General features: G+C 71.3%; 81 protein-coding genes, 1 tRNA gene, 2 pseudogenes and 1 riboswitch. Of the genes and pseudogenes, 52 read left to right on the top strand and 32 right to left on the bottom strand.

Annotated features, from left to right (window positions below; translation table 11 throughout):
• The first annotated feature begins 260 nt into the window (after positions 1-260).
• The 6 genes from HLK59_RS08005 to HLK59_RS07980 all read left to right on the top strand — a co-directional run bounded on the left by HLK59_RS08005 (position 261) and on the right by HLK59_RS07980 (position 6,033).
• A complete protein-coding gene (locus HLK59_RS08005; protein WP_171140562.1) occupies positions 261-911 on the top strand; it encodes a GntR family transcriptional regulator in 651 nt (216 codons plus the stop codon).
• A 174-nt stretch (positions 912-1,085) separates the two neighbouring features.
• A complete protein-coding gene (locus HLK59_RS08000) occupies positions 1,086-1,835 on the top strand; it encodes a PIG-L deacetylase family protein (protein WP_171140561.1) in 750 nt (249 codons plus the stop codon).
• Positions 1,832-2,536 carry a 4-carboxy-4-hydroxy-2-oxoadipate aldolase/oxaloacetate decarboxylase gene (locus tag HLK59_RS07995; protein WP_171140560.1) on the top strand — a complete coding sequence of 235 codons (705 nt, stop codon included), beginning with the start codon at positions 1,832-1,834 and terminating at the stop codon, positions 2,534-2,536. Before HLK59_RS08000 ends, HLK59_RS07995 begins: the two co-directional genes overlap by 4 nt.
• Before the next feature lie 32 nt (positions 2,537-2,568).
• A complete protein-coding gene (locus HLK59_RS07990) occupies positions 2,569-3,627 on the top strand; it encodes a 4-oxalomesaconate tautomerase (RefSeq protein ID WP_171140571.1) in 1,059 nt (352 codons plus the stop codon).
• Entirely contained in the window at positions 3,624-4,574 is a 951-nt protein-coding gene (locus HLK59_RS07985; RefSeq protein WP_171140559.1) for a VOC family protein, read from the top strand. The genes HLK59_RS07990 and HLK59_RS07985 overlap by 4 nt, the downstream gene beginning before the upstream one ends.
• Positions 4,575-4,698: 124 nt before the next feature.
• A complete protein-coding gene (locus HLK59_RS07980; protein WP_171140558.1) occupies positions 4,699-6,033 on the top strand; it encodes an aromatic acid/H+ symport family MFS transporter in 1,335 nt (444 codons plus the stop codon).
• 63 nt (positions 6,034-6,096) lie between these two features.
• Here the strand turns inward: HLK59_RS07980 and HLK59_RS07975 are convergent, their stop codons facing one another.
• Together HLK59_RS07975 and HLK59_RS07970 are read right to left on the bottom strand one after the other, a co-directional pair.
• Positions 6,097-6,831: an MBL fold metallo-hydrolase gene (locus HLK59_RS07975; protein WP_171140557.1), complete on the bottom strand. Its 735-nt coding sequence runs from the start codon at positions 6,829-6,831 to the stop codon at positions 6,097-6,099.
• Between the two features lie 21 nt (positions 6,832-6,852).
• Positions 6,853-7,263, bottom strand: coding sequence for a cupin domain-containing protein (locus HLK59_RS07970; RefSeq protein ID WP_171140556.1), 411 nt, complete (start codon positions 7,261-7,263; stop codon positions 6,853-6,855).
• A gap of 234 nt (positions 7,264-7,497) precedes the next feature.
• Here HLK59_RS07970 and HLK59_RS07965 point away from each other — a divergent pair, with 234 nt between their 5' ends.
• The 12 genes from HLK59_RS07965 (at position 7,498) to HLK59_RS07910 (ending at position 18,424) form a co-directional block, all read left to right on the top strand.
• Positions 7,498-8,061 (top strand): carboxymuconolactone decarboxylase family protein, encoded by a 564-nt coding sequence (locus HLK59_RS07965; RefSeq protein ID WP_171140570.1) that lies wholly within the window; start codon positions 7,498-7,500, stop codon positions 8,059-8,061.
• Between the two features lie 20 nt (positions 8,062-8,081).
• Positions 8,082-9,590, top strand: a complete 1,509-nt coding sequence (locus HLK59_RS07960; protein WP_346779670.1) for a sugar ABC transporter ATP-binding protein — start codon at positions 8,082-8,084, stop codon at positions 9,588-9,590.
• Positions 9,587-10,579 (top strand): ABC transporter permease, encoded by a 993-nt coding sequence (locus HLK59_RS07955; RefSeq protein ID WP_346779669.1) that lies wholly within the window; start codon positions 9,587-9,589, stop codon positions 10,577-10,579. Before HLK59_RS07960 ends, HLK59_RS07955 begins: the two co-directional genes overlap by 4 nt.
• Before the next feature lie 28 nt (positions 10,580-10,607).
• Positions 10,608-11,561 carry a sugar ABC transporter substrate-binding protein gene (locus tag HLK59_RS07950; protein ID WP_171140554.1) on the top strand — a complete coding sequence of 318 codons (954 nt, stop codon included), beginning with the start codon at positions 10,608-10,610 and terminating at the stop codon, positions 11,559-11,561.
• 50 nt (positions 11,562-11,611) lie between these two features.
• Positions 11,612-12,523 (top strand): LysR family transcriptional regulator, encoded by a 912-nt coding sequence (locus HLK59_RS07945; protein WP_171140553.1) that lies wholly within the window; start codon positions 11,612-11,614, stop codon positions 12,521-12,523.
• A 142-nt stretch (positions 12,524-12,665) separates the two neighbouring features.
• Positions 12,666-13,577 carry a VOC family protein gene (locus HLK59_RS07940; RefSeq protein WP_171140552.1) on the top strand — a complete coding sequence of 304 codons (912 nt, stop codon included), beginning with the start codon at positions 12,666-12,668 and terminating at the stop codon, positions 13,575-13,577.
• 14 nt (positions 13,578-13,591) lie between these two features.
• Positions 13,592-15,040, top strand: coding sequence for an NAD-dependent succinate-semialdehyde dehydrogenase (locus HLK59_RS07935; protein ID WP_171140551.1), 1,449 nt, complete (start codon positions 13,592-13,594; stop codon positions 15,038-15,040).
• Entirely contained in the window at positions 15,037-15,807 is a 771-nt protein-coding gene (locus HLK59_RS07930; protein ID WP_171140550.1) for a fumarylacetoacetate hydrolase family protein, read from the top strand. The genes HLK59_RS07935 and HLK59_RS07930 overlap by 4 nt, the downstream gene beginning before the upstream one ends.
• On the top strand, positions 15,804-16,175 hold the full coding sequence (locus HLK59_RS07925; RefSeq protein WP_171140549.1) for a VOC family protein: 372 nt from the start codon (positions 15,804-15,806) through the stop codon (positions 16,173-16,175). Before HLK59_RS07930 ends, HLK59_RS07925 begins: the two co-directional genes overlap by 4 nt.
• A 26-nt stretch (positions 16,176-16,201) precedes the next feature.
• Positions 16,202-16,987: an alpha/beta hydrolase gene (locus HLK59_RS07920; protein ID WP_171140548.1), complete on the top strand. Its 786-nt coding sequence runs from the start codon at positions 16,202-16,204 to the stop codon at positions 16,985-16,987.
• A complete protein-coding gene (locus tag HLK59_RS07915) occupies positions 16,984-17,442 on the top strand; it encodes a heme-binding protein (RefSeq protein ID WP_171140547.1) in 459 nt (152 codons plus the stop codon). The genes HLK59_RS07920 and HLK59_RS07915 overlap by 4 nt, the downstream gene beginning before the upstream one ends.
• Before the next feature lie 4 nt (positions 17,443-17,446).
• A complete protein-coding gene (locus HLK59_RS07910) occupies positions 17,447-18,424 on the top strand; it encodes a methionine synthase II (cobalamin-independent)-like protein (RefSeq protein ID WP_171140546.1) in 978 nt (325 codons plus the stop codon).
• Positions 18,425-18,504: 80 nt separating this feature from the next.
• Here the strand turns inward: HLK59_RS07910 and HLK59_RS07905 are convergent, their stop codons facing one another.
• Positions 18,505-18,783: an antibiotic biosynthesis monooxygenase gene (locus HLK59_RS07905; protein ID WP_171140545.1), complete on the bottom strand. Its 279-nt coding sequence runs from the start codon at positions 18,781-18,783 to the stop codon at positions 18,505-18,507.
• A 136-nt stretch (positions 18,784-18,919) separates the two neighbouring features.
• On the opposite strand from HLK59_RS07905, the gene HLK59_RS07900 reads away from it, so the two are divergent.
• The 5 genes from HLK59_RS07900 to HLK59_RS07880 all read left to right on the top strand — a co-directional run bounded on the left by HLK59_RS07900 (position 18,920) and on the right by HLK59_RS07880 (position 25,379).
• Positions 18,920-20,386 (top strand): aldehyde dehydrogenase family protein, encoded by a 1,467-nt coding sequence (locus HLK59_RS07900; RefSeq protein ID WP_171140544.1) that lies wholly within the window; start codon positions 18,920-18,922, stop codon positions 20,384-20,386.
• Positions 20,379-21,587, top strand: coding sequence for an L-2-hydroxyglutarate oxidase (gene lhgO, locus HLK59_RS07895; protein ID WP_171140543.1), 1,209 nt, complete (start codon positions 20,379-20,381; stop codon positions 21,585-21,587). Before HLK59_RS07900 ends, lhgO begins: the two co-directional genes overlap by 8 nt.
• Before the next feature lie 135 nt (positions 21,588-21,722).
• Positions 21,723-22,583 (top strand): amidohydrolase family protein, encoded by an 861-nt coding sequence (locus HLK59_RS07890; protein ID WP_171140542.1) that lies wholly within the window; start codon positions 21,723-21,725, stop codon positions 22,581-22,583.
• A 13-nt stretch (positions 22,584-22,596) separates the two neighbouring features.
• Positions 22,597-24,306, top strand: coding sequence for a thiamine pyrophosphate-dependent enzyme (locus tag HLK59_RS07885; RefSeq protein ID WP_171140541.1), 1,710 nt, complete (start codon positions 22,597-22,599; stop codon positions 24,304-24,306).
• 14 nt (positions 24,307-24,320) lie between these two features.
• Positions 24,321-25,379 carry an Ldh family oxidoreductase gene (locus HLK59_RS07880; protein ID WP_171140540.1) on the top strand — a complete coding sequence of 353 codons (1,059 nt, stop codon included), beginning with the start codon at positions 24,321-24,323 and terminating at the stop codon, positions 25,377-25,379.
• 54 nt (positions 25,380-25,433) lie between these two features.
• On the opposite strand, the gene HLK59_RS07875 is transcribed toward HLK59_RS07880, so the two are convergent.
• Together HLK59_RS07875 and HLK59_RS07870 are read right to left on the bottom strand one after the other, a co-directional pair.
• The gene (locus tag HLK59_RS07875; protein ID WP_171140539.1) at positions 25,434-26,351 is read right to left on the bottom strand and encodes an alpha/beta hydrolase fold domain-containing protein; all 918 of its coding nucleotides are present in this window, start codon (positions 26,349-26,351) and stop codon (positions 25,434-25,436) included.
• Positions 26,352-26,385: 34 nt separating this feature from the next.
• The gene (locus HLK59_RS07870) at positions 26,386-26,964 is read right to left on the bottom strand and encodes a TetR/AcrR family transcriptional regulator (RefSeq protein WP_171140538.1); all 579 of its coding nucleotides are present in this window, start codon (positions 26,962-26,964) and stop codon (positions 26,386-26,388) included.
• A 187-nt stretch (positions 26,965-27,151) separates the two neighbouring features.
• On the opposite strand from HLK59_RS07870, the gene HLK59_RS07865 reads away from it, so the two are divergent.
• Positions 27,152-28,594, top strand: a complete 1,443-nt coding sequence (locus tag HLK59_RS07865; RefSeq protein ID WP_171140537.1) for an MFS transporter — start codon at positions 27,152-27,154, stop codon at positions 28,592-28,594.
• A gap of 73 nt (positions 28,595-28,667) precedes the next feature.
• Positions 28,668-28,741: transfer RNA gene (locus HLK59_RS07860), tRNA-Pro, on the top strand.
• A 53-nt stretch (positions 28,742-28,794) separates the two neighbouring features.
• Here the strand turns inward: HLK59_RS07860 and HLK59_RS07855 are convergent.
• The 6 genes from HLK59_RS07855 to HLK59_RS07830 form a co-directional block, all read right to left on the bottom strand.
• Positions 28,795-30,759 (bottom strand): right-handed parallel beta-helix repeat-containing protein, encoded by a 1,965-nt coding sequence (locus HLK59_RS07855; RefSeq protein WP_240982270.1) that lies wholly within the window; start codon positions 30,757-30,759, stop codon positions 28,795-28,797.
• A 134-nt stretch (positions 30,760-30,893) separates the two neighbouring features.
• Complete coding sequence (locus HLK59_RS07850; RefSeq protein ID WP_171140536.1) at positions 30,894-31,661, bottom strand: NPP1 family protein; 768 nt, start codon at positions 31,659-31,661, stop codon at positions 30,894-30,896.
• 12 nt (positions 31,662-31,673) lie between these two features.
• Complete coding sequence (locus tag HLK59_RS07845) at positions 31,674-32,810, bottom strand: chitinase (protein ID WP_171140535.1); 1,137 nt, start codon at positions 32,808-32,810, stop codon at positions 31,674-31,676.
• Positions 32,811-32,979: 169 nt separating this feature from the next.
• On the bottom strand, positions 32,980-34,863 hold the full coding sequence (locus tag HLK59_RS07840; RefSeq protein WP_171140567.1) for a cellulase family glycosylhydrolase: 1,884 nt from the start codon (positions 34,861-34,863) through the stop codon (positions 32,980-32,982).
• Positions 34,864-35,538: 675 nt separating this feature from the next.
• Positions 35,539-35,826, bottom strand: a complete 288-nt coding sequence (locus tag HLK59_RS07835) for a DUF1905 domain-containing protein (RefSeq protein ID WP_171140534.1) — start codon at positions 35,824-35,826, stop codon at positions 35,539-35,541.
• A 4-nt stretch (positions 35,827-35,830) separates the two neighbouring features.
• Positions 35,831-36,634: a tetratricopeptide repeat protein gene (locus HLK59_RS07830; RefSeq protein WP_171140533.1), complete on the bottom strand. Its 804-nt coding sequence runs from the start codon at positions 36,632-36,634 to the stop codon at positions 35,831-35,833.
• 175 nt (positions 36,635-36,809) lie between these two features.
• Between HLK59_RS07830 and HLK59_RS52325 the strand changes: the two genes are divergently transcribed.
• The 11 genes from HLK59_RS52325 to HLK59_RS07780 all read left to right on the top strand — a co-directional run bounded on the left by HLK59_RS52325 (position 36,810) and on the right by HLK59_RS07780 (position 47,056).
• On the top strand, positions 36,810-36,932 hold the full coding sequence (locus HLK59_RS52325; protein WP_346779668.1) for a putative leader peptide: 123 nt from the start codon (positions 36,810-36,812) through the stop codon (positions 36,930-36,932).
• 118 nt (positions 36,933-37,050) lie between these two features.
• Positions 37,051-37,929, top strand: a complete 879-nt coding sequence (locus tag HLK59_RS07825) for a glutathione S-transferase C-terminal domain-containing protein (RefSeq protein ID WP_171140532.1) — start codon at positions 37,051-37,053, stop codon at positions 37,927-37,929.
• Positions 37,930-37,968: 39 nt separating this feature from the next.
• A riboswitch (SAM riboswitch) is annotated at positions 37,969-38,076 on the top strand.
• Positions 38,077-38,106: 30 nt separating this feature from the next.
• Positions 38,107-38,256 (top strand): hypothetical protein, encoded by a 150-nt coding sequence (locus tag HLK59_RS07820; protein WP_171140531.1) that lies wholly within the window; start codon positions 38,107-38,109, stop codon positions 38,254-38,256.
• A 175-nt stretch (positions 38,257-38,431) separates the two neighbouring features.
• A complete protein-coding gene (locus HLK59_RS07815; protein ID WP_171140530.1) occupies positions 38,432-39,415 on the top strand; it encodes an amino acid ABC transporter permease in 984 nt (327 codons plus the stop codon).
• Entirely contained in the window at positions 39,412-40,197 is a 786-nt protein-coding gene (locus HLK59_RS07810) for an amino acid ABC transporter ATP-binding protein (RefSeq protein WP_171140529.1), read from the top strand. The genes HLK59_RS07815 and HLK59_RS07810 overlap by 4 nt, the downstream gene beginning before the upstream one ends.
• A 91-nt stretch (positions 40,198-40,288) precedes the next feature.
• Positions 40,289-41,311, top strand: a complete 1,023-nt coding sequence (locus HLK59_RS07805) for a transporter substrate-binding domain-containing protein (protein ID WP_171140528.1) — start codon at positions 40,289-40,291, stop codon at positions 41,309-41,311.
• 34 nt (positions 41,312-41,345) lie between these two features.
• Positions 41,346-42,065, top strand: a complete 720-nt coding sequence (locus HLK59_RS07800) for a GNAT family N-acetyltransferase (protein WP_171140527.1) — start codon at positions 41,346-41,348, stop codon at positions 42,063-42,065.
• 143 nt (positions 42,066-42,208) lie between these two features.
• Positions 42,209-43,459, top strand: coding sequence for an LLM class flavin-dependent oxidoreductase (locus HLK59_RS07795; protein WP_171140526.1), 1,251 nt, complete (start codon positions 42,209-42,211; stop codon positions 43,457-43,459).
• A 30-nt stretch (positions 43,460-43,489) separates the two neighbouring features.
• On the top strand, positions 43,490-44,866 hold the full coding sequence (locus HLK59_RS07790) for an NtaA/DmoA family FMN-dependent monooxygenase (RefSeq protein WP_171140525.1): 1,377 nt from the start codon (positions 43,490-43,492) through the stop codon (positions 44,864-44,866).
• Positions 44,863-45,936: an LLM class flavin-dependent oxidoreductase gene (locus tag HLK59_RS07785; RefSeq protein ID WP_171140524.1), complete on the top strand. Its 1,074-nt coding sequence runs from the start codon at positions 44,863-44,865 to the stop codon at positions 45,934-45,936. Before HLK59_RS07790 ends, HLK59_RS07785 begins: the two co-directional genes overlap by 4 nt.
• A complete protein-coding gene (locus HLK59_RS07780) occupies positions 45,929-47,056 on the top strand; it encodes an LLM class flavin-dependent oxidoreductase (RefSeq protein WP_171140523.1) in 1,128 nt (375 codons plus the stop codon). The genes HLK59_RS07785 and HLK59_RS07780 overlap by 8 nt, the downstream gene beginning before the upstream one ends.
• Here the strand turns inward: HLK59_RS07780 and HLK59_RS07775 are convergent.
• Complete coding sequence (locus HLK59_RS07775; RefSeq protein ID WP_171140522.1) at positions 47,035-47,406, bottom strand: hypothetical protein; 372 nt, start codon at positions 47,404-47,406, stop codon at positions 47,035-47,037. The genes HLK59_RS07780 and HLK59_RS07775 overlap by 22 nt on opposite strands.
• A gap of 98 nt (positions 47,407-47,504) precedes the next feature.
• Between HLK59_RS07775 and HLK59_RS07770 the strand changes: the two genes are divergently transcribed.
• Positions 47,505-48,458 (top strand): YafY family protein, encoded by a 954-nt coding sequence (locus tag HLK59_RS07770; RefSeq protein ID WP_171140521.1) that lies wholly within the window; start codon positions 47,505-47,507, stop codon positions 48,456-48,458.
• Here HLK59_RS07770 and HLK59_RS07765 read toward each other — a convergent pair.
• Positions 48,452-48,700, bottom strand: coding sequence for a hypothetical protein (locus tag HLK59_RS07765; RefSeq protein WP_171140520.1), 249 nt, complete (start codon positions 48,698-48,700; stop codon positions 48,452-48,454). The genes HLK59_RS07770 and HLK59_RS07765 overlap by 7 nt on opposite strands.
• Positions 48,701-48,709: 9 nt before the next feature.
• Complete coding sequence (locus HLK59_RS07760) at positions 48,710-49,225, bottom strand: AAA family ATPase (protein WP_171140519.1); 516 nt, start codon at positions 49,223-49,225, stop codon at positions 48,710-48,712.
• A gap of 260 nt (positions 49,226-49,485) precedes the next feature.
• Between HLK59_RS07760 and HLK59_RS07755 the strand changes: the two genes are divergently transcribed.
• The gene (locus tag HLK59_RS07755) at positions 49,486-50,301 is read left to right on the top strand and encodes a TauD/TfdA family dioxygenase (RefSeq protein ID WP_171140518.1); all 816 of its coding nucleotides are present in this window, start codon (positions 49,486-49,488) and stop codon (positions 50,299-50,301) included.
• Here the strand turns inward: HLK59_RS07755 and HLK59_RS07750 are convergent.
• The 5 genes from HLK59_RS07750 to HLK59_RS07730 all read right to left on the bottom strand — a co-directional run bounded on the left by HLK59_RS07750 (position 50,250) and on the right by HLK59_RS07730 (position 55,112).
• Positions 50,250-51,359: a phosphotransferase gene (locus HLK59_RS07750; RefSeq protein WP_171140517.1), complete on the bottom strand. Its 1,110-nt coding sequence runs from the start codon at positions 51,357-51,359 to the stop codon at positions 50,250-50,252. The two genes, HLK59_RS07755 and HLK59_RS07750, sit on opposite strands and share 52 nt — an antisense overlap.
• A complete protein-coding gene (locus tag HLK59_RS07745; protein ID WP_171140516.1) occupies positions 51,356-52,117 on the bottom strand; it encodes an ABC transporter ATP-binding protein in 762 nt (253 codons plus the stop codon). The genes HLK59_RS07750 and HLK59_RS07745 overlap by 4 nt, the downstream gene beginning before the upstream one ends.
• Positions 52,114-52,875, bottom strand: coding sequence for an ABC transporter permease (locus HLK59_RS07740; protein ID WP_171140515.1), 762 nt, complete (start codon positions 52,873-52,875; stop codon positions 52,114-52,116). The genes HLK59_RS07745 and HLK59_RS07740 overlap by 4 nt, the downstream gene beginning before the upstream one ends.
• Positions 52,872-53,900 (bottom strand): ABC transporter substrate-binding protein, encoded by a 1,029-nt coding sequence (locus HLK59_RS07735; RefSeq protein ID WP_171140514.1) that lies wholly within the window; start codon positions 53,898-53,900, stop codon positions 52,872-52,874. The genes HLK59_RS07740 and HLK59_RS07735 overlap by 4 nt, the downstream gene beginning before the upstream one ends.
• Positions 53,901-54,191: 291 nt before the next feature.
• Positions 54,192-55,112, bottom strand: a complete 921-nt coding sequence (locus HLK59_RS07730) for an ABC transporter substrate-binding protein (RefSeq protein ID WP_171140513.1) — start codon at positions 55,110-55,112, stop codon at positions 54,192-54,194.
• 368 nt (positions 55,113-55,480) lie between these two features.
• Between HLK59_RS07730 and HLK59_RS07725 the strand changes: the two genes are divergently transcribed.
• Positions 55,481-56,356, top strand: coding sequence for a rhodanese-like domain-containing protein (locus HLK59_RS07725; protein WP_171140512.1), 876 nt, complete (start codon positions 55,481-55,483; stop codon positions 56,354-56,356).
• A gap of 138 nt (positions 56,357-56,494) precedes the next feature.
• Here HLK59_RS07725 and HLK59_RS07720 read toward each other — a convergent pair whose 3' ends face one another.
• Positions 56,495-57,580: a M12 family metallopeptidase gene (locus tag HLK59_RS07720; protein WP_171140511.1), complete on the bottom strand. Its 1,086-nt coding sequence runs from the start codon at positions 57,578-57,580 to the stop codon at positions 56,495-56,497.
• Between the two features lie 94 nt (positions 57,581-57,674).
• Between HLK59_RS07720 and HLK59_RS07715 the strand changes: the two genes are divergently transcribed.
• Complete coding sequence (locus tag HLK59_RS07715; RefSeq protein ID WP_171140510.1) at positions 57,675-59,468, top strand: LuxR C-terminal-related transcriptional regulator; 1,794 nt, start codon at positions 57,675-57,677, stop codon at positions 59,466-59,468.
• A gap of 134 nt (positions 59,469-59,602) precedes the next feature.
• On the opposite strand, the gene HLK59_RS07710 is transcribed toward HLK59_RS07715, so the two are convergent.
• Entirely contained in the window at positions 59,603-62,167 is a 2,565-nt protein-coding gene (locus tag HLK59_RS07710; RefSeq protein WP_171140566.1) for a CHAT domain-containing tetratricopeptide repeat protein, read from the bottom strand.
• A 148-nt stretch (positions 62,168-62,315) separates the two neighbouring features.
• On the opposite strand from HLK59_RS07710, the gene HLK59_RS07705 reads away from it, so the two are divergent.
• Genes HLK59_RS07705 through HLK59_RS07695 form a run of 3 tightly spaced genes read left to right on the top strand, consistent with a single transcriptional unit; the run spans position 62,316 to position 64,848 of the window.
• Positions 62,316-63,734: a S8/S53 family peptidase gene (locus HLK59_RS07705; RefSeq protein ID WP_171140509.1), complete on the top strand. Its 1,419-nt coding sequence runs from the start codon at positions 62,316-62,318 to the stop codon at positions 63,732-63,734.
• A gap of 59 nt (positions 63,735-63,793) precedes the next feature.
• Complete coding sequence (locus tag HLK59_RS07700; protein WP_171140508.1) at positions 63,794-64,369, top strand: sigma-70 family RNA polymerase sigma factor; 576 nt, start codon at positions 63,794-63,796, stop codon at positions 64,367-64,369.
• A gap of 5 nt (positions 64,370-64,374) precedes the next feature.
• On the top strand, positions 64,375-64,848 hold the full coding sequence (locus tag HLK59_RS07695; RefSeq protein ID WP_171140565.1) for a hypothetical protein: 474 nt from the start codon (positions 64,375-64,377) through the stop codon (positions 64,846-64,848).
• Positions 64,849-64,885: 37 nt separating this feature from the next.
• Here HLK59_RS07695 and HLK59_RS07690 read toward each other — a convergent pair whose 3' ends face one another.
• The gene (locus HLK59_RS07690) at positions 64,886-66,109 is read right to left on the bottom strand and encodes a cytochrome P450 (RefSeq protein ID WP_171140507.1); all 1,224 of its coding nucleotides are present in this window, start codon (positions 66,107-66,109) and stop codon (positions 64,886-64,888) included.
• Between the two features lie 58 nt (positions 66,110-66,167).
• On the bottom strand, positions 66,168-66,965 hold the full coding sequence (locus HLK59_RS07685) for an N-formylglutamate amidohydrolase (protein ID WP_171140506.1): 798 nt from the start codon (positions 66,963-66,965) through the stop codon (positions 66,168-66,170).
• Positions 66,966-67,012: 47 nt separating this feature from the next.
• Here HLK59_RS07685 and HLK59_RS07680 point away from each other — a divergent pair, with 47 nt between their 5' ends.
• A complete protein-coding gene (locus HLK59_RS07680) occupies positions 67,013-67,342 on the top strand; it encodes a DUF5713 family protein (protein WP_171140505.1) in 330 nt (109 codons plus the stop codon).
• 14 nt (positions 67,343-67,356) lie between these two features.
• On the opposite strand, the gene HLK59_RS07675 is transcribed toward HLK59_RS07680, so the two are convergent.
• The 4 genes from HLK59_RS07675 to HLK59_RS07660 form a co-directional block, all read right to left on the bottom strand.
• Positions 67,357-67,947 (bottom strand): hypothetical protein, encoded by a 591-nt coding sequence (locus HLK59_RS07675; protein WP_171140504.1) that lies wholly within the window; start codon positions 67,945-67,947, stop codon positions 67,357-67,359.
• 26 nt (positions 67,948-67,973) lie between these two features.
• Positions 67,974-68,204 carry a DUF397 domain-containing protein gene (locus tag HLK59_RS07670; RefSeq protein WP_171140503.1) on the bottom strand — a complete coding sequence of 77 codons (231 nt, stop codon included), beginning with the start codon at positions 68,202-68,204 and terminating at the stop codon, positions 67,974-67,976.
• A complete protein-coding gene (locus HLK59_RS07665; RefSeq protein WP_171140502.1) occupies positions 68,201-69,064 on the bottom strand; it encodes a helix-turn-helix transcriptional regulator in 864 nt (287 codons plus the stop codon). Before HLK59_RS07665 ends, HLK59_RS07670 begins: the two co-directional genes overlap by 4 nt.
• Positions 69,065-69,272: 208 nt before the next feature.
• Complete coding sequence (locus tag HLK59_RS07660) at positions 69,273-71,492, bottom strand: NADP-dependent isocitrate dehydrogenase (RefSeq protein WP_171140501.1); 2,220 nt, start codon at positions 71,490-71,492, stop codon at positions 69,273-69,275.
• A gap of 207 nt (positions 71,493-71,699) precedes the next feature.
• Here HLK59_RS07660 and HLK59_RS07655 point away from each other — a divergent pair.
• Positions 71,700-72,933 (top strand): annotated as a pseudogene (locus HLK59_RS07655) (M1 family peptidase).
• A gap of 20 nt (positions 72,934-72,953) precedes the next feature.
• Here the strand turns inward: HLK59_RS07655 and HLK59_RS07650 are convergent.
• From HLK59_RS07650 to HLK59_RS07640, 3 genes are all read right to left on the bottom strand, one after another.
• Positions 72,954-74,030 carry a mechanosensitive ion channel family protein gene (locus HLK59_RS07650; RefSeq protein WP_171140564.1) on the bottom strand — a complete coding sequence of 359 codons (1,077 nt, stop codon included), beginning with the start codon at positions 74,028-74,030 and terminating at the stop codon, positions 72,954-72,956.
• A gap of 176 nt (positions 74,031-74,206) precedes the next feature.
• The gene (locus HLK59_RS07645) at positions 74,207-75,724 is read right to left on the bottom strand and encodes an amino acid permease (protein WP_171140500.1); all 1,518 of its coding nucleotides are present in this window, start codon (positions 75,722-75,724) and stop codon (positions 74,207-74,209) included.
• Positions 75,725-75,749: 25 nt separating this feature from the next.
• Complete coding sequence (locus tag HLK59_RS07640; RefSeq protein ID WP_171140499.1) at positions 75,750-76,727, bottom strand: hypothetical protein; 978 nt, start codon at positions 76,725-76,727, stop codon at positions 75,750-75,752.
• 280 nt (positions 76,728-77,007) lie between these two features.
• Here HLK59_RS07640 and HLK59_RS07635 point away from each other — a divergent pair, with 280 nt between their 5' ends.
• From HLK59_RS07635 to HLK59_RS07625, 3 genes and pseudogenes are all read left to right on the top strand, one after another.
• A complete protein-coding gene (locus tag HLK59_RS07635) occupies positions 77,008-78,447 on the top strand; it encodes an FGGY family carbohydrate kinase (RefSeq protein WP_171140498.1) in 1,440 nt (479 codons plus the stop codon).
• A complete protein-coding gene (locus HLK59_RS07630) occupies positions 78,444-79,826 on the top strand; it encodes an FAD-dependent oxidoreductase (protein ID WP_171140497.1) in 1,383 nt (460 codons plus the stop codon). The genes HLK59_RS07635 and HLK59_RS07630 overlap by 4 nt, the downstream gene beginning before the upstream one ends.
• A 22-nt stretch (positions 79,827-79,848) precedes the next feature.
• A pseudogene (locus HLK59_RS07625) lies at positions 79,849-80,751 on the top strand (FAD-dependent oxidoreductase); the annotation flags it as partial.
• Here the strand turns inward: HLK59_RS07625 and HLK59_RS07620 are convergent.
• Positions 80,739-81,503 (bottom strand): crotonase/enoyl-CoA hydratase family protein, encoded by a 765-nt coding sequence (locus HLK59_RS07620; RefSeq protein ID WP_171140495.1) that lies wholly within the window; start codon positions 81,501-81,503, stop codon positions 80,739-80,741. The pseudogene HLK59_RS07625 and the gene HLK59_RS07620 sit on opposite strands and share 13 nt — an antisense overlap.
• A gap of 75 nt (positions 81,504-81,578) precedes the next feature.
• On the bottom strand, positions 81,579-82,496 hold the full coding sequence (locus tag HLK59_RS07615) for a lysylphosphatidylglycerol synthase transmembrane domain-containing protein (RefSeq protein WP_346779671.1): 918 nt from the start codon (positions 82,494-82,496) through the stop codon (positions 81,579-81,581).
• A gap of 180 nt (positions 82,497-82,676) precedes the next feature.
• Between HLK59_RS07615 and HLK59_RS07610 the strand changes: the two genes are divergently transcribed.
• The 4 genes from HLK59_RS07610 to HLK59_RS07595 all read left to right on the top strand — a co-directional run bounded on the left by HLK59_RS07610 (position 82,677) and on the right by HLK59_RS07595 (position 89,533).
• Positions 82,677-84,566 (top strand): ABC transporter ATP-binding protein, encoded by a 1,890-nt coding sequence (locus HLK59_RS07610; RefSeq protein WP_171140563.1) that lies wholly within the window; start codon positions 82,677-82,679, stop codon positions 84,564-84,566.
• Between the two features lie 172 nt (positions 84,567-84,738).
• A complete protein-coding gene (locus HLK59_RS07605) occupies positions 84,739-88,599 on the top strand; it encodes a glycoside hydrolase family 2 TIM barrel-domain containing protein (protein ID WP_171140493.1) in 3,861 nt (1,286 codons plus the stop codon).
• A 137-nt stretch (positions 88,600-88,736) separates the two neighbouring features.
• Positions 88,737-89,156 (top strand): aspartate 1-decarboxylase, encoded by a 420-nt coding sequence (panD, locus tag HLK59_RS07600; protein ID WP_171140492.1) that lies wholly within the window; start codon positions 88,737-88,739, stop codon positions 89,154-89,156.
• Positions 89,157-89,188: 32 nt separating this feature from the next.
• Positions 89,189-89,533, top strand: coding sequence for a GNAT family N-acetyltransferase (locus HLK59_RS07595; protein WP_171140491.1), 345 nt, complete (start codon positions 89,189-89,191; stop codon positions 89,531-89,533).
• Positions 89,534-89,648 lie beyond the last annotated feature (115 nt).

Raw genomic sequence — 89,648 nt, 5'->3', positions numbered from 1 at the left:
GCCGTCCATGGTCGCAGCTCAGCCCGCGCGATACACCGACGTGAGCAGTTCCCGCACCCCCGCGCCCCCGGGCCTGTGGCCGTCGGAAACGACGCCCGACCGGTATCCGCGGCCGTGCGGGAACTGCTCACGTCGGTGTATCGCGCGGGCTGAGCTGCGACCATGGACGGCAAGCATGCCTGCAATACAGCAGACAAAATTGTTGACAATCTTGTTTGGCTAGATTTAGGTTCGACAGGCACTCACTCAGGGAGGGCACGATGCCGAAAGAAGCCCGTCCGAGCACCGGAGAGCAGGCCAAACAGCATGCGCTCGCGCAGCTGCGGCAGGCGATCCTGCACGGCGAGATGGCGCCGGCGCAGCGGCTGGTGGAGAACGAGCTCGCCGAGCAGTTCGGTGTGACGCGGGCCAGCATCCGCGCGGCACTCATCGATCTCGAGTCCCAGGGGCTCGTGGAGCGGATCCGCAACCGTGGTTCACGGGTGCGGGTGGTGACCGTGGACGAAGCGGTCGCCATCACCGAGTGCCGCATGGTCCTCGAAGGGCTGTGCGCGGCGAAGGCGTCGGTCGCGGCGAGCGACGAGCAGTTGGTCGAACTCACCGACCTCGGCACGGCCATGTCCAAGGCCGTCGCCGACGGTGAGCCGGTCACCTACTCCGAGCTCAACCATGAACTGCACGTCCGTATCCGGGAGTTCTCCGGCCAGGAGACCGCGCAGGAGCTGCTGGAGCGGCTCAACGCCCAACTGGTGCGTCACCGCTTCCAGTTGGCGCTGCGTCCGGGGCGTCCGCAGCAATCCCTGAACGAGCATCTGACCATGATCGAGGCGATCAGGGCCAGGGACCCGCAGGCGGCCGAGGCGGCCGTCCGCGCCCACCTCACCAGCGTGATCGAGGCGCTGCGCGACTGATCACACCGGCGCGGGGCGGGCGCACACCTGTTCATCACGGCGGGCGAGCCGAAGAGGCGCGTCGGTGCCGGGACCGTGAGCGCGCGGAGGCCCGCCGGGCTGAGCGCGGTCGCGGTCCCGACACCGGCCGGAGCGCCGCGGAGGCGAGCCGCCACGTAGTTGGGAGATTTCAGCATGTCCGAGGCCAACGCGCCCGCCAGCCCACGATCGACACTTGTCATCACCGCGCACGCCGGCGACTTCGTGTGGCGTGCGGGCGGCGCCATCGCCCTGGCGGCATCCCGCGGCGAGAAGGTCACCATCGCCTGTCTGACCTTCGGTGAGCGCGGTGAGTCCGCCAAGGCGTGGCGCGAGGGTAGGAAGCTGGACGAGATCAAGGCGATACGCCGGGAGGAGGCCGAGCGGGCCGCCGCCGCCCTCGGCGCCGAGGTCCGTTTCTTCGACGCCGGTGACTACCCGCTCCTCGTCACCCCCGAGCTGACCGACCGGCTCGTCGAGGTCTACCGCGACACCCAGCCCGACGTCGTGCTCACCCACCCCGTCGAGGACCCGTACAACGGCGACCACCCGGCCGCCAACCGCATGGCACTGGAGGCCCGTGTCCTCGCGCAGGCCATCGGCTACCCCGGCCCCGGGGAGATCATCGGCGCCCCGCCGGTCTTCTTCTTCGAGCCGCACCAGCCCGAGATGAGCGGCTTCAAGCCCGAGGTCCTCCTCGACATCACCGACGTCTGGGACACCAAGCGCAGGGCCATGGAGTGCCTCGGCGCCCAGCAGCACCTGTGGGACTACTACACCGACCTCGCCGTCCGCCGCGGCGTCCAGCTCAAGCGCAACGCCGGCCCGAACCTGGGCCTGGCCCACAAGACCATGGCCGAGGCGTACATGCGCCCCTACCCGCAGATCGCGAAGGAGCTGGCATGAGCGGCGTGATCGTCACCAACCCGCCGAAGGCGGAGCTCAAGGACGTCGACGCGCTGGCCGGCTACGGCGTGGCGACGGTGAGCGAGGCGCTGGGTCGAACAGGCCTGCTGGGCCCGGAGATCCGCCCTGTCCAGCAGGGGGTGCGGGTCGCCGGAACGGCCGTCACCGTGATCGGCTGGCCCGGCGACAACCTCATGATCCATGCCGCCGTCGAGCAGTGCGGCGAGGGCGACATCCTGGTCGTCACCACCACCTCCCCGTGCACGGACGGCCTGTTCGGCGAGCTGTTCGCGACCGCCCTCAAGCAGCGCGGGGTGCGCGGTGTCGTCACCGCCACCGGCATCCGCGACACCCAGGAACTGCGCGACATGGGCTTCGCCGCCTGGTCCCGCGCGGTCTCCTCGCAGGGCACGGTCAAGGCCACCGGCGGCTCGGTCAACGTGCCGATCGCCATCGACGGCCAGGTGATCCGCCCCGGCGACGTGATCCTCGCCGACGACGACGGTGTCGTGGTCGTCCCTCGCGAGCGCGCCCGGGAGGCCGTCGAGCGGTCAGAGGCCCGCGAGGCCAAGGAGGCGGCCACCCGCGCCGCCTTCATCGACGGCCAACTCGGCCTGGACCGCTATGGATTGAGGGAGACCCTCAAGCGCCTCGGCGTCGAGTACCAGTCGTACGAGCAGTACGCGGGGGAGTCGTCGTGACCTCCCTGCCCGAGGAGGTGCGCTGTCTGCTGATGCGGGGCGGCACCTCCAAGGGCGCCTACTTCCTCGCCGACGACCTCCCCGCCGAACCGGCCCTGCGCGACGACCTGTTGCTGCGGATCATGGGCAGCCCGGACGAGCGGCAGATCGACGGTCTGGGCGGCGCGCACCCGCTCACCAGCAAGGTGGCGGTGGTGTCCCCGTCCGCCGATCCGCGGGCCGACGTCGACTATCTCTTCCTCCAGGTCGTCGTCGACCGGCCCGAGGTGAGCGACCGTCAGAACTGCGGGAACATCCTCGCCGGCGTCGGCCCGTTCGCCGTCGAGCGTGGACTGGTCCCGGCGGGGCAGGAGCGCACCTCCGTGCGTATCCGCATGGTCAACTCCGGCGACCACGCCACGGCGACCTTTCCCACTCCGGGCGGCCGGGTCGACTACACCGGCGACGCACGGATCTCCGGAGTGCCGGGGACGGCCGCCCCCGTGGTGATCGAGTTCCCGGCCGCCGGGAGCGGGCTGCTGCCCACGGGAAACGTCCGCGACGAGATCGACGGCGTCCAGGCGACCTGTGTGGACAACGGCATGCCGACCGTGCTGATCGCCGCCACCTCGCTGAAGGTCACCGGGTACGAGTCGCCCAAGGACCTGGAGGAGGACCTGGCGCTCGCCGACCGGCTGCACCGGATCCGCCTCCGGGCGGGCCGGCTGATGGGGCTCGGCGACGTCTCGGACACCACCGTCCCCAAGCTCACCCTCCTCGCCCCGCCCCGCGAGGGCGGCGCGGTCACCACCCGCACCTTCATACCGGTGCGCTGCCACACCTCGATCGGGGTGCTCGGCGCGGCCAGTGTGGCCGCTGGGCTGCGGATCGACGGCAGTGTGGGCGCGGACCTCGCGGAGCTTGCTCCCGAAAGTGACCGAATTCGCATAGAACATCCCACCGGATTCCTCGACATCGAAAGTAGCCTCGGGACCACCCCCGAAGGCCTCCCCACCGCCCGCCGCACGGCCGTGGTCCGCACGGCCCGCAAGCTCTTCGACGGCACCGTCTTCCCCCGGGCTGCCGCACGACCCCAAGGAGGTCACCGATGACTCCGCCGCTAGGCGACATCGCGCACATCGGCCACGCCCAGCTGTTCACCCCGGACCTGGACGCCAGCGTCGGCTTCTTCACCGACTACCTGGGCCTCACGGTCAACGGACAGGACGGCGACACCGTCTATCTGCGGACCTTCGACGACTACGAGCACCACAGCCTGGTCCTCACCGCCCGCGAACAGCCCGGCCTCGGCCGGCTCGCCCTGCGCACCTCCAGCGAGGAGGCACTCCACCGCCGCGTCGAGGCGAACGAGGCGGCGGGCGGCACGGGCAGGTGGGCCGAGGACGAACCCGGTCTCGGCAAGCTCTACGTCACCACCGACCCCGACGGCCATGAACACGCCCTGTACTGGGAGAGCGAGCACTACCGCGCCCCCGAGGAGCTCAGGCCCGCGCTGAAGAACCAGCCGCAGGCCAAACCCAACCGGGGTGTGGGCGTGCGGCGCCTGGACCACATCAACTTCCTCGCCGCCGATGTGCTCGCCAACGCCGAGTTCCAGCAACAGGTTCTCGGTGCCCGGCCCACCGAGCAGATCCGGCTGGACAGCGGGAAGATCGCGGCGCGCTGGCTGACGTACACGAACAAGTCGTACGACGTCGTCTACACCTCGGACTGGACCGGCAGTGCCGGGCGGCTGCACCACATCGCCTTCGCGACCGACACCCGCGAGGACATCCTGCGCGCGGCCGATCTCGCCATCGACAGCGGTGTGTTCATCGAGACGGGCCCGCACAAGCACGCCATCCAGCAGACGTTCTTCCTCTACGTCTACGAGCCGGGCGGCAACCGCATCGAGCTGTGCAACCCGCTCACGCGGCTCGTCCTCGCGCCCGACTGGCCGCTGATCACCTGGACCGAGGAGGAACGCAAGAAGGGACAGGCCTGGGGTCTTCGGACCATTGAGTCGTTCCACACCCACGGGACGCCACCGGTGGCCTGAGCTGGGCAAAGGGCCGTCCATCACGGGTCACCGACGATTGTCGATGAGATTGTTGACAAAAACGTTGACTCTTGGCGGGCGGCTCCCTAGCGTCTAGCGCACCAAGCACGAGAGGTAACCAACGATGTCTTCCTCCCCCTCCCCGTCCCTTTCCGCCCGCGGCAGCAGACTGGCCCTCCTGGCCGTCGGTCTGTGCTGGCTGGCCGTGCTCTTCGACGGCCTCGACATGTTCATCTACGGCTCGGTGCTGCCGCACCTGCTGGAGACGAAGACCTTCGGCCTCACCGCCGACCAGGCCGGTGACCTCGGCTCCTACGCCACCTTCGGGATGCTGGTCGGCGCGCTCACCGCCGGCACCGTCGCCGACCGGATCGGCCGCAAGAAGCTGATGGTCGCCTGCGTGACCCTCTTCTCGCTGGCCTCCGGCGTCTGCGCCATGGCGGGCAGTGTCGAGGTCTTCGGCCTCGGCCGGACCCTGGCGGGCGTCGGACTCGGCGGCCTGCTGCCCACCGCGATCAGCATGGTCTCCGACTACGCCCCGCGCGGCCGCGGCGCCCTCGTCATCGGCCTGCTGATGACCGCCCACCACGCGGGCGGCATCCTCTCCGCCTACGTCGCCAAGTGGCTCATCGACCCCGTCGGCTGGCGTGCCGCGTTCTGGGTCTGTGTGCTCCCGCTGCTCTTCGCACCGGTGCTCGCCAGGTTCCTGCCGGAGTCGCTGAGCTTCCTGGTCGCCAAGGGCCGCGGCGAGGAGGCCCGGGCGCTCGCCGAGAAGTACGACGTCGAACTGCCCGCCGCCAAGTCCGGCAAGAAGACGGCCGCCGACCGCTGGGACGCCCTCGCGGGCCTCTTCCGCGGCGGCGAGTGGATCCAGACCCTGCTCTACTGGCTCGCCTCCTTCGGCGGACTGCTCCTGGTCTACGGCGTCGCCACCTGGCTGCCCACCCTGATGCGCGCCGAGGGCTACGCACTGGGTGACGCCCTGAGCTTCGTGGTCGTCTTCAACCTGGGCGGCATCGTGGGCATGCTGGTCGCCGGACGGGCCGCCGACCGGTTCGGCGCCCCGCGCATCTCGGCCCTGTGGTTCGCGCTGACCGCCGTGGGCGTCTTCCTGCTCAGCGTCCACATGGCCCAGACCGTCACGATGATCGTCGTCTTCTTCACCGGCGTCTTCCTCAACAGCGCCCAGACGATGATCTACGCGACCGTCTCGATCCGCTCCAGCCCGGACAACCGTGCCACCAGCGTCGGCTGGACCTCGGGCATGGGCCGCTTCGGCGCCGTCTTCGGCCCCTGGCTCGGCGGCCAGCTGCTCGCCTCCGGCAACGGCGAGTTCGGCTTCACCGCCTTCGCGATCGCCGGACTGTCGTCCATGGTCTTCATCGGCATCGCCGCACTGCGCAGCTCCAGGCAGGGCGCACCGAGCGGTGCGGACCAGGAGCTGGTCAGCGCTCACTGACCCGCAGGGGGCAAGGACGGAAGCCGGTCACCGCACACGCTGCGGGGACCGGCTTCCGGCGTGTCAGAGATCGACGACCAGGTCCGGGGCGGCCACGTCCGTGGGGCCCGCGAAGGCTGCCGCCCCCAGGGCCGCCTCGGGGTCGGTGCCGGGCCACAGGTGGGTGAGCAGCAGTCGTGCCACGCCCGCCTGTCGGGCGTACCGGCCGGCCAGGCGCGCGGTGAGCAGATACGGCTCGTCGGCGTCCGGCACCCGCTCGACGTACGTCGCCTCCGACAGGAACAGATCGGCGCCCGCCGCCAGCTGCTCGATGTCGGGGCTGGGGCCGGTGTCACCGGTGTAGGCGAGCACTGAGCGAGGGGTGGCCAGCCGGATGCCCGCGTTGGGCACGAAGTGCGGCAGGAGCCAGGTGTCGGTGCGGAACGGGCCGATGTCCATGCCGTCGCCGGGGCTGAACTCATGGAGTGCGTACGCGTCCGCGAGCATGTTCCGCCTGTCCAGCGCCAGAACCGCGTCCGCCGCCCCATGCGGTGCGAACACCGGCAGGGGCGGCGGCGGGGCGTCACTCAACCCCCGTGCGCGCAGCAGGGGGTTGAGGTCGGCGCAGTGGTCGGGGTGGCCGTGGCTGAGCAGCACGGCGTCGACCTCGTCGACGGTGCCGTGCCTCAACAGCCGGGGCAGCGAGGCGTATCCGGGATCGACCAGCAGCCGGAAACCGTCGTACTCGACGAGATAGCCGCTGCACGCCTGGTCCGCGGTGGGCCAGGCGCCGCAGCCGCCGAGGACTGTCAATCGCATGGCCCAGGAGCTTAGTTCGGCTCAGTCCTTGCCCATCTGGTCCTCGGCCGAGAGGTGCTCCACCGTGCGGCCCGTCTCGGTGAAGGTCCGGGTGACATGGCCGGACGAGTACACCCACAGGATCCGCAGCGGGGTGTCGCCGATGTTGCGGAAGAGGTGGGGGACGGGTGACGGGACATAGGTGGTGTCGAACCGCTCCAGCCGGGTCACCTCGCCGTCCACCCACACCTCCGCCTCGCCTTCGAGGACCGTCACGTGCTCGTCGCAGTTGTGCGAGTGCAACGGGGCCCCGGAGCCGACCGGATAGACGCTCATCCCGCTGGTGATCAGGTTCTCCCCGCCCGCCGACGGCGTGGTGATCAGCGGTGTCGTCACGACGGCTCCGCCCCGGTCGAGCAGCGGTACGGACGCGACCTTGATGATCGTGGTCATCCGGAAATTCCTCTCCGTTCACGGGTGATGCGCTGAACGACGGTAGGTCGCGCGCCCGCGAACGGGTGCCCTCCAACGTGCAGTTTTACCTTGCGTTTCGGGAGGGGTGAGCTTCTCGAACACGGCTGTACGGTCGGCTCGCATCGCACGGTTCATGGATCCGTGACGGAAACGCGCCGGAAAGAAAAGGCAGGTATCGGCCAGATGAGGCTCCCCGTTCTCAACGAAGAGGAAATGGACCAGCGGCAGCAGGAGCTGGCCGCCCGTATCGCCGGGCGCCGCGGCGCCGTCCGCGGTCCCTTCCGGGTCTGGCTGCACAGCCCGGAGATGTGCGAGCGGGCTGAGTCGCTCGGTGCCTTCGCCCGCTTCGACTGCTCCCTGCCGGGGCACCTGCGCGAGCTCACGCTGCTGATGGCCGCCCGGAACTGGGACGCGCAGTACTCCTGGAACGCCCATGTGCACCAGGCGATCGAGGCCGGCATCCCGGAGGCCGCCGTGAAGGCCGTCGCCGAGAAGCGCGAGGCGGTCTTCGACAACGAGGCCGACCAGGCGTTCTACCAGTTCTGCCGGGAGGTCCTGGAGGAGCACTTCGTCACCGACGAGACCTTCGCCCGGGCCCTTGAACACTTCGGCTCCAAGGGCCTGGTCGACACGATCGGCGCGCTCGGAAACTTCACGATGCTCGGCATGTGCCTGAACACCTTCCAGGTGGACCTCCAGGCCGACAAGGAGCCCCCCTTCCCGGACATCCGCGGCTACGGACGCGTGCCCGCCGACGGCGACGAGCCGCAGCCGTGACCTCCCCGGGAGAGACAGCCGTGAGCGCTACGACCGCTGCGGCCGACGCCGTCCTGCGGGTACGCGGCGTCACCAAGAGCTTCGGCGGGGCGGCCGCCCTCAAAGGCGTCGACCTCGATCTGTACCCGGGCGAGATCCACGCGCTGATGGGCATGAACGGCGCCGGCAAGTCGACCCTCGTGCAGGTCCTCTCGGGGGTGCACCAGCCCGACGGCGGCACCGTCGAGGTCGACGGCCACAGCCACCACGGGCTGACCGTCCGCAGGGCACGCGGGCTCGGCATCGCCTCGGTGCCGCAGCGCCGCGAACTGGCCATGGGGCTGACCGTCGCCGAGAACATCATGCTCGGCGACCTGCCCACCCGGGGCGGCGCCGTGCACTGGGGGTCGGTCAGGACCCGGGCGCACACGGCCCTGGAAGGGCTCGGCATCGACATCGACGTGACACGGACCGCCGGGTCGCTCACCGTCGCCGAGCAGACCATGGTCGAGGTGGCGCGCGAGGTGCGCCGCGGTGGCCGCATCCTGATCCTCGACGAGCCCACCGCCTGCCTCAGCGCCAAGGACGCGGGCCGGATCCGCGCCCTGGTGCGCACCCTGCGGGACGAGGGCGTCGCCGTCGTCTACATCTCGCACTACATCGACGAGGTCATGGCCGTCGCCGACCGCCTCACCGTCCTGCGCGACGGCACCGTCGTCACCAGCGCCCCGGCCACCGAGATGGACCCGGCCGGCCTGGTCCGCGCCATGGTCGGGCGGGACGTCGTCTCCCAGCGCCCCGAACGCCCCGCCGCGAAGGACGAGATCGGCCTCGCGGTGCGCGGACTGAGCCAGGGCCGGGCCATCGAGGACTTCACCGTCGAGGTGCGCAAGGGCGAGATCGTCGCCGTGCTCGGCCCCGCGGGGGACGCGCAGTCCCGGCTGTTCGACCTGCTCTCCGGGCGGCAGCGCCCCGACACCGGCGAACTGGCCGTCGACGGCAGGAACGTCGGCTTCGGCCGCGTCGCCGCCTCGCTCGCCGGCGGACTGCGCTGTGTCACCGGCGACCGCCGCAGCCTCGGCCTCGTCCCGGAGCTGAGCGTCGACGAGAACCTGATGCTGGCCGACGACCGCTTCGCCCGCCGGCGCCTGCATCTGCGCGCCGCCCTGGCCCGCCGCGCGGCACCGCTGCGCCGCGCCTACGGCGTACGCGCCCTGTCCGGGAACCCGCCGGTCAACGCGCTGTCGGGCGGCAACCAGCAGAAGGTCCTGCTCGGCAAGTGGCTGGACACCGATCCGGTCGCCTGCTTCCTGGAGGACCCCACCAACGGCGTGGACGTCGCCGCCATGGCCGACATCCACACCCTCGTCGACGACCTCGCCGCGCGCGGGGTGGCCGTACTCCTCGCCTCCTCCTCGGCCGAGGAGGTCATGCGGCTCGCCGACCGGGTCGTCGTCGTCAGCGCGGGCCGCACGGTCGCCGAACACGACATCACCGCCATCACCCGCGACGAACTCGTCGCCACCGCTCTCGGAGGACAACCGCAGTGAGCGTCAAGACACTTCCCGATGCCCCCGAGGCACAGCGGGCAAGGACCGGGTTCTCGCCGCGCGGCATCCCGCACTCCGGCCTGATGGCGGTCCTGGTGATCGTCGTGGTCGCCACCGCCCTGCAGACCGACTCGTTCACCACCGACACCAACATCATCAACATCCTGCGCCAGGTCAGCATCAACGCCGTGATCGCCGCCGGTCTCACCTTGCTGATGACCGCGGGCGGCATGGACTTCTCCATGGGCAGCATCGTCGTCGTCACCGCGGCGGTGGCGGCCCAGATGCTGGCGCACGGCTGGTCGACCTGGCTCACGGTGGTCGCCGCCATCGTCCTGGGCACCCTCATCGGCCTGGTCAACGGGGTGGTGGCGACGTTCACCACGGTGGCGCCCTTCGTGGTCACCCTGGCGACGGCCACCCTGCTGGACGGCGTCTGTCTGCTGGTCCTCGACGGGCAGACCGTCTCCATCGGCACCCGGATGTTCGCGCTCGGCAACGAGAAGGTCGCCGGCGTGCCCTACCTGCTGATCGTGGCCGTCCTCGTGATGGTCGCGACGGCCCTGGTCATGCGGTTCACCGTGTTCGGCCGGGACGCCTTCGCCATCGGCGGCAACGAGCACGTCGCCCGGCTCAGCGGCATCAACGTCCCCGCCCGCAAACTCACGCTGTACGCCACGACCGGCGCGCTCGCCGGACTGGCCGGCCTGATGACGCTGTCCCGGCTGGGCTCCAGCAGCCCCGGTGCCGGCGGCCTCGCCATCCAGCTCACCGCCGTCGCCGCGGTCGTCATCGGCGGCACCTCGCTGGCCGGCGGCCACGGCACGATCATCGGCACCGCCCTCGGGGTGATCCTCCTCGGCGTGGTGGCCAACGCCCTGAACCTCGTGCAGATCTCCGCCAACTGGCAGCCGGTCTCGGTCGGCGCGGTCCTGCTGATCGCCGCCGTCGCCAACGAGATGCAGAAGGCCCGCTCCGCACGGCACTGAACTCACCTGTAGAGAAAGGCGCTTCACCATGAGACTGTCCACCCGTTCCCGCCGGGCCCTGTTCGCCGCGGTTGCCACCAGCACGCTCGTGCTGAGCGGTTGCGGCACCGACGACGACAGCGCCCAGGGCTCCGAGGCGCTCTCCCTCGGCTTCGTCAACGGCGGTGACACGCACTTCCACTCCTGCCTTCAGAAGGCCGTACAGGCGACGGCGAAGACGGAAGGAGCGGAGGTCTTCACGGCCAACTCCCACCAGAACGCCGGGACCGAGCTGTCCAACATCGAGGACATGATCTCCCGCAACGTGAGCGCGCTGATCGTGCAGACGGTCAACGTCGACGCGCTCAAGGGCGACATAGCGAAGGCCAAGGCCGCGGGCATCCCGATCTATCTGACCTCCGTGGCCACCAGCGAGGTGGACGACATCCTCGGCGCGGCGGTCGTCGACCTCAAGAAGGCCGGCGCCCTGGACGCCGGGTGGATCGAGAAGGACGCGGCCGGCGAGGACGTGAACGTCGGCATCGTCGCGGGCGCCCCGGGTGCCGCCTCCGAGCTGCTGGTCGGCGGCTTCAAGGACGCCCTGCCGGCCACCGCGAAGGTCGTCGCGAACCAGCCCGGCATGTTCAACCCGGCCAAGGCGCAGGAGGTCGCCGAGAACATGATCCAGGCCCACCCCGACCTCGACTACGCCTTCGTCGCCAACGAGGAGATGGCCTTCGCCGTCCGCAAGGCCTTCGACGCGGCCGGCGCCGAGGACGTCAGGATCGTCACCGTCAACGGCACGGAGGACGGCATCGCGGCCGTGAAGGCGGGAACACTCTCCGCCACCGTGGCCAACTCGGCACTGTCGATCGGCGAGACCGCGGTGCGGAACACGGTCGGTCTTCTCGGCAAGAAGAAGGTTGACAAGATTGCCAACATTCCCCTTGTCTTGGTCACCAGGGACAACGTGAGCGAAGCGCCTCAGTACTGCCCCAAGTAACAACAACCCCCCGTTCCCGACGCCGCGAACGGAAGGGCCCCGGAGGAAAAATGGATCGCTTGCTCCTCATGCACAGCTTCGTCACCGTCGCACAGGTCGGCAGCTTCAGCGGAGCCGCCAAGAAGCTGGGCTCTTCCGGCTCGCTGGTGTCACGGCATGTCGCCGAACTGGAACGGCAGGTCGGAGTGCGTCTCGTCAACCGCACGGCCCGCTCGGTGAGCCTCACCGAGCCGGGGCAGCGGTACGCGGAGTTCTCCGCCCGCATACTGGAGGAGATCGAGGCCGAGGACGCCGGCATCGCCCATCTCCACGACCGGGCCGAAGGCACGCTCAGCGTCATCTGCCCCAAATGGATAGGCAGCCTGGATCTCGGTGACGCGATAGCCGCCTTTTCCGCGGCACATCCCAAAATCCAGGTCCGTTTCGAACTCGGCGGAATGTCCGACCGTACCTACGACTTCCTCGACAGCGGATTCGACGTCGCCTTCCACACCCGGGATCTGCGCGACTCCAGCGTCCGGCTCAAGAAGATCTCCTCGCTGCCGTTCGTCCTGTGCGCCTCCAAGGCCTACATCGAGCGGCACGGCGAGCTCGCCCACCCCAACGACCTCGCGGCCCACGACTGCCTGGTCCATGTGAACGACCCGGTCTGGCGCATCGGCCACGGTCACGCGAGCACCCTGCACAAGATCCGCAACATCGCGTTCTCCTCCAACTCGTACATCGCCCTCCAGAAGGCCGCCGTACACGGCCGGGGCGTCGCCCTGCTGCCGCAGCGCCCGGTCTACGACGACCTCGTCTCCGGCGCGCTCCAGGCACTGCTGCCCGAGCTGGCGGTCCCGGACCGCCCCCTGTACGCGATCTACGGCCCCGGACAGGACACCCCGCGCAAGGTCAGTGTCTTCCTGGACTTCCTCGCCGAGTGGTTCTCGCAGAACCCCATTCCCGCGCTCCGGCCGTAAGCGATCCGGCCGCAAGTGATCCGGCCGTACGAGATCCGGCCGACCTCGCAAGAAACGATTGCGCACCTCGTGCGGCTCGGGCCATTGAGGCCGCCCAGCGGTGAAATCTACGCTCACGAGGCGACCCGGAAACGAGGAATGCATGGGAATCCAGAGAATCGAATCGGCCACCTACAGCATCGACGACCTCGGCGAATGCATCCGCTTCTTCGACGACTTCGGGCTGTTCCTGGTGGAGCGGACCGACGAGCACGCCGTGTTCGAGACCCGCACCGGGCAGACCCTCCACCTGGACACCGACCCCGGCCCGCTGCTGCCGCCCGCGGTGGAGAACGGCCCCACCCTGCGCGAGGTCGTGTGGGGCGTCGACACCCCGCAGGAACTGGACCGGCTGGTGGCCGCGGCCGGCAAGGACCGTGAGGTCCGCGAGAGCGCCGACGGCGTCCACCACACCGTCGACGAGTCGGGCTTCGGCGTCGGCCTGACCCTGGCCCGGCCCCGGCCGGCGCCGGTCACCCCCCGCCCCGCCAACGCGCTGGGCAGCGTCGAGCGCTGGAACAGCGCCCTGGGGCCGATCGAGCGGGTCCGCCCGCTGCGCATGTGCCATGTCGCGCTGAACATCCGCAAGGAGGGCCGGCAGGAGGCCGTCGCCTTCTACACCGACCGCCTCGGCTTCCGGCCCACCGACGTCGTCGAACCCATGGGCGTCTTCATGCAGGCCCCCGGCGACGACGACCAGCACACCATGCTGCTGTGCCACCGCCCCGACCGGGCCGGCGTCAACCACATCGCCTACGAGGTGCCCGGCTTCGACGACGTCATCGAGGGCGGCAACCACATGATCGACAAGGGGTGGCGAGAAGCCCGCCGACTGGGCCGGCACACCGTCGGCTCCAACGTCTTCCGCTTCGTCCATGCCCCGTGCGGCGGCCGAGTCGAGTACGCCGCCGACATGGACCGGGTCGACGACGGCTACGAGACCCGCCACCACGAGACCACCCCGCCCCACCACATCTGGGCCCTGCGCACCAACCGCGACAACGAAGCCTCTTGAGAGGGCACCCACCCATGACCACCGACCACGGCTACCCCGCCGTCCGCATGTACACAGCGGGCGAGTGGTGCCAGGGCGGAACCGGCACCACCGCCCCGATCGTGAACCCGGCCACCGAGGACGTGATCGGAGAAGTACCGCTCGCGACCACCGCCGACCTGGACCGCGCGCTCGCCGCCGCCGAAGAGGGCTTCCGCGTCTGGCGCGCCACGCCCGTCGCGCGGCGCACCGCGATCCTGCACGCCGCCGCCGACCTGATCACCGAGCGCGCCGCCGAGATCGGCCGGATCAGCACCCAGGAGCAGGGCAAGCCGCTCGCGGAGTCGACCGGCGAGGCCCGCCGTACCGCCGAGACCCTGCGCTGGCACGCCGACGACGCCCGCCGCGCCTACGGCCGCATCATCCCCTCGGCGCCCGGCACCGTGCTGACCGTACGGCGCGAGCCCATCGGTCCGGTCGCCGCCTTCGTGCCGTGGAACTTCCCGGTGGGCGGCCCCAACCGGAAGATCTCCTCGGCGCTGTCGGCCGGCTGCTCGATCGTCATCAAGGGCTCGGAGGAGACCCCGGCGACGGCCATGGAACTGGTCCGCTGCTACGCCGACGCCGGCCTGCCCGCCGGTGTCCTCAACCTCGTGTTCGGCGAGCCCGCCGAGGTCTCCGCCCACCTCATCGCCTCCCCGGTCACCCGCCTGGTCGCCTTCACCGGCTCGGTCCCCGTCGGCAAGCTCCTCGCAGCCGAGTCCGGAAAGGTCATGAAGCCCTCCCTGATGGAGCTGGGCGGCCACGCCCCGGTGATCGTCTGCGCCGACGCCGACCCCGTCCGGGCCGCCCGCAGGGCCGCCCGGGCGAAGTTCGCCAACGCCGGTCAGGTCTGCACCTCGCCGAGCCGCTTCCTGGTCCACGAGAGCCTCGTCGAGGAGTTCACCGCCGAGTTCGTGAAGGCCGCCGAGGAGGTGGTCGTGGGCGACGGACTCGCCGAGGACACGACGATGGGACCCCTTGCCAACGAGCGCCGGCTGAAGTCGATGGAGCGCCTCACCGCCGACGCCGTCGCCCGCGGTGCCAAGCTGCTCACCGGTGGCACCCGGCTCGACCGCCCCGGCTACTTCTTCGCGCCGACCGTCCTGACCGACGTACCCGAGGACGCGGAACTCCTCCACGAGGAGCCGTTCGGGCCGCTCGCGCCCATCGTGCCCTTCACCGACCTCGACGAGGCGCTCGCACAGGCGAACGCGCTGCCCTACGGCCTCGCCGCCTACGGCTTCACCCGGTCCGCCGCCACCGCCGAGAAGCTCTCCGAGGAGCTGGAGGCCGGCATCCTCTCCCTCAACCACTGCGGCGGCTCCGTCCACGAGGCGCCGTCCGGCGGGGTGAAGGACAGCGGCTACGGCCGGGAGGGCGGGCCCGAGGCACTGGACGCCTACCTGGTCACCAAGCGCGTCTCCCACCTGCTGGCGCCATGAGGTACGCGCGAGTCTCGGTCGGTGGCCGCGCGGTGTGGGGCCGGGTGGGGGAGCAGGACGTCGAACTGCTCTCCGGCTCCCCGCTGGACGGCGACCCCGACACCCTCGGCACGGTACCCGTCGCCGAAGCGCACTGGCTGCCGCCCGTCGTCCCGTCCGTCTTCTACGCCGTCGGCTTCAACTACCCGCGGCACATCGCGCACGCGGGCGCCGCGACCCCCGACCGTCCCGAGATCGGCTACCGGGCCAACAACGCGCTGACCGGGCACCTTTCGCCCGTCGTCAAGCCGCGCGGGGTCGAGGGCCGCTTCGAGGCCGAGCCCGAACTCGTCGCCGTCATCGGCCGCACACTGCGGCACGCGACGTACGACGAGGCCCGCACGTCCGTCTTCGGCTGGACGATCGGCAACGACATCAGCGCCCGCGGCTGGCAGCACGCCGACCGCACGTTCTGGCGCAGCAAGAACAGCGACACGTTCAAACCGATGGGTCCCTGGATCGAGACCGGCGTCGACGCGCTCGCCCAGACCACGACGCTACGGGTCAACGGCGAGGTCCGGTCCCGGTTCCCCACCGGCGACATGGTGTTCGACCCCTTCGACTACCTGGTCGAGATGACCAAGCACGTCACCGTCCAGCCCGGCGACGTGCTCTGGATGGGCGCCGAGTCGACCTGCCAGCTGGAGCCGGGCGACACCGTGGACGTCGAGATCAGCGGCATCGGCGTGCTCTCCAACTCCGTACAACTCGAAGGGAACCAGCAATGAGTGCGGCACCCCGCTACATCCACCATGTCAACTTCCCCACCACCGACCCCGACCGGACCGCCGAGTGGTACACCAAGGTCTTCGGGATGAAGCGGATCATGCCCAAGTCCAACACCCGTGTGGTGCTGATGACCCGGGGCAACTTCGATCTGCACTTCACACCGGTCGAGGAGATGGAGCGCATGGCGCCCTATCACTTCGCCGTCGAGGTCGACGACTGGGACGACTTCCTGGCGCACCTGAAGGAGCTGGGCATCCGGCACACCCGCCCGATCCAGCGCCCCGAGAACCAGTCGAAGTTCTGCTACATCCACGACCCCGACCACACCATGATCGAGCTCGTGTACCACGCCAAGCGCCCCAACTGAGCCTGTCTGCACGGGAGTTCACTCACATGCCTATTGCCGACTCCGACGGCACCTCCATCTACTACGAGCGCCACGGCAGCGGTCCGGCGATCCTGTTCGTGCACGGCAGCGGCGGCCACCACGCCGCCTGGTGGCAGCAAGTGGCCGCGCTGCGCGACGAGTTCACCGTCATCACCATCGACCTGCGCGGCTTCGGCAAGTCCGACTCCGCCATGCTGGAGTTCGACGGCCAGGACTTCCCCGGCGACGTCGTGGCCGTCCTGGACCAGGAGGACCTCACCGACGTCATGCTCGTCGGCCAGTCCATCGGTTCCGTCGCCGCCCTGCGCGCAGCCCTGCTCCGCCCCGAGCGGGTCTCCTCCGTCGTCCTCGGCCACTCCCTCGGCGGCATCAGCCACCCCGAGCTCAAGGAGCTGGCCGCCGCCGACCGCGCCGAGGCCGTCAAACTGCCCGTCATCGACCGCCTGCTGACCAAGCCGTTCCAGCGGGAGCGCGCCGACCTCACCTTCCTGTTCCAGCAGATGGGCACGTTCAACGTCGCCAGGATGCAGGACCTGCGCAACCTCGACACCGACGGGCCCTCCCTGGACGACATCCAGGCCTCCGGCGTCACGGTCGCCTTCCTCGCCGGCGAGAAGGACGCGGTGCTCGGCGTGAAGACCGTGACCCGCGCCCACGAACTGCTGCCCGGCTCGCACCTGGAGATCGTCGAGGGCGCCCCGCACTCCATGTACTGGGAGACACCCGGCGCCTACAACGCGGCCGTCGCCCGTCTGCGCCGCACCCTGACCGCACAGAAGGACATCGCATGAGCACCCTCACCCTGGACGCGGCCGAGGAGATCATCGTCGCCGCCCACCAGCGCGCCCAGGAGATCGGCAAGGCGGTGAGCGTCGCCGTGGTGGACGCGGGCGGCTTCCCGATCGCCATCCGACGCCCCGACGGCGCCCGCCCGCTCACCCCGGACATCGCCCGCGCCAAGGCCTACACCGCGGCGATCATGCAGCGCCCCGGCACGATGCTGAAGAAGTGGCAGGAGAGCCAGCCCGTCTTCTTCTCCCAGCTCTCCCAGCTCCCCGGCGCCGCCATGCCGATCATGGCCACCGAGGGCAGCGTCACCATCAAGAAGGACGGCGAGATCATCGGCGGTCTCGGTATCGCCGGCGGCACCGCCGACGAGGACCAGCGGATCGCCGAGGACGTCCTGCGATCCCTGGGCTACGAGCTGGAGTTCGCGGCGTGGGGCGTCACGGGCGGAAGGGACTGACACCATGGCCGACACTTTCAACTACCGCATCGACCACCACGGCAGCCTGGTCCGCCCCACCGACCTCGACGCGATCGGCGCGGAGCAGGCGGTCCAGGACGCGGTGGTCCTCCAGCGCAGACTGCGCTCCACGGTCGTCACCGACGGCGACTTCCCCCGGGAGGACTTCCGCAGCGCTGTCCTTGACGGAGTGTCAGGAATCCGTCGTACGAACGAGACGGGCCCCGGCGGTCTGGTCCGCTGGGTCGCGGAGTCCCTGCCCAAGGCGGACGGCCCACTGGTCGCGGACTGGGCCGCCAGGCTCGCCGAACTGACGGTGATCGCCCCCAAGGTGTCGCTGCCGTCCCCGGCGTACCTCGCCGCCACGACGTACCGGCCGGACCTCGGCGTCGCCTCCGCACGCGCGCTGGGCGAGGCGTTCGCGGAGATCGTCCAGGCGGAGATCGCGCTGCTCGTGTCGAAGGGCGTGCGCCTGATCCAGCTCGACAACCCGCTTCTGCTGGACGCCGACCCGGGTTCGCTGTCCTTCGAGGACGCGGTGGCGATCGACGCACTCGCGGTCCGGCTCGACGAGCGGCCGGAAGGCGTCCGGATCGGTGTCTGCCCCGGCTGGACGGCCCCCGCCGAGGTGGACCGGGCCCGCGTCGAGCGGCTCTACGCCGGGATCCCGGCCGACCGCTGGATCCTCCCCTTCGACCAGGGCACCGAGGCCGAACTCGACCTGGTCAGGGCGCTCCCGGAGGACCGCGACGTCTGCCTGGGCGTGGTGGACGCGACGACGCCCGAACTGGAGGACCTCGACACGGTCCTGGCCCGCATCGACGCGGCGGGCGAACTGAAGGACCTGGAGGACGCGGCCCTGTCCCCGTCGAGGGGCTTCGCGGACGTGGCGAGCAGGCCGCTGCTGAATGCGGAGGAGCAGCGTAGGAAGCTGGTATTGGTTGAGACTCTCGCCCGGTACGTATGGGGCAACGAGTTCTAGAACGCGCTTAGGGGCGCGGGGAACTGCGCGACAAGCCACAGTCGACCCGCGCCCCGAAACGGACACAAGCCAGGCAGACGCTAAAGCACTTCGGCAAAGGTCACGGAACGATCCGTGAGCGCCGGCCACACCGTCTCCACGATCAACTCCCGGAAGTGCCCGGCAGCCTTGTGCGCCTCGAACCCGTCCTGGTCGGCGTACTGCTCGTACAGCAGGAACCCGCCCTCCACGGCATGCACCTCGTAGGCCAGATTCGCCGGCTCCGCACGCGTCCGCTCCCGCACCTCCAACAGCGCGGCCCGTACCGCGCCTTCGTCGGCGGGAGCGCAGTGATAGCGGGCGATGACTGCATAGGCCATCTTGTTCCTCCTGATCGCTGGTTCGGCCCGCCGATTCCAGCATGAATCCCCTGATGAGCGGCTCGCGCGGAGCGCAAGCAATGTCTGCCGCCCCGGGACTGGTCCCCTTCTCCCTCGGTGAGGTGTGGTGAGCCGTATGCGTACTCTCGAAACCCTCTCCGGCGGGGAGTGGGTGACGACCGGCGAGTGGATCGACGTCCACGACCCGGCCGACGTCCGTGCCCCGATCGCCCGTGTCCCCGCCCTCACCGCCAAGGACGTCACCCGCCTCTACGACCACGCCGAGCGCGCCTTCGCCGTCTGGAAGCGCACCAGCCCCTTCGAGCGGGCGCGGATCCTCACCGACGCGGCCCGGCTGATCCGCGAGCGGGCCGCCGAGATCGCCGCCGACGTCACCGCCGAGAACGGCAAGACCCTGGCCGAGGCGACCGGCGAGACCCTCAAGGCCGCCGACTTCCTCGACTACTACGCGGGCCTGGCCCGCCAGGGCTACGGCACCCTCCTGCACGACGTACGCCCGAACCACCGCACCCACACCCAGCGCGAACCCCTCGGCACGATCCTCGTGATCAGCCCCTGGAACGACCCGCTGATCACCCCGGCCCGCAAGCTCGCCCCGCTGCTCGCCGCCGGCAACACGGCCGTGTTCAAGCCGGCCACCGAGACCCCGCTCTCCGGCCTGCGCTTCGCCCGCGCCCTGCACGACGCCGGTCTGCCGCCCGGCGTCCTGAACGTCGTCACCGGGCGCACCGCGGAGATCGAGGAGACCCTCCTCGACGACCCTCGGATCACCGGCATCACCTTCACCGGCTCCAACGCCGTGGGCAACCGCATCCGCCGCCGCCTCGCCGACCGCAACGTCCGCTTCCAGGGCGAACTCGGCGGCAAGAACGCGTCCGTGGTCCTGCGGGACGCCGAACTCCCCGCCGCCGCCAAGGCCGTCGTGGCCGCCTCCTTCGGCCAGGCCGGACAGCGCTGCACCGCCACCAGCCGGGTCCTCGTCGAGCAGCCGGTGTACGAGGAGTTCGCCCGGCTGCTGGTCCTGGAGGTCGAGGCGCTCAAGGTCGGCCCCGGCACCGACCCGGCGACGACCCTGTGCCCGCTGTCGAGCCCCAAGCAGCGCGACAGCGTGCTCGCCGACGTGGCGCGGGCCGTCGAACAGGGCGCCGTCGTCCTCACCGGCGGCAGGGCCGACACCGAGGGCGACCACGAACACGGCTGCTACGTACAGCCGACCGTCCTCGCCGACGTCAGCCCCGAGACGGCGATCTGGCGCGAGGAGGTCTTCGGCCCGGTTCTCGTCGTCCGCGCGGTCGGCGGCTTCACCGAGGCCGTCGACGCGGTCAACGACTCCGACTTCGGCCTCGCGGCCGCGGTCTTCACTCAGGATCTGAGCAAGGCCCACCGCTTCGCCGACGAGGCGGAGTGCGGTCAGATCGCCGTGAACACGACCACCACCGGCTGGGACGTCCACCTGCCCTTCGGCGGCTTCCGCGACTCCGGTACGGCCTACAAGGAGCAGGGCGACGAGGTGCTCCGCTTCTCCACCCGCGTCAAGACGGTGGCCGTCAACATCGGCGCCCCGGAGCGGGCCCGTGGCTGACGAGACCGTCGGCATCGTCGGCGCCGGCATCGTGGGCCTGGCCACCGGTCGGGACATCGCCCTGCGCCGCCCCGGGACCCGTGTCGTGGTGCTGGAGAAGGAACAGGACGTCGCCGTCCACCAGACCGGCCACAACTCGGGCGTCGTGCACGCCGGTATCTACTACGCGCCGGGCAGTCTCAAGGCCGACCTGTGCGTACGGGGCGTGTCGATGCTCCGGGAGTACTGCCAGGAACGCTCCTTGCCGTACGAGGAGATCGGCAAGCTCGTCATGGCCGTGCGCGAGGACGAGCTCGGCCGTATGGACAGCCTCTACCAGCGGGCGAAGAACAATCACGTGCCCGATCTGCGCAGGGTCTCCCGGGAGGAGATCAGGGAGATCGAGCCGCACGCCGGCGGCATCGCGGCCCTGCACTCCCCGCGCACCGCGATCACCGACTACAAGGCGATCGCCCGGGAGTTCGCGGCGGACATCGAGGCCTCCGGCGGCGAGGTGCGACGCGGCTTCCCCGTCACCTCGATCACCGACGTGCCGGGCGGCATCGAGGTGGCCTCCGGTCAGGAAAGGATCCGGGTGGACCGGCTGATCCTGTGCGCGGGCCTCCAGTCGGACGCCGTGGCCAAGCTCGCCCGGGACAGACCGGAACCGAGGATCATCCCGTTCCGCGGCGAGTACATGCTCCTCAGGCGGGACCGTACGCATCTCGTCCGCGGCCTCGTCTACCCGGTCCCCGACCCGCGCTACCCCTTCCTCGGCGTGCACTTCACCCCGCGCGTCGACGGCTCGGTGGAGGTCGGCCCCAACGCCGTCCTGGCGCTGGCCAGGGAGGGCTACACCCTGGGCACGATCTCCCCGAAGGACCTCCTGGGCATCGCGGCCTACCCGGGCACCTGGCGGATGGCCGCCCAGCACTGGCGCACCGGCGTCAAGGAGTACCGCGGCGCCCTGTCCGCGGCCGCCTTCATGAAGGACGCGGGGCGGTACGTCCCCGGCGTCGGCGTCAAGGACGTCGTGCGCGGCGGAGCGGGCGTACGCGCCCAGGCACTGGACCGCGACGGCACCCTCGTCGACGACTTCCGTATCCACCGGGCCGGCCGGATCACCGCCGTACGCAACGCGCCCTCGCCCGCCGCCACGGCCTCCATGGCGATCGCGGAGCACATCGTCGACGCCGTCTTCGGTGACACCTCCGCAACCTGAAGATGCCCTGCTGACAGGGCACTTCGGCGCAACAAGTGCTTGCGCTCCCAGGGGCTCCGCAAGGCCTCCGAACCCGCCTAGCGTTCCCACCGCAGCACAGCGTCACCCCCTCCTTCCAAGAGAAAGAGCCGAACGATGTTCGTTGTCGACACGCAGATCCACATCTGGCTGGAAGAGTCCGCGGACCGTCCCTGGGTCCCCGGCGCCCGGGAGCGCATCCGCCTCAACGGCCACCGCGAGGACCCCTTCTCCTACGAGGAGGCCCTGGAGCTGATGGACGAGGCCGGCGTCAACCGTGCGCTGATCCTGCCGCCGTCCTGGGAGGGCGACCGCATCGACTACGCCCTCGAGGCCTGCGAGGCGCACCCCGACCGCTTCGGCATCATGGCCCGCATCCCCCAGAACAAGCCCGAAGAGGGCAAGGCGATGCTGAAGGACTTCGCGCAGAACCCGCATGTGAAGGGCACGCGCCTGACCTTCCACCGGCCGCAGGACCGCAACTGGATGATCGACGGCACCAACGACTGGTACTGGCCGATCGCCGAGGAGCTGCGCGTTCCGACCATGGTCCACGCCCCCATCTGGAAGCGGGAGCTGGGCGAGATAGCCGCCAGGCACCCCGAGTTGAAGATCATCATCGACCACATGGGCATCATGGCCCGCTGCGTGGACGACGCGATCGGCTACTGGGTCGCGGAGACCGCCGACCTGGCCGCCCACCCCAACATCTACGTCAAGGTCTCCGCCCTCCCCGGCTACTCGACGCAGCCCTTCCCGAACAACAACATCCAGAAGTACGTGCGCGAGATGGTCGACAGGATGGGACCGCAGCGCTGCTTCTACGGCACCGACATCACCCGGCTGCTCGGGCACGGCATCACCTACACCGACACGATCGAGCAGTTCACCAAGCACTGGGACTTCACGCCCGAGGAGCTTGAATGGATCATGGGCCGCGGTATCTCCGAGGTCCTGAACTGGCCGATCGAGGGCTGAGGAACCACGAGAGATGAACGACACCCCCAACGCACCGGGCGCCGACGGCGGAGACGCTCTCGTGACCGCCTTCAACGCCGTCGGCGCCGACTACCTGTTCTGCTCGTCGGGGTCCGAATGGGCCCCGGTGTGGGAGTCCCTCGCCCGACGCCACCGGGACGGGCAGCCCTGTCCCCAGTACCTGGACCTGACGCACGAGACGGTGGCCGTGGGCATGGCCACCGGATACGGCCTGGTCAAGCGCCGTCCGCAGGGTGTGCTCCTGCACGCGGCGCCCGGTCTGCTCCAGGGCTCGATGGCCGTCCACGGCGCGCTCCTCGCGGGCGTCCCGATGGTGGTCAGCTCCTCCGAGTCGACCACCTACGGCGACGGCCCGGGCCAGGACCCGGGCGGCCAGTGGTACCGCAACCTGTCGATCGTGGGCGGGCCGCACCAGATCGCACAGCCCTTCACCAAGTGGTCCAACGAGGCCGCCAGCGTCCACACCCTGCCCACCATGGTGGCTCGGGCGGCGGAGCTGGCATGGCGGGCCCCGGCGGGACCGGCGTACCTGAACATCCCGCTGGAGATCCTGCTGGAGGAGTGGGACGGCCGCGAGGCCAAGCCCCTCGTGGCGCCCGGCTCCACACACAGCTCGCCCGAAGAGGTCGACCCGGTCGCGCAGCTGATCCGGGAGGCCCGCAACCCCGTGATCGTGACGGAGACGGCGGGCCGTGAGGCCGGCGGCTTCGAGGCCCTCGTCGCCTTCGCCGAGGCGTGGCACATCCCCGTGGTCGAGCCCGACTCGGCGGTCTGCGGCAACTTCCCGCGCACCCACCCGCTGCACGCCGGCAGTGACATCGGCCCGTGGATGGACGAGGCGGACCTGATCCTGCTCGTCAACTGCCGGGCCCCCTTCTATCCGCCCTCCCGCCGCCCCGCCGAGGCGCAGGTCGTCGTCATCGACGAGGTGCCGCAGCGACCGCACGTCGCCTACCAGGTCCTCTTCGCGGACCGGTACCTGGAGGGCAACGTCGCCAACACCCTGCGCCAACTGGCCAAGCGGGCGAAGGACATCGACGGGACGGCCCTCGAAGAGCGCCGGACGGCACAGGAGTCGCGGCACGCCGCCGAGCAGGCTGCCATCGCCGCCGCCGAGGCGAAGGCAGCCGACACCGAGGGCATCGACCCGGTGCTGGTCGCCGCGACCCTGCGCGAGCTGCTCGACGGCACGGACGCGATCGTCGTCGACGAGACCATCACGCACAGCCGGACCGTGAAGCGGCACGTCCGGACCTCCGCACCCGACTCGTACTTCTACGTGCAGGGCGGACTCGGCCAGGGCATCGCCGTCGCGCTCGGCGTCAAACTCGCCGCGCGGGAACGGCCGGTGGTGCTCACCATCGGCGACGGAGCGTTCGCCTACAACCCGGTCATCCCGTCGTACGACGCCTCCAAGGCCTACGAACTCCCGCTGCTGATCGTGGTGTTCAACAACCGTGTCTACAAGTCGATGAATCTCAACCACCGTCGCTTCTACCCCGAGGGCGCGGCCGCCGAGACGGGGGAGTGGCTCGGCACCGACCTGCACCGGCTGCCGCGACTGGCCGCGTTCGCCGAGCCGTTCGGCATGCACACCGAGACCGTCGACACGGCCGGTGCCCTGCTGCCCGCGCTGGAGCGCGCCCTCAAGGCCGTGGCCGAGGGCACCACCGCAGTCGTCGACGTCCTCGTCACCCGCTGATCCTGGAGACCCCCATGACCCACGCACCTTCCAAGGTCCTCGTCCCCGCCGAGGACCTGCGTACCTTCTCCGCCGCGCTCCTGGAGAAGGGCGGTCTGAGCCCCGAGCACGCCCTCACCACCGCCGACGTGTTCGTGTGGGCCGCGCTGCGCGGCGTCGACTCGCACGGCACCGCCCGCGTCCCGGCCTACCTGGAGCTGCTCGCCAAGGGTGTCGCCAACGCCGACCCCGACATCAGGATCGAGTCGACCACACCGGCGGCGGCCGTGGTGGACGCCGACCGCGCGCCGGGCCCGGTGGCGCTGAGCGCCGCCGCCGACGAGGCCGTACGGCGGGCCCGCACGACCGGCATCGCCTCCGTGGGCGTACGCCGGACCGTGCACACCGGCGCCATCGGCTACTACGTCTCGAAGATCGCCGAACAGGGCATGGTCGGCCTCGGGTTCGTCGCCGGCATGCCCAACATGGGCTACACCGGCGTCAAGGGCGCCGCCGTCGCGACCAGCCCCCTCGCGATCGCCGTACCGGCCGCCGAGCGCGACCCGCTGCTCCTCGACATGGCCACCGCCACCATCGCCCTCGGCAAGATCCGCCAGGCGAGGGCGAGCGGCAGCCCGCTGCCCGAGGGCGCCGCGGCCACCGAGGACGGCACCCCCACCACCGACCCTGCGACGGCGGTCATGCCGCTGCCGCTGGGCGGCGCCAAGGGGTCCGGGATGTCCCTCGCGTTCGAGCTGCTGACCAGCGTGCTCGTCGGGGCGCCGATCTTCGCCGCGTTCCACTCGGACGACCCGCAGGGCCGCAAGCACCGCCAGAACGCCCTGCTCATCGCCATCGACCCGGCAGCCTTCGGGGACCCGGACGCCTTCACCGCGGCCGTCGACACCACCCTCGGCACCCTCAAGGGCCTCCCGGCCGCGGACGGCGCCGAGGGCGTGTTCTACCCGGGTGAGCGCAGTGCCTCCGTGGCTGTCCGGCGGGGCGAGCAGGGCGTGCCGGTCGCGCCGAAGGTGTGGCGTGAACTGACCGAGAACGCCGAGAAGCTGGGGGTCACCCCGCCGGCCGTCGCGTAGCGCGCGGCACGGGTCGCCAGCCGTTCGGGGGGACGGCCGGCGACCTTCGCGTTCTCATCCGACGGCGTCCCGCAGATGGCGGGCGATCAGCGCGTACGTCTCCCGCGCCTTCACGTCGTCCTTGCCGTCGTAGCCGTGGTCGGCTCCGGCCACGTCGTGGTGCCCGGCCAGCGCGCCCGCGGTCCGCAGCCGGTCGGCGTAGCTCTGGGCCTCGGCCTTGAGGATGTCGTACTCGGCCGTGACGATCAGCGCCGGGGCGATGCCTTTCAGATCGGCGGTGTCCGACGGGTGCGCGGGGGAGGCGAGCCGGTCGCGGCGCAGCCGTACGTCCGGGATGTACGAGGTGTCGAAGACGTCACCCATCCAGGGCCGCAGCATGGGCCTGGCGATGGCCGCCCGCTTGCCCCGGATGCCGGTCGCCAGGTCGAGCGGCGGGTAGTGCAGGACCTGCAGGGCGATCTCCGGCCCGGCCTCCTCCAGCGCCTGCCGGGCCACGGCCGCCGCGAGCCCGCCGCCGGCGCTCTGCCCGCCCACGGTGAGCCGGCCGCCGTCCCAGCCCTGCTCGGCACCGTGCTCGGCGACCCAGCGGACGACCTCGTAGGCCTGTCGGGGCGGCGCCGGGAACGGGTGCTGCGGGGCGACCGCGTAGTCCACGTTGATCACGACCACGCCCGCCTCCGCGGCGAGGAACCGGCACAGCGGGTCATCCAGCTCGGTCAGCGTCATGACGTATCCGCCGCCGTGGAAGTTGACGTGCACGGCGGGCGCCGTGTCCTCGCTCGCGGCGGGCAGATAGACCGTGGCCCGGGCCGGGGCGACCGACGTCGGGATCGTCAGTTCCCTGACCTTGCGCGGGTGTTCGGGGAAGCGCGCGTACGACGAGAGGGCCAGGCGCCGGCCGGCCAGGCGGGTCGCTCGCTGCATCGCCTTGGCCACGAGGGGGGCGATCGAGGGTCGAGCCAAGAGGGACATACGGCCGAACTTACTTGAGTCAGGCAAGGAGAAGCTAGACCTTCGTGCGAACGCCGTCCAGGGCGATCGACATGACCCGCCTGCGCTGGGTGTCGTCGTCGAAAGCCGTCGCGGTGATGCCCGCGACCATGCGCAGCAGATCGGTGAAGTCCATGTCGGTGCGCGCCTCGCCCGCCCGCTGGGCCCGTTCGAGCAGGGGGGTGCCGGCGCCGTACATCGACTCGCGGCAGGCGGCGAAGATCTCCGTCTCGTCGTTGAGGGCCTCGCGGACGGCCCGTTTGGTGACCATGTAGTCCGCGAACCGGTCGAGCCATGCGGTCAGGGCGTCCCAGGGCTCCCGGTCGGCGACCTCCTCGGCCACCCGCACCAGGGTGTTCACCTCGTCCGCGTACACGGTCTCGAAGAGATGGCGCCGGGTGGGGAAGTTCCGGTACAGCGTGCCGATGCCGACGCCCGCCCGCCGTGCGATGTCCTCCAGCGACGCCTCCGAGCCGTGCTCCGCGAAGGCCTCGCGGGCCGCGGCCAGCAGGGCGTCGTAGTTGCGGGCGGCGTCCTTCCGGGTCGGTCGGCGGGTCGCGACGATCTCGCTGATGGGGAACGGCTGGGCGGTCACGGATGCCTCCCGGGGGCTGGAAACGAGACTGAAACGGAGGTCTGCCTCCGTTCCGAGTTGAAGCGGAGGTGTGCCTCCGCTAGAGTGGAGGCGTGCCTCCACTTTATCAGTCGGGGCGCGTCCCTGCCCTTTCCGCGACCGCTTCCCACGAGGCCCCGGCCGCATCCTGTGTTCGGAGAGGCTCTCCATGCCCCGCAAGTCCACCCGCCTCACCTTCGCGGTCCTCGCGACCGGTGCCGGCGTCTTCGCCATGCTCCAGTCGCTGATCGCACCGGCCCTGCCGACCGTCCAGCACGCACTGCACACCTCGCAGTCCACCGCGACCTGGGTGATGACGGCGTATCTGCTGTCCGCCTCGGTCTTCACCCCGATCCTCGGCCGCGTCGGCGACCTGATCGGCAAGAAACGCACCCTCGTCGCCGTCCTGCTCGTCGTCCTGGCCGGCTGTCTGCTCGCCGCCCTCGCGCCGAACATCGGCATGCTGATCGTCGCCCGGGTCGTCCAGGGCGTCGGAGGCGCCCTGTTCCCGCTCTCCTTCGGCATCATCCGCGACGAGTTCGCCCCGTCCGAGGTCCCCGGCAGCATCAGCAACCTGTCCGCCGTGATCGCCGCGGGCGGCGGCGTCGGCATCGTCGCGGCCGGCCCCATCGTCTCCGCGCTCGACTATCGCTGGCTGTTCTGGATCCCCGTCGCCGTCGTCGCGATCACCACGCTGATCGCCCTGCGTTACGTCCCGGAGTCACCCAACCGGGCGGAGGGCAAGGTCAGTTGGCTCGGCGCCGTCCTGCTGTCCGCGTGGCTGGTGGCCCTGCTGCTGCCGCTGAGCCAGGCGGGCAAGTGGGGCTGGGGATCGGCCCGGGTGATCGGCCTGTTCGCCGTCGCCGTCGCCCTGTTCGTGCTGTGGCTGCTGGCCGAGGCACGCTCGCGCTCCCCGCTGATCGACCTGCGGGTCATGCGGCTGCCCGCGGTGTGGACCACCAACACCGTCGCACTGCTCTTCGGCGCGGGCATGTACGCGCTCTGGTCCTTCCTCCCGGCCTTCGTACAGACGCCGAGCTCCGCCGGGTACGGCTTCGGCGCGAGCGTCACGACCTCCGGACTGCTGATGCTGCCGATGCTCCTGGCGATGTTCTGCTCCGGCATCCTGAGCGGCCGGCTGGAACCCGTTCTCGGCGCGAAGTCACTCCTCGCGACCGGCGCCGCGCTCGGCGCGCTGGCCCTCGGCTTCCTCGCCCTCTGGCACGCCGCCCAGTGGCAGATCGCCGTCGTCGCGGGTGTGTTCGGCCTCGGCATCGGACTGGCCTTCGCCTCGATGGCCAACCTGATCGTCGCCAGCGTGCCGCCCGAGCAGACCGGCGCCGCCACCGGCATGAACGCCAACATCCGCACCATCGGCGGCTCCATCGGCGCCGCCATCACGAGCGTCCTGGTCACCGGCCGGCTCCAGCCCTCCGGCCTGCCGTACGGCTCCGGCTACACCCACGGCTTCACCCTGCTCGCGGTCCTGTGCCTCGCCGCAGCCCTGGCCGCCCTGCTGGTACCGGTCCGCCGGACGGCTAGGGCGACCGGGACGGCACGGGCCTCGGGCGAACCGTCGCAGGCCGGGCGACCGACCGCCCTGCGCGGCTGACGTCCGCCGCCGTCACGTCCATGCGGTAGGGTTTACCTGCGTGTTCCCGCGGTTCGCCCGGGGGAGACGCGACCGGGACGTGGCGCAGCTTGGTAGCGCACTTGACTGGGGGTCAAGGGGTCGCAGGTTCAAATCCTGTCGTCCCGACGGTCTGAAGGGCCTTCACAGGCAGATGCCTGTGAAGGCCCTTCGTCGTTTGGTCAGCGCATGCCCAGCGGCTGCCGGTACCGCGGCAGCGGCCCGGCGCCCGCCAGTACGGCGGCGCAGTCGGCGTCGGCCCGGCAGGCCCGGTCCGGATTCCGCGGTGCCAGCAGGGTGTTGCCGGTGAACTCGAGGTCGTGCGGGTCCCCGCAGCCCTCGTCGGGGTGCTCCTCGTCGGCCGGGGGCCAGGCACCGGGGAAGTCCCGGCGCCCCAGCCACGAGGGCACCGCGTCGTCCCAGAAGTTGCCGCGGTAGCGCACATTGCGTACGGGGCGGTCGCCCCACTCCTCGCTGCATCCGCCGATGGCGGCGACGTAGTCGTACACGGCGTTGCCGGCCACGGTGGTCCAGGCGGTGCTGTCGTCGGTGTAGATCCCGACGTTCCACTCGCCGTACCTGCTGCTCGTCACCGCGTTGCCGCTGATGACGGCGCCGTCGGCGAAGGAGGTGCCCTGTTCGCCCCGCAGGTAGATGCCGCCGCCGTCGGCCAGGAGCCGGTTCGTCGCGAAGACACGGTTGTCGAGGATGCGGTTGCCGCGCATGATGCCGCGCAGGTCGTCGGCGGGGCCGGAGAGGATGCCGGTGTAGGGCACGTGGTCGACCTGGTTGTGCGCGATGGTGGTGTCCTGGGTCGCGGTGTCCCAGACGGCGGAGGAGGCGCGGTACTCCGCGCCGGTGTGGTGGATCCAGTTGTTGGTGATCCGGTTGCCGCGGTTGGTGCCCTTCTGGTCCGGCGGGGCCACTCCCAGCAGGATCCCGCCGTCGGAGACGTCGGCGATGACGTTTCCGTCGACGGTGTTGTGCGAGCTGTTCCGCGACAACTCCACGGCCTGGGCGCCGAGATGGGTGAACCGGTTGCCCTCCAGCGTGATCCGCTCGGCGGTACGGAAGGCGACCGTGCCGGGCACCGTGAGCAGCTTCGCGTCGTCGCCCTTCCCGGGCCGCAGGTACATGCTCCAGGCGGAGGGGAATCCGGCGGGTTCACCGGGCGCCAGCCAGGTGGCGTACGCGAAGGTCAGGCCGCGCAAGCCGATGTCGTGCAGGGGGCGGCCGGGTCGGCCGGTGCCGGTGACCAGGTTCTCCAGGACCGGGGCGATCACCTCGGCACGGCGCATGTCCTGACCGGGGCGTGGGAAGTAGAGCAGCTCGTGGTGCCCGGGGCGGGAGCGGTCCAGGTACCAGCTGCCGGGCTCGGGCTCGAAGCCGGGGGAGTTCTCGACGGCCGTCGGTGACGCGAGCAACTCCGGCCCCTCGTACAGGGCTTGGACCAGATCCCAGCACGGCTGGTCCATCGTGATGGTGGTGCCGGAGATGCCGGCGACTCCGCAACGGCCCTCGACATAGCCGCCGCGGTAGACGAACTCGATGTCGGCGGGGTTCTTCCAACTGCGGGGAACGGCACTGGTGGTGACGTAACCGCTCTTCGTCACCTTCAACGTGCCCTCGAAGCCGGCGCCCTCGCGCGCGAGCCGCTCGGCGCGGCGCCCGTCGACATAGAGCTGCCGGGTCTCCAGACCGCCCGCGTCCGCGCGCCAGAACCCGCGCAGCCGCGGGTCGGGCCGCCAGCCGGAGATCCGCCGGCCGCCGCTGAGGGTGACCCGCTCCTGCCGCGGGGTCCCGTAGCCGTAAGCCTGGTAGATCACCCCGGAGTCACCGGCGGCCTCCGACAGCCGCAGCGGCGCCTTGAGGGTGTACGTCCCCCCGCGCAGGTTCACCACCAGGGCCGACGTCCTCTCCGGTGCCCGGGCGCGCGCGGCCTGCTGCGCGCGTGCCGGGGTGGCGAAGGGGCGGTCCAGGGTGCCCGGCCAGGAGTCGCTTCCCCACGGGGCGACGTACAACTGCGGTGCGGGCGCGGGCTGTTCGGCCGACACCGCGAGCGGCAGGGCCGTCGTCGGCAGGGCCGTCATCGCCAGTGCCGCCGCGGTGAGTGCGACCGCGTTCCTTCGATTGCGTGAGATGACCATGCTTCCCCCTGGGTGGGTCGTGTCTTCACCCTGGGGGAAGCAGGAGACGGCCGACATCGGGCGATCGTCTACGCGACCGCCATCCTCGGACGGCGCGGGCGGCTACCAAAGTAGGCGGCCCCCGGCCACGCCCGTCATGCGTACGGGTCGAACGCGATCCCCGACGGCTTCGAGGCGGCGAGATGGTACGGGAAGTCGCCGTCGTCGATCTTGAGCGTCGCGGAGCCGAAGTCCGCGCCGATCAGCTTGGAGCGGTAGCCGGCCGGATAGCCGTTCCAGCCGACGAGCCGGGGGAAGAACCAGTTGCCCGTGGCGTTCTCCGCCGGTTCGTCATTGCCGTTGGCGAAGCGGAAGCAGTGGGTCGAGACGCCGTCCTTGTGGTAGACGATCTTCGGGTGGGTGCCGTCGAAGCGGACCGCCGTACGGGCGGCCACCTGATAGCTGTTGTGCTGGGACACCGACACGTACTGGACCTGGTCGTCGCTGATCCACACCACGACGTGCTCCCAGTCGTGCCGGTGCCCGATGGCCGCCGGGCCGAGTGTCGCCTGGTCCTTCTCGAAGTAGCTGGCGTACATCACGGCGCACCAGCCGTTGTTGCACTTCGCGCGCGAGTAGGTGTTGGCGTTGGCCAGCTGGGCGGGGTCGTGGCACTTGCCGTTGACGGCGCCGCCCAGCTTGAGGCCGGGGTTGAGGGTGCCGTCGGCGCCGATCGCGGCGGTGGCGTAGCAGCCGTCGCCGTCGTAGTCGTACGCGGGCGAGAAGGTCTGCTCCAGGCCGTCGGCGTTCTGGGGCAGCAGGGTCAGCACGTCGGCGTGTGCGGTCGAGGGGACCGCCACGACGAGCGTCAGGGCGCCGAGCGCACCGAGCAGCGCCCGGGCGAGGGATGAGGACTTGGGCATCGGTCCGCCTTGTCAGCAGTAGAGGTTGCCGCCCGGCGCGACGCCGAGGATCGAGGTGAACCGGTTGTAGGCGTCGACGCGGCTCTGCACCTGGGCCGGGTTCCTGCCGTCGCACTCCAGGGAGCCGTTGATGCTGCGGATCGTCTGTCCGAAGCCGGCCTGGTTGACCATGGCGTTGTGCGGGGTCATGGTGCCGGGACCGGACTGGGTGTTCCAGTACCACAGGCCCGTCTTCCAGGCCACGGCCGCATCGTTCTGCACCAGCCAGGGGTTGCCCAGGAGGTCGATGCCCAGCGCGTCGCCCGCGGCCTTGTAGTTGAAGTTCCAGCTGAGCTGGATCGGTCCGCGGCCGTAGTAGGCGGCCTGGCCGGCCGGGCAGCCGTACGGCCGGCTCCAGTCGCAGTACGTGGGGTAGTTGGCGGTGTTCTGCTCGACGATGTGGACCAGCCCGCCGGTCTCGTGGTTGACGTTGGCCAGGAACGCGGCCGCCTCCTGCTTCCGCACCGTGTCGCTGCCGGTGCCCGCGAAGCCGGGGTAGGCGCTGAGGGCCGCGGTGAGGCCGCCGTAGGTGTAGAAGGAGTTCCTGTTCGGGAACATCTGGTTGAACTGGGCCTCGGAGACGACGAACCCGGACGGGGTGGTGCCGCCGCCGCTCGCGGGCGCGTTCCACTTCTGGTTCGCCCCGCCGGAGCAGGTCCAGATCTGGAGCCGGGTGCCGTTGGCGCTGTTGTTCTCGCGGACGTCCAGGCACTTGTTCGCGGCCGGATTGACGATGTCGCGCGCCGCGCTGACCACCCACTGCTGGTTGGCGCCGCCTGAGCAGTCCCACAGCTGGACCGCCGCGCCGTCGGCGGTGCCGCGGTCGACGACGTCCAGACACTTGCCGAGCGCGCGCAGGGTTCCGTCACCGGAGTTGGACCAGATCTGGGCGCCTGTCCCGTTGCAGTCGTAGAGCTGTACGGCGGTGCCGTTGGCGCTGCTCGCGCCCGCCACGTCCACGCACTTGCCCGCGAGACCGGATATCGAGCCGCCGGCGGCCTGGGCGGGCGTCGCGGTGAACAGGGTGGTGAGGAGGGCGGTGAGGAGGGCGGAGAGCGCGGCGAAGACCGGGAGTCGGGTACGGGACCGTATGCGATCGGAGAAGGGCATGACTGAGGACGCTCCTGGAGTGTGTCGGGGGGTGAGTGCGTCACACGTGGCATTGCTGACCCGTGAAGCTAAAGGTATGGACCACGCCCGTCAAGAGTTGAAGTAAGTATTGAAGTAAGCGGGTTGACGCTGGACACCGCCGAGTTCGAGCGGGTCCGCCGCCGACCGGTCAGGTGAGCTCGCGGCAGTAGAGCGCGTCCGGTGTGCGGGACGAGCCCACGCGGCCCGTGTACGCGATCCCGGCCGCGTACTCGTCGTCCGCGCACTGGCCCTTGTACCGGCCGTACGCGAAGTCCCCGCCCTTGGCCCCCGTACCCCTGTTGTCGCCCCGGTCGAACCAGACGGTACGTCCGCTCGTGCCGAGCCTCCCGGCCGGGGCGGCCGCGCACAGGGCGGCGGAGACGGCGGCGCCGCGGACGCTGTACCCGGTCAGGAACTGCCCGTCGGGGCACTGGAGTTTGGTGTACCCGGACGCCCAGTCCCGGCCCGCCGCGACATACCGTTCGTCCACGACCACCTGGTGTCCGCCGGCCGGATCCCACAAGGCACCGCTGGACACGTCCGAGCACAGCCCCCGGTTGCCGGTGTGGCTCAGCCCGAGGAGCCGCTGGCCGTCGGGGCAGACGGCCTTGCGGGCGCCGGAGTCCCAGTCGGGCAGGGCCCGCATCCGGCGTGACGCGACGAAGTCGCCGTGGTCGGGGCTGAGCATGGACCAGCCCGGTACGGGTGCCACCGCCCCGGTCCGGCCGTCGGCCCCGACGAGCCGGGTCCAGGCGGCGGCCCGCCAGTCGTCTCCGTCGTACACGCCCATACGGTGGCCCTCGGCGTCCCAGTGCAGCAGCGCCCAGCCGTTGCCCTTGCGGTCCTGGTGCCAGCCGACGAGTGGCCAGTAGGCGAAGTCGGCGTCGGCGCGAATGAGTTGGTCGACGAAGTTCTCGAACCAGGCCCGCTGTTTCGTGCCGGTCTCGTCGCGTCCGCCGACGCCGAACTCGCTGATCCAGACGGGGGCGGTGAAGTGCCGGTCCTGCTCCGCCGTCACGAAGAAGGCCTGGCGGTTCAGGGTGTCGATCAGTTCGGTGGGGCTCAGGTCGCGGTAGCGGGGGTCGGTGGTCTCGCCCGTGCCGGTGGCTCCGCTGTGGTTCGGGCCGGTGTAGTCGTAGAAGTGGGCGGAGTACACGAGCTTGTGGGAGTCGACGAGCGTGTGCGACAGCCGGCGCACCGGCTCCAGGGTGGGGCGTTCGTGCGCGAAGCCGTCGACGGGGATGCCGGTCCAGTTGATGCCCTCGACGATGATCAGGAGGTCCGGGTTGGCCTCCGTGAGGATGCGGTCGCCCACGCGCTGTGAGGCGGCGAACCAGTCGTGGTCGTCGCCGAGGCCCCAGTTGGGGTCGTCCCAGACGTCGCGGCGGACCTCGTTGTAGAGATCGGCGCCGACGACCCGCTTGTTGCCCTGGTAGCGGCGGGCCATGAAGAGCCAGTCGTCCTCCCACGCCGCGGCGGACCGGCTGGTGTTCCAGCGTTCGTTGCCGTCGACGCCGCAGCACCAACGGGTCGTGTTGGTGTGGTTGTTGAGGATCACCGCGAGGCCGGACGCGGTGAGTTCGCGCACGACGACGTCGTACACCTGGAGCGGTGTCCTGCCGCGCAGGGCGGGGTTGGCGGCGACGGACGCGTTCGTGACCGGGCGGGTGTCGTGGATCATCTCGTTGGAGAAGGGCAGCCGGATGCTGTTGATCCCGATCTCCTGGAAACCGGCGATGATCTCGGCCATGGGCGCGCGGTCCAGACCGAGCGGCATCCGGCCGGAGTTCTCCCCGGCGTGATGGTTCGCGTCGTCCTCCGTGCTGCCCGACCCGTTCCAAGTGCCGCTGGCGCCATGCCAGTTGCCCGAGCGCAGCTTGAAGCGGTCGCCGTCGGCGTCCACGATCGAGCGGCCCTGGGTGCTCAGCGGAGCCGTCCAACCCGGCGTGGCCGCGGCTGCCTCCGGGGCGGCCGTCAGCGGTGTCACCAGGAGCGCGGCGGCCAGTGCGGCCCTGACGAGGAATCCGAGCATGGCCACCATCCCGAGGACCGTATTGACGGCTGACGCTGACACCGGCGGCGACGCCGACACCGACGCCGCTATTGTCATGGCAGCGTCATCATGAAGGGTGGCCCGGCATTGGTCCAGTCCTGGCGCGCGGCGGGTCGCCGCGCCGGTGAGGCGACCGGTGACTTCCGGCCGGTCGGGGTGTGCGCACGCCTGCCGCGATCGCGGCCCCCGGGCCCGCCGGACGGCTGGTGCACGACGGTGCTGAGGAACTGATCGCCCTCGCCGCTGCGGCCCCGGTGATCAGCCGGATATGGCTCACCATCAGTGTGCTGCCGGCGCCGCTCCACACGGACTCGTTTCGTCCTCGGGGTGGGACCGGGCGGCCGGGACGAGCAGCTCTCCGAGAGGAAGCGCGTCCGGGGCGGGGAGGGGTGCGGGTTCGCCGACGGCCGGATCGCGGGCGGCGGTTCGCCGGATCTGTTCGCCGGATCTGTTCGCCGGATCTGTTCGCCCGGGCGGTGGCCGGTGTCGACGCCCCGAGGCCCCAGCCCAGGTGGGTGCCTGTCTGCTGGACCACTACGGCGTCCTCGGCGTCCTCGTCCAACAGGGCGCGGGCAGTGCCGCGGTGGGCGCGGAGACGGTCAGGTCCTGTGCCGACGCGTTCGCGGCCGGCGGCTGCGACGAATCCACTCCCGGTCAGAGCACGACAGTCATCCGCACGCTCACGTCGTCGCCCGCCGCGATGCCCCCCGGTGTGCGCACGGCGTTTTTGAGCGGCAGTAGGTAGCCGCCGTTCTTGGGGAACAGTGAAGTCTCGAAGTCCACCTCGCCGATCCGGGCCCGGACCGGGATCACGCCCCAGCCGTAGCTGGCTGCCGCGGCGACCTCGCGGATGTCCGCGCACTCCTCGTCCGGCACGGGGAGGAAGTAGTAGGGCGCCGGACCACGCCACTCGATGACACGGCTGGTGAAGGAGAGCTCCATGAGGTCATTGTCCGTCCTGGAGCTCTCGGTGCAGCCGTCGTGTCCAGGGGTGGTCCCCGCCGAGAACGCGGGTGAAGACGGGGAGGAGCCCGGCGAGTTGGGCGTCCCCGGCCGGCGCGTCGCGGTGGTGCCGGGTCAGCCGGCCCACGTGGAAGGCGTTGAGGAGGGTGTGCGGGTGTTCCCGGCCGAGGGCGGCGGTGCGGTCTTCCAGAAGGGTGGTGAACAGGCGCAGGGATTCCCGGGGTTCACCTTCGGCCTCGGTCCAGCCCGCGATGTTGTGGCGTACGGCGAGGGTGTGCGGATGGGCCGGACCGTTGACCCGCTGCTCGTCGTCGAGGAGGGCGCGGCAGTCGGCCAGGGCCCGGGCGCGGGCGCCCTGGGCAGCCGTCCAGTAGGCCGTGTTGTGGCGGGCCAGGAGGGTTTCCGCGGACTGCGGGCCCAGGATCCGTTCGGTGTCGCGATGGAGTTCGGTGTACCGCCGCGCGGCGTCCTGGGTGTCGCCCGTCTCTCCGGTCCAGCGGGCGAGGTCGTCGCGCAGCAGGCGCACGGCCCGGTGGTCGAGGTCGTCCAGCCGCTCCCGGTACAGGTCCAGCAGCTGCCGGGTCTGCTGCCTGGCCTGCGGGGCCCGGCCGCACACCCCCGTCCAGTACGCGACGGCGTGCCGCACGACGAGCGTGAACCAGGCGTCGTCCCCGAGCCGGGTGCGGCAGTCCGCCTCCAGCCCGGTGAGCAGCCGCAACGCGGCGGCGGCGTTGCCCGTGGCGCCGATCGTGGAGGCGCTCAGATGGCGCTCGCGCAGCAATGCCATGGAGCCCGCCCCCGCCTGGATCGTCGGCCGCGCTCCCAGAGTAGCCAGCGTCGCCGCGGCCCAGAAGACGGACGTCCGTCCCGGCCTCGGTGACCGGCCCGTGGACGCCCTCTTGACGTCCTCGCGCGGCCGATCGACACTCCAGATGGGAATCCTAGTGAACAGGTAGGGAAACATGAGGCGCCTTGAGTCGGCAGACGGCCGAGTGAGCCGTACCTCTCGGCCGTCGCCTCTTCTGACCTCCCGCCGCCACATCGACCTCCAGCGCGTGTGCAGCGCGATCCGCCGGCTCGGCTGAGCCCGCCCGTCCCCGCGCCCCTGCCGCCACTGTCGCCGCGCACCGGCGCACCCCCCTGTCCTGGCCCGACGTCGCTTCCGCCGCGTGTACGTCCGCGCGCCCACACCCGGGGAGATCCATGTCCGTCACACCGTTCGCTCCTGCCTCGACCGCGCAGTCCACCGCCGCGTTCCGGGGCCGGATCGGTCGGGACGCGCGCAGTGGGCACTACGCCGTGCCGCGCCGCTACCGGCTGCATCTGTCACCCGCCTGTCCGGACGGACTGCGCATCGCCGTCGTCCACGGACTGCTCGGCCTCGACGACGCCTGTCCCGTGACGTTCCTCGACGCGATCCCCGACTGTCCCGACGGCGGTCACACCGCGCTGCGTCCGCTCTACGAGGCCAGCGCGCACCGGTACACGGGCGCCGCCGTCGGTCCGGTGCTCAGCGACGACTGGTCGGGCCGCATCGTCAGCACCCATGCCCCGGACATCACCCGCGACCTCGCCCGCCGCTTCGGCGGCGACCGTCCCGCGCTGTACCCGTGTGGCGCGGAGTCGGAGACCGAGGCCGTGGAGCGGCTGTGCGCCCAGGGCATCGAGCGGGCCGCACAGGAGGCCGGCACGGCGGGCACCGACCCCGACGCGCGCGCCGAGGCGCTCGGCACGCTGCTGGAGACACTGGGCTCGCTGGAGCGCTGGCTCGTCGGACGCGAGTATCTGATCCGTAATCAGATCACCGCCGGGGACGTCGAGTTGTGGGTGACGCTGGTCCAACTCGACACCGTGCACCGCCATCACCTGGACGCCTCCGCCGTGCAGCGGATCGCCGCCCATCCCGTCCTGTGGGCCTACGCCCGTCGACTGGCGGCCCACCCCGCCTTCGGCGCGCACCTCGACCTCGACGGCATCGCCCGCCGCCACCACGCCCACTGCCGTGGCCTGGAGGCCGCCGGTGCGGCCGTACAGATCCTCGACTGGGCGGCCCACACCGCCCACGTGGTGGACCGGCATTGACATCCGTTCGGGCAAATGTCTTAACTTACGCCCCAGAACGGTCATGAGCGTCAGCGACAAGCCCTGGCTAGCTGACCGGCAACCCTCGCTCCGCGGTGGGGTGCCCCAGGTGACGACCGGACCGACACACATCGGTAAGCGCGAGGGCCCCACGGGCCGGAAGACACGGTGACGGACATGTACGCAGCTGCCAGGACGGCCAACCGCCGCGCCTCGGGCTGCGTACTGCCGTACGCGAACCTTCTCGTCGCCGACCGGACCGTCGACCTCCTGCGCGTCAACAGCGCACTGTGTACCGCACCGGGCCGAGCCCGCTGTCGGGGCTGACGTCCCCCTCCGCAGCCCCAGCGTTCCCGACGAACACCGCCCGTCCGGTGTGCCGTTGTCCGCCCAGCTCCCGGTTCCCGTGCGTTCCCGTGTGCCACGACCCGCCGTAGCGGAGTCTTCGTAGCCACGTCCTGTGCGCCCGTGTCCGGGGGATCCGATCCCGCCGGAGCCCCTCATGAGTGAACCCCCAGGCGCCGCCGTCTCCGTCACGGAGGCACCGCCGATCGCCGACACCCCGTCGAAGCAGCTGACCGCACAGCGAGTTCTGCCGCTGCGGCGGCCCGGCCGCTGGATCGCCACCGCCGTCGTCCTGGTCCTCTCGGCCCAGTTCGTGCACGGCCTGGTGACCAACCCCTTCTACCAGTGGGACCGGTTCGGCTACTGGTTCCTGCGGCCGACGATCCTCGACGGACTGCTGATCACTCTCGAAGTCACCGCCTACAGCGCGGTGTTGGGGCTGCTCGGCGGTGTCCTCCTCGCGCTGGCCCGGCTCTCCAGGAGCCCCGTCCTGCGGGCGGTCAGCTGGATCTACATCTGGACGTTCCGCTCCATCCCGCTGATTGTCATCCTGCTCTTCCTCTACAACTTCAGCGCCCTGTACCAGACCCTCAGCGTGGGCATCCCCTTCGGGCCGGCCTTCTTCAGTTTCGACGAGTCCCGGCTCGCCACCGACATCGTCGTCGCCGTCGTCGGACTCAGCCTGAACCAGGCGGCGTACGCCGCCGAAGCGGTCCGCGGCGGCATCCTCTCCGTCGACCAGGGCCAGCACGAGGCGGCCGCCGCACTCGGCCTGCCGAAGGGCTACCAGTTCCGCAAGGTCGTCTTCCCGCAGGCCCTGCGCTCCATCACACCGAACTACGTCAACCAGCTCATCGACCTGGTCAAGGCCACCTCGCTGGTGTTCTACGTCTCGCTGCTCGACCTGTTCGGCGCCGCCCAGACGATGGGCGCCACCTACCCCGGCGACATCGTGCCGCTGCTGCTGGTCGTCACCGTCTGGTACCTGATCCTGACCACGGTCGTCTCCGTCATCCAGTTCTACGTCGAGCGGTACTTCGCCCGGGGCGCCACCCGCACCCTGCCGCCGACCCCGTTGCAGAAGCTGCGCACCGCCCTCACCGACCTGCGCGCCCGAATCCGCAGGGAGGCCGCCGTATGACCACCGCGACCGTCAAAGCCGTGCCCGCCGCCGTCGAGGTCCATGACGTGCACAAGTGGTACGGGACCCATCTCGTCCTGGACGGCGTCGACCTGACCGTGCGGCCCGGCGAGGTCACCGCGATCCTCGGTCCGTCCGGCTCCGGCAAGTCCACGCTGCTCCGTGTCATCAACCACCTGGAGAAGCCGGAGATCGGCCACGTCAGCGTCAACGGCGAACTGATCGGCGTACGTCGGCACGGCGACCGGCTCAAGGAGCTGAGCGAGCGCGCCATCCTCGCCCAGCGCAGCAGGATCGGGTTCGTCTTCCAGAACTTCAACCTCTTCCCGCACCTGACCGTGCTGGAGAACGTCGCCGCGGCCCCGGCGGCCACCGGACAGCTCGACCGGACCGCGGCCCAGGAACTCGCCCGCGAACTCCTGGACCGGGTCGGCCTCGCCGACAAGGAGGCCGCCTATCCACGGCAGTTGTCCGGCGGACAGCAGCAGCGGGTGGCGATCGCCCGTGCCCTCGCGCTGCGGCCCGGCGTCATCCTCTTCGACGAGCCCACCTCCGCCCTGGACCCCGAACTCGTCGGCGAGGTCCTCGCCGTCATCAAGGACCTCGCGAAGAGCGGTACCACCCTGGTGATCGTCACCCACGAGATCGGCTTCGCCCGGGAGATCGCCGACCGGGTCGTCTTCATCGACGGCGGCCGGATCGTCGAACAGGGCCCGCCCGCCGAGGTGTTGGACAAGCCGCAGCACGAACGGACCCGGGACTTCCTGAGCAAGGTCCTCTGAACTTCCCCCCACGCCACGCTCCACCCCTTTCCGAGCATCACCTCTCCGAGTCCCACCTTCCGAGCACTCTTCTCGAACGACAAGGACAGCCATGCCCACCCAGTTCTCCCGACGCAGCCTGATACGGGGCATCACCGCGGCCACCGCCGTCGCCACCCTCGCCACCGGGCTCGCCGCCTGCGGGGGCGAGAGCGACGCCGCCACCAAGACCTCCGACGCCGCCGGCACGGTGACCGTGGGCCGGCTGTCCAACGGCGCGGCCACCGAGACCAAGCTGAAGGTCGCCGAGGTCAAGTCCATCAGCGCCCTGCTGCCCGCCGACATCAAGAAGAGCGGCAAGCTGGTCATCGGATCCGGCACCCTGCCCTCCGGCAGCCCGCCGCTCGGCTTCATCGGCAGCGACCAGAAGTCGCTCACCGGCTCCGAGATCGACCTCGGCCGCCTGGTCTCCACCGTCCTCGGGCTCGAACCCCAGGTGCAGCGGTCGACGTGGGAGAACCTGTTCATCGGCCTCGACAGCGGCAAGGTGGACGTGGCCTTCTCCAACGTCACCGACACCGAGGAGCGCAAGCAGAAGTACGAGTTCGCCTCCTACCGCAAGGACGATCTCGCGTTCGAGGTGAAGAAGGACAACACCTGGAACTTCGACAACAACTACGAGAACCTCGCCGGCAAGACCGTCTCCGTCGGCAACGGCACCAACCAGGAGAAGATCCTCCTGGAGTGGAAGGCGAAGCTGGAGAAGGAGGGCAAGAAGCTCACCGTCAAGTACTTCCAGGAGACCAACAGCCTGTACCTGGCGCTGAACAGCGGCAAGATCGACGCCTACTTCGGCCCCAGCCCGAACCTCTCGTACCACACCACGCAGACCGCGAACACGCCGCAGGCGACCCGGGTCGCGGGCCAGTTCTCCGGTGCCGGTGAGACCCTCCAGGGCCTGATCGCCGCGACCGCCAAGAAGGACAGCGGCCTCGCGAAGCCGCTGGCCGCCGCGATCAACTACCTGATCGAGAACGGCCAGTACGCGAAGTGGCTGGGGGCCTGGAACCTCTCGGGCGAGGCCGTCGCCAAGTCCGAGGTGAACCCGCCCGGACTGCCCCTCACCAACTCCTGATCAACCGTCAGAACGCTCTGCGAGAAAGGCCGTCGTGGTCCACCAGATCGCCCTCGGAACCCGTCTCCTGGACAACCCCGTCTGGGCCGCCCTGGACGGACCGCACGCGGCCTTCGCCGAAAGGGCCGGCCGGGCGGCGCGCTATCCGGCGGACGTGTACGCGTTCGCCGCGCTCGCCGACCCGGCGGACCCGGCCGCCTGGACAGACCTGCACACCCTGCTCGGCCCGGCAACCACCGCGAAGATCAAGGGAGTCGAGACCGTGCCCGAAGGGTGGGACGTCGTCGGCGGCGGCCAGGGCGTCCAGCTCGTCGACACCCGGCTACGGGCCGAACCCGCCCCGGAAGCCGTACGCCTCGGTCCCGACGACGTGCCCGACATCCTGGACCTCGTCGCCCGCACCAGACCCGGCCCCTTCCTCGCCCGCACCGTCCACCTCGGCACCTACCTCGGCATCCGGCACCACGGCAGGCTCGTCGCCCTGGCCGGCGAACGGCTCCGCCTGCCCGGCTGGACCGAGATCAGCGCCGTCTGCACCGACCCCGCCCACCGCGGCCGGGGCCTGGGCACCCGGCTGGTGCGGGCGGTCGCGGCGGGCATCAGGGAACGCGGCCAGACCCCGTTCCTGCACGCCGCCGCGAACAACACCACCGCGATCCGGCTGTACGAGTCGATCGGCTTCACCCTGCGCCGCCGGACCACCATCCTCCAGGTGCGCACACCGGGAACAGACGCCGGAGCGACGGCGTTGTGACCCCCGACGAGACGCGCACCACCAGAACGGGAGGCAGGGACATGTGCACCCCCTACCTCCGTCTGCACATCGACCTCCAGCGTGTCGCCGGCGCCCTCTGTCGCCCCTGACCTCCCTCTCCGCCACCGTGCCCTGAGTGCCGCATGCCCGGGCCGGTGATCTCGTACGGATCTCCAGGAAGGCACCCACTCGTGTCCCCTTCTTCCTCCCTGCACCTCGCCGTGGCCCTCGACGGCACCGGCTGGCACCCGGCCTCCTGGCGCGAGCCGGTCGCCCGCCCCCGGGACGTGTTCACCGCCGCCTACTGGGCCGACCTGGTCGCCGAGGCCGAGCGCGGCCTGCTCGACTTCGTGACCTTCGAGGACGGCCTCGGCCTCCAGTCCTCGGTCTTCGGCGCCCCGGACGGCCGCACCGACCAGGTCCGCGGCCGCCTGGACGCCGTACTGATCGCCTCCCGCGTCGCGCCCCTGACCCGGCACATAGGACTCGTGCCGACCGTCGTCGCCACCCACACCGAGCCGTTCCACATCTCCAAGGCGATCGCCACCCTCGACTACGTCAGCACCGGCCGCGCCGGACTGCGCGTGCAGATCTCGCCCCGCCCGGACGAGGCCGACCACTTCGGTCGCCGCACCGTCCCGTCGCTGACCCTGGACGAACTCCAGAGCCCGGCCGGACAGGAACTCGTCAGCGACCTCTTCGACGAGGCCGCCGACTACGTCGAGGCCGTCCGCCGGCTCTGGGACAGCTGGGAGGACGACGCGGAGATCCGGGACGTGGCCACCGGCCGCTTCATCGACCGCGACAAGCTGCACTACATCGATTTCGAGGGCAGGCACTTCAGCGTCAAGGGCCCCTCCATCACCCCGCGCCCGCCGCAGGGCCAGCCCCTGGTCAGCGCGCTCGCGCACCAGACCGTCCCCTACCGGCTGGTGGCCCGCCAGGCCGACATCGGCTACGTCACCCCCCAGGACACCGACCACGCCCGCGCGATCGTCGCCGAGATCCGCGCCGAGCAGGAGACGGCAGGCAGGGCCGACGAGCCCCTGCACATCTTCGGCGACCTGGTGGTCTTCCTCGACGAAGACCCGGCCGAAGCCGTTGCCCGCAAGGAGCGCCTGGACGCCCTCGACGGCGGCGAGTACACGAGCGACGCCCGTATCTTCACCGGCACCCCGGCCCAACTCGCCGATCTGCTCCAGGAGTTGCAGTCGGCCGGGCTGACCGGCTTCCGACTGCGCCCCGCCGTCCTCGGCCACGACCTCCCGGCCATCACCCGGGGCCTGGTCCCCGAACTCCAGCGCCGCGAAGCCTTCCGCACCGCCTACGAGGCCGACACCCTACGCGGTCTGCTGGGCCTCGCCCGCCCCGCCAACCGCTACGCCGCAGCCTGAGCCTCTGAGCCGGAAGGACCCCGCAGAGCCATGACCAAGCCGCAGAAGCAGATCCATCTGGCCGCCCACTTCCCGGGCGTCAACAACACCACCGTGTGGAGCGACCCGAAGGCCGGCAGCCACATCGAGTTCAGCTCCTTCGCCCACTTCGCACGGACCGCCGAACGCGCCAAGTTCGACTTCCTGTTCCTCGCCGAGGGCCTCCGACTCCGTGAACAGGGCGGCAAGATATACGACTTGGACGTCGTCGGCCGCCCCGACACCTTCACGATCCTCGCCGCGCTCGCCGCCGTCACCGAGCGCCTCGGCCTGACCGGCACCATCAACTCCACGTTCAACGAGCCCTACGAGGTGGCCCGCCAGTTCGCCAGCCTCGACCACCTCTCCGGCGGCCGCGCCGCCTGGAACGTGGTCACCTCCTGGGACGCCTTCACTGGCGAGAACTTCCGCCGCGGCGGCTTCCTCCCGCAGGAGGAGCGCTACTCCCGGGCGAAGGAGTTCCTGGCCACCACGAACGAGCTCTTCGACTCCTGGCACGGCGACGAGATCCTCGCCGACCAGGCATCGGGTGAGTTCCTGACGGACGCCAAGGCCGGCTCCTTCGTCCACACCGGCCAACACTTCGACATCCACGGCCAGTTCAACGTCCCGCGCTCCCCGCAGGGCCGCCCGGTGATCTTCCAGGCCGGCGAGTCCGAGGAGGGCCGCGAGTTCGCCGCCTCCTCCGCCGACGCGATCTTCAGCAGGTACTCCGCCCTCGAGGAGGGCCGGGCCTTCTACACCGACGTGAAGAACCGCCTCGCCAAGTACGGCCGCTCGCATGACGAGTTGCTGATCCTGCCCGCCGCGAGCTTCGCCCTCGGCGACACCGACGAGGAGGCCGAGGAGCTGGCCCTGGAGGTGCGCCGCCAGCAGGTCAGTGGCGCCACCGCGCTCAAGCACCTGGAGTTCGTCTGGAACCGGGACCTGTCCTCCTACGACCCCGAGGGCCCGCTGCCCGACATCGACCCGGACGTCAGCGACGACCACATCTCCAAGGGCCGCGCCCAGGTCCGTATGTACCGCGACCCGGTCGCCGTCGCGCGCGAGTGGCGGGAGCTGGCCTCCGCCAACAAGTGGTCCATCCGCGACCTTGTCATCAACACGGGCAACCGCCAGACCTTCGTCGGCTCCCCGGAGACGATCGCCCGGACCATCAACGAGTACGTCCAGGCCGACGCCAGCGACGGCTTCATCCTCGTCCCGCACATCACCCCGACCGGCCTCGACGACTTCGCCGACAAGGTCGTCCCGCTGCTCCAGGAACAGGGCGTCTTCCGCACCGAGTACGAGGGTTCGACCCTGCGCGACCACCTCGGCCTCGCCCATCCGGACCAGACGGCGGGCGAGCAGCGGGCGGCGTCGTGAAGTTCCTCGCGATCACGCTGATCGTGCACCGGCCGGACCCGGTCACCGGCGTACAGAAGTCGACGCACGACCGGTTCCGCGAGGTGCTCGACAACGCCGTGCTGGCCGAGGAGCTGGGCTTCGACGGCTTCGGGGTGGGGGAGCGGCACGAGCGGCCCTTCATCTCCTCCTCGCCGACCGTCGTGCTCAGCCATGTCGCCGCCCTGACGAAGCGCATCAGGCTCTTCACGGCGGTCACGACCCTGAGCCTGCTCGACCCGGTGCGAGCCTACGAGGACTACGCCACCCTCGACCACCTCTCCGAGGGCCGCCTCGACCTGATCATCGGCAAAGGCAACGGCACCGCCCAGCGTGAGCTGTTCCAGGTCACGCCCGAGGACCAGTGGGACCGCAACGCCGAGAGCTACGAGGTCTTCCGCAAGCTCTGGCGACAGGACAAGGTCACCGCCGACACCCGCTTCCGGCCGCCGCTGAAGGAGGCCGAGGTGTGGCCGCGCCCCTACCAGCGGCCCGTCCGGGTCTGGCACGGCAGCGCCACCAGCAAGGAGTCGGTGGACCTCGCCGCCCGCTACGGCGACCCGCTGTTCTCGGCGAACGTCACCAACCCCATCGAGCCGTACGCCGAGTTGATCCGCTACTACCGCGAGCGCTGGGAGCACTACGGCCACGACCCGGCGGACATCGCGGTCGGCGCCGGGACGGCCGGGCTGCTGGTGACCCGCACCTCCCAGGAGGCGCTCGACATCTACCGGCCGCTCTTCGAGGCCAACCTGGCCTTCTTCGAGAAGGCGGGTCTTCCCGTCGTCTTCGAGACTCTGGAGGACTTCGTCGACCGCAGCTCCGCGCTGATCGGCAGCCCCCAGCAGATCATCGACAAGGTGCACCGCTACCACGAGCGGTTCGGTCACTCCGTCCTCCATCTGCACGCCGACGCAAGCGGGTTGACGGACACTCAGCACCGGGACTCGCTGGAGCTGTTCCAGGCCCAGGTCGCCCCCGTGCTGCGGCGTGACATCCCGGACCCGCCGTTCCCCTGGGGACCCGTCCTGGAGGAGTCCGCCCATGCCTGAGATCCCCCTCGGCGTCCTGGACCTGGTCCCCGTATCGACCGGCTCCACCGCCGCCGACGCCCTGCGCAACTCCATCGACCTCGCCCAGCGGACCGAGCGGTTCGGCTACAGCCGCTACTGGTTCGCCGAGCACCACCTCAACCCGGGCGTGGCGGGCACGTCACCGGCGGTCGTCCTCGCCCTGACGGCCGCCGCGACCTCCACGATCCGGCTCGGCTCCGGCGCCGTCCAGCTCGGTCACCGCACCGCGCTGAACACCGTCGAGGAGTTCGGACTGCTCGACGCCCTGCACCCGGGCCGATTCGACCTGGGCCTGGGCCGCTCGGGCGGACGGCCACCCGCGGAGGGGACGACGGAGACCGCGGGCCGCGCCTCGAACGGTCTGCTCATCCCGCCCCCCTTCTCCTTCGCCCGCCTCCTCGGCTCACCCCGGATCGCCCTCCAGCGCAAGCTGCTCCTGCTGCCCGGCGCCGAGTCGCAGGAGTACGCCGAGCAGATCGACGACATCCTCGCCCTGCTGGCCGGCACCTACCGCTCCCCGGAGGGCGTCGAGGCACACGTGGTGCCGGGCGAGGGTGCCGACGTCGAGCTGTGGATCCTGGGCAGCAGCGGCGGCACGAGCGCCGAGACGGCGGGTGCGCGGGGTCTGCGGTTCGCGGCGAACTACCACGTCAGCCCGGCCACCGTCCTGGAGGCCGTGGACGGCTACCGCTCCTTCTTCGAGCCCTCCGACGTCCTCGACAAGCCGTACGTCAGCGTCTCGGCCGACGTCGTGGTCGCCGAGGACGACGAGACGGCCCGCGAACTGGCCACCGGGTACGGCCCGTGGGTCCGCAGCATCCGCACCGCCGAGGGCGCCATCCCGTTCCCGACGCCGGACCAGGCCCGCGCCCACGCATGGACCGACGAGGACCGGGAGTTGGTGCAGGACCGCATCGACACCCAGTTCGTGGGCTCCCCTGCCACGGTCGCCGACCGCCTCGAACAGCTCCAGGAGGCCACGAATGCCGACGAGTTGCTCATCACGACCATCACCCACGGCCACGCCGACCGGGTGCGGTCCTACGAACTGCTCGCCAGGGAATGGCGGAAGCGAGGTCACTCCGGCCAGTCGAGCTGATGCCCGGGCGTGCCCACGGACCTCCCGTGGGCCATCGCCTCGGCACGGCCCGCCGCGTCACCGCGCCTGTAGCGGAAGACCCTGCGGGCGAAGACGACGACGCGCTCGTCCCCGGCGGTGAAGTCGGCGTACCACCCGTGCGCCGGCTCCAACGCCTCGGCGAGCGCCTCGGCGATCTCCCGGGCGGCGCCCTCCTCCGCCTCCCACTCCACGAGCGTCCACAGAGCGGGCTGCCCCGCCGAGGCGCTCGCCGAGACGTCGAGCCGCTTCACCGCACGGACGCGCAGGCCCCGCGGGGCGAACTCGGCGCCGGGGCGCAGGCTCTCGCCGAGGACGTAACCGGTGATCATGAGCTGTCTCCCTGGTTCGAAGGCTGGGCGAAGGAGACGCTACGGACGTATAGCTGACATCCTCTGTCCGTCATACGTCGATGAGGGGACCCCTCGGAATGCGCGCCGACCGCCTGCTGTCCCTGCTGCTGTGCCTCCAGTCCCGCGGGCAGCTGACGGCACGTCAACTCGCCGCCGAGCTGGAGGTGTCGGTGCGCACGGTCTACCGGGACCTGGAGGCGCTCGGCGCGGCCGGCGTCCCGGTGGTGACGAGTGGCGGCCCCGGAGGCGGGTGCCGGCTGATGGACGGCTGGCGCAGTCCGCTGCTCGGCATCAGCGCGGAGGAGGCGACAGCGCTGCTGGCCGTCTCCGCGGGCGGCCCGCTGGAGCGGATCGCCCTGGGGGACGCGCTGGCGCAGGCCCGGCTGAAACTGCTGGCGGCACTGCCGGCGTCCGGCCGCGACGACACCCGCGCGGCGGCGGGCCGCTTCCACATCGACAGCCAGGCCTGGTTCAAGCCCGCCGAACCGACCCCGGCGCTGCCCGTCCTGGTGGATGCCGTACGTCGGGACCGCTGTCTGCGTCTGACCTACGCGGGCCGGGACGGTCGTACCAGCGAACGCACAGTGGACCCGCTCGGCCTCGTCGCCAAGGCGGGCATCTGGTACCTGATCGCCGCCTCTGACAAGGGAGTTCGGGCCCATCGGGCGGCCCGCATCACCCACGCCACCCCGCTCCCGGAGACCTTCACGCGCCCGGACGGCTTCGACCTGACGCGGTTCTGGGAGCGCTGGACAGCCGAGTTCGAGGCGAGCCTGGACCAACTCAGGGTGACGGTACGTCTGTCGAAGGCGGGCCTGGCCGCGCTGCCGGCGGTCCTCGGCGACGCGGAGGCGGGCGCCCGGGCCACTCCGGACAGGGAGGAGGGGTACCAGCTCGACCTCCACTTCGACGACCCGCAGGCCGCCTGCCGCCGACTGCTCGGCTTCGGCCCGGAGGCCGAGGTCCTCGGACCGCCAGAGGTGCGGGAGCTGATGGCGGACACGGCACGCAGGACCGCCGCCCGCTACTGAACCACCAGGGCAGCGGCACCCCAGCAGACGGCGAGGAACACGGCGAGAATCCCGGTCGCCACGGCATTGCGCGCCTTGGCCGTCGCGGCACGCGTCTCACCGGCCGCCCGCAGCCCGCGCCCGGCACCGAGGAACACCCCGCAGGACACCGCGCACAGCCCCGCCGCGATCGGCAGCAACCACAGGACCATCACCAGCAAGTCCCGCAGCTCATCGCCCGTGCCGCCGTCCGAAGCAAGCATGAGCGGATCCTAGGCGGGCGGGCCGGCGGCGGCAACGGCCGCGACGAGCACGTCCAGCGACTCCTCGGGCGACTGCCCGGCGGTGTCGACCACCACGCGCTCGCGCTCCCACGGCTCGTACTCCCGGCCGACGATCTCCGCCCAGCCGGGCAACGGCAGCCCCGGCACATCGACCGACCGCGAGACGGCCCGACGGCGGTGCTCGACCGGATCGGAACAGCGCACCTCCACCTCGACGACCCCGACACCCGCCCGCACCGCGGCCTCCCGCCACGCGTCCCGGGTGACGGCCAGCGGATTGACGGACTCGGCGACGACGGTCAGCCCCTGCCGCAGCTGCTCCTCGGCGAGGGCGTATCCGACGACGTACCCCACTGGCCCCACCGGATGGTCCGTCAGCCCGGAACGGACGATCGCCTGCTCGATGGTGTCGATCCTCAGATGCACCGCCCCGACACGGGCGGCCAGGAGCCGGGAGAGCGTGGTCTTTCCGGCCGCGGGAAGCCCGCCGACGACGATGAGCATGCCGTCATCCTGCCGCAGCCGACGAATGTTCATACGGGCGCAATGCCACACCCTGGCGATTCCCGGAGCCGCGTGCCTACCGTGAGGAGGTGATCGGTCCGGTGTTCTTCCGCAGGCTGCACGTGGACTTGGCGCGCACGGGCGCGTCCCGCTGTCCGCGCCCCTGACGCCCGCCCGCACCCCGGCGCCCCTCGCCGCGCCCGGCTGCCTCGTCGTCCCCGCACGACGACCCTCCCCGCACCACAGCCCGAGGAGTAGGCATGACCACTGCCGCACGCCCCGACATCCGCCGCGCAGGACCCCGCTTCGGGGCCGAGATCGACGGAGTGGACCTGACCCGGCCCGTCGACGACCTCACCGCCGGCGAACTGCGCCGCGCCTTCGCCGAGCACAAGGTGCTCGTGTTCCGCGGTCAGCATCTGACGCCCGATCAGCAGGTGGCGGCGTTAAGGATCTTCGCCGAACCCTTCGACCACCCGACCGCCCTGCGCCACCCCGAGAACCCGCTCGTCTACCCGTACAACGTGCGCCAGACCGGCAAGGCCAGCACCTGGCACATCGGCGGACTGTGGCGCACCCCCGTCTTCGCCATCGAGTCCCTCGTCTACGAGGAGGTCCCCGAACTCGGCGGCCACACCCTGTGGGCGGACCTCCAGGCCGCCTACGACGACCTCTCCGAGCCCTTCAAGCAGCTCCTCGCCTCGGTGAACGCCGTCTACGACGGCAACGCGGAGAACTACGCCCAGGGCAGCGGGAAGACCGCGAAGGGCGACCCCGTCGAGCACCCGGTCGTCCTCGAACACCCCCTCACCGGACGCAAGGGCCTGTTCATCAGCTCCTCGGCCCAGGGCCTCACCGGTGTCACCCCGCAGGAGGGCCGCGTCCTGCTCGACCATCTGCTGCGGCACGCCTCCTCACCCGACTACACGATCCGTTTCGGCTGGCAGCCGGGTGACTTCGTGCTCTGGGACAACCAGGCGACCTGGCACTACGCCGTCGACGACTACGGCGACGGCGCCCGCGTCTACCGCAAGGTCCTCGCGGTGGAACCGTTCCACCCGGCGCCCACGGAGTAGCCCACGAGGTCCAGCAGCCGCCGCCCGTCGCGGCCCGCGAACCACTCGGCGTGGCCCACGTAGTACTCGTAGGCCAGCCGGGTGTTCTCCGGCGAGCGGGTGACTCCGTGGAAGTAGCCCAGCTCGGAGAGCGCGAACTCCGCGTGCACCAGCGGCAGCAGCGCGGGGAGCGCCGCCGACTCGGCGGGGGAGAGCGGGCGCAGGGACTGGTAGCCGTCGAGGAGGGCGACCGCGTCCTCCTCGCGGACCGGGTGGCCCGGCAGCAGCCACTGCACCGCGTTGCGTTCGATCGCCGTGGCCAGGTCGTGGACGGCGGTCGTGCGGTCGCTCATGCCGAAGTCCAGGACGGTGGACACCTGCCCTTCGGCGTCCCACAGCAGGTTGGACGCGTGCCAGTCGTTGTGGGTCCACAGCGGGAGCAGGCCCGGCAGGTGAGGGGCCAGCTCCTCGTGGAGGGGTATCAACACGCGGTGCGTGTCCGCGCGCCACGCGAAGTCCCGCAGACCGTCCGCCAGTCGGGGGCGCCGCGCGACGAACCGATCCAGCGCCGCCCACGGATCGTCCGCCGCGAACACCGTGAACGAGGCGACCAGCGGCTGCACTCGACGCCTCGGCGCCTGGAAACCCTCCGCCGCCAGGTGCAGCCGGGCCAGCGCCTCACCCGCCGCCCGCGCATGCGTGACCGACCGGAACGGCGACCAGGACAACGCGTCCCGGTACAGATCCGAGCCGACCCCGGTCGAGTGGACCTCGTACGTCCACTCACCGCGTGCCGTCGCGTCCAGCACCTCCACGACCGGCGCGCCGCGCTCCCGCAGATGGCGCAGGAACGCGTGTTCCTCGGCCAGCCCTTCAAGGGTTCGTACGACGGTGTGGTGCCGTTTCACGAACAGCCGCCGTCCGTCCCGCTCCACGAGGGCCGCCGCCGACAGCGGACGCGGGCTGCGCCACACCACCCGGGCCGGGCCGACCACGCCCGTCACCTCGGCGTCGGTGAGCGGCGCCCAGTCGGGCTCGGTCGGCTCGGTGCCCATGCCGTGCGCCTGATGTGAACTCACGCCGCCGTCACCGCCGTCGTACCGCGCAGGGACCCGAGCACCCGGCGCTCGGTCGCCGCGAAATCGGGCGTGGTGAAGTCGTCCTCACCGCGCGGGCGGGGGAGCGGCACCTCGACACGGTCCACCACGGTGGCGGGGCGCGCGGACAGCACATGCACGGTGTCCGCGAGCAGGACCGCCTCGCGGATGTCGTGGGTGACCAGCACGACGGTCCAGCGGTGGCGCTGCCACATGCCGGCCAGCCACAGCTGCATCTCGGTCCGGGTCAGCGAGTCCAGCGCGCCGAACGGCTCGTCCAGCAACAGCACCGGCCGCTCCAGGACGACCGTGCGCAGCAGCGCGGCCCGCTGCCGCATGCCGCCGCTGAGCTGGGAGGGGTACGCCTTCTGGAAGCCGTCGAGCCCGAAGTCGGCGAACAGCGCGTCGGCCCGTGCCCGCGCCTCCTTCTTCCGCACGCCCTGCGCCTCAAGTCCCAGAGCCGTGTTGTCCAGGACGGTCCGCCACGGGAACAGCAGGTCCTTCTGCGGCATGTAGGCGACCTTGCCGGACTCAACCGACGCCGGTTCGCCCTCCACCAGCACCTGCCCCGACGTGGGCCGATCGAGACCGGAGACCAGGTTGAACAGGGTGCTCTTGCCGGAGCCGCTCGGGCCGATCACAGCCGCGAACTCGCCCGGTTCGACGCAGAGTTCGAGGTCCCTCAGCACCTCCAGTTCGCCGAAGGACTTGCCGACGCCCTCGATCCGCAGACTGCTCACCTGCCCACCTTCCGCTCCCAGGGCAGCACCAGCCGCTCCAGCAGATACGTGGCCCCGAACAGCGCGTTGCTCAGCGCCGCCGTGACCCCCACCGCCGCGAACACCAGGTCCGTACGGAACGCGCTCTTCTGCGCCTGCATATAGATTCCGAGTCCCGCCTCGGCGCCCGCGTACTCGGCGAAGACGGCGCCGACGACGGCGTACGTGATGCTCACGCGCAGCCCGGCGAAGAAGTACGGCATCGCGCTCGGCACCCGCACCAGCCGGAACGTCCGCCACCGGCCCGCGCCCAGCGAGCGCAGCAGCCGCATCGCCTCGCGGTCGGTCGCCGCGAACCCGGCGGCCAGGTTGGCGGCCAGCGGGAAGAACGTCGTCAACGTGACCACCAGCATCTTCGGCAGCAGCCCGAAGCCGAACCAGATGATCAGCAGCGGTGCCACGGCGACGATCGGGATCGTCTGCGAGGCGACGAGGAGCGGATACAGGCCCCGCCGGGCCGCCGACGAGAAGTCGAGGAGCACGGCGACCAGCCAGGCCGACGCGAACGACAGGGCGAAGCCGAGCAGGGTCTCCTGGAGCGTGGGCACGGTCTGCGCCCACAGGTCCTCGCGATTCGCCCAGCCCTGCTCCACCACCCGCGCGGGAGACGGCAGCATCGTCGGATCGACCCCGGCGGCACTCACGTACAGCTGCCAGCCGCCGACCACCACGGTCAGTACCAGCAGCGGCGGCCACAACGACCGCAGCAGCGGCCTCACTTGGCGGCCGGCAGGTAGGCGTCGGTGAAGAACTCCGCGGCGTCCGGGGCCTTCGTGAGCTTCTTGCCGTCCGCGTCGACCAGCAGCCCCGCCTTGTACTCGAAGTCCGCGAACGCCTGCCAGCGCTCGGCGCTCTGGGTGCCGAGCGTGCCGTCCGCCGCCTTGTAGTACTCCTTGGCCAGCAGCGCCTCGCTCTTCTTCACCAGCTCGGTGTTGGTGAGCACGCTCCTGTTCTCGGAGATCAGCAGGTCGGCGGCCTTGTCGGGGTTGTCGGCCGCGTAGCGGTAGCCCTTGTCGAGCGCCGCGAGGAACTTCTTGGCGAGTGCCGGGTTCTTCTTCAGGAACCGGTCGGAGGACGCGACCAGCGTCGAGTAGATCGCCGGGAAGCCGTAGTCGGCCAGCTGGAAGTTCTTCAGCGGCTTGCCGCTCAGCTCCGCCTCCAGACCCTCCCAGGTCGGCATGGGCATCGCGAAGTCGGCCTTGCCCGCGTAAAGCGCCGCGTACGCCGAGGTGTTGAGGGTGACCTGCTTGAAGTCGCCCTCGCCGCCCGCGTTCTGGATGACCTTCTGCAGCAGCGGCTTCTCGTAGGGGGCGCCGAACCCGGCGTACGTCTTGCCGTCGAGGTCCTTCGGGGAGCTGATGTCCTCGCGGCCGGCGCGCACCGCGATGGTGACGTTCGTCTTCTGCGTGACCGCGTACACGGAGGTGATGTCGGCACCGGCCGCCCGCGCGGTCGTCACGCCCTCCTGGTAGGAGATGCCGAAGTCGGCCTTGTGGGCCGCGATCAGCGTCTCGGGCGCGGTCGAACCGTAGGGCACGATCTTGAGGTCGATCCCGGCGTCCTCGAACCAGCCCTTGGCCTGGGCGACGTAGATACCGGTGTGGTTGGTGTTGGGCGTCCAGTCGAGGGCGAGGGTGACGGTGGTGGTGCCGTCCTTCGCGGCGGCCGAGGAGTCGGCGGCGCATCCGGTGGCACCGAGCAGGGCGCCGGCGGCTATGACGGACAGGAGAGTACGGCGGTGCATGACGGGTCCTTCGTACGGAGGGGAGGGCGGCGGCTAGGGCCTGTCCGGCGGATCAGGCCGGCTGTGAGAAACGGCGCCTCGTGACCAAGCCGAGCGGGGTCTGGTGCGTGCATCTGCAAGGCGGAGGAGGGAGTCGGCGACTGACGACAACGCCGCAGATGTGCGTGCCAGGGCCCGCGACGCCGGGATGATCCGCCGGGCAGGCCCTAGGGGGCGGTCAGGCCCGACACAGCGCGCTCGCCACCCGCTTGAAGTCGACGGCCAGCCGCCGGGTCAGCCGGGGCAGGAGCGTCACGCGGCCACGTCCAGCAGGCCGTTGGTGAAGGAGCGGTCCCAGCCGCGGTCGTGTGCGAGGGCGCCGTTCTCCGCGAGCCAGTGCGCGTACGGGCCCATCCGGGAGGTGTCGATGACGCCCCAGCGGCCGTCGGCGTCCGTCCAGGTCGGTGCGATCAGGGCGAGGGAGCGGGCGATGAGCGAGCGCGGGAAGTACGGGATCACACCCTCCAGCAGCTCCAGGGTGGCCTCCTGCTCCCGGGCGGCGGCCGCGTAACCCTGGGCTGTCACGGCCAGGAAGTCCCTGACGAGAGACGGCTGTTCGGCGAGGAGTCGTTCGCTCGTGCCCAGCAGGTAACTGTGGTAGCGGGGTGCGCCGATCTCGTCCACCGGCCAGGTCACCCGGCGCTCCTCGGGCAGGTCGCCGCGCAGCGCGTCCCAGGACCAGTAGTTCCCGAAGGTGGCGTCGGCCTCGCCCGCCTCGATGTCGTCCACGGTCAGCTCGCGGGTGCCCGCGTCGACGGTGATCACCGCGTCCGGGTCGCCGCCGTCGGCCGCGACCAGATGGCGGACCATCGCACGGCCGCGCGGGGTCGGGTTGAGGGCTACGCGGCGGCCCTCCAGGTCACGGGGGCGGGTGATCCCCGTCGAGGTCGTCGTCTGGACCGCCTCCAGGCCCCGGTGGTTGACGGCCGCCACCGCGATGAGCGGCTGTCCGTGCTCGGCACGTCGGGCCAGCAGCCGGTTCGGCGGGAAGATCCCGAAGTCCACCTCGCCCCGGGCCAGGTACTCCAGCGTGTCCCCGCGCCCCGGGTCCTGCACCACCAACTCCACGTCCAGACCTGCCTCGGCGTACCGGCCACGGGCACGAGAGACGTACAGACCGGCCGAATTCGGCCAGGGGTGGAAATAGTCGAGCATGACCCGTATGTGTGGCATGGGGGTACTCCGAAGGAGGTGCGCGAGAGCGCGGTGAACGGTGAGAGGGGCGCGGGAGTGTCAGCGACAACAACAGGAGCAGCGCACCGGGGTGTGGGACACCGGTCGCTCGGGCTCGACTGCTGAAGACACGTGGACTCCTACGCGGGACGCCTGGATGGCGTGGTGTGTGCGGTCGGCGTCCCCATGGGGATCCGTTCGGCGAACGGATCCCAGACGCCCTCTCAGCCCAGCCGGGTAGGGGCTCCCGCGTAGATGGCCGAAACCATAACCGCATGCCCGGGATGCTGTGCAAGCGATGTCCGGAATATGGGATGACCTTGCTCGACGGGCGAGACGCCCAGCTCACGGGCGTACGATCGGCCGCCATGACCTCCCTGCTGCCCGGCCCGCTGGTCGACGACACCTGGCTCGCCGCCCGCCTCGACGACCCCCGGCTGGTCGTCCTCGACGCCACCGCCCTGCTGCCCTCACCCCGGCACGACGGCGACCACCGGTGTGCGAGCGGCCGCGCGGCCTGGGTGGAGCGGCACCTCCCGGGCTCCCGCCACGCCGACCTGACCGGCGACCTCTCCGACCCCGACGCCCCGTACCACTTCGCCGTACCGGCCCCCGAGGCGCTGGCCGGCGCACTCGCCGCGCTCGGCGTGGGGGAGGGCAGCGCGGTCGTCGTCTACGACGACGGCGGCGGCATCTGGGCGGCCCGGCTGTGGTGGATGCTGCGCGCGATCTCCGTACCGGCCGCCGTGCTCGACGGCGGCCTGGCGGCGTGGGAGGCGGCCGGGCACCCCCTGGTCCACGGCGAGGACGCCGAACCGGCCCCCACGGTCACGCCCCTGACGCCGGTCCCGCGCCCGGAACTCTGGACGGACCTCGACGAGGTGGCCGCCATCAGCCGCGGGGAACGCCCCGGCACCCTGGTGTGCGCCCTGCCGGCCGGCGGCTTCGACGGCACCGCCCCCACCCGCTACAGCCGCCGCGGCCACATCCCGGCCAGCCGCAGCCTCCCCGGCCGCGAACTCCTGGACCCCGAGGGCCGCGTGCTGCCCGGCCCGCAACTCGCCGCCAGGGTCGGCACGGTGCTCGACGCCGAGGACTCGCCGGTCGTCCTGTACTGCGGCGGCGGCATCTCGGCGGCGGGCGCGGCGCTCGCCCTCACACTCCTGGGACGCGAGGACGTGTCGCTCTACGACGGTTCGCTGGAGGAGTGGTCCAAGGACCCGGCGCGGCCGCTGGAGCCGTGAACGCCGCGTGGCCGACGGGGCCGTGAACGCCGCCTGGCCGGCGATCGTCTCCCTCCCCCGAAGGTGACGATCGCCGGCCATTCCCCCGGCGCCGGACAGTGGTCCAGCCTCGCCCGTGTGCGGTCTGTACGCGCTGTCTCACCAGCACATGACCGCAGTTTCCCCCGAACCCCACGCGGAGTACAGGCGCACACGGACGAAGTATCGGCGGCCCTTGACGAGACGGGCCTTGACGGTGGCGTTGTGCGGCGCTCCTCCGTCGTCCTGGCCGGCGAGATAGCGGGGCTCCCCGTCCCGCTCCTCGAAGACCACCACGACGGTGTCGCTGTCGCCGAAGGTGCCCACGCTGTACTCGCGGGTCTCCGGCGGCTCGACGGTGAAGTCGGCCTGTTCGCCCGGGCCGAGACCGAGCGGAGCCGAACGGAACGGCACCAGCGCGGGCGGCCGCGACGGGCCCGCCGACGGGTACCAGCGCAGGACGTACTCCTTGTCCAAGGGCGAGAGCGTGCCGCTCGGGTTCAGACCCGCACGGAACTGCTCCGGCTCCAGGATCAGCCCTGCCGAGAACGGATACTCCATGATCGACTGCGGGTCCCAGGCGGAACCGTTCACCTCACGGACGTCCAGCTTGCGCAGGATGTTGAAGAACGTCTTGTCCCGGGTCCAGTGGTTCGGCGGGCCCGCGAGATCCGCGTAGACGGCCTCGTCGTCCCAGTGGATCCCGGCGAACGGGTTCTGGTGCTCATGGTGCATACCGAGCGCGTGCCCGATCTCGTGCAGGGCCGTCCCGCGCTCCCCGGGCGCGGTCAGGTCCCAGCCGAAGTTCATCGTCCGCTCGTGCAGCCCTACCCGCAGTGCGTCCTTGCCGACGGTCGACCAGGAGCCGTCGCCGAGCTGGAACCCGATGCGCAGTTCCGCCTCGCCGCGGTCGCCCACCTCGGCGAAGGTGACGCCGACGCCGAGGTCCTGCCACTCCTGGAAGCACTCGCGTACGACGTCCCGCTGCTCCTTGGCGCCGACCCACGACACCCGCCGGGTCGCCCCGCTGCCGGGAACCGCGATCACCGAGGCGTCGGACTCGCCGTCGAAGAAGTAGTAGTGCAGGACGGTGTTGTTGACCCACATCCGGCTTCCGCCGATGAGCGCACTGAGCCTCTCGGCGGCCAGCCCCGGTGTGAAGGCGGGGGCCGGCTGCTGCGCGAGGGAGCAGTAGCGGGAGGTCATGCGCCAAGAGTGCCGTCGGTGCTCCGCGGGCGCCTGAGTCGAGGGCTACTCAAGTCCCCGTGTATCAGACGTGAGTACTCGGGCTCTTGTCTGCGTGACGACTTTCGAACGCGATGCGAAGACCCTGGAACTGCCCTGGCCGTTCACCGGCCGGGAGGACGAACTGGAGCTGATCCGACGGTCCTCGGCCGCGGGTCACCACGGCATCGTGGTGACCGGTCCGGTGGGCTGCGGCAAGACCCGGCTCGTCACGGAGGCCGTACGCGGCACCGACTGCGCCAGGGTGGCCGGGACGCCCGAGACCCGGCACATCCCCTTCGCCGCGTTCGCCCATCTGCTGCCCGAGCCGGTCTCCCTGCACCGGGCCGTCCAACTGCTTTCCGCGGTACGGCTGTTGCTGGTGGACGACGCCCACCTGCTCGACGACGCCTCGGCCGCCCTCGTCCACCAGCTCGCGGTGCACGGCCGCACCCGGCTCCTGGTGGTGGCCACGGACGGGGCCCCCGTACCCGGCGCGGTGTCGCGTCTGTGGACCGGTGAACTGCTGCCCCGCCTCGCTGTGGAGCCACTGCCCCACGAGGAGACGGCCCAGTTGCTGGCGGCGGGCGTCGGCGGCGGCGTGGAGCCGTTCACCGTGAACCGGCTGCACCGGCTGTGCCGGGGCGATCTGCGGCTGCTGCGCGAGGTGGTCGGAGCCGTACGGGAGGAGGGGCTGCTCGTCCGGCTGCCGGGCTCGGACGAATGGGCGTGGCGTGGGCCGGTGCCCGTGACGGCGACCGTGCGGGAACGGACGGCCGGCGTCCTGGACCGGCCGGACCGCGAGACGCTCGAACTCCTCGCGTTCGCCGAGCCGTTGACGCTGGACATGGACGGATTCGACCTGCGGGTCCTGGAGGACCTGGAGGCCGAGGGCCTGGTGCGGGTCGACGACCACGGTGGCGTGGGCCTCGCCCACCCCCTGCACGGTCCCGTCCTGCGGGCGGCGGCCGGCCGGCTGCGGGCGCGGCGGCTGGCCCGTACGCCGGAGCAGTGCAAGGCGGCCCTGGAGGACGAGGCGGCCACGCTGTCGCGGCGGATGGAGCGGGCCGACGTACGGACCTCGTGCGCACCCGTGGGGGAATGGCTCGTCGCGGAGGGCGAGCCGGTGCCGTCCTGGTACGCGGCCGTGCGGGCGGGGTTCGCGCGGCTGCGGGGAGAGCTGCGGGAGGCGGCGGCCTGGGCGAGGGAGGGGCTGCGGGACACGGCGGGCGATCCGGCCTGCGGTGCCGAACTCGCCCTGGCCGTTCTGCAGTCCGGCGAGATGACCGACCCCGACGCGGACACCCGGGTGCGCACCGATCCGCGGACGGCACCCTGGCTGGCAGCCGCGCGCGGCGACCTCGACACGGCGCTGGAGACGGTCACCGACGCCTACGACGCCGTACGCCTGGGAGCCCCCGGGGAGTCGCCCGGCGCGGGCGTCTTCGCGCTGCACGCCGACGCGCTCGCCCGTGGTGACGGGCCCGCCCTGGACCTGGCCGCCGAGCGGCTGGAGGAACGGGGGTTCCTGCTCTTCGCCGCCGAGGCCAGCGCCCAGGCCGTGCACATCCACCGCGACCCGCGCGCCGCCCGCACCTCACGCACCCGTGCGGTCGCCCTGGCACGCCGCTGCCAGGGGGCCCGCACCCCGGCCCTGTCCGGACTCGTCCTCGGTGAACTCACCGCCCGCCAGCGGCAGATCGTCACCCTCGCGGCGGCCGGCCTCAGCAACCGCCAGATCGCCGAGAAGCTGACCCTGTCCATCCGCACCGTCGGCAACCACCTCTACAGCGCCTACGCCCGACTCGGCGCCGGCGGCCGCGGCGCACTGCCCTGGCTCGTAGAACTCCCCGACGCCCAACCGGCCTGACCGGCCCACCGACCGGCGGTCTGACCCCCGTGATCGGGGGAGGGGTCAGGCCGCCACATCCGGCCGCGGGGCGTCGGGCGGCCGTCGCTCGGCCCTGCGGGGTTTCGAGCCGCGGTGGTTTGGCCTGCGGGGCGTCAGGCCGCGCCGAATGCTGAGAATGCCCAGCCTGTCGCCTGGTGTGTGGCGTCTCCCGGGAGTGCGGCGCGTGCGTCGCGCAGTGCCTCGGCCAGGGAGAGCCCCGTGTCGAGCCCCTTGTGCAGGGCGAGCATCAGCGGTACCACCGCCGCGTCGTTGACGGGTGCCGTGCACGCCACCACACCCGCGGTGCCCAGCGGGAGCAGTGCGGTGACCAGGCCGAGGAGTTCGTCGGCGCCGACCGACGCGAAGCGGGCGGTGTCGCAGCAGGACAGGATGATCCGGTACGGGCTGCGGTCCAGCCGCTCGAAGTCGTGCACGATGAGCGGCCCGTCCGCCATCCGCAGCGACGAGAAGAGCGGGCTGTCGGCCCGGAACGTGCCGTGCGCGGCGATGTGCGCGAGGGCGGCACCGTCGAGTTCCTCCAGCACGCGCGGCACGCGCGCGTCGTCGTCCTCCAGCACCGTCGACCCGCCGTACCGGCCCGCCAGTTCGTGCACCTCCGCACCCTCCGTCGCCAGCCCCGGCCCCCGCACCAGCACTTGGCGCCCACCGGGAGGCGGCTCGGTCTCCCGGGCCCGCAGCCAGCCGCTCGCCGACGGCGACACACTGAGCACCCGCTCCCGCAACGACGGCAGCAGCGCCCACGGCACCCGGTGCAGCCTTCCCGGGGGCACCACCACGACCGGACCGGACCCGAGCTGCGCCGCCGCCGGACCGAGCAGCAGCTCCTCCAGCCGGCGCCCCGCCTCCGCCACCAGCGGAAGCCGCGCCTCCGCCCCGGGGTGGGCCAGCCGCCGCAGCCCCGCCTGCACATGCTCGGCCTCGGTCTCCGCGTCCGCCAGCAGCCCCGCCTCGAACCGCCGCACCCGCCCCTGCCCGCACAGCAGCACCTGGACACGCCCGTCCAGCACGGCGAGTTCGACCAGCCGCACGTCGTCCCCCAGCCGCTCCAGCAGCCGCGCCGGGTCGAACCGGCTGCCGTAGCCGGGCGCGTCCCCGCGGATGTGCAGGGTCCGGGAGCGGATCTCCCGCTCCAGGCGGCGCTGTTCGCGATCCAGCGCCGGCACCGGACGGCCCTCCATGCGGGCCCCCTCCGCGCGGGCCGCGATCTCCCGGAAAGCGGTCAGATCGCCGAGGAGCGTCGGATCGGCCGGCGGCCGGGTGGGCGGCGTGGACAGCGCGGTGGCCCGCCAGCGCTCGCTCCACACCAGCAGCCGGCGCGGACCGGAGTCGAGACTGGCCTGCTGGGCCAGCGCGGCGAGTTCGGCGCCCTGGGCGGTGGCCCGGGCCCGCAGCTCGGCGGCGCCCAGCGTCATCCGGTGGTCGTCGAGCACGTCCAGACCGCGTCGGCAGGCCTCCAGCACACCCCGCCCCGACCCGGCCGCCCGGGCCCGCAGCGCCTGCGCCGCCCACCCCGTCATCCGGGCCAGCGGCGGACCGCTGTGCCTGCTGCGGGCCGCGACGGCCAGATGCCGTTCCGCGTCGGCCGTCCAGCCCAGCCCGAGCGCGATCCGGCCCGCGAGCAGCGAGGCCTCCGGCGCGGCCGGCGCGCCGAACGAGGCCAGCCGCTCCGCCACTTCGGCCGCGTCGGCGACGAGCCGCCCCGAACCGCGCCCGGCCATGACCCGCGCCTCGATCAGCACCAGCCGGGCATGCGTCTCCCACCAGGTGCGCCGCTGCCCGGCGAACAGCCGCACCGCCAGCGCGGCACGCGCGATCGCCGTGTGCGGATCGCCCGCCAGACGGGCGGCACGCGCGGCGGCCAGCAGCAGCTCGGCCTTGCGCGTGGACTGCCCGCCGATCCGGTCGAGCACCCCGATCGCCGCGTCCGCCTCGGCCAGCGCCTCCGGAACGAGCCCGGCGGCCATCAGGACCTCGCAGCGCCTGATGTAGAGCATGAAGGACGGCGTGCCGAGCTTGGCGTACCGCTCCTCCGCCTCGTCCAGCAGCCGCAGCGCGACGGGCACGTCCCCGGACCGGAACGCGGCCAGCCCCCGGCTCTCCACCACGTCCGCCTTGTCGTGGTCCTGCCCGGTGGTGTCCCACAGCGCCTCGGCCGCGGTGAAGTCGGCGTCCGCCCGCTCCACCGCGCCCAGCGCCAGATGCACGGTCGCGCGCAGGGTGAGCGCCCGCGCGGTCCAGATCACGTCGTCCGCCTGCCGCAGCACCGGGATCGCCCGGCGTACGTCCTCCAGCGCCTCCCGGTGCCGGCCGAGGACCCACGAGGCGAAGGCGCGGCGGAACAGGACGCGCGCCCGGGTGTGTCCGCTGCCGATCGCGACACCCCGCTCCAGGGCGTCCAGGCCCTCTCGGGTGCGCCCCGCGTGTACCAACGCGACCCCCAGCGCGGCCAGCACATCCGCCTCGCGGTCGGCGGACTCCGCGCGCGCCGCGAGATCGCGGGCGCGCCGCAGATGCTCCAGCGCGATCCTCAGGTCGCCCCAGTCCCGTTGCCAGATGCCGATGACCTGGTGGGCGATGGAGGCGTGCAGCGGTAGGGGATCGGAGCCGAGTACCTCTTCCGCCCTCGCCAGCGCCTGGTTGGGGGCGGCGAACACCATGGGCAGCAGTTCGAGAACCGAGTCGCTTCTCGCCGTCACTCAACGGATGGTAGTGGCCCGGGTAGCGCGCCACACCGGTTTGGCGCTGTATCAATCAACGGCCCCGCGACTCTGACTGACGACCACCGCCCCAGTGGGAGGACACGCCATGGCACCACAGCGATTCCACGAGCAGTTCGACCAGATCCAGCGTTCGATGCCCGACGTCGCCCTGGCCCTGGGGCCCGACGATTCGGCCGAGTTCATCTACGAGAAGGGTGTGGTCCTCGCCCGGGACGGTGAGGAGGCGGCCCTCGTCGAGGACACCGTGCGCACCCACTTCACCGCGGCGACCGGTCTGAGCGGCGACCAGGTGCGCCGGGCCGGGCCGCAGACCAACCGCTCCGGCATCACCCGGATCCAGGTCGGCGACCCGGGCCACGGCGACCGCCGCGCCGACCGGGGAGTCGCCAACGCCCTGCGCGCCATGCGTGAACCCGAGGGACGCGCCGGACGCCGGCTCGTCAGCCGCAACCACGTGGTGTCCATCGCGGTCAACTCCTGCCCCGGCGACGAGCCCGTGCCCGCCCCGCTCAACCAGGGCACCAACCCGGCCCCCGCCGAGACGGGTTACGACGCGGACACGGCCGTGGGCGTCCTGGTCATCGACAACGGCCTGACCCACGACCATGCGCTGGTCCCGCTGCTCGGCCACGTCCAGGGCGACCTGCACGGCACCGAGACCGACCCGCAGGGCAACCTGCTCCAGTACGTCGGCCACGGCACCTTCATCGCCGGGATCCTCGCGGCCGTCGCACCCAACACGAACATCACCGTGCGCAACACCCTCAACGACGCCGGCGCCATCCTCGAATCCGACTTCGGCGAGGCCCTGTTCGCCGCCGTCGACGCGGGCGGCTGGCCCGACATCATCAGCCTCTCCGCCGGCACCTCCAACGGCCGCACCGACGGTCTGCTCGGTGTGGACGCCTTCATGCAGGAACTCCGGCAGCAGCGCACCCTGCTGGTCGCCGCGGCCGGCAACAACGCCAGCGCCACACCCTTCTGGCCCGCCGCCTACGCCTCGCTGCCCGACTACGCGGGCTCCGTCCTGTCGATCGGCGCGCTGCGCACCGACGGCGACCATGGCGCCTGCTTCAGCAACCACGGCTCCTGGGTCAACGCCTACGCGCCCGGCGAGCGCCTCACCAGTACCCTCACCGGTTTCGACGCGCCGATCCCGTACCTCTACCAGCACTCCACGTACGAGGCCTGCCGCTTCCACTTCACCTACCTGTGCACCTGCCAACACCCCCGCCACGCGGGCGTGTTGAGCGAGGACGGCACCCCGGCCAAGCCGGACCAGGTGATGTTCGACGGGTTCGCGCACTGGAGTGGCACCTCCTTCGCCACCCCCGCCGCCGCCGGCATGGTGGCCGCGTACATGACCGCCAACAAGGAGGGCGACCCGCGGGCCGCCCGGCAGCAACTGATCGCGGCCAACACCGAGTTCGCGGAGGTACGAGGGGCGCACGTCACCGCGCTCATTCCGCCGACCTGGCGCCCGAGCACGGCTGTACAACTGTGAGGGCCGAACTCGCCTCCGTCACGGCGTACGATGACTTGCCGTACACGAGGGGTGGGGCCGTGGACCGAGCAGATGTCGGCGCGCTGGTCCAGTCCGCCGTCGACGGTGACGCTGCGGCCTGGAAGGCGCTCGTGGAAGGGCTGAGCCCACTGGTGTGGTCCGTCGTGCGCGCGCACCGGCTCTCCGACGCCGACGCGCACGAGGTGTACCAGACGGTGTGGTTCCGTTTCGCCCAGCATCTGGGCCGGATCCGCGAACCGCAGAAGGCCGGCTCGTGGCTGGCGAGCACCGCACGGCACGAGTGCCTGAAGGTGCTCAAGAGCTTAAGGCGGCTGACGCCCACGGACGATCCGCAGCTGCTCGACCGGGTCAGCGAGGACCGCACCCCCGAGCAGTCGCTGCTCGACTCCGAGGAGGCGGCCGTGGAGAGCGAGCGGATCCGTCGTCTGTGGCAGGAGTTCGAGGAACTCGGGGATCGCTGCCGTCAGTTGCTGCGCATCCTGATGGCCTCTCCGCCGCCCAGCTACCAGGAGGTCTCCTCGGCCCTGGGTATCGCCGTGGGCAGCATCGGACCCCTGCGTCAGCGCTGTCTGCGCCGGCTGCGGGCACGTATGGAAGCAAGGGGGGCGGTGTGAACACCGTGAACGACGACTTCGACGAAGAGGCCCACGACGGCGAGGAGTTCGACGTCGACCTGCTGGAGGAGGAGCTCCGCCGGGCCGCCTCGATCCTCGATCCGGTACCGGCCGAGCTGCTGCAACTCGCCGTGGAGGCCTACGCGCTGCACGACCTCGACGCCCGCATCGCCGAGCTGACCTTCGACTCGGTGGTGGACGCCATCCCGGTGCGGGGGGCCGTCGACGTACCGCGGATGCTGACCTTCCGCGCGGGCGAGGTCACCGTCGACGTCGAGGTGACCGGACAGGAACTGCTGGGGCAGGTGCTGCCGCCCCAGCAGGCCCTGATCGAGGTGCTGACCGGTCCCCAGGTGACCGCGCCACTGGTCACCGACGACATGGGCCGCTTCACCGGCGAAGCGCCCCCCGTCGGCCCCTTCGCACTGCGGCTGCGGGCGGGCGGGGAGGTCGTGGTCACGGAGTGGCTGCGGGTCTGAGTCCTTCGTGGTCCGAGCTCTTCGCGCGAGGGTCGGTCTACCAGGTCACGGGGAGCTCCTGGGGTCCGCGGATCATGGTCCTGCGGCGCCAGGCGACCTGGTCGGCCGGGACCGCGAGGCGCAGGCCGGGCAGCCGGTCGAGCAGGGTGTCGACCAGCAGCTCGATCTGGAGCCGGGCGAGGACGGCGCCGGTGCAGTAGTGCGCGCCGTTGCCGAAGGACAGATGCGGGTTGGGGTCACGGTCGGCGTCGATCTCGTCGGGGGACGGGAAGACGTCGGGGTCGCGGTTGGCGGCGAGGTAGGAGACGTAGACCGCCTCGCCGGCCGCGATCCGCACCCCGTGCAACTCGACGTCCTCCAGGGCGATCCGGGCCAGGCCGACCGAGGTGCGGTGCGGGATGTAGCGGAGCAGTTCGTCGAGGACGGGTCCGCGCGCCTCGGGGTGTTCCCGCATCCTCCGCATCAACTCGGGCCGGGTGAGCAGCAGATACAGCATCTGACCGCAGTTGTGGGTGACGGCCTCGCCGCCGATCTGGAGCGGCGCGGCCAGCCCGACCGCCTCCGCCTGGCTGATCTCGCCCCGCCGCACGGCCGAGCCGATCAGCGAGTACACGTCGTCGCCCGCGCTGTCGGCGCGTGCCCGGACGGTGTCCGCGATCCAGCCGAACATGCCCTTCTTGGCCTCCGCGGAGGCCTCGGCCCCGCCCTTCGTGGAGACGATCCGCGCCGCCCAGGCGTGCATCCGCTCCCGGTCGGCGGCGGGCACCCCCATGACCTCGCAGATCACGGCGACCGGGAAGGGCTCAAGGACCCGCTCGACGAGATCGGCGGGCGGTCCGTCCCGGACGACACCCTCCACCAGCGGGTCCAGGATCTCCTGTGCTCGGGGCCGTAGCCGCTTCATCGCGCTCACGGTGAACGCGTCGGCCACCGCCTTGCGCAGCCGGTTGTGATCGGGCTGGTCGGCCCACGCGGGGGAGCCCGGCTGGGGACTGAAGTGCGGGGCGAGCCGGGTGACCTGACGGGTCATGCCCGCGGTGCGGCTGAAGCGCGGATCGTTGGTGATCACTCTGACGTCCTGGTAGCGGGTGGCCAGCCATGCCCAGCCCTCCCCGAACGGCAGCCGGATGCGGGTCAGCGGTCCTTCCCGCATGAGGTCGGCGAGAATCGGATCGAACTCGGTGCCGTCGAGGTCGAGGGAGGGCCAGTCCCGTACCTCGGGCAGGTCCTGGCCGGTCAGCGTGCTGGTCTCCTCGGTCATGCCCCCAGCCTCACCGCCCCCGCGGTGCGCTGTCGCGCGGGAGTGCTCCAGCCGGAGGTCAGCGGGTGGTGGCGTCGACGAGGGCGGCGAGCGCCGACGCCAGGATCCCGAGCCCCGGGCCGGCGGGTCCGCCGGGTTCGCTCATATAGGTGTCCCGACGGATCTCCACCATCAGCGCGGACACCCGGGGATCACGGCCGTGGAACTCCAACGGCACGTACGTCCCGCCGAACGGAGTGTCCAGCCCGATCCCCCCACAGCCCGCGAACGCCTCCCGGGCGGCTTCGACCAGCTCGGCAGAGGTGTGGAAGGGGTCGGTCCCCAGACACACCGGCGGCCTCGGCCCCTCGCCGTGCAGCTCGTAGGGGAGCGGTGCGGTGGGGTAGGAGTGCACGTCGATGATCACGGCCCGCCCCGTGGCGGCGAGCCGCCGGGCCACGGCATCGGTCATGGCCCGCGCGTACGGCCGGAAGTACCGCGCGATCAACGGTTCGGGATCGAAGCCCTCGGGCCGCAGCGGCGTGCGCCGGGTCGTCCGCGTGTACACGGCGCCCATCCCGACGGCGAGCATCTCCTCCCGCTCGTCCGGGAAGCGCTCGGGATCGACGACCAGCCGGGAGAGCCGGTTCACGAACCGCCACGGAGCGACGCGCGCCGCCCCGGCCGCCCGGGCGGCGAGCTCCGCGGTGTGCGCGTCGACGATATGGTCCAGCTCCTCCTCCAGCGCGGCGTCCGCCACCACGATCCCCGCCCGCACCTCGGCAGGTATCTCCCGCGCCGAGTGCGGCACATGCAGGATCACGGGGGATTCCCCGGCTCCCGGCACCAGCTCGAAGGACGGTTCGGCAGAGGTCACGCGGCGGCTCCGGGGGCGTTGTCAGTGGTGTGGTGCACGATCACAGCATGAACATCAGCAATCCGCAGGTGACCGCGTACCCGTTTCTCAAGGCGCTCTACGAGGACGACTACTACCCCGACCATGTGCTGGACCGGGGCAGGGACATCCTGCTGCGCCTGTGCGAGCGGATCGAGACGGAGCGGCCCGCCGATCCGGCCGGGTTGTATGTGCTGACGCAGGCGGCGACCGAGGAGTTCAATGAGCTTCAGGGCGACGACTTCGACATCGAGACCATCGGCCGTGAGGAGATAGCCGAGGAGTTCTGGTTCGTGGCGAAGGCCTACGGTTTCGCGGAGGCGGACGTCGAGGAGCTGATCGCCACCCGGGACTGGTGAGGCGCGCGTCGTGCTCAGGGCCGGACCAGTGGCAAGGTGCGGGACAGCCCGCGCGGGGTGGGCGCCGCGGTGCAGTGGACGCGTACGTCCAGCAGGGAGTGCCGGAAGTCGTAGGTGGGGACCGTGTCGACGAGGAGGTGGTAGGTGACCGTGGTGCCTGCCCCCAGGCGGCCGGGGCCGATGTGGAGCTCGGTGCCGCGCATGCGGGTCGGCGGGGCCTGGGCGTCGTCGGGGAGGGACTCGGTGCGCAGCAGCTCGGCGTAGGGCACGGCGAACCGGACGCGGAAGGGCTCTCCGCGGTCGAAGGCGCTGCTGGCGATATCCCGTCTGCCGGGGTTCGTCAGCACCACGGTCACCAGATGCGGGTCGGTCAGCGGAGTGCCGTTGCGGCTGATCTCCAGGCTGCCGTCGATCGGGCCCCGCACCAACGAGGTGTGGCTGACCGTGCAGATGAGCCGACGCCTCGGGTGCGCCACCCGGAACGCGGCCCAGATCGTGCCACATCCCAGGAGAGCGGCGACGGGGACCCCGACCGCGGTCCAGAAGGTCTCCGTCGCGTAGAACGCGCCCGACGCGACGGCCTGGGCGGATAAGACGTGGTACACGGACAACCCCCCTTGGCCGGGTCCGTTCAGTGGCGGTGCGGGCGGCTCTCGCGGGCCGCTCCGAGGAACGCGCGCCACATGAGTGGCGAGAAGAGAAGGGCCGGCTGCTCCGTGTCCTTGGAGTCCCGGACCGCGACCACCCCCTCGACGACGGCGAGTTCGACACACGCCCCGTTGTTGTTGCTGTGGCTGCTCCTGCGCCATATGGCGCTGTCGAGACCGGCCTGCGGCGGACGCCGGCCGTCGTACGTGTTCATGACTCCTGCATCTCCCTGGTGAGCTGTTCCAGCAGGGCGAGCGCCTCCTGAGGATCAGGAGCCGCCGCCCGGAGTAGATCGAAGGTCTGGACGAAGGTACGGACGTCGCGCTCCTTCTCCAGGTAGACATTGCCGGCGGCGGATTCGACGTAGACGACCATGGACGCATGGGGCTGGAACTCCAGCAGGGAGAAGGGTCCCGCCATGGCCACGTGGGCACCCTTGGCCGTCGGCATGATCTGGAGCGTGACGTTCGGCATGGTCACCGTTTCGGCGAGGTGCCGCAATTGGGCCGCCATCACCTCCCTGCCGCCGACCGGCCGGCGCAACGCGCTCTCCTCCAGCACCACCCACAGCTCCAGCGGATCGGGCTGCCGGGTGAGCAGTGTCTGGCGCTCCTTGCGGAAGCGGACCAACTGGTCCGTCTCATGAGGCTGGTTGAACCACGCTGTGGCGATCACCGCACGGGCGTAGTCCTCGGTCTGGAGCAGGCCCGGCACCACCGTCGACTCGTACTGGCGCAGAACGCGGGCGTCGGACTCCAGGCCCGCGTAGGTGGCCATGCCCGAGGGGAGTACATCGCCGTAGTGCGCCCACCAGCCTTGCTGCTGGGCGTCCTTGTGGATCTGCATGACGGTCTCGATGCGCAGCGGATCGGTGACGCCGTACCACTCCAGGAGGTCGCGCACGTCACGGGCTTTGACCGGGGCCTGTCCCGTCTCCACGCGGCTGATCTTCGACATGGAGCACTCCAGATGGGTGGCGGCGTCCTCGATCCGCTTGCCCGCCTGTTCCCGGAGCCGCCGCAGTTCCGCACCGAGTTGGCGCCGCCGTACGGTGGGTCCTCCGACCGTGGCCATTGCCTCACCCCTCGCATGTGATGGTGCGGAGTATTGCTTGACGCAAGTGTGCCACGCGCTCAACATGCTTGTACCAGGGAAGAGTTGTATCAAGACATTTGGCTCACGCAATTGCGTGGTGGAAGTCGCTCGGTCGTCCGCAGGCCGGACACACGACCGCCCCGGTCGGGAGAACCCGGCCGGGGCGGAGCCGTGCGGCGTGCTCGCGTCAGTTCAGGGACGCCAGCGCGTCGTTCCACGTCGTGGACGGGCGCATGACCTTCGCGGCCTTGGCCGGGTCGGGCTGGTAGTAGCCGCCGATGTCGGCCGGCTTGCCCTGGACGGCGTTCAGCTCGTCGACGATCTTCTGCTCGTTCGCGGCGAGGGTCTCGGCGAGCGGAGCGAAGGCCTTCGCCAGGTCCGCGTCCTCGGTCTGCGCCGCCAGCTCCTGCGCCCAGTACAGGGACAGGAAGAAGTGGCTGCCGCGGTTGTCGATGCCGCCGACGCGACGGGTCGGGGACTTGTCCTCGTTGAGGAAGGTCGCCGTGGCGCGGTCGAGGGTGTCGGCGAGGACCTTGGCCTTCGGGTTGTCGGTGGCCGTTGCGTACTGCTCCAGGGACGGGACCAGCGCGAAGAACTCACCGAGGGAGTCCCAGCGCAGGTAGTCCTCCTTGACCAGCTGCTGGACGTGCTTGGGCGCGGAGCCTCCGGCGCCCGTCTCGAAGAGGCCGCCGCCCGCCATCAGCGGGACGACCGACAGCATCTTGGCGCTGGTGCCCAGCTCCAGGATGGGGAAGAGGTCGGTGAGGTAGTCGCGCAGGACGTTGCCCGTGACCGAGATCGTGTTCTCGCCGCGTCGGATGCGCTCCACCGACAGCTTGGTGGCCTCGACCGGGGCGAGGATCCGGATGTCCAGGCCCTCGGTGTCGTGCTCCGGCAGGTACGCGTTGACCTTGGCGATCAGGTTGGCGTCGTGCGCACGGGTCTCGTCCAGCCAGAAGACGGCCGGGTCGCCGGTGGCGCGGGCGCGGGTGACGGCCAGCTTCACCCAGTCCTTGATCGGCGCGTCCTTGGTCTGGCAGGCGCGGAAGATGTCGCCCACGGCGACCGGCTGCTCGATGAGGACGTCGCCGGCCTGGTCGACCAGCCGGGCCGTACCGGCCGTCTGGATCTCGAAGGTCTTGTCGTGGGAGCCGTACTCCTCGGCCTTCTGCGCCATGAGGCCGACGTTCGGGACCGAGCCCATGGTCGACGGGTCGTAGGCGCCGTTGGCGCGGCAGTCGTCGATCGCGACCTGGTAGACACCGGCGTAGGAGGAGTCCGGGAGCACCGCGAGGGTGTCGGCCTCGGCGCCGTCCGGGCCCCACATGTGGCCGGAGGTGCGGATCATGGCCGGCATCGAGGCGTCGACGATGACGTCGGACGGCACGTGCAGGTTGGTGATGCCCTTGTCGGAGTCGACCATCGCCAGGGCCGGGCCCTCGGCGAGCTCGGCGTCGAAGGAGGCCTTGATCGCGTCGCCCTCGGGGAGGGAGGCGAGGCCTCCGAAGATGCCGCCGAGGCCGTTGTTCGGGGACAGGCCGGCCGCGGCCAGCGTCTCGCCGTACTGCTCGAAGGTCTTCGGGAAGAAGGCGCGCACCACGTGACCGAAGATGATCGGGTCGGAGACCTTCATCATCGTGGCCTTCAGGTGCACGGAGAACAGCACGCCCTGGGCCTTGGCCTCGGCGATCTGCGCGGTGAGGAACTCCCGCAGCGCGGCCACGTGCAGCACGGACGCGTCGACTACCTCGCCCGCGAGGACCGGTACCGACTCGCGCAGCACCGTGGTGGCGCCGTCCTCGGCGACCAGCTCGATCCTCAGCGCGCCGGCCTCGGAGATCACGACGGACTTCTCGGTGGAGCGGAAGTCGTTCTGCCCCATGGTCGCGACGTTGGTCTTCGAGTCCGCGGTCCAGGCGCCCATGCGGTGCGGGTGGGTCTTGGCGTAGTTCTTGACCGAGGCGGGGGCGCGACGGTCGGAGTTGCCCTCACGCAGGACCGGGTTGACCGCGGAGCCCTTGATCTTGTCGTAGCGGGCCTGGACGTCCCGCTCCTCGTCGGTCTTCGGGTCGTCCGGGTAGTTCGGCAGCGCGTAGCCCTGGCCCTGGAGCTCGGCGACCGCGGCCTTGAGCTGCGGGATCGACGCCGAGACGTTCGGCAGCTTGATGATGTTGGCCTCGGGCGTCTTCGCCAGTTCGCCCAGCTCGTGCAGGGCGTCCGGGATGCGCTGGTCCTCGGTCAGGTACTCCGGGAACACCGCGATGATGCGCCCGGCCAGCGAGATGTCCCTCGTCTGGACGGCGACACCCGCCTGCGAGGCGTACGCCTGGACCACCGGCAGGAAGGAATACGTCGCCAGGGCCGGGGCCTCGTCAGTGTGCGTGTAGATGATGGTCGAGTCAGTCACCGGGTGCTCCGCTCCACGTCTGCAACATTGCTCGACATCAAGATATCTCCTGATCGACCGAGGCTCGACAGGGGTCCGCGCACACTGTCCGAGAACCCGCGCATCCGCTACGCCGTTCGAAGCGTCCGATCCCGCGGTCATGCGAGTCGATCACACGTCTTCCGACGGCCGGACCCGACCATCCGGCCGCCCGAACGAAAGCGGACCATGCGATATCGCACCAGAGTGAGGGCCCCGCCGCCCCGCCCGGCACCGCCGCGGTCCTGAGCCTGGCGTCCCCGGCACTCGCGGCCCCGGCGACCGGCACGCCCGGCCCGGAGACCCTCGGCGACCCCGTCCTCCCCGGCCTCGGCAACGACGGCTACCGCGTCTCGGCGCACCACCTCGACCTCGCGTACGACGCCACGACCGAGCTCGTCCTGTCGATCACCCGCATCCAGGACCTGAGCCGCTTCTCGCTCGACGCGCTCCGCCTGGCCATACGCACCGTGACCGTGGCCGGTGCCGCGGCCGGCTTCGAGCAGGCGGGCGAGAGGCTGCGGATCACCCCGGCCGAGCCGCTCGCACCGGCCGACCGGTGGACGTCACCGTGGCCTACTCCGCGGACCCGCGCCGCGCCCTCGCGCACACCGCCTGGGTCCCCACCCCGGACGGCTTCGCGGTGTGCCCCCAGCAGGACTCGGCGCACAGCGTCTTCCCGTGCAACGACCACCCGGCGGACAAGGCGGACTGCACCTTTCCCGGCACCGTCCCGGCGGGCCGCCGAGCACCCAGCACCACGGGGGCGGTCGCACCGCCCGCACGTACCGCTCCCGCGAGCCGATGGCCACCGAACTTGTCCGGACCACCACCCTGGGGCCCGCGCTCGTCCTCACCTCGAACCTGGTCAGCTGGATCGAGCAGCGCCTCGGGGCGGTACCCGTTCGAGAAGTACGGCCTCCTGCCGTGCAACAACGACGCCGCGGACGCCTTCGACTTCACGGGTCTGGAGACCCAGACCCTCACGCTCTACAGGCCCGCCCACCTGCTCCAGGCCGAGTCGAAGATCGGCTCGCACATGATGCACGAGCTGGTCCACTCCTCTTTCGGCAACAGCGTCAGCCCCGCCACATGGTCCGACCCGTGGCGCAGGAGCTCGGGCCTGGTCGCGTCACCCAACGCGGCCAACCTCTTCGACAGCCAGACGGTCTTCAGCATCATCGAGCGGACCTTCCGGGACCGCTTCCGCGACTCCTCCGCGACGACGGACGACTGCATCGCCGTCGCCTCGGAGGTCTCCGGCAGCGATCAGTCAGGGTTCCTGCGGGGCTGGCTCCACGGCACGAAGGCCCCGCGGATGCCCGGCCACCCGGACTGGACCGTGAGGCCGACGAGCTCGGCCCTGCGGCTGCCGCAGTCCAGGCCGAGCAGCGGTTGCCACGACAACTCGGCCACCCTGTGAGGCGATCGGCGCCGAGCTGATCAGTCGAGGCGGGCGGGGGCGACTTCACCCGCCTCCTCGGCACCCCGCTGCTGCGGGATCACCACGGCACCCTGCTGAAGCGCCACCGTGCGGGTGGGCGCCGGGATGCGGATGCCCTCGGCGCGGTAGCGCTTGTGGAGGCGCTTGATGAACTCGTGCTTGATGCGGAACTGGTCGCTGAACTCGCCGACGCCCAGGATGACCGTGAAGCCGATCCGGGAGTCGCCGAAGGTGTGGAAGCGGACCAGCGGTTCGTGGTCGGGGACCGCGCCGGTGATCTCGGTCATCACCTCGGCGACGACCTCGACGGTCACCCGCTCGACGTGTTCCAGGTCGCTGTCGTAGCCCACACCGACCTGGACGAGGATCGTCAACTGCTGCTCGGGCCGCATGAAGTTGGTCATGTTCGACTTCGCGAGCTCCCCGTTGGGGATGACGACCAGGTTGTTGGAGAGCGCGCGTACGGTCGTCTGACGCCAGTTGATGTCCTCGACATAGCCCTCCTCACCGCTGCTCAGCCGGATGTAGTCACCGGGCTGGACGGTCTTGGAGGCGAGGATGTGGATGCCCGCGAAGAGGTTGGCGAGGGTGTCCTGAAGGGCGAGGGCGACCGCCAGACCGCCGACGCCGAGGGCGGTGAGCATCGGCGCTATGGAGACGCCCAGGGTCTGGAGCACCACCAGGAAGCCGATCGCCAGGACCAGCACACGGGTGATGTTGACGAAGATCGTGGCCGAGCCGGCGACGCCCGGGCGGGACTGGGTGACCGTCCGCATCAGGCTGGCCACCAGCCGGGCCGCCGCCACCGTGACCACGAAGATCAGCAGCACGGTCAGGATCTGGTTGGTGGTGCGCTGGGTCGTCTTCGTCAGCGGAAGTGCCGCCGCGGCGACGGCGATACCGCCCGCGATGGCCGCCGCGGGCACCACCGTCCGCAGCGCGGCCACGATGACGTCGTCGCCGCTCCATTTCGTGCGGTCGGCGTGCTTGCCCAGCCACTTGAGCAGGATCCGCAGCAGGAACGCGGCAACCAGGCCCGCGACCACGGCGATTCCGGGGACGACGAGGTCGTCCATGGTGAGATCCCGTTGAAACGCTGTCACGTCGCCACCTGTTCGAAAGTGCTGAAAGTGCTGAAAGTGCTGGATGAGCGGCCGCGCGGGCCGTGAAGGTGCCACGACGGGCACGACCGCTCATCCTGCCGTATCCGGCACAGGAGTTCGTAGATGGCCCCGGGGGCGGACGTCCCCGCTCAGACGATCCCCTCGGCCAGTTCTGCCTGGTCACGGTCGGAGCCGTACGCCGCCGTGGTGGGGGTTCCGTACGAACGGCGGGCGGCGTACCACCACACCGTGGCGAGGACGAGTACGACGGCGAGGGCGACGGACGCGTAGTTCATCGTGTCGACCGTCACCGGCGAGGACTGGGGCAGACAGAAGAGCACCGTGACGAACGCCACCCACACCACCGCGATCCATCCGATGGGCCTGCTCCACCGGCCCAGGCTCCAGGGCCCCGGCTGGAACCGGTCACCCGCGCGCAGCCGCAGCAGTACGGGGATGGCGTACGCGGGGGTGATGCCGATGACGTTGATGGCGGTGACCGCCCCGTACGCCGTCGCCGAGTACAGGGACGGCAGCGCGAGCAGGGCGGCCACCACGACCGACAGCCACACGGCCGCGACCGGGGTCTGGGTGCGGCTGCTGACCTTGCGCCACAGGGCCGAGCCCGGCAGCGCCCCGTCCCTGCTGAACGCGAACACCATCCGGCTGGCGGCGGCGACTTCGGCGTTGCCGCAGAACAGCTGGGCGATGATCACCACGATGAGGAGCGCGCTCGCGCCGTCCGTGCCGAGCCCGTCCAGCAGGATCTGCGCGGGCGGCACCCCGGTGTCGGTGGCCCGGGTGGCGTCGTAGTCCTGGATGGCGAAGGTGAGTCCCGCGAGCAGCACGAAGCCCGCTATCCAGGAGACCCAGATGGAGCGGACGATGCCCTTCGCGGCCGACACGGAGGCGTTGGAGGTCTCCTCGGACAGATGGGCGGAGGCGTCGTAGCCGGAGAAGGTGTACTGGGCGAGGAGCAGGCCGATCGCCGCCACGTACAAGGGAGACGACCAGCCGGTGTCGTTGACGAACTCGGTGAAGACGAAGGACGGCGACTGGTGGTGGTCGGGGACGATCGCCAGCGCGCCGACGATGAGCGCGACGCCCGCCAGGTGCCACCACACGCTGATGGAGTTGAGGACGCTGACCAGGCGCACGCCGAAGAGGTTCAGTACGGCGTGCAGCAGCAGGATCGCCAGGAAGATCAGCATCGTCTTCTCCGGTGTCGGCTCGAAGCCCCACTGGAGGTTGGCGAACGCGCCCGCGAACAGCGCCGCGCCGTAGTCGATACCGGCGATCGCCCCCAGCAGACCGAGCAGATTGAGCCAACCCGTGTACCAGCCCCAGCGGCGGCCGCCGAGCCGGTCCGCCATGTAGTACAGGGCTCCCGAGGTCGGGTACGCGCTGGTGACCTCGGCGAGCGCGAGGCCCACGCACAGGACGAATAGGCCGACCCCGGCCCAGCCCCACAGCATCACCGCGGGGCCGCCCGCGCCGAGGCCGAAGCCGTACAGGGTCATGCAGCCGGACAGGATCGAGATCACCGAGAAGCTGATCGCGAAGTTGCCGAAGCCGCCCATACGGCGGGCGAGGACCGGCCGGTAGCCGAGTTCGCGCAGGCGCTGCTCCTCGTCGTGGGGAGGGCGGCCTTCGGTGGTGCGGGACATACGTACCTCCGGAACTGGTGGTGGGTCACGCGGGACGGCAGCGCGCCCGGGCCTGGAGGAAGATCTCCACGGCCTGGGCGGTGTCGCCCTGATCGGGGGTGCGGTACGCCCAGGGCAGGGGCGTCCAGTAGGGGCCGAGCGCCTCGAACACCCGCGTGGCGTCCGTGAACTGGAGGGCGCCCCACAGGGCGTGGGCGACATGGTTCAGGTCCAGCAGCGAGCGCTCGGCGGTGAAGGTCTGCTCGAACCAGGCGTACAGCGCGCGCTGGGCCTCGCGGGTGGCGTCCTCGGCGACCCAGTGCAGATCGAGTGCGGCGTCGCGGCCGCCGGAGCGGCGGTAGCGCTCGACCCGGACGTAGAGCGGCAGGACGTGCAGCGCGGAGCCCGGGGGAGCGGTGTCGGTGGCCCAGTGCGCGTAGCCGGCGGCCTCCGCGAGCCGTCCCGAGGTGCCGTGCTCGTAGAGGAACTGGAGCATCCGGTGGTGGGCCTCGCGGTTGTACGGGTCGCGCTTGTCGGCCTCGGCCAGCAGGCCCCAGGGGCCCGGCGGGAGCATCGGCCCGGGCGGTGCCACCCGGTGCTCGGCCCACTGCCGCTCCCGGTCGAGCCGGGACAGTGCGAGCAGGCACACCCAGGGGACGGGGTCCGCCGGGGCGGCCCGGGCCGCGGCGTGGCTCGCCTGCCAGGCCTCGTGCCACATTCCGAGGGTGTACGAGTGGCCCTCGCGGTGGGCCCGCAGCGCTCGTTCCACGGCGACCCTGGCGTGCATCACCGTGGCCGGGACGCTGTGCGGTTCCTCCTGGAGCCAGGCGCGCACCACGTCGGTGCCGGCGGCCGCGGCGGCGAGGACCTGGGTGCGCTGGGTCCACTGCCACCAGGCCGTGGTCTCCGTGAGGATCCGGCGCATCGACATCCAGCGTCCCGTGCGCACCTCCTGGAGGGTGGCGCGCAGCGCGGTGTCGTGGCCCGCGGGATCGTAGGCGGGGCGTGCTCCGTCTCTGGCCATCAGCCTCCCGCCCCGGGCAGCGGGCGGGTTCTGACGGCAAGGTGGAGTAACAACAGCCCTCCTCTGGGCGGCAGTCGAGGAGTTCACGTCGGTCGCGGCGGTCACTATAGAGGCGGGGGTTCCGCTACTCCTCCCGTTTCCCGATCTTTTCGAACTCCTTTGCGGGGAGCGGTGGTTGACCGACAGTCAGCTTCGCTTGACGCGATGTGTCGGACGGCGGCAGTCTGTCGCACGGTGATCGCCGAGGGATGATCCGAAGCCACACCCCGGGGAGGGCGCGATGACAGGTCCGGTGCTCGCTGTCGACCAGGGAACATCCGGCACCAAGGCCCTCGTCGTCTGCCCCGAACGCGGTGTCATCGGCGCCGGCTTCGCCGAGGTGCGGACACGCCATCTGCCCGGCGGCCTGGTCGAGGCCGACCCCGAGGAGCTGTACGCCTCCGTCGTCGACGCAGGCCAGCGCGCCCTGGCCGAGGCCCGCGAACCCGTCGTGGCGCTGGGCCTCGCCAACCAGGGCGAGACCGTGCTCGCCTGGGACCCCGACACCGGCCGCCCGCTCACCGAGGCCCTCGTCTGGCAGGACCGCCGCGCCGAGTCGGTGTGCGAGGAACTCGCCCCGTACGCCGACGAGTTGCGCGAACTGACCGGACTGCCCCTCGACCCGTACTTCGCCGCGCCCAAGATGGCCTGGATACGCTGCCACCGCACCCGCGAGGGCGTCGTCACCACCACCGACGCCTGGCTCGTCCACCGTCTCACCGGCGCCTACGTCACCGACGTCGCGACCGCCGGCCGCACCCAGCTCCTCGACCTCGACCGCGCCCGCTGGTCACCGCGCGCCCTCGACCTGTACGGACTCGCCGAGGAGCGGCTCCCCGAGGTCGTCGACAACGCCCGGCACATCGGTACGACCAAGGAGTTCGGGCCCGAGATCCCGCTCACCGGCCTCGCCGTCGACCAGCAGGCCGCCCTGCTCGCCCAGCGCATCACCGCACCCGGCGGCGCCAAGTGCACCTACGGCACCGGGGCGTTCCTCCTCGCCCACACCGGCGACACCCCGAGACACGGCACCTCCGGCCTGGTCAGCTGTGTCGCCTGGCGGCTCGGCGGACGGACGAGCTACTGCCTCGACGGCCAGGTGTACACGGCCGCGTCCGCCGTGCGCTGGCTCACCGACCTCGGCGTCATCAAGGGCGCCGCCGACCTGGACACCGTGGGCGGCACGGTGCCCGACAGCGCCGGCGTCACCTTCGTCCCCGCACTGGCCGGGCTCGCCGCCCCCTGGTGGCGCGGCGACCTGCGCGGCTCCCTCACCGGGCTCGGCCTCGACACGGGCCCCGGGCACCTCGTGCGCGCCCTGTGCGAGGGCATCGCCGCCCAGGTCGCCGAGCTCGCCGACGCGGCCGGCGCCGACCTCGGCGCAGCCTTCGACACCCTGCGCGTCGACGGCGGCCTCACCCGCTCCGCCCTGCTCATGCAGGCCCAGGCCGACCTGCTGCAACGCCCCGTCGAGGTGTCCGCCCTGCCCGACGCGACCGCGCTCGGCGTCGGCGCCCTGGCCCGGCTGGGCGCACAGCCCGGCCTGACGGTCGTCGAAGCGCTGCCCGACTGGCGACCGGCCGCCGTCTACGAGCCGCGCATCACCCCCGACGAGGCCGCCGAGCGCCGCGCGGGCTTCCGCACCGAGGTCGCCGCACTGCTCGACCGGACACCCGCATGACGGTCACCACGACCGGACCGCTGCCGTCCACGGCGTACGACGTGGCGATCGTCGGCGCCGGAGTCGTCGGCAGCGCCCTCGCCCGCGAACTCGCCCGGTACCCGCGGCTGCGCGTCGCGCTCGTCGAGGCGCAGGACGACGTGGGCCAGGGCACCTCGAAGGCCAACACGGCGATCCTGCACACCGGGTTCGACGCGGTCCCCGGCTCGCTGGAGGCACGGCTCGTGCGCGAGGGGTCACGCCGACTGGCGGAGTTCGCCGCCGAGTCGGGCATCGCCGTCGAGCGGGTCGGCGCCCTCCTCGTCGCGTGGGACGAGGAACAGCTCGCCGCGCTGCCCCGCCTCGCGGAGAAGGCCGAGCGGAACGAGTACAAGGAGTCCCGGCTGCTCGGCAGCGCCGAACTCTACTCACGCGAACCGCACTTGGGGCCCGGCGCGCTGGGGGCGCTGGAGATCCCGGGCGAGAGCATCATCGACCCCTGGACGACGACCCTGGCCTACGCCACCCAGGCCGTCCGGCACGGAGTGGACCTGCACCTCAACTGCCGTGTGGAACAAGGCGTCCGGACCACCACCCGGGGTGCCCTGAACGCCCGTTGGGTGATCAACGCGGCCGGTCTGCACGCCGACACCCTCGACCGGCGGCTCGGCCACGACGACTTCACCGTCCACCCGCGCCGAGGCCAGCTCATCGTCTTCGACAAGCTCGCCCGGTCCCTGGTCCGGCACATCCTCCTGCCCGTCCCCACCGCCCTCGGCAAGGGCGTCCTGGTGGCACCCACCGTCTACGGCAACGTCCTTCTCGGCCCCACCGCCGAGGACCTCGACGACAAAGGGGCCACGCAGTCCTCCGCCGAAGGCCTGTCCCTGTTGCGCGAGAAGGGCCGCCGCGTCCTGCCCGAACTGCTCGACGAGGAGATCACCGCCGTCTACGCCGGGCTGCGCGCCGCCACCGAACACGACGACTACCGCATCCGCGTCCATGAGGAGCAGTCCTACGTCACGGTGGGCGGCATCCGCTCGACCGGCCTGACCGCCTCGCTCGCCATCGCGGAACACGTCGTCGGACAACTGGCCGAAAGCGGACTGGAGCCGGGCCCCGCGCGCGACCTGGATCCCGTGCGCATGCCCAACCTCGGCGAAGCCTTCCCCCGCCCCTACCAGCGTCCCGAACTCATCGCCGCCGACCCGGAGTACGGCACCCTCGTCTGCCACTGCGAACGCGTCTCCCGCGGCGAGATCCGCGACGCCCTGGCCGGTACGGTCCCGCCGGGCAGCCTCGACGGGCTGCGCCGCCGCACCAGGGCCCGGTCGGGACGCTGCCAGGGGTTCTACTGCGGGGCGGCCGTACGGCACCTGTTCGAGGAGGCCCGGACATGACGTTCTCCGCGCAGGCCCCGCGGTGACCCGGCAGGTCGACGTCCTCGTGGTCGGCGCCGGACCGGCGGGCCTCGCCGCCGCCGCGCGTCTGGCCGCCGGCGGTGCGGGCCGGGTCGAGGTGCTGGACCGCGAGCAGCGGGCCGGGGGAGTACCACGGCACTGCGCGCACGGCGGCTACGGCACCTGGCTGCACCCGCTGACCGGGCCCGGCTACGCCCGGCTGCTCACCGACGCGGCGCTGCGGACCGGAGCGGTCGTACGCACCGGGGTGACCGCCCTCGACTGGGCGGGCCCCCTCGCGGTCACCACCGTGAGCCGGGACGGACCGCAGACCGTCGAGGCGCGGGCCGTGATCCTGGCCACCGGCGCCCGTGAACGCCCGCGCGCCGCACGGCTGGTGCCGGGGACCCGGCCGGCCGGTGTCTACACCACCGGTGAACTCCAGCAGGCCGTGCACCTGTACGGGCAGCGGATCGGGACGCGGGCGGTGATCGTCGGCGCGGAAGGCGTCGCGTACTCGGCCGCCGACACCGTACGGGCCGCGGACGCGGACGTCGTGGCCATGGTCACGGAGTCGGACCGGGCGCGGACCACCCGGCTCCGCGCCCAGGACGCCCGCCTTCGCCGGCGCGTCCCCCTGCTCACCGGGACCGCCGTCGTCGAACTCCTCGGCCACGGGCGGCTGTCCGGCGTCCGCGTCCGGCACCGGGACGGCCGTACGACCGTCCTGGCGTGCGACACCGTCGTGTTCACCGGCGACTTCGTGCCCGAGGACGAGCTGGCGCGCAGAGGAGGGCTGACCCTGGCCCCCGAGACCTCACGGCCCGGAGTGTTCGCCGTCGGCGGTCTGCTGCACCCGGGGGAGAGCGCGGGTGCGGCCGCCCGTGCCGGTGCGCGGCTGGCCGCCACCGTTCAGGAGTTCTTGAACGACCCGTGCCGACCCGCCCCGGAGGCGAACCGGGCGGCGCCCTCCAGGCTCTCCTCCAACACCCCCATGCCGTAACCGAGTTCGCCGCGTAGGGCGGCCGTCTCGTCCAGCCCCTCCTGGTCCAGCACCGACGCCCGGTCCGCGCGCAGACAGGCCTGCGGGAACTCCGCGACGGCGGCGGCCATTTCCTCGGCCGCGGCGCGTGAGGTACCGGTGGGGACGACGCGGTTGGCCAGGCCCATTTCGTACGCCTCCGGGGCCGCCACCGGCCGTCCCGTCAGGATCATGTCCAGCGCGCGGCCGGTGCCGATCAGCCGGGGGAGCCGTACCGTACCGCCGTCGATCAGCGGAACGCCCCAGCGGCGGCAGAACACCCCGAACACCGCGTCCTCCTCGGCGACCCGCAGATCGCACCAGAGCGCCAGCTCCAGACCGCCGGCCACGGCGTGCCCGGCGACCGCCGCGATCACCGGCTTGGACAGCCGCATCCGGGTCGGCCCCATCGGGCCGTCGCCCTCCTCGGTGACCCGGTTGCCGCGTTCCGTGCCGAGCGCCTTGAGGTCGGCGCCCGCGCAGAACGTGCCGCCCTCGCCCCACAGCACCGCCACCCGCGCCTCGGCGTCCGACTCGAACTCCCGGAACGCGGTGGCGAGTTCGGCGGCGGTCGGGCCGTCGACCGCGTTGCGCGCGGCGGGGCGGGACAGGACGACGGTGGTGACGGGGCCGTTGCGTTCGCTCCGGACGGGCATGGCGGGCTCCTTCGGTCGGACGGCCTTCGCTGAGATCGCCTTCGCTCGGACGACCTTTCCTCGGACGCCCTTCGCTCAGATGACCTTCATTCGTACCAGGGCCCCGAGCGTCAACGCCCCCGGGACCAGCGGAAGCCAGACGGTGATGATCCGGTACGCCAGCACCACGGCCGTGGCGATCACCGCCGGACCGCCCGCCGCCACCAGCGCCACGACCAGCGCCGCCTCCACCGAGCCGATCCCGCCCGGCGTGGGCACCAGCGCGACGGCGACCGTCGCCGCGAGATACGCCACCGCGATGTGCAGCGGCGGCACCGGCAGCCCCAACGCCTGCCCCACCGCGACCAGTCCGGCCGCCTGCAACGCGGGGAAGGCGAGCGAACCGCCCCACAGGGCGAACGCCCGGGCCGGCCGGGTGTGCACCTCGCGTGCCTCGCAGAGCGCCGTACGCAGGAACGAGGTCACGGTCGTCCGCACCCGGCGTACGCACACGAGCACGCCCGCCGCCACGGCCACCACCAGGCCCAGGGCCGGCAGCAGCGCGCCGACCGCCCCCTCGGGAAGGAGGGCTCCCAGGCTCAGCGCGTCGGGGAAGGCGATCAGCAGCGCGGCCAGCAGACCGAGGCGGCCGATCGACTCCGCGAGCAGATACAGGGCGAGCGCGGCCGAGGAACGGGCGAGCGGGAGCCCGCACACCGTCATGAAACGGAGGTTGACCGCGCTCGCGCCCAGGCCGGTGGGGAGCAGGTGATTGGCGGCGCCGGCCGCGAACTGGGTCGCCAGCAGCCGCCGTTTGGGCAGCCCCTGAACGACCGCGCCCTGGCGGGTGCAGGCGGCGGCGACCCAGGTCAGACAGGTCGCGCAGACGGCGACCAGCAGCCAGGGCCACTCGGCCGACTCCAGATGGCCGAAGCCCTCGGACAGGACCGAACGGTGCTGCACGGCGACGACCGTGACGAGCAGAAGCGGAAGCAGGCACAGGATCTGACGGATCCTGCGGGCGGGGACGCGACGGGGGCTCACGTCCTCAGAGGTTCTCCGTGCCGTGCCAACTGCGGGTTGCGGAAGGGCGGCCGGGGGATTGCGTACGGTCATCGGATCCTTCGAGCGGGGGGACATCGAGAAGGTGTTGACCTCAACAACGCTTGAGGTCCTACGTTCGCTCCCATGAGCATGGAAACCACAGCCTGGACACAGCTGCAGAGCGTGATGCACGCCGAGCAGGAGACACGGCCCTTCGCCCGCACGACGCTGCGCCGCATCGGCGCGTTCGCCCGGCCGCACCGCACCCGGATCGCCCGGTTCGTGGTGCTCGGGGTGGCGACCGCGCTGCTCGCCGTCGCCACCCCGGTGCTCGCCGGCCACGTCGTGGACGCGATCGTGACGGGCGACGACGAGGGCACCGTCGTACGCCTCGCCCTGCTCATCGCGCTCATCGCGGTCGCCGAGGCGGCACTGGGCATCCTCGGCCGACGGCTGTCGTCGACCCTCGGCGAGGGGCTCATCCTCGATCTGCGGACGGCTGTGTTCGATCATGTGCAGCGCATGCCGGTCGCGTTCTTCACACGGACACGTACGGGAGCGCTGGTCTCCCGACTCAACAACGACGTCATCGGTGCACAGAGGGCGTTCAGCAACACACTCTCCGGAGTCGTCAGCAATCTCGTCACCCTGCTGCTCACCCTCGCCGTCATGCTCACCCTGTCCTGGCAGATCACCCTGCTCGCCCTGGCCCTGCTGCCGGTCTTCGTGATCCCGGCCCGCCGCATGGGCCGCCGGATGGCCCGGATGCAGCGGGAGGCGGCCGCGCTGAACGCGGCGATGGGCACCCGCATGACCGAGCGTTTCTCGGCGCCCGGCGCCACACTGATCAAGCTGTTCGGCCGCCCCGAGCAGGAATCCGAGGAGTTCGCGGCCCGCGCCCGCAGGGTCGCCGACATCGGCGTGCGCACGGCCACCGCGCAGTCGGTGTTCATCACCGCCCTCACCCTGGTCTCCGCCCTGGCGCTGGCCCTCGTCTACGGCCTCGGCGGCTGGTTCGCCCTGCGCGGCACCCTGGAGCCCGGCGCGGTCGTTTCCCTCGCCCTGCTCCTGACCCGGCTGTACGCCCCGCTCACCTCCCTCGCCGGAGCCCGCGTCGAGGTGATGAGCGCCCTGGTCAGCTTCGAGCGGGTCTTCGAGGTGCTCGACCTGAAGCCGCTGATCGAGGAGAAGCCGGACGCCGTCGACGCCCCCGACGAGCCGGTCGCCGTCGAGTTCGAGGACGTCCGCTTCGGCTACCCGTCCGCCGACAAGGTCTCCCTGGCCTCCCTGGAGGAGGTCGCCTCCCTCGACACCCGGGGCGGCGACGAGGTCCTCAAGGGCATCTCCTTCCGCGCCGAACCGGGCCAGACGATCGCCCTGGTCGGCTCCTCCGGCGCGGGCAAGTCGACGATCGCCGGGCTGCTCCCGCGTCTGTACGACGTCGACGAGGGCGCCGTACGGATCGGCGGCACCGATGTCCGCGACCTGACCGCACGCTCGCTGCGCGCCACGCTCGGCATGGTCACCCAGGACGGCCACCTCTTCCACGACACGGTCCGCGCCAACCTGCTGCTGGCCCGCCCGGAGGCGACCGAGGCCGACCTGCGCGACGCGCTGCGCCGCGCCCGCCTCGACGTCCTCGTGGACTCCCTCCCCGACGGCCTCGACACGGTGGTCGGCGAACGTGGCTACCGTCTCTCCGGCGGCGAGCGCCAGCGGATGACCATCGCCCGGCTGCTGCTGGCCCGCCAGCGTGTCGTCATCCTCGACGAGGCGACGGCCCACCTCGACAACACCTCGGAGGCGGCGGTCCAAGAGGCACTCACGGAAGCGCTGGCAGGACGGACCGCGATCGTCATCGCCCACCGTCTGTCCACCGTCCGGGCGGCCGACCAGATCCTGGTGGTCGAGGCCGGGCGGATCGTGGAACGGGGCACGCACGAGGAGCTGTTGGCGGCCGGCCGACGCTACGCCGAGCTGTACCGGACCCAGTTCGAGGAGCGGCGGGGCGAGGTCACGGAGATCGAGGCGGCCGCATAGAACAGTCACAGGCGACACGTCAACCCCGCAGATTCACACAAAGAACGACAACATCATTGCCTCGCTCGGACCGGCAACTTAGTGTGCGTTCGGTTTCCCAACAGCACCGAACAGGATCTGACGCTCACTCAAGCAGTGCCCCCACACTGTCGTTTCGAGGAAGGCCACGGTCATGTCGCACTTTCCCGTGTCTCCCGTCAGCCGCCGCCGTCTGCTGGAAGGAGGTGCCGCGGTCCTCGGCGCGCTCGCCCTGCCCGCAACGACCACCCCGGCACGGGCGGCCGACGCGGCGGCCACTCCCGAGTGGAACGGCAACATCGCCGTCTTCCGGCTGGGGTCCGAGCCGCCGCACACCACCCTCATGCCGTACGCGGACGTGAGACAGGCCCTGGCCGCCGACCGCACCCGCTCCCCGTACCGGCTGAGCCTGGACGGCAAGTGGAAGTTCGCGTACGCCGACCGCCCCGACGACCGCGACCCGGACTTCCACCGCACGGACGTCGACGACAGCGACTGGGACACCGTCCCCGTCCCCTCCGCCTGGCAACTGCACGGCTACGACCGCCCGATCTACATCAACATCACCTACCCCTGGTGGGGCCCCAACGGCCTGGGCGAGGAGGCGCAGCCCCCGGCCGCACCGACCCGCCACAACCCCGTGGGCCAGTACCGCCGCACCTTCACGGTCCCGCGCGACTGGACGGGCCGGCGGACCTTCCTCCACTTCGAGGGGGTCAAGTCCGCCCACTACGTGTGGATCAACGGGGAGCTGGTCGGCTACCACGAGGACTCCTACGACCCCGCCGAGTACGACATCACCCCGCACCTGAAGGCGGGCACCAACCAGATCGCGGTGGAGGTCTACCGCTACTCCGACGGGGACTGGCTGGAGGACCAGGACATGATCCGGCTGAGCGGCATCTTCCGCTCGGTCTACCTGTACTCCACCCCTGCCGTGCACCTGCGTGACTTCCGCCTGGACACCCCGCTGAGCGACGACTACGAGTCGGCCGAACTGTCGGTCACCGCGAGCGTGCGGGACTACGGCGGCCGGGGCGGCGGCCGGTACTCCGTCGAGACCCAGCTGTACGACCCGAGCGGGCACCCGGTGTGGCCCCGGCCCCTCCAGCAGACCGTCGCGCTCGACGCCGGCGCGGAGGAGACCGTACAGGCCGCGAAGGCCGTGCCCCGGCCGCGTCTGTGGTCGGCCGAACACCCCGACCTCTACACCGCCGTGCTCCGCCTGCGTGACCCGGCGGGCAAGGTGATCGAGACCCTCTCCCACCGCGTCGGCCTGCGCGAGTTCGCGCTCAAGGACGGCCTGATGCGCATCAACGGCCGGCCGGTCTCCTTCCGGGGCACCAACCGCCACGAGATGCACCCGGTCCACGGCTCGGCCCTCACCCGCGCGGACATGGTCGAGGACATCGGGATCATCAAACGGCTCAACATCAACACCGTCCGCACCTCGCACTACCCGAACAACCCGCAGTGGCTCGAACTCGCCGACGAGTACGGCCTGTACCTCGTCGACGAGACCAACCTGGAGACCCACGGCATCCGCGGCGAGTACCCCGGCGACCACGCCGACTGGACCGCGGCCTGCGTGGACCGCGCCCGCAACATGGTCCACCGCGACAAGAACCACGCCTCGGTGGTCATCTGGTCGCTCGGCAACGAGGCGGGCGGCGGCAGCACCTTCAACGCCATGTACGACTGGATCACGTCCTACGACACCACCCGGGTCGTCCAGTACGAGGGCGACGACCGCCCGGGCATGAGCGACATCCGCTCCGAGATGTACGACAGTCCCTCCCGCGTCGAGGCACGCGCCAAGGACACGGCCGACACCCGGCCCTACGTGATGATCGAGTACTCGCACGGCATGGGGAACTCCAACGGCAACTTCAAGAAGTACTGGGACGTCGTCCGCCGCCACGACGTCCTCCAGGGCGGCTGGATCTGGGACTTCGTCGACCAGGCCCTGGAGTGGCCCACCCCCACGCGCAAGCGGTTCACCGAGTCGGGACCCGCCGCACTGCGCGGCGAGATCCAGGCACCCGCCGGCACCTTCACCCGCGCCGAGGGCGTCTCAGGCGGCACCGTCTTCGCCCGCGACACCGGCCTCGACCTCACCGGCTCCCTCACCCTGGAGGCCTGGGTCACCCCGCACGTGACCGGTGGCCATCAGCCGATCCTCGCCAAGGGCGACACCCAGTACGCGCTGAAGCAGACGAACAGGAACCTGGAGTTCTTCATCTACGGCGGCGGCCAGTGGATCAGCGTGAGCTGGGCGCTGCCGGCCGACTGGACCGGCCGCGAACACCACGTCGCGGGTGTCTTCGACGCGGCCGCGGGCACCCTGACCCTCCACGTCGACGGCGCGGCCCGGGCCACCCGCACCACCACGCGGCGCCCCGCCGACAACACCGCGTCCCTGGCCCTGGCCACCGATGTCGACAACCCCACCCGGGAGTTCAGCGGCACCGTCCGACGGGCCCGGGTGTACGCCCGCGCACTGAGCGCCGCCGACCTCGCCTCCACCGGCCGGGGACCCGGCGACGAGGGCGTACGGTTCTGGTTCGACGCCGCCACCGTCCACCTCACCGAGCAGCGGCCCCGGGAGCGGACGTTCCACGCCTACGGCGGCGACTGGGCCGACAACCCCAACGACGGGGCCTTCTCCGGGGACGGCATCGTCACCGCCGACCGCGGACTCACCGGCAAGTCCGCCGAGGTCAAGCGGATCTACCAGGCGATCGACGCGGTCTGGGCGTCCGGCGGCCCGGGAACGGTGACCCTCACCAACGAGTACCTCTTCACCAACCTCCGTGAGTTCGACGGACGGTGGGAGCTCGTCGCCGACGGAAAGGTGGTCCGGCGCGGCAGGCTCAGCCGGGCCCAGCTGGACCTCGCGCCGCTGTCGAGCAAGGACATCACCGTGCCCTTCGAGATACCGGACGACCCGGCGCCGGGCGCGGAGTACTTCCTCCAGCTGTCCTTCACCACCACGCAGACCACGAAGTGGGCCAGGGCCGGCTTCGAGGTGGCCCGGCAGCAGCTCGCCGTCGACTCCGGCAGCCCCGCCGTGACCCCGGTGCCGCTGGCACGCGTCCCCGCGCTGAGCCACCAGGACGCCGACGGGACGGTCACCGTCACCGGCAAGGGCTTCTCCGTCACCGTCGACAAGAAGACCGGTGTCATCACCTCCTACCGGTCCCGAGGCGCCGAACTGATCTCCTCCGGGCCCGCCCCCAACTTCTGGCGGGCCCCCACCGACAACGACCGCGGCAACGGCCAGCACACCCGCAACCAGACCTGGCGCGACGCCGGTACCCGCCGCCAGGTCACGGACGTCGTCGTCAGCACCCTCGGGGACAAGGCCGTCGTCATCGAGGTCGGCGGCACCCTGCCCACGACCACCGAGTCGACGTACACCACCACCTACACGGTCTTCGGGAACGGCGAGATCAAGGTCGACAACACCCTGCACCCGGGCGCCGCCTCGCTGCCGTACATCCCGGAGGTGGGCACGCTGCTGTTCCTGCCCGCCCGGCTGGAGAAGCTGCGCTACTACGGCCGCGGGCCCGAGGAGAACCACTGGGATCGCAACAACGCCACCGACGTGGGCCTGTACTCGGGCACCGTCACCGGCCAGCGGACCTCCTATCTGCGCCCCCAGGAGAGCGGCAACAAGACCGACGTCCGCTGGATCGCCCTCACCGGCGGCGACGGACCCGGCCTGCTCGTCACCGGCGAACCGCTCCTGGAGATCAACGCCTCCCACCTCACCCCGGAGGACCTCTCGGTCGGGGCCCGCCACGACTACCAGCTCACCCCGCGCAAGGAGGTCGTCCTGCGCCTGAGCCACCGCCAGATGGGCGTCGGCGGCGACAACAGCTGGGGCGCGCACACCCACGACGAGTACAAACTGTTCGCCGACCGCGACTACGCCTACACCTACCGGCTGCGGCCGCTGACGGACGTCGACGAGGCGACGGCGGCGTCACGCAGGCCCACCGGCCTGGAGTGACCCGGATCGCCGGAACAACGGAGTGACGGGGGTCTCGGTGCGCGGCCGGGACCCCTTCCGTACGCTGGACGCGCCCGTGCACCCAGAGCCCCTGACCTGGCGGGACCAGGCGGGGAGCCGACACCTCGGAGCACTCCATGCTGCGCACCATGTTCAAATCCAAGATCCACCGTGCCACCGTCACCCAGGCCGACCTGCACTACGTGGGATCGGTGACCATCGACGCGGACCTCCTCGACGCCGCCGACCTGCTGCCCGGTGAGCTCGTGCACATCGTCGACATCACCAACGGCGCCCGCCTGGAGACCTACGTCATCGAGGGCGAGCGCGGCTCCGGAGTGATCGGTGTCAACGGGGCCGCCGCGCATCTCGTCCACCCCGGCGACCTGGTGATCATCATCAGTTACGCTCAAGTGACCGATGCCGAGGCGCGGGCGCTGGAGCCGAGGGTCGTGCACGTGGACCGCGGCAACCGGATCGTGGCCCTGGGCGCCGACCCGTCGCAGCCGGTGCCGGGCTCGGACCAGGAGCGCAGCCCGCGGTCGGTACCGGCCTGATCCCCGTACGGCCTTCGACCAGGAGCGTGCCCATGAGCGACATCGAGATCCGCGACGACCGCCCGGCCGGCCGCCTTGAGGCCGTCGGCGACGGCGAAGTCGTGGGCCGTATCGAGTACTTCGTCCTCGCATCGCCCGCGCCCGCCCTGGTCCCCGTCCACACCATCGTGGAACCGGCCCACGAGGGAAAGGGCATCGCGGGCTCCCTGGCCCGCGAGCTCTACGCGACGGCCGAGCGCGAGGGCATCGTGGTGGCGCCGCTGTGCCCCTACGTCGTCAAGTGGGCCGAACGCCACCCCGAGGAGGCCCCGCCCGCCGACCCCGCGCTGCTCCGCGCGGCGAAGGAGTGGCTGGCGGCGCATCCCGGCCGGTTCTGAGGGTAGGCGGGGCAGTAGTCCACAGAGCCGACGTCACCACTGGCTGGAGGACACCATGACCAACCCGTACCCGGACCCCGTCCACCCGGGCCCGACCCCGGGCCCCTACCCGGAC

This window comes from Streptomyces sp. S3(2020) (assembly GCF_013044505.1).
Lineage (GTDB): Bacteria > Actinomycetota > Actinomycetes > Streptomycetales > Streptomycetaceae > Streptomyces.
This window is presented reverse-complemented; position numbering and strand designations above follow the sequence as displayed.

Coding starts and splice junctions, on each gene's coding strand:
- HLK59_RS07925 (WP_171140549.1), top strand. CDS start 15,804: ATGAGTGCGGCACCCCGCTACATCCACCATGTCAACTTCCCCACCACC.
- HLK59_RS07815 (WP_171140530.1), top strand. CDS start 38,432: ATGAGTGAACCCCCAGGCGCCGCCGTCTCCGTCACGGAGGCACCGCCG.
- HLK59_RS07905 (WP_171140545.1), bottom strand. CDS start 18,783: ATGGCCTATGCAGTCATCGCCCGCTATCACTGCGCTCCCGCCGACGAA.
- HLK59_RS07880 (WP_171140540.1), top strand. CDS start 24,321: ATGACCCACGCACCTTCCAAGGTCCTCGTCCCCGCCGAGGACCTGCGT.
- HLK59_RS07630 (WP_171140497.1), top strand. CDS start 78,444: ATGACGGTCACCACGACCGGACCGCTGCCGTCCACGGCGTACGACGTG.
- HLK59_RS07765 (WP_171140520.1), bottom strand. CDS start 48,700: ATGCTTGCTTCGGACGGCGGCACGGGCGATGAGCTGCGGGACTTGCTG.
- HLK59_RS07855 (WP_240982270.1), bottom strand. CDS start 30,759: ATGGTCATCTCACGCAATCGAAGGAACGCGGTCGCACTCACCGCGGCG.
- HLK59_RS08000 (WP_171140561.1), top strand. CDS start 1,086: ATGTCCGAGGCCAACGCGCCCGCCAGCCCACGATCGACACTTGTCATC.
- HLK59_RS07985 (WP_171140559.1), top strand. CDS start 3,624: ATGACTCCGCCGCTAGGCGACATCGCGCACATCGGCCACGCCCAGCTG.
- HLK59_RS07875 (WP_171140539.1), bottom strand. CDS start 26,351: ATGTCCCTCTTGGCTCGACCCTCGATCGCCCCCCTCGTGGCCAAGGCG.
- HLK59_RS07665 (WP_171140502.1), bottom strand. CDS start 69,064: ATGGCCACGGTCGGAGGACCCACCGTACGGCGGCGCCAACTCGGTGCG.
- HLK59_RS07735 (WP_171140514.1), bottom strand. CDS start 53,900: ATGCACCGCCGTACTCTCCTGTCCGTCATAGCCGCCGGCGCCCTGCTC.
- HLK59_RS07680 (WP_171140505.1), top strand. CDS start 67,013: ATGAACATCAGCAATCCGCAGGTGACCGCGTACCCGTTTCTCAAGGCG.
- HLK59_RS07810 (WP_171140529.1), top strand. CDS start 39,412: ATGACCACCGCGACCGTCAAAGCCGTGCCCGCCGCCGTCGAGGTCCAT.
- HLK59_RS07690 (WP_171140507.1), bottom strand. CDS start 66,109: ATGACCGAGGAGACCAGCACGCTGACCGGCCAGGACCTGCCCGAGGTA.
- HLK59_RS07640 (WP_171140499.1), bottom strand. CDS start 76,727: ATGGCCAGAGACGGAGCACGCCCCGCCTACGATCCCGCGGGCCACGAC.
- HLK59_RS52325 (WP_346779668.1), top strand. CDS start 36,810: ATGAGGCGCCTTGAGTCGGCAGACGGCCGAGTGAGCCGTACCTCTCGG.
- HLK59_RS07650 (WP_171140564.1), bottom strand. CDS start 74,030: ATGGACGACCTCGTCGTCCCCGGAATCGCCGTGGTCGCGGGCCTGGTT.
- HLK59_RS07820 (WP_171140531.1), top strand. CDS start 38,107: ATGTACGCAGCTGCCAGGACGGCCAACCGCCGCGCCTCGGGCTGCGTA.
- HLK59_RS07830 (WP_171140533.1), bottom strand. CDS start 36,634: ATGGCATTGCTGCGCGAGCGCCATCTGAGCGCCTCCACGATCGGCGCC.
- HLK59_RS07595 (WP_171140491.1), top strand. CDS start 89,189: ATGAGCGACATCGAGATCCGCGACGACCGCCCGGCCGGCCGCCTTGAG.
- HLK59_RS07965 (WP_171140570.1), top strand. CDS start 7,498: ATGGACCAGCGGCAGCAGGAGCTGGCCGCCCGTATCGCCGGGCGCCGC.
- HLK59_RS07620 (WP_171140495.1), bottom strand. CDS start 81,503: ATGCCCGTCCGGAGCGAACGCAACGGCCCCGTCACCACCGTCGTCCTG.
- HLK59_RS07795 (WP_171140526.1), top strand. CDS start 42,209: ATGCCCGGGCCGGTGATCTCGTACGGATCTCCAGGAAGGCACCCACTC.
- HLK59_RS07920 (WP_171140548.1), top strand. CDS start 16,202: ATGCCTATTGCCGACTCCGACGGCACCTCCATCTACTACGAGCGCCAC.
- HLK59_RS07915 (WP_171140547.1), top strand. CDS start 16,984: ATGAGCACCCTCACCCTGGACGCGGCCGAGGAGATCATCGTCGCCGCC.
- HLK59_RS07980 (WP_171140558.1), top strand. CDS start 4,699: ATGTCTTCCTCCCCCTCCCCGTCCCTTTCCGCCCGCGGCAGCAGACTG.
- HLK59_RS07900 (WP_171140544.1), top strand. CDS start 18,920: ATGCGTACTCTCGAAACCCTCTCCGGCGGGGAGTGGGTGACGACCGGC.
- HLK59_RS07730 (WP_171140513.1), bottom strand. CDS start 55,112: ATGCCACACATACGGGTCATGCTCGACTATTTCCACCCCTGGCCGAAT.
- HLK59_RS07825 (WP_171140532.1), top strand. CDS start 37,051: ATGTCCGTCACACCGTTCGCTCCTGCCTCGACCGCGCAGTCCACCGCC.
- HLK59_RS07635 (WP_171140498.1), top strand. CDS start 77,008: ATGACAGGTCCGGTGCTCGCTGTCGACCAGGGAACATCCGGCACCAAG.
- HLK59_RS07945 (WP_171140553.1), top strand. CDS start 11,612: ATGGATCGCTTGCTCCTCATGCACAGCTTCGTCACCGTCGCACAGGTC.
- HLK59_RS07670 (WP_171140503.1), bottom strand. CDS start 68,204: ATGAACACGTACGACGGCCGGCGTCCGCCGCAGGCCGGTCTCGACAGC.
- HLK59_RS07975 (WP_171140557.1), bottom strand. CDS start 6,831: ATGCGATTGACAGTCCTCGGCGGCTGCGGCGCCTGGCCCACCGCGGAC.
- HLK59_RS07780 (WP_171140523.1), top strand. CDS start 45,929: ATGCCTGAGATCCCCCTCGGCGTCCTGGACCTGGTCCCCGTATCGACC.
- HLK59_RS07770 (WP_171140521.1), top strand. CDS start 47,505: ATGCGCGCCGACCGCCTGCTGTCCCTGCTGCTGTGCCTCCAGTCCCGC.
- HLK59_RS07990 (WP_171140571.1), top strand. CDS start 2,569: ATGCGGGGCGGCACCTCCAAGGGCGCCTACTTCCTCGCCGACGACCTC.
- HLK59_RS07775 (WP_171140522.1), bottom strand. CDS start 47,406: ATGATCACCGGTTACGTCCTCGGCGAGAGCCTGCGCCCCGGCGCCGAG.
- HLK59_RS07605 (WP_171140493.1), top strand. CDS start 84,739: ATGTCGCACTTTCCCGTGTCTCCCGTCAGCCGCCGCCGTCTGCTGGAA.
- HLK59_RS08005 (WP_171140562.1), top strand. CDS start 261: ATGCCGAAAGAAGCCCGTCCGAGCACCGGAGAGCAGGCCAAACAGCAT.
- HLK59_RS07720 (WP_171140511.1), bottom strand. CDS start 57,580: ATGACCTCCCGCTACTGCTCCCTCGCGCAGCAGCCGGCCCCCGCCTTC.
- HLK59_RS07805 (WP_171140528.1), top strand. CDS start 40,289: ATGCCCACCCAGTTCTCCCGACGCAGCCTGATACGGGGCATCACCGCG.
- HLK59_RS07760 (WP_171140519.1), bottom strand. CDS start 49,225: ATGCTCATCGTCGTCGGCGGGCTTCCCGCGGCCGGAAAGACCACGCTC.
- HLK59_RS07790 (WP_171140525.1), top strand. CDS start 43,490: ATGACCAAGCCGCAGAAGCAGATCCATCTGGCCGCCCACTTCCCGGGC.
- HLK59_RS07645 (WP_171140500.1), bottom strand. CDS start 75,724: ATGTCCCGCACCACCGAAGGCCGCCCTCCCCACGACGAGGAGCAGCGC.
- HLK59_RS07950 (WP_171140554.1), top strand. CDS start 10,608: ATGAGACTGTCCACCCGTTCCCGCCGGGCCCTGTTCGCCGCGGTTGCC.
- HLK59_RS07850 (WP_171140536.1), bottom strand. CDS start 31,661: ATGCCCAAGTCCTCATCCCTCGCCCGGGCGCTGCTCGGTGCGCTCGGC.
- HLK59_RS07835 (WP_171140534.1), bottom strand. CDS start 35,826: ATGGAGCTCTCCTTCACCAGCCGTGTCATCGAGTGGCGTGGTCCGGCG.
- HLK59_RS07890 (WP_171140542.1), top strand. CDS start 21,723: ATGTTCGTTGTCGACACGCAGATCCACATCTGGCTGGAAGAGTCCGCG.
- HLK59_RS07885 (WP_171140541.1), top strand. CDS start 22,597: ATGAACGACACCCCCAACGCACCGGGCGCCGACGGCGGAGACGCTCTC.
- HLK59_RS07755 (WP_171140518.1), top strand. CDS start 49,486: ATGACCACTGCCGCACGCCCCGACATCCGCCGCGCAGGACCCCGCTTC.
- HLK59_RS07930 (WP_171140550.1), top strand. CDS start 15,037: ATGAGGTACGCGCGAGTCTCGGTCGGTGGCCGCGCGGTGTGGGGCCGG.
- HLK59_RS07940 (WP_171140552.1), top strand. CDS start 12,666: ATGGGAATCCAGAGAATCGAATCGGCCACCTACAGCATCGACGACCTC.
- HLK59_RS07710 (WP_171140566.1), bottom strand. CDS start 62,167: ATGGTGTTCGCCGCCCCCAACCAGGCGCTGGCGAGGGCGGAAGAGGTA.
- HLK59_RS07995 (WP_171140560.1), top strand. CDS start 1,832: ATGAGCGGCGTGATCGTCACCAACCCGCCGAAGGCGGAGCTCAAGGAC.
- HLK59_RS07970 (WP_171140556.1), bottom strand. CDS start 7,263: ATGACCACGATCATCAAGGTCGCGTCCGTACCGCTGCTCGACCGGGGC.
- panD (WP_171140492.1), top strand. CDS start 88,737: ATGCTGCGCACCATGTTCAAATCCAAGATCCACCGTGCCACCGTCACC.
- HLK59_RS07845 (WP_171140535.1), bottom strand. CDS start 32,810: ATGCCCTTCTCCGATCGCATACGGTCCCGTACCCGACTCCCGGTCTTC.
- HLK59_RS07840 (WP_171140567.1), bottom strand. CDS start 34,863: ATGCTCGGATTCCTCGTCAGGGCCGCACTGGCCGCCGCGCTCCTGGTG.
- HLK59_RS07725 (WP_171140512.1), top strand. CDS start 55,481: ATGACCTCCCTGCTGCCCGGCCCGCTGGTCGACGACACCTGGCTCGCC.
- HLK59_RS07610 (WP_171140563.1), top strand. CDS start 82,677: ATGGAAACCACAGCCTGGACACAGCTGCAGAGCGTGATGCACGCCGAG.
- HLK59_RS07865 (WP_171140537.1), top strand. CDS start 27,152: ATGCCCCGCAAGTCCACCCGCCTCACCTTCGCGGTCCTCGCGACCGGT.
- HLK59_RS07705 (WP_171140509.1), top strand. CDS start 62,316: ATGGCACCACAGCGATTCCACGAGCAGTTCGACCAGATCCAGCGTTCG.
- HLK59_RS07910 (WP_171140546.1), top strand. CDS start 17,447: ATGGCCGACACTTTCAACTACCGCATCGACCACCACGGCAGCCTGGTC.
- HLK59_RS07935 (WP_171140551.1), top strand. CDS start 13,592: ATGACCACCGACCACGGCTACCCCGCCGTCCGCATGTACACAGCGGGC.